This is a genomic window from Micromonospora sp. LZ34, assembly GCF_052981855.1.
Map to the genome: position 1 here is coordinate 1 of NZ_JBRIQN010000032.1, position 80,836 is coordinate 80,836.

Consider the following 80,836-nt stretch of genomic DNA (forward strand, 5'->3'; position numbering starts at 1 on the left):
AGCCGCCCGCACCCGGCTCCGCTGACGCTCCGCCGGGTGCTGCCACCTGCCCACTCCTTCACCGATTTTCGGGTCAGCCTGGAGCGAGCAGAGAGACTGGATGTCCGGAGGACGCGCGCCACCCCGGGTCACTGATCTCCTGGCGTCGGGGCGCACGGGGGAGGTGGCGATGGAGACGCAGGTTTCCGCCCGCGAGGCGGAGGTGCTCGCCCTGCTGGGTGAGCACCTCACCAACGCGGAGATCGCGGCGCGGCTCTTCATCTCCGTCCGTACCGTGGAAAGCCACGTCTCGTCGCTGTTGCGCAAACTCGGCGTGCCCGACCGGCGGGCCCTGTCCGCTCTGGCGGCATCGGCCGGCGGGGCGCCGCCGGCTTCCCCGCCCCGCGTCACCGGACTGCCGCCGACCGCGAGCAGCTTCGTCGGCCGAGGGCAGGAGCGCGAGCAGTTGGCGTCCGTGCTCACGGAAGCCCGGCTGGTGACCCTCGTCGGGCCCGGCGGGGTGGGTAAGACCAGACTCGCCACCGCGCTGGCGGCCGAGCTCGCGCCACGGTTCCGCGACGGTGGCGCCTTCGTCGACCTGGTGCCCGTCCGGAGTGGATTCGTCGTTCCCGCGATGGCCGCCGCGCTCGGGGTCACTCCGGCCCCGAGCCAGCCGCTGCTCGGCGCGGTGAAGGCGGAACTCGGTACCCGGCAACTGCTGCTCGTGATGGACAACTGTGAGCATCTGCTGGACGCGGCGGCGGCGTTCGTGGCGGAGATCCTGTCCGCGTGTCCCGGGGTCACGGTGCTGGCCACCAGCCGGGAACAGTTGGGAGCATCCGAAGAGCGGGTGGTGCGGATCGGACCGCTGTCCGACCCGGAGGGGCGGACCCTCTTCGACGACCGGGCCCGGGCCGCCGGAGCGGACGTCCCGGGCGATCCGGCGCTGGTCGGCGAGCTGTGCGGCCGGCTCGACAACGTACCGCTGGCGATCGAACTCGCCGCGGCGCGCAGTGCGTCGCTGGGCCCGGCCGGTCTGCTCGCCGCGCTCGCCGATCCGCTCCGGACGCTGGCGGGCGCGCGCCGGGCCGACGCCCGGCACCGGTCCCTGCGGGCGGTCCTGACCTGGAGCTACGACCTGCTGCAGCCCGCCGAACAGGCGCTGTTCCGGCGCCTTTCGGTCTTCGCCGGGGGCTTCGACCTGGCCGCCGCGGCCCGGGTGTGCGGAGCGGGCGACATGGCGGAGAGCGCCGACCTGCTCGGCCGGCTGGTCGACAAGAGCCTGGTGACCCGGGAGCGGGACCCCCGTCGCTGGCGGCTGCTGGGCACCGTCCGCGCCTTCGCACGGGAGCAGCTCGACGCCGACCCGGCGCGCGGGGACGTGTCCGACCGCTACCTGAAGTGGGCCGCCTCGGTGGCGACAGACCTCGCCGGGCGGCTGGACGGCCACTGGCGCGACGACTACGACCTGGTCGCCGACGACCTGCGCGCCGCGTTGCTCGGTCGCCCGCCCGGCCGCGACCCGGCATCGCACCGGTTGGCCCGGGCCCTCGGCCGCCTGACGTACGCGCGTCGTTTCCTGGCCGAGTCGCTCGACTACTACCGGCAGGCGGCCGTGCTGGCGGCGGATCCGGCGGCGGCGGCCCGCGACCTGCGCAGCGCGGCGGACTGCGCGCTGATCGGCACCGAACCCGGAACCCGGGTGCTCAACCTGCTGCTCGCGGCCGCCGAACAGGCCCGCGTGGCGGGCGACGGCAACGCCCAGGCGCTCGCCCTGGCCCGGGTGGTCGAGCTGGTGTATCGCTTCGACGGCCGGATCGCCACCGACATCTCCCGCGAGCGGCTCACCGGCCTGCTGGAGCGGGCCCGATCCGCCGGGGATCCGGCCGACCCCGTGGTGACCGCGGCCATCGCCATCGCCGCGGCCTGGCACGCCGGTGATCGTCCGTACGACCCGGACCCGGCCCTCGCCGAGGACGCCGAACGGATCGCCCGCCGCAGTGGCGATCCGGTGCTGGTGAGCGCGGGCCTGGACGCGTTGGGCACGGCCGCGACCCAGGCCGGCCGGGCGGCACAGGCACGCAGAATCGGCGAGCAACGGCTGGCGCTGCTGGACTCGCTGGACCGTACCGACCCGCGGACGGCAGCGGAGATCAGTGACATCTTCCACGTCGCGGCCACGGTCGCGCTGCGGGCCGGGGACCTGCCCGGCGCGCTGCGGGTGGCTCGCCGGATGGACCGGGACGACCTGCTCGGCGACCGTTCCTACCGGTCGATCGGCACGGTGGTACCGGCCCTGGTCCTCAACGGCGACCTGGACGAGGCGCTGGCGCGGGCGGAGACGCTGTGGGAGGGCTGGCAGCGCAACGGCCGGCCGCCGAGCGGAGACGTGGCCAGCGCCATGGCGTTCGCCCTGCTCGGCTGTGGACTGCGGGGTGACCGGACGGGCCTGCCGTGCTGGCGGCACCGGCTGATCCGGTGCACCTCCGGCACGGGCGTGGACGTCTCCTCGCTGGCGTCCGCGGTGTTCGCGGCGGGCCGGGTCGCCCTGCATCTGGCGGACTTCACCGACGCGGCCCGATTGGTCGAGCAGAGCTTCGGCGAGTTCCCCAACTTCCGCTACGACACGTACGCCCGTGCCACCGGTGCGGAGCTCGCGGTCGCAGCCGGTCTACCGGGCGCGGCCGGGTGGCTCGCGACGGCCGAGCGGTCGACGGCCGACAACGCCTGGGCCGCCGCCTGCCTGGCCCGGGCGAGGGGCCGGTTGACCGGTGACGTCGACGCGATCGCCGCCACGCTCACCCGTTGGGAGCGCCTCGGTGCCCGCGCCGAATACGCCTGCACGTTGGCGCTGCTGCCCGGCCGCGAGGCCGAGGCGCGGACGGAGTTGACGGCTCTGAGCATGGAGACGCCGCACCGCTGAGCCAGGTCACGCTCTCGCCGGTGGTGGCCGGGCCGCCATCCCCCGTGGCACGGTCCGTGGCCCGATCCGTGCCGGATCCGTGGTCGCCACGGATGTCCATCGGGCCGGTGCGGCGGAGGCTGACGAGGACGTCGGCGCCAGTCGGGCGTCGGCCAACCGATCTGCGAGGAGCAGCGACAATGAGCACCCTGCAACAGACCGAGGTACAGACCTACCGCGTCTACCTGAAGGCGACCCCGGAGCAGATCTGGACGGCGCTGACCCAGTCCGACTGGACCCAGCGCTACGGCTACGGCGGGCGCGTCGACATCGACACCCGCCTGGGCGGGGCGTTCCGCCAGTACGCCAGCGAGGCGATGGTCGGCCCGGGCGTCAGCGTGGTCGTGGTCGAGGGCGAGGTGATCGAGGCCGACCCGAACACCCGGCTGGCACTGACCTGGCGGATGATCGGCGATCCCGGCATGGCCGCCGAGACGCCCACCCGGCTGACGTACGAGATCGGCCAGGACGAGCGGGGACTGACCACCCTCACGGTCACCCACGACGTCACCGACGCCCCGCAGACGGCCGCCCTGGTCGGCGGCGCTCTGCCCGGCACCGGCGGCGGCTGGTCCTTCCTCCTCAGCGACCTGAAGTCGCTGCTGGAGACCGGCACGGGCGTGGCGGGCTGACGGTGTAGCGGCGGGAGCCGGGGCGTCCGAACCGGCTCCCGCCGACCCCTACCAGCTGCGGGGGCGCGGGTGGGTGCCGTACCGGTCCGCCGGCCGGGGCCGACCCGCCCGCACCCCCGGCGCCGGTACCGGACCGGTCGCCTCAGCCGCCACCGCCGTACCGGGACGACCGGAACGGGCCGTGCCTTCCGCAGTCGCGGCCTGGCCAAGCTCTGGCCAAGAACGATCTGAACCGGGTGCGCTGGACGGTCCGGTGGGTCCCGCTGGGGCGCCGCAACGCGCGACGCCCCAGCGGTGCAACCGTTTGGTTCAGCGACGGATCGGCAGCCGGTAGACGCCGCCCGAGCCGGTGCCGACGTACAGCCACTGGCCGTCAGGGCTCGCCACCAGTGACCGCACCGACGGATCGGGCAACCCGACACTGATGTTCACCCAGGTACGACCGCCGTCCGTGCTGTGCAGCACGCCCCGGCCGCCCTGGATGAGGCCGGCCGCGGAGTACGCGCTGGTGCCGGCGTACAGGGTGCCGCCGGACTCGACGATCTCGCTGACCCGGATGGGTAGCCCCTGCCGGCCGGCACCTATCTGGTGCGCGACCCTGAAGGTCCGCCCGCCGTCGGTGCTGACCCGGATCTGCGGGCCGCCAGCGACGATCCGCCGGCCGTCCAGGTGCAGTGCGGTGACCGGGCCGTCGAGCACCTTGACCCGGGTGGCGCCGCCGTCGTCGGAGCGCCACAGGCCGTTCTGGTCGCCCAGCCACAGCCGCTTGGCGTCCCTGGGGTCACCGGCCACCGCCGAGTACAGCGACTTGTGGTCGATCTTCTTGAACGAGGTGCCGCCGTCTCGGCTGACGAAAAGTCCGGCGCCAACGAGGTCCTTGTAGGCGATGAAGATCTGTCGGGGGTCGGCCGGGTGCACCTCCAGGCGGCCCAGCGGGGTGAGATCGTTCAGGACCACGGTCGACCAGGTGGCGCCGGCGTCGCCACTGCGCAGCAGCCGGATGCCGAACCAGGCGTTCATATCCAGCTTCCAGACCGTCCGCGGATCGGTCGGGGAGACCGCCAGGTCGCGTACCATCAGGCCGACCATGCCCTCGCCGCCGGAGGTGCCCCAGTCGAGCCGGCCCGGGTCGGCCGGCATCGGGGCGCGGTAGAGGTCGGCGTCGGTGCCGGCCAGCAGCTGTCCGCCGGCCACCGCGAGCGCGTTCACCGACTGCCCGGGTACGCCGAGCCGGGTGAAGGTCTTCGTGTCGCCGGTGGCGTACACGCCGACGCCCTCCATCCCGAACATCAGCGTCCGGTCGTCGCCGGGCCACTGCGCCACGTCGTACGTGATCGCGTGCACCGGCTTGTCGACCTTGGTCCAGGTCCGGCCCCCGTCGCGGCTCAGCTGCGTCTCCTGGTACGCGTCGGCAAGCAGGGTGTTACCGATGCCGCTGAGCGCGAAGAGGAGGCTGTCGAGTCCGATGAGCCGCTGCCAGGTCGTACCGCCGTCGGTGGTGCCCCAGACGGTGTTGTCGCCCTGGCCCACCGCCACCGTGTCGCCGGCCACGGCCAGGCTGCTGGGTGCGGTGTCGTAGCTATCCGCGGAGCGGACGAGTCGCGGCGTGCCGGACAGCCCGGCCCACCGCCAGATGCCGTCGTCGGCCGCCACGTACAGGTCCTGCCCGGCGAACACGGTGTCCTTGACGCTACCGGTCCATGGCGCGGTGGTCGCCGCCCAGGTTTCGCCGCCGTCCCGGCTGGTCCGGATCGTGTCCGTGTTGACCGCCGCCAGCACCGCGCCGGACGGATCTTGCGCGAAGGCGTCGATCGGGGTGTCCGGGAAGGACAGGGTCTGCCAGGTCCGACCGGCGTCGTCGGTGCGCAGCACCTTGCCCTGATAGGTCCCGTCCACGTTGTTGACCGCGGCCCACATCCGGTCCGCGCGCTTCGGGTCGATCAGCACGGTCGGCTGGCCCGCGACGCCGGCCACCGGGGTGATCTGTTGGTACCGCCAGGTACGGGCGCGGTCGGTGGTGAGCCAGATCCCGGCGGTGTACGACGGCGCGACGACGAGCCGGTTCGGGTCGGCGGACGTGGTGCTCAGTTTCCCGCCGGTCGAGTGCGGTCCCACCAGGTCCCAGCGGCTGTCGCCCTGCGGTTCGGCGACCTCGAAGCTGGTGCGCCCGACCAGCGTCGGCCCGGACGCCGTAGGCACCGTGACCGTCACCGCGTAGACCCCCGGCTCGGATCCGGTGACCGGGGCCCGCCACCACAGGCCGAAATCGGACCGCGCGGTCGCCACGGTCTGCTGCCCGCCCGGCGAGCGGATCGTCACCGTGGGCGCCGCGGTGGCCGCCTCCACCGTGTAGACGAAGGCCTCGGTGTGGCCGTCACTCGGGTCGGGTGAGACGAACACGTATGGGGTGCGCACCGCGAGCAGGTACGGCACCCGCAGGTCCGCGGTGCCCGTGGGCGCGTCAACCGTCAGCCAGCCGGAGACATCGCCGCTGCCCTGGTCCGGGCCGGTGGCGGTGATCCGTACGCGCACGGTGGCCTGGCCACCGGCGGGTACGGTCACCTGGCTCGGCTCGACCCGCACCTCGCCTGGGCTGCCCTTCGCGGGCGTCACACCCAGCCGGAGCCGCGCCACACGGGCGCCGTCGTTGCGCAGGGTCACGGTACGAGCGACCTCGACCCGGTCGTGGGACAGGTCGGCCAGGCCGAACGACAGCGCGGGGGGATCGGCGGTCACGCCGGCGCGGACCGCCGCCGGGATGTCCAGCCGGCCGGCGCCGGCCACGGCCGGGTCGTTCGGCAGCGGCTTGGCGGATCCGATCAGCGCGGCGGTGACCCGTGGCGCGGGCGCGTCCGGCTGGAGCTGGCGCAGGAGCGCGGCCGCGCCGGCGACGTGCGGGGCGGCCATGCTGGTGCCGCTGAACCGGTATACGCCGGGCGTCCAGAGCGAGGTCGGCACCGACGAGCGGATCTCCACGCCGGGGGCGACGATCTCGGGCTTGAGCCGCCAGCGCGGGTCGGGGCCGCGGGAGGAGAAGCTGGCGATCTGGTCGGTGGCATCCTCGCCCGAGATGGTCACCCGGACACGTCCGACGCCCAGCAGGGTGTGCAGCTGCTGGTACTGGTGGGAATCGTCGATGTCGAGGATGACGAGCCGGTCGAAGCGCAAGTCGTCCCGGGCGCCGAGGGTCTTCGACGCCCGGGTGGCCAGCTCGCCCGGCGCGGTTGACAGGCTCGACCCGACGAAGTACCCCATCGCGGCGAGCGCACCGCGCCGTTCCGCCTCGATGAACGGGTCACTGTCCAGGTCGGGCCCGCCGTAGGGACGGCCAGCGATAAGTACGACCTTGCCGCGGACGTCGCCGGCCTTGGCGTAGTCGTCCGGGGTGCCGGCGCCGAGATCGACGACGTCCCCGGTCACCGGCTTGGCCGGCGGGTTCGCCGAACTCGGGTTACGCGTGGTCTCGATGCGCTCCCTGCGGGGGCTGACGAGGTCCGCGACCGGCAGTCGCAGGCCGCTGGTCGAGGCGCCGACCGCGAGCACGCCGTCGGCGGCGGCGGGCGTGCCGACGGTCTGCTCGCCCGGTCCGGAGTTGCCGGCCGCGGCGACCACCACGACGCCGGCCTGGGCGGCGCGGGTCGCGGCCAGTCCGACCGGATCGGTGCCGTCCCCGACGGCGCCGAGGCTCATGTTGATCACGTCGGCCCGGTACGGGTTCGTCGGGTCGGCCGCGGCCTCGATGCCGGCCACGATGTCCTCCGTGCTGCCGGACCCGTTCTCGTCCAGCACCTTGTACGCGGTCAGCGTGGCGTCCGGGGCGACGCCGGTGACCGCCATCGCGCCGCCCGCACCGGTGCCCGCGATGATGCCGGCGACATGGGTGCCGTGGGCGTGGTCGTCGACCGGGTCGGCGTCGTCGTTGGCGAAGTCGTACCCGCCGACCACCTTGTGGCCGGGGCCGTAGCCGCCGCCCAGCGAGGGGTGCCGGTAGTCGATGCCGGTGTCGAGGACCGCCACGGTGACGCCGTCGCCGCGCACCGGCCGGCCGGCCGGGTCCTTGCGCTGCCACACCTGCGGGGCGCCGATCAGCGGCAGGCTGTCCGGCGGGCTGCCAGCCGCCGCGCCGCCTGTCCTGGTGGGGAGGCTCGCCGGCACGCCGTCGACGACCCGGGTCCGGAACGTCTGTACGTCGTGCACCGCCTTGACGCCGGGCAGCCGGCGCAGGGCGTCGACCTGGTTGGCCGGCACCTTCACCGCCATGCCGGGCAGCAGGACGTGGTACGACCGCCGGTGAGTGAGGGAGATCCGGGCGCGCTTGGCCGCTTCGGTCACGCCGCGCTCGGCGCGGCCAACCGCCTCGCGGGCCTGGCGTACCCGGTCGGCCGACTGCGCGTTGACGGTGCCGCGCCCGGGCGCGGCGGCGATCGTCGGGGTTGCCTCGAACTCGACGATCACGGTTTGGGGTGGCCCGCTGGCCGGCGCGGCGGTCGCCGCACCCGCGGTGAGCAGGGTCAGAGCCAGGAGCGGGACGGTCAGTGCCGCAACGGCTCGCCTGCTGGCGGTTAAGGACACGATCATGTGTATGAAGGCAACCCGTCATGTCCGCGCCGGGCAATGGTTGGCAACGTCACGTTGGTGCCGTGGCACATCCTGGCCACGATCAGCCGTGGCCTCCAAGATGGACCCGTTGGCGGGTGCGTGTTGACGCCCGAGACGAGCGGGTGTTGCGGGCGCTGCTGACCCGGCCACAGGCGACCGTGGACGGCGTGGCCACCGCGAGCGGGCAGCACATCGACCAGGTAGCCGCCGCGCTTGCCCGGCTCTCCAGGCGGGGCCTGGCCGCCCGGCTCGCGGGCCCGCCGGACCAGTACACCGCGACCGATCCGCGGACCGCGCCGGACGCCCTGATTCACCGCGCCGAGCAAGCGCTGCGCCGGGCCCGCGACGCGGTCGCCGAACTCACCGCGCTGTTCCACACCGCTCGTACGGAGCCGCCGACGGCTGGGTCGGTCGAGGTGGTGACCGGGCACGAGATCAGCCGTGCATTCGTACGGATGCAGCAGAGCGCCCGGGTCCTGGCCGATGTGCCGTTGAAGATGCATCTGTTCGATGACCGTCTCGCGATGGTCGCGCTGGATCTCGACACGCCGACTACGCGGACCGCGCTGATGTACCCCTCGGCGCTGCTGGAGGCGCTGGCCACCGTGTTCGAGTCCTGCTGGCAGCGGGCCACACCGCTGGAGGCGGCCGCCGGTGAGGCGGGACTTTCCGATGAGCACCGCCAACTGATCGCGCTGCTGGCGGCGGGCGTCAAGGACGACATGATCGGCCGCACTGGCCACCTTCACGCGGACATTGGCCATGTCATTGGCCAACTCCCCTGGATTTGGCCAACTGCACACGAACGGGACAACAGCGGCGGCCAACTTTCGCTGGGCGATGTCAGACCCGTCTATTAGAATGTATGTACTAATCGCGTTCCTGACCTGGGAGGACGACCGTGACTGCGCCCGCCTCCGCCCCCCTCACGCCCTACGCCACGCTGCTCGGCTTCACCCGCTACGTCGACCGCACCGGCCCCACCAAGGCCACCTTCGTCGGCGGTCTGCGCAAGCAGCGGGCCAGCCGTTCCGGCTTCAACCCGCACGGCCAGTTCGTCAAGGCGCTCAAGGCCGACATCGCCTTCCACACCGGCGGCATCCACCTCGACCAGGTGGTCGACGTGGTCAAGCCCCGCTGGCGCCCGCTCTACCAGGCGCTGGTGCCCGGCGCCACTGCCTGGCTGCACTCGCTGGGCGAGCCCACCGCCGTCGACCTGGCCCAGACCCGCGACGCGCTCGCCATGCTCGGCGACCTGCCCGTCAAGATCAACCCCCATTTCGGCGTACGACACGCCGACGGCCGGGCCGAGGCCGTCCGGCTGCACTTCGACGAGACCCCGCCGAGCGAGGAGGCCGCGCTCGCCACCCTGCACCTGATGGCCCGGCACATGGACCAGATCCTCCCGCACGCCGAGCCGGTCCTGGTCGACGTGCGGCGCGGCCAGGCTCACCGGATGCCCGACGGAATCAAGCCCGACCAGGTCGAACGCTGGCTGGCCGGCGAAGCCGCCGCCTTCCGCGCCATCTGGTCCACCGCCGCCTGACCCACCCACCCACCCACCCACCCACCCACCCACCCACCGGCACGGAACACGCACGTACACAGAAAGAGTGGCTATTTCTCGTCGGATAGCCACTCTTTCTGTGTACCTGCGCGTGGTCGGGGGGTGGTTGTCCACAGGGGGTGGCGTGGGGTGGAGGGGTGGGGGAGGGTGCGGGGGTGAGTCGGGAACCCCGCCGTCCGGCGGAACTCGTCGGGCAGGTCTTCTACTCCCGGGAAGCGATTCAGCGCGGCCTGTTGACGAAGAACGATCTCCGCACGAGCGCGTGGCGGCGACTCTTCCACAACGTCTACGCCGACGCGCGACTGGAGATCTCGCACCGCACCCGCTGTCGGGCCGCCGCGTCGTGGCTCTTCCCGCCCGGGTGTGCGATAGCGGGCAGGTCCGCGGTCGCGCTCCATGGCGGGGCCACCTGCGGCCCGGACGACGACGTCGAGGTGGTCGTCGAGCCATCGACGCGGTTCGGCCCGCTGGCTGGTCTCCTGATCCACGTCGCCCCGTGGCGAGAGGGCGAGGTGAGCCGGATCGACGGCGTACCCGTCACCACCGTCGAACGTACGTGTTGGGACGTGGCGTGCTGGCTCGACGTCATCGACGCCGTCGCCCTCATCGACTCGCTCGGCCATGTCGGCGCAGTCGGACGCGCCGAGCTGGAGCGGTATCTCATGATGCGGCGCGGCGAGCGCGGCTCGCGCAGGTTCGCCGAGGCGATCAGCCTGACCGACCCCGGCGCGGAGTCGCTGCCTGAGTCGCGGCTGCGGGTGCGCCTCATCAAGGCCGGACTCCCGCGCCCCGTGACCAAGCACGTCATTACGCGAGCGGGAAGGTTCGTCGCCCGGGTCGACCTCGCCTGGCCTGAACTCAAGGTCGCCATCGAGTACGACGGACTCTGGCACCACGATCCCGCACAGTTCCATCACGACCGGCAACGCCTCAACAGAATCCTCGGCGACGACTGGATCGTGCTGCACGTCACGAGCGAGCGGATGCGCGAGGACTTCGCCGGCTTCCTCATGGAAGTCCGCGCAGCCCTAACCCACCGCACCCGCACCCGCACCCGCACCCGCCCCTGACACGCCCCCACCAACCCACCGAGACCGACGCGCGCCGCCCAACCGGACGGCCAAACAGAGAAAGAGTGGCTATTCCGCGCGGAATAGCCACTCTTTCCGTGAACGTGCGCCCGTTGAGAGACCGGGGTGGGTCAGGCGGTGAGGTACTTCTGGAGGTCGTCGAGGATCTTGTTGGCGGCGCCGACGCCGATGCCGGTCATCCAGATCTCGTCCGCGACGACGTGAGCCTTGCCCGCCTTGACCGCCGGCAGGGCCTTCCAGAGAGTGCCACCGGTGACCTTGGCCTGCTCGGCGGCGGCCTTCTCGCCGTACGCGGTCACGAAGATGACGTCACCGTCGACCTCGCTGATCCGCTCCGGGCTGACCCGGTCCATCCGCCGGTCCTCCTTGCCGACCAGCTGCTGCCGCTCCGGCCGGCCGAGGCCGGTGTCACCGATCACGATGCCCGAGAAGGAGTCCGGACCGTACACCCGGATCTCGGTGGGCATGAAGCGGACGATGGAGATCTTGCGGGTGGCGGCGTCGCCGAGCTTGGCGCCGAACTCCTTGGCCCGCGCCTCGTACCCGGCCAGCAGATCCTTGGCCTGCTGCTCCTTGCCGAGCGCCTTGCCGTCGAGGAGGAAGTTCTCCTTCCAGGTGATGCCGACCTTCTCCGTGAAGACGGTCGGCGCGATGGCGGCCAGCTCGTCGTAGAACTTCTCCTGGCGGAACTTGCTGCCCAGGATCAGGTCCGGCTTCAGCGCGTTGATCGCCTCCAGGTCGGGCTCGGTGAGCACCCCGACCTCCTTGATGCTGGCGAGCTTCTCCTCGCCGAAGTAGGTCGGCCAGCTCTTCGCCTCGCCGGCGGTGGCGGCACCGACCGGCGTGACGCCGAGGGAGAGCGCCGTGTCGATCTTGTCGGTGTCGAGCACGACGACGCGCTTCGGTTCGGCCGGCACCTTGGTGGTGCCCATGGCGTGGGTGATCTCCCGGGTCTCCCCGGTGGCGGTGCCGGCGACCGGGTCGCTCTCACCGCAGGCGGTGAGCCCGACGCCGAGGAGGGCGGCCGCGGCGAGGGCGGCGACGAGACGACGCATCAGATTCCTTCCGAAGGGTACGAGCCGGCGAGAGCGTTCCCGCCGACGGTTGGGGCGGCGCCGGACGGCGCGGCACCGGAGGGGGTGGCCAGGGTCGGACTGGTCAGCGCGGGCACCACCAGCGGCGCCCCGGTGACCGGGCAGGGCACGACCACGCAGTCGAGCCCGAAGACGTCGCGGACCAGGTCTGCGGTGAGGATCTGCCGCGGCGGCCCGGCGGCCACCACGGCGCCGGCCCTCATCGCGATCAGGTGGTCGGCGTACCGGGCGGCCTGGTTGAGGTCGTGCAGCACGGCCACCACGGTGCGGCCCCGCTCGACGCGCAGCCGGTGCAGCAGGTCCAGCACCTCCACCTGGTGGGCCAGGTCGAGGAAGGTGGTCGGCTCGTCGAGCAGCAGCGCCTCGGTGTCCTGGGCGAGCGTCATCGCGATCCACACCCGCTGCCGTTGGCCGCCGGAGAGGGTGTCCACTGGCCGGTCGGCCAGCCCGGCGACGTCGGCGAGGGCCATCGCCCGGTCCACCGCGGCGCTGTCCTGCTCGGACCACTGCCGCCACCAGCGCTGGTACGGCTGCCGGCCGCGGCCGACCAGGTCGGCGACCGTGACGCCCTCGGGCACCAGCGGGCTCTGTGGCAGCACGGCGAGCCGGCGGGCGACCTCGCGGGTGGGCAGCTCCCGGATGGCGGTCCCGTCGAGCAGCACCGTGCCGCGCCGGGGGGTGAGCAGCCGGGCCAGGGTGCGCAGCAGGGTGGACTTGCCGCAGGCGTTCGGGCCGACGATGACCGTGAACGCGTCGGCGGGCAGTTCCAGGTCCAGCCCGTCCAGCACGGTCCGCTCGTCGTAGCCGGCGACCAGGTCGCGGGTGGAGAGCATCGCGCCTCCTTCGAGGGGTCGGCGAACGGCGGCGTCGGCACGGGCCGGATCGCGAGGGCCGGGGGCGGCGGGCGTCACGACGACCGCCGGCGGCCGCGGAGCAGCAGGAACATCAGGTACGGCCCGCCGATGGCGGCGGTGAGCACGCCGGCGGGCAGCTGGGTGGGGGCGAACAGCCGCCGGCCGGCCAGGTCGGCCAGCACCAGCAGCAGCGCGCCGAGCAGCGCGGCGCAGACCAGCGGCGGGCGTTCGGCGCGGACCAGCCGCCGGGCGAGTTGCGGGGCGACCAGGGCGACGAAGTCGACCGCGCCGACCTGGGCGGTGACCATCGCGGCGGCGAACACGCCGGTGACGGCGAGCCCGATCCGGCGGGCCACCGGGCGCAACCCGATCCCCCGGGCGGTGTCGTCGTCCAGGGCGGAGCTGTTCAGCGCCCAACCGGCCCAGGCCAGCACCGGCAGCAGCGCGAGCAGGGTGAGCGCGATCCAGACGGTCTCCGTCCAGCCCTTGCCGGCGAGCGTGCCGATCAGCCAGATCTGCGCCCGCAGCCCGTCGATCGGGTCGGCGGTGAGCATGACCACCTCGGTGAGCGCCCGCAGCGCGAAGGCGACCGCCACCCCGGCGAGCACGAACCGCTGCGCGGCCAGTCCGTGCCGGGCGCCGAGGACGAGCAGCAGCAGCGCGGCGGCCAGCCCGCCGGCCAGCGCGGCGGGCGCCACCACCACCGCGGCGGCGCCGGTGGTCAGCGCCACCGTGGCGGCGAGGCCGGCGCCCTGGGTGATGCCGATGACGTCGGGGCTGGCCAGCGGGTTGCGGGCGACGCTCTGGATCAGGGTGCCGGCGATGCCGAACGCCGCGCCGGCCACCGCGGCCAGCACCAGCCGGGGCAGCCGCAGGTCGAAGACCACCAGGTCGTACGGGGTGCCGGCGCCGGAGAGCGCGCGCAGCACGTCGGCCGGGGCGACGTACGGGGTGCCGAGGGAGAGGCTGAGCACCCCGGCGGCGAGCAGCAGCACGACCAGCGTGGCGGCGACCAGCACCGAGCGGCGGCGTACCTGCATGCTGACCGGGCCGACCCGCAGCAGCGAGCGCCCGGGCAGGGCGGCGACGCCGGAGCGGGCGCGCTCGGCCGGCGCCGCGGCGGCCGGGCCGGGGGTGGCGGGGCGGGCCGGGGCGGTCACGCCGTCACCACCTTGGCGCGGCGGACCAGGAAGGCCAGCAGCGGGGCGCCGATCAGCGCGGTGATGATGCCGGCCGGCACCTCCCCGGGCGGGGCGACGAGCCGGCCGACCACGTCGGCGCCGAGCAGCAGGGCCGGCCCGAGCAGCGCGGAGACCACGAGGGTCCAGCGGTGGTCGGCGCCGGCCAGGGCACGGGCCAGGTGCGGCACGGCGAGCCCGACGAACGCGATCGGCCCGGCGGCGGCGACCGCCGCCCCGGTGAGCAGCACCGCGGCGGCGCCGCCGCCGAGGCGGACCAGCCCGATCCGGTGCCCGAGCCCCCGGGCGACGTCGTCGCCGAGGGCGAGCGCGTCGAGGCCGCGGGCGACCAGGGCGGCCAGCGCGAGCCCGGCGAGGACGAACGGCAGCACCTGCCCGGCCACCGTGAGATCCCGGCCGGTCAGCCCGCCGACCACCCAGAACCGGTACTCCTCGAAGGTGCGGGCGTCGATGCTGAGCAGCGCGTACACCACGGAGGCGAGACTGGCGTCGAGGGCCGCGCCGACCAGCGCGAGGGTGACCGGGCTGGCGCCCTCGCGGGCGCGGCTGGCGACCGCGAAGACGAGCAGTCCGGCCAGCAGCGCGCCGCCGATGCCGAACCAGACGTACCCGGCGAGGGTGCCGACGCCGAAGACGGAGATGGCCAGCACCACGCCGGTCGAGGCGCCGGCGCTGATGCCGAGGATCCGCGGCTCGGCCAGCGGGTTGCGGGTGAGGGCCTGGAAGAGCACTCCGGCGACGGCCAGCGCGAGCCCGACGGTGAGGCCCAGGGCGGTACGCGGCATGCGCAGTTCCCGGACGATGGTGCTGGCCTCGCCGCCGTCCGGGGCGACCAGCGCGTGCCAGACCTGGTCGACCGCGAGCGGCCGGCTGCCCAGCGCGAAGCTGGCCAGCACGGCGAGCAGCAGCGCCAGCGCGGCGGCGACGGTGACCGCCACCCGGCGGCCGCCACGACCGCCGGTCCGGCTGCCGGCCGGTGCCGGTCGGGTGGCGAGGGTGGTCACGGATCTCCTGCACGTTCACGCTTAGGTTCGCCTTACCTTAGCCGACCGACTTAGCCGGACCTAACTCGCGGCCGTCCATCCGCCCCCGGGCCGAGCAGGGCGGACAGCGCCGGTTCGGGGCGCGGACGGCCCGCTCCGCCCTAGGGTGTGGGCATGCGATTCGACCAGCACACGGTCGTGCTCCTGGTCCGCCCGCCGGACGCCCCGGACCTGCCGCTGGAGGCGGCCGACCGGTTGCAGGACGCGCACCTGGCCCACCAGGCGGGGCTGGTGGAGCAGGGGCTCGTCCTCGCCGCCGGGCCGTTCGTGGACGCCGACGACGACCGGCTCCGCGGTTTCGTCGTCCTCTCGGTCAGCCCCGACGAGGCCCGCGAGCTGTATCACAACGACCCGGCGGTGCGGGCCGGACGGCTGGCCGTACAGGTAATGAGCTGGATGGTGCCGGAGGGCAACCTGCGGTTCGAGAGCGTGCCGATGCCCCGGTCGATGCTGGAGGCCGCCGCCGGCGACTGACCGGCACCGGCGCGGCCGCCGGCCGGGCTCCGGGCGGTCAGTCGCCGGCGCGCGGCGGCGGCACCGCGTCGACCGCCCCGTCGAGCTGGTGGTCGGCCCAGACGTACGTCTCCGGCAGCAGTTCGCCGATCGGCACCACCCGCAGCGCGTCCGCCGGCCCGACGATCACCCGGAGCTGCGGGAAGTAGTCCCGCAGCACCTGCCGGCAGCGCCCGCACGGCGGAATCACCCCGCGGCCCCGGTCGCCCACCGCGACGATGGTCTCCAGCTCGGTCACGCCCTGGGTGGCGGCCGCGCCGATCGCCACCACCTCGGCGCACGGGCCGCCGGTGAAGTGGTAGACGTTCACGCCGGTGAAGACCCGGCCGTCGGCGGTGCGGGCGGCGGCGGCCACGGTGTGGTTCTCGCTGCGGCAGCGCAGCTTGGCGACCGCCGTGGCGGCCTGCACCAGCGCCCGGTCGGTGTCGCGCATCGTCATCCGGTCCCCCCGCGTCGATCGGCGGTCAACTCTAAACCGGCGGCCCGCCGGCAGCGGGTGCCGCCGTAACCCAGGGGCGGTCCCGCGCCGGGCTGCCTATCCTTGGCCACGACATGCAGAATCCAGCCGCACCCGCCGCGACCGACGTTCGCGAGCTGCACCGCCGCCTGACTCCCCTGATGTTCCGTGACCAGCGCCGCCTCCAGCGGCGGCTGGACGGGGTGCGGAAGCTGCGGGACCCGCAGCGCCGGGAGGCGGCGCTCGCCGAGATCGCCGCCGACGTGACGGCGGCGGAGCTGCGGCTGGAGTCCCGCCGGGCCGCGGTGCCGGTGATCACCTATCCGGCCGGGCTGCCGGTCAGCGAGCGCTCCGCCGACATCGCCGCCGCGATCCGCGACCACCAGGTGGTGATCGTGGCCGGCGAGACCGGGTCGGGCAAGACCACCCAGCTGCCGAAGATCTGCCTGGAGCTGGGGCGCGGCGTGCACGGGCTGATCGGGCACACCCAGCCGCGCCGGCTGGCCGCCCGGACGGTGGCGGACCGGATCGCCGAGGAGCTCGGCACCGAGCTGGGCGACGTCGTCGGCTACAAGGTGCGCTTCACCGACCAGGTGAGCGACCGCAGCCTGGTCAAGCTGATGACCGACGGCATCCTGCTCGCCGAGCTGCAGACCGACCGGATGCTGCGCCAGTACGACACGCTGATCATCGACGAGGCGCACGAGCGCAGCCTCAACATCGACTTCATCCTCGGCTACCTGAGGCAGCTGCTGCCGCGCCGTCCCGACCTGAAGGTGATCATCACCTCGGCGACCATCGAGACCGAGCGCTTCGCCCGGCACTTCGCCGGGCCGGCGACCGCGGACGAGCCGGAGGGCGTACCGGCGCCGGTGGTGGAGGTCTCCGGGCGTACCTACCCGGTGGAGGTCCGCTACCGGCCGCTGGTCGAGGTCGCCGAGGCCGAGGACGACGGGGAGGACGAGGAGAACGTCCGGGACCAGATCCAGGCGATCGGCGACGCCGTCGAGGAACTGGCCGCCGAGGGGCCGGGGGACGTCCTGGTCTTCCTCAGCGGGGAACGCGAGATCCGGGACACCGCGGACGCGCTGGGCAAGCTGGTGGAGAAGAAGCCGGCGCTGCGCGGCACCGAGATCCTGCCGCTGTACGCCCGGCTCTCCACCGCCGAGCAGCACCGGGTCTTCGCCCCGCACGCCGGGCGCCGGGTGGTGCTCGCCACCAACGTGGCGGAGACCTCGCTGACCGTCCCCGGCATCAAGTACGTGGTGGACCCGGGCACCGCCCGGATCTCCCGCTACAGCAGCCGACTCAAGGTGCAGCGGCTGCCGATCGAGCCGATCTCCCAGGCCTCGGCCAACCAGCGCAAGGGTCGCTGCGGCCGCACCTCGGACGGCATCTGCATCCGCCTCTACGACGAGCAGGACTTCCTCTCCCGCCCGGAGTTCACCGACCCGGAGATCCTGCGCACCAACCTGGCCTCGGTCATCCTCCAGATGACCGCCATCGGGCTCGGCGACATCGCGGCCTTCCCGTTCATCGACCCGCCGGACCGGCGCAACATCGCCGACGGCGTCAACCTGCTGCACGAGCTGGGCGCTCTGGACGTCACCGAGACCGACCCGGCGAAGCGGCTCACCCCGCTGGGCCGGCGGCTGGCCCAGCTCCCGGTCGACCCGCGGCTGGCCCGGATGGTGCTCGAGGGCGAACGCAACGGCTGCGCCACCGAGGTGATGGTGATCGCCGCCGCGCTGTCGATCCAGGACCCGCGGGAGCGGCCGGCCGACCGGCAGGCCCAGGCCGACCAGGCGCACGCCCGGTTCACCGACCGGGAGTCGGACTTCGTGTCGCTGCTCAACCTGTGGCGGCACCTGCGCGAGCAGCAGCGCGACCTCTCCTCCAGCGCGTTCCGCCGGATGTGCAAGGCCGAGTTCCTCAACTACCTGCGGGTACGCGAGTGGCAGGACATCGTCAGCCAGCTGCGCCAGGTGGGACGTACGCCCGAGGCCGGCGACGGGCGACGGGGCCGGCGCGGTGGCGCGGAGGCCACGCCCGACGGCGGGCGGCGCGGCGCCGGCGCGGACCTGCCGGCGGAGATCGACACCCCGAAGGTGCACCAGTCACTGCTGGCCGGCCTGCTCTCCCACGTCGGGCTGAAGGACGCGCAGAAGAACGAGTACCTGGGCGCCCGGGGGGCGAAGTTCGCGCTCTTCCCCGGCTCGGCGCTGTTCCGCAAGCCGCCGCGCTGGGTGATGGCCGCCGAGCTGGTGGAGACCTCCCGGCTCTGGGGCCGGGTGGCCGGCCGGATCGAGCCGGAGTGGGTCGAGCCGCTCGCCCAGCACCTGGTCAAGCGCAGCTACAGCGAGCCGCACTGGGAGAAGAAGCAGGCCGCGGTGATGGCCTACGAGAAGGTGACCCTCTACGGCGTCCCGCTGGTCACCTCCCGCAAGGTCAACTTCGGCCGGATCGATCCGGCGCTGAGTCGCGAGCTGTTCATCCGGCACGCGCTGGTGGAGGGCGACTGGTCCACCCACCACCAGTTCTTTCGGGACAACCAGCGGCTGCTGACCGAGATCGAGGAGCTTGAGCACCGGGCCCGGCGGCGGGACATCCTGGTCGACGACGAGACGATCTTCCACTTCTACGACGAGCGGATCCCGGCCGACGTGGTCTCCGGGCGGCACTTCGACGCCTGGTGGAAGCAGACCCGGCGGGAGCGGCCGGACCTGCTCACCTTCACCCGCGAGCTGCTGGTCAACGCCGGCCGGGGCGGGGTGGACGAGGCCGACTATCCCGACGAGTGGTCCGCCGACGGGGTGAGCCTGCCGCTGACCTACCGGTTCGAGCCGGGCACCCCGACCGACGGGGTGACCGTGGACATCCCGCTGCCGCTGCTCAACCAGGTGCCGGCGGAGAGCTTCGACTGGCAAGTCCCCGGGCTGCGCGAGGAACTGGTCGTCGCGCTGATCCGCTCGCTGCCCAAGGCGGTGCGCCGCAACTTCGTCCCGGTGCCCGACTTCGCCCGCGCAGCGCTGGCGGCGATGCCGGCCGGCGAGGAGCCGCTGCTCGACGCGCTGACCCGGCAGCTGCGCCGGATGACCGGGGTGACCGTGCCCCGGGACGCGTGGGACCCGGACAAGCTCCCGCCGCACCTGCGGGTCCGCTTCCGGGTGCTCGACGAGGAGAACCGGCCGGTCGCCGAGGGCAAGGACCTGCCGGCCCTGCAACGCCAGCTCAAGACGGAGGTACGCCAGGTGGTGGCGGCCGCCGCGCCGGACGTGGCCCGCACCGGGCTGCGCGAGTGGAGCATCGGCACCCTGCCGCGCACCATCGAGCAGGTGCGCGCCGGCTACGCGGTGACCGCGTACCCGGCGCTGGTCGACGAGGGCACCACGGTCGGGGTGAAGGTGTTCGACTCGCCGGCCGAGCAGGAGGCGGCGCACTGGGCGGGCACCCGACGGCTGCTGCGGCTGACCGTGCCCTCTCCGGCCAAGTTCCTGCAGGGGCGGCTGAGCAACGAGGCGAAGCTGGCGCTGAGCCGCAACCCGCACGGCGGCGTGCAGCAGCTCATCGAGGACGCCGCCGGGGCGGCGATCGACAAGCTGGTCGCCGACGCCGGTGGGCCGGCCTGGGACGCCGAGGGGTTCGCCGCGCTGCGCGAGAAGGTCCGCGCCGACCTGGTGGACACCGTGGTCGACGTGATGGACCGGGTACGCCGGGTGCTCGCCGCCGGGTACGCGGTGGAGCAGCGGCTGGGCCGGACCCAGAACCTGGCCGTGGTGGCGGCGCTGGCCGACATCCGGGCCCAGCTCACCGGGCTGCTGCACGCCGGCTTCATCACCGAGACCGGGTACGCCCGGCTGCCCGACCTGCTGCGCTACCTCACCGCGATCGAGCGGCGGCTGGACCGGCTGCCGGGCAACCCGCAGCGCGACAAGCAGCAGCAGGACCGGATCGCGGTGGTGCAGAAGGAGTACCAGGAGATGCTCGCCGCCCTCCCGCCGACCCGCCGCAACTCGGCGGCGGTACGGCAGATCCGCTGGATGATCGAGGAGTTGCGGGTGAACGTCTTCGCGCAGGCGCTCGGCACCCCGTACCCGGTGTCGGAGCAGCGGATCTACCGGGCGATGGACGAGGCCGAGGGGCGCTAGCGCGGCTCCACCCCGGGCGGCAGGTCGTCCTGGTCGATCGCGGTCTGCACGTAGTCGAGCAGGATCCGGCGCAGCTCCCGGCCGGCGTGGGTGGGCACCACGTCCCGGCGGCGGGCCACCGCGATGGTCCGGGTCACCCCCGGCGGCGCGAGCCGGGTGATCCGTACCCCCGGCCGGCGGGCGACCACGATGCCGGGCACCAGCGCGACACCCAGCCCGGCCTCGACGAAGCTGAGCACGGCGTCCATCTCGCCGCCGTCGACCGCGATGGTCGGCTCGAAGCCCGCCTCCCGGCACGCCTGCAGGGTGGCGTCGCGCAGGTCGTAGCCCTCGCGGAACATCACCATCGGCTGGTCGCGCAGGTCGGTGATCCGCAGCCGGCCGGTCTGCGCCGCGGCCGGCTGCTCCTCCACCGAGGCCACCACCAGGCTCTCCCGCAGGATCGGGTCGGCCCGCAGGCCCGGGTCGGTGCCCTGCGCCGGCATGATGATCAGCGCCAGGTCGAGGTCGCCGCGGAGCAGGTCGCGGACCAGGTCCTGCGAGCCGCCCTCCTCCACCCGCAGGTCGACGGTGGGGTGCGCGTCGCGGAACCGGCGCAGCACCGGCGGGGCGAGCGAGGTGGCCAGGCTCGGGGTGGCGCCGAGGCGCACCCGACCCCGGCGCAGGCCGACCAGCTCCTGCACCTCCCGGGTGGCGGTGTCGACGTCGGCGAGGATCCGCTTGGCCAACGGCAGCAGCACCTCGCCCGCCGTGGTGAGGGCGATGTTGCCCCTTACCCGTTCGAAGAGCGGGGCCCCGAGGTCGCTCTCCAGGGCGTGAATTTGCTTACTCAGCGACGGCTGGGTTATGCCGACGATGTCGGCGGCTTGGGTGAAATGTCGTACTTCTGCGACCGCCACGAAGTACCGGAGCTGATGGAGCTGCATCTTTATAGCTTACGGCTATCAAGACTGCGAGTTCGATGCATTGGACGACTGATCAAACTGCTCCTAGCGTCGATTGCGTGGTAGTCACGAGAACACGATCGCCCATCCGCTCGAATGTCGGCCTGAAGGCCGTCATGGCGGTGACGGGCATCATGATGGTGCTGTTCCTGGTCTTGCACATGCTCGGCAACCTGAAGGTGTTCGCGGGGGAGACCTCGTTCGACCACTACGCGCACTGGCTGCGGGACATCGGCAAGCCGCTGCTGCCCGGCGTCTGGTTCCTCTGGATCCAGCGCGCCGTGCTGACCGTCACCGTCCTGGCGCACATCACCGCCGCCACGGTGCTGGCCCGGCGCTCCCGCGCCGCCCGCCCCGTCCGGTACGCGCACCGCGCGAAGGTCCAGGGCAGCTACGCGGCCCGCACGATGCGCTGGGGCGGCGTGATCATCCTGCTCTTCGTGATCTACCACCTGCTGGACCTGACCTCCGGTCACCTGAACCCCATCGGCGACCCGACCAGGCCGTACGCCAACCTCGTCGCCGACTTCGCGCCGGAGCGCTGGTACGTCACGCTCTTCTACACCCTGGCGATCGTCGCGCTCGGCTTCCACCTGTGGCACGGCGCGTTCAGCGCCTTCCGCAGCCTCGGGCAGCAGACCCCGAGGGGCGAGCGACGGGCGCGCAGCGCCGCGCTGGTCTTCGCCGTGACGCTCAGCGCCGGCTTCCTGGTGGTCCCGTTCGCCGTACTCACCGGATTGGTGTCCTGACATGGATCTCTACACCGAGGGCGACCCGATCGCCGACACCAGGGCTCCCGACGGCCCGATCGACACCCGCTGGAAGCGCCGCCGCTTCGAGGCCAAGCTGGTCAACCCGGCCAACCGCCGGAAGCTGACCGTGATCGTGGTCGGCACCGGCCTGGCCGGCGGCTCGGCCGCCGCCACGCTCGCCGAGCAGGGCTACCGGGTCAAGTCCTACTGCTACCAGGACAGCCCGCGCCGGGCTCACTCGATCGCCGCGCAGGGTGGCATCAACGCCGCGAAGGACTACCGCAACGACGGCGACTCGGTGCACCGGCTCTTCTACGACACCGTCAAGGGCGGCGACTTCCGCTCCCGGGAGTCGAACGTGCACCGGCTGGCCGAGGTCTCGCTCAACATCATCGACCAGTGCGTGGCGCAGGGCGTGCCGTTCGCCCGCGAGTACAGCGGCCTGCTGGACACCCGGTCGTTCGGCGGCGCCCAGGTGCAGCGCACCTTCTACGCCCGGGGGCAGACGGGCCAGCAGCTGCTGCTCGGCGCGTACCAGGCGCTGGAGCGCCAGATCGGCCTGGGCAACGTGGAGATGAACACCCGGCACGAGATGCTGGAGCTGATCGTCGTCGACGGCAAGGCCCGGGGCATCGTGGTCCGGGACCTGGTCACCGGCGAGATCACGACCGAGTTCGCGGACGCGGTGGTGCTCGCCTCCGGCGGCTACGGCAACGTTTTCTACCTCTCCACCAACGCCAAGGGCTGCAACGTCACCGCCACCTGGCGGGCGCACCGCAAGGGCGCGTACTTCGCCAACCCCTGCTACACCCAGATCCACCCGACCTGCATCCCGGTCTCCGGCGACCACCAGTCGAAGCTGACCCTGATGAGCGAGTCGCTGCGCAACGACGGCCGGGTCTGGGTGCCGAAGGCCAAGGGCGACAACCGCAGCCCGAAGGACATCCCCGAGGACGAGCGGGACTACTACCTGGAGCGGATCTACCCCTCCTTCGGCAACCTGGTGCCCCGGGACATCGCCTCCCGCGCCGCCAAGGCCGTCTGCGACCAGGGTCGCGGCGTCGGCCCGGGCGGGCTCGGCGTCTACCTGGACTTCGCCGACGCCATCAACCGGCTCGGCCGCAAGGCGGTCGAGGCGAAGTACGGCAACCTCTTCGAGATGTACGAGCGGATCACCGGCGAGGACCCGTACGAGGTCCCGATGCGGATCTACCCCGCCGTGCACTACACGATGGGCGGCCTCTGGGTCGACTACGACCTGCAGTCGACCATCCCCGGCCTGTTCGTGATCGGCGAGGCGAACTTCTCCGACCACGGCGCGAACCGGCTCGGCGCCTCGGCGCTGATGCAGGGCCTCGCGGACGGCTACTTCGTGCTGCCGAACACCATCGCCAACTACCTGGCCGAGGGCCCGTTCGAGAAGGTCGACGCCAGCCACCCGGCGGCGGTGGAGGCGCGCCGCGACGTGGAGGACCGGATCCAGCGGCTGCTGGCGGTCAACGGCGACCGGACGGTGGACTCGTTCCACCGCGAGCTGGGCCAGATCATGTGGGAGCACTGCGGCATGGAGCGCAGTGACGCCGGGCTGCGCAAGGCGATCGACGAGATCCGGGCCCTGCGCGACCAGTTCTGGCAGCGGGTCCGGGTGCTCGGCGACGGCGAGGGGCTCAACCAGTCGCTGGAGAAGGCCGGCCGGGTGGCCGACTTCTTCGAGCTGGCCGAGCTCATGTGCATCGACGCCCTGCACCGCGAGGAGTCCTGCGGCGGCCACTTCCGGGCCGAGCACCAGACCGAGGACGGTGAGGCCCAGCGCGACGACGAGCACTTCTCGTACGTCGCGGCCTGGGAGTTCACCGCCACCGGCGAGCCCTCCGTGCTGCACAAGGAAGACCTGAAGTTCGAATACGTCCACCCCACGCAGCGGAGCTACAAGTGAACCTGACCCTGCGCATCTGGCGCCAGAAGGGCCCTGAGGACAAGGGTCGGATGGTGACCTACCAGGTCGACGACGTGTCCCCGGACATGTCGTTCCTGGAGATGCTCGACGTGCTCAACGAACGCCTGATCCTCGCGGGCGAGGACCCGGTGGCGTTCGACCACGACTGCCGCGAGGGCATCTGTGGCATGTGCGGCATGATGATCAACGGCAACGCGCACGGGCCGCAGCGCGGCACCACCGCCTGCCAGCTGCACATGCGGCAGTTCTCCGACGGCGACACGATCGACATCGAGCCGTGGCGGGCCCGGGCCTTCCCGGTCGTCAAGGACCTGGTCGTCGACCGGAACGCGTTCGACAAGATCATCGCGGCCGGCGGCTACATCACCGCGCCGACCGGTAGCGCGCCCGAGGCGCACTCCACCCCGGTGGCCAAGGCCAACGCGGACGCCGCCTTCGAGTCGGCGGCCTGCATCGGCTGCGGCGCCTGCGTGGCGGCCTGCCCGAACGGCTCCGGCATGCTCTTCACCGCGGCCAAGGTCACCCAGCTCTCGCTGCTGCCGCAGGGCCAGCCGGAGCGGTACACCCGGGTGATCGGGATGGTCGACGCGCACGACGAGGCCGGCTTCGGCGGTTGCACCAACGCCGGCGAGTGCACCGTGGTCTGCCCGAAGGGCATCCCGCTGAACACCATCGGCCGGCTGAACCGGGACTACCTGAAGGCCACCACCAAGCGGGGCCACAACACCCCCGGCTCCTGACCGGCGGACGTCGACGGCGGGCCGCCACATCCCTGACCGGGGTGTGGCGGCCCGTCCGCTTCCTCCCCGGGGGTCCCGCACGGCAGCCCGGGCGCGCCGCCGCCCGGGCGGACGCCCGCCGGTTCAACCGCCCGTGCGCGGGTAGCAGGACCGGGACGGTGGTGGAAGGGGCGCGGCATGAAGGCACTGACCTGGCACGGCAAGCGGGACGTACGGGTCGAGGAAGTGCCCGACCCACGGATCGAGGAGCCCACGGACGCAATCGTCCGGATCACCTCCACCGCGATCTGCGGCTCCGACCTGCACCTCTACGAGGTGCTCGGACCGTACCTGAAGCCCGGCGACGTGCTCGGCCACGAACCGATGGGCGTCGTCGAGGAGGCCGGGCCCGGGGTGACCCGGCTCAAGCCCGGCGACCGGGTGGTGATGCCGTTCAACATCGCCTGCGGCTCCTGCTGCATGTGCGACCGGCAGCTCTACGCGCAGTGCGAGACCACCCAGGTCACCGCGCAGGGCAAGGGCGCCGCGCTGTTCGGCTACACCTCGCTCTACGGCTCGGTGCCCGGCGGGCAGGCCGAGTACCTGCGGGTGCCGTACGCCGAGTTCGGCCCGATCAAGGTGCCGGAGACCGGTCCCGACGAGCGCTGGCTCTACCTCTCCGACATCCTCCCCACCGCCTGGCAGGCGGTGAAGTACGCCGACACCCCGCCCGGCGGCACCCTCGCCGTCTTCGGGCTGGGCCCGGTGGGGCAGTTCTGCGCCCGGATCGGGCGGCACCTCGGCGCGGACCGGGTGATCGGGCTGGACCTGGTGCCGGAGCGGCTGGAGATGGCCCGCCGGCACGGCGTCGAGGTGCTCGACGTCAGCGCACTGGACGACGTGCCGAGCACGCTGATCGACCTGGTCGACGGGCGCGGCCCGGACGCGGTGATCGACGCGGTCGGCATGGAGGCGCACGGCGCGCCGGTCGGCAAGCTCGCCCAGACCGCCGCCGGCCTGCTGCCAGACAAGCTCGCCCAAACGATGACCGACAAGGTCGGCGTCGACCGGCTGGTCGTGCTCAAGGCCGCGCTCAAGGCGGTCCGCCGCGGCGGCACCGTCTCCGTCTCCGGGGTGTACGGCGGCGAGGTCGACCCGCTGCCGCTGATGGAGATGTTCGACCGGGGCGTGCATTTGCGGATGGGACAGTGCCACGTACGCCGCTGGGTGGACGAGATCATGCCGCTGCTCACCGGCGACAACGACCCGCTGGGCGTGGCGGACCTGCGGACCCACCGGGTGCCGCTGGCCCGGGCGCCGCAGGCGTACGAGATGTTCCAGCAGAAGGCGGACGGCTGCGTCAAGGTCGTGCTCGAACCGTGAGCCGGGTGGTGGTGGTCACCGGGGCCACCAGCGGGATCGGCCGGGCGGCCGCCCGGGTCTTCGCCGGGCGTGGGGACCGCCTGGTGCTCGCCGCCCGCTCCGCTGCCACCCTGGCCGAGGTACGCGCCGAGTGCGCGGCCGCCGGCGCGCGGGCGCTGGACGTGCCGACCGACGTCACGGCGCCCGGCGCGGTCGGCGCGCTCGCGGACGCCGCGCTGGACCGCTTCGGCCGCCTCGACGTCTGGGTTCACACCGCGGCGGTGATGGCGTACGGGCGGTTCGAGGAGACCCCGGAGCGGGTCTTCGAGCAGGTGGTACGCACCGACCTGCTCGCCGCCGCGGCGGTGGCCCGGGTGGCGCTCACGCACTTCCGGGCCGCCGGCGGCGGCACGCTGATCCTCACCGGCTCGGTGCTCGGGCGCATCACCGCCCCCTACCTGAGCGGCTACGTGGCCAGCAAGTGGGGGTTGCAGGGGCTGACCCGGGTGCTGCAGCAGGAGGCCCGGGAGGTCCCGGGCGTCGCGGTCTGCCTGGTCAATCCGGGCAGTGTGGACACCCCGGTCTACCAGCGGGCCGCCAACCACCTGGGCCGCCTCGGCCGCCCGCCGCTGCCGATCACCACGCCGGAGCGGGTCGCCCGGGCCATCCTGGACTGCGCCGAGCGGCCCCGCCGGGAGGTCTCGGTGGGCCGGGCCAACACGGTGATGCGGGTCGGCTTCACCGTGCTGCCCGGCGTCTACGACGTCCTGGTCGGACCGTTGATGCGGCTGGCCGCGCTGACCGACCGCCGGACCCCGCCGCACGACGGGGTGGTGTTCGCCCCCGACCCGTCCGGCGCCGCGGTGCGCGGCGGCTGGCTGCCCGACCTCGGGCAACTGGCCCGCGCCGTCGGCGGCCTGCCCGGCGCGGTCGGATCGGCGCTGCGGCGTCGGCTGCCATGAGCGGCCCGCCGGGATCACCGGCGTCGATCTTTTCGCCTAAGGTGGCCGGAGGAGACGATCCGGACCCGACGGGAGTGACGATTGGCTATCAGGGTGAACCGCAGGACCGCACTGGGCATCGGCACGGTGGCCACCGCCGGCACCGTGCTGGGAGGCGCCGTGCCCGCCGCCGCTGACCCCGGCCCGGGCCGGACGGTCACCGGCCTGTCCTCCCGCGCCTTCACCCGGCCCGACCTGGTGGCGCCGCTGTTGGCGGCGGCCTACCTGCGGGAGACGACGGCCGCCGGGGGCAACTGGCAGGCGTACCTCAGCCTGGCCACCGCCGACGGGCCGCTGGCCGCCGTGGCCGACTCGCCCGACCAGGTGCTCGAGGCGTACAGCGTCAACAAGATCGCGGTCGCGGTGGCGGTGCTGGACAAGGTCGACCGGGGGCTGCTCACGCTGGACCAGCGGGTCGACGTGACCGAGGCGATCGTGGTGCCCGGCGGGGACGGGATCTTCAGCCTCGACACCGCGTACCCCAGCTCGGTCACCCTCGGCCACGCCCTCGCGGCCCTGCTGACCGTCTCCGACGACACCGCGGTACGCCTCTGCGGCCTGGTCTGCCCGGCCGCCGAGCTGAACAGCATCCTGGTGGCCAAGGGCTTCCCGAACACCCAGGTGCAGCCGGTGGCCAACCCGAACCGGTTCTTCCTCGGCACCAGCACGCCCCGCGAGACGCACGACCTGCTGCGGGCGCTGGTGGCCGGCACCCTGCTGTCGCCGACCGGCACCGCGTTCCTGCTCAAGCTGCTGCGCTCCCCCATCGCGTTCAACGACGGGATCCGGCGCACCACCTCGTCGGCCGAGCGGGCCCGGATCGCCACCAAGGCCGGCTGGTTCGCCGACGCCCGGCACGAGGCCGGCGTGATCTTCGACGCCGCCGGGGCGCCCCTGGTGACGTACGTGCTCTTCGCCGACGGGCAGGCCGACCCGGACAACTTCGGCGCCACCCACCCCGCGGTGGCGGCCCGGGCCCGGCTGGGCCGGCGGATGCTGGACCTGACGGGCGCGCTCACCGGCGCCGGTGTCACCCACCGGCTGGCCGCCCAACGGCCGAGCAACGGCGGCTGAGCCGCCCGCGCCGTCGCCCGCCGTGGCCGTCGGATTCGCCCGACCACGGCGGTGCCGCGGTGGCTACCGTGTAGGGCGGGAGACGGCGGAGGGGACGACGATGCGGCGACCAGCGGGGCGATCGGAACTCGACCGGGCGTGGGGGCGCCGGCTGGGCGGCAGCGTGGGGCTCGCCGCGCTGGCCGGGCTGGCCTGGGTCGCCCGGGACGTGCCGGCGGCGCTCGGCGGCCGGCTGACCGGTACCCGGGCGCAGCGGGCGGCCCGCTCGCCGCAGTTCCGCGACGGCACCTTCCACAACCGGGCGAGCACCCGGACGATGGTCGCCGATCCCGGCCGGAACCTGCTCTGGGAGCTGGTCTTCGGCAAGCAGCAGCGCCGGCCCCGCTCGGCGGTGCCGCTGCTGCGGCCCGCCAGCACGCCGGGCACCGACAGCGAGCGGGAGCTGAACGTCGTCTGGTACGGCCACGCCTCCGCGCTGATCGAGATCGAGGGCCGGCGGGTGCTGCTCGACCCGGTGTGGAGCGAACGGTGCTCGCCGTCGGCCCTGGTCGGCCCCCGCCGGCTGCACGAGCCGCCGGTACGCCTCGACGAGTTGCCGCGCGTCGACGCGATCCTGATCTCCCACGACCACTACGACCACCTGGACATGGCGACGGTGCAGGCGCTGCTGACGAGCCAGTCCGCGCCGTTCCTGGTGCCGCTCGGGGTCGGCGCCCACCTCGACCGGTGGGGCGTCCCGGCGGACCGGATCGTCGAACTGGACTGGTCGGAGACCCACCGGGTGGGCGGGCTGGAGATCACCGCCACCGCGGCCCAGCACTTCTCCGGCCGAGGGTTGCGCCGCGACGGCACGCTCTGGAGCTCCTGGGTGATCGCCGGGGCGCGGCGCCGGGTCTTCTACACCGGCGACTCCGGCTACTTCGACGGCTACACCGAGATCGGCGCGGAGCACGGGCCGTTCGACGTGACCCTGATGCAGATCGGCGCGTACGACCGGGCCTGGCCGAGCATCCACATGTTCCCGGAGGAGGCGGTCACCGCCCACCTCGACCTGCGGGGCGGGCTGCTGATCCCGGTGCACTGGGCCACCTTCAACCTGGCCCTGCACGACTGGGCCGAGCCGGTGGACCGGCTCTGGGCCGAGGCCAAGGCGCGCGACGTGCGGCTGGCCGTACCGCGGCCGGGCGAGCGGGTGGTGGTGGACGACCCGCCGGCGGTGGACGGCTGGTGGCAGTCGGTCGCCTGAGCGGGTCGGGACGGGCGGCCGGTCTCCGGGCGCCGGTCAGAGCACGAAGGCGTCGGTCCAGAGCGCCCCGGAGCGGCCGGAGAGCGCATCCAGCATGGCGACCGCCTGGTTGTCGGTGAGCTGCGCGACGAAGTCGACGATCGCCCGGCCCCGGGCCTTGCCGATCCGGTCCGGGGTACGCGGATGCAGCTCCGCCTCGGCCAGTTCCACCAGGTCGTGCAGCCGGCGCGGCAGCCGGGACTCCTCGGCCGGGTCGAGCAGCCAGTCCAGCAGCGCCTCCACCAGCGTGCCCAGCAGCCGGGCCTGACCGCGCTGGTGCAGCGCCAGGTCGGGGCGGGCCAGCACGAACCGGTGGTGGACGAACTTGAGCACCTGCACCTCGTGCCACTGCGCCGGGGCCAGCAGCACGTGCCCGGACCGCACCGAGGGCTGCTCGACCACGGTGATCGCGTCGACCAGGCGGGTGGTCCACCGGGCGGAGAAGCGGGCCACGTACTGCTCGGCCTCGATCGAGCCGTCGAACGGCACCGCGAGCAGCCCCTCGACCAGTTCCTCGCGGACGTGCTCAACCGCGGCGGCGAACGCCTCGTCGTCGGCCACCCAGGCGTCCTTGTGGTGCAGCTGCCGGCGCAGCCGTTCGATCGCCGCGCCGGGCCGGCGGGCCGCGCTGGCCAGCGCCGCGTCGGTGATGGCCCGGAAGTGCCCGCTCTCGCGCTGCCAGGCCATCAGTTCGGCGGCCACCGCGCCCTGCTGGAGCACCCCCACCCGGTAGAAGTCCTCCACATCGTGGATGGCGTACGCGATGTCGTCGGCGGTGTCCATCACGGACGCCTCGACGGTCTGCTGCCAGTCCGCGATCCGGCCGACGAACGGCTCCCGCGCCTGGCGCAGGTCGTCCACCTCTGTGCGGTACGCCCCGAACTTCGAGGAGCCGCTGGCCGGGTCGTCCGGCGGCGGGGTGGCCCCGCGCGGCGGCGGGTCCATCAGCCGGGGGTGCGGGTCGGGGTGGTCGAGCCGGGTCCACGGGTACTTCAGCATCGCCGCCCGGACGGCCGCGGTAAGGTCCAGGCCGGTGGTCGCCGCGCCCCGGATCTCGGTGCTGGTGACGATCCGGTACGACTGGGCGTTGCCCTCGAAGCCGTCGGTCAGCCCCAGCCGGTGCCGGGCCAGCCGGTCCAGCACCCGCTCCCCCAGGTGCCCGAACGGCGGGTGGCCGAGGTCGTGCGCGAGCGCCGCCGCCTCCACCACGTCCGGGTCGCAGCCACCGAGCTTCGCCAGCAGGTCACGGTGCTCGCCGTCGGCGGTGAGCCGCTCGGCGATCGCCCGGGCCACCTGGGCGACCTTGAGGCTGTGGGTGAGCCGGTTGTGCACCAGCAGGCCGCTGCCGACCGGGCTGATCACCTGGGTGACCCCGCCGAGACGGGCGAAGAACGGGGAGCCGACGATCCGGTCCCGGTCCGCGCGGAACGGGCTCACCGCCAGGTCGCCGAGGGCCCGGGCGCTGCCGCCGAAGAGCCGCCGGGCGCGCGGCTCCGCAGGTTGCTCCATGATCGCCACGCTAGCGCAGCCGAGCGGACGCCGACGACGGGTCGCCCGGCCGGGCGCGACGACGGTCGTCGGGGCGGGCCGGCACAATGCAGAGCGGAACCCAGACCGAAGGCGGATCGAGATCGTGACCCTCTCTGTTCATCAGCGGATCGCCGAGGAGCTCGGCGTCGCCGAGCGTCAGGTGCGGGCGGCCGTGGAGCTGCTCGACGGCGGCGCCACCGTGCCGTTCATCGCCCGGTACCGCAAGGAGGCCACCGGCCTGCTCGACGACACCCAGCTGCGCACCCTGGAGGAGCGGCTGCGCTACCTGCGCGAGCTGGACGAGCGGCGGGCCGCCGTGCTGGAGTCGATCCGCGGCCAGGGCAAGCTGGACGAGGCGCTGGAAGCGCAGATCATGGCCGCCGACTCCAAGTCCCGGCTGGAGGACATCTACCTGCCGTACAAGCCGAAGCGGCGGACCCGGGCGCAGATCGCCCGCGAGGCGGGGCTGGAGCCCTTGGCGGACGCGCTGCTGACCGACCCGACGCGGGAGCCGCGGGAGGCGGCCGCCGGGTTCGTCGACGCGGAGAAGGGCGTCGCGGACGCGGCCGCCGCGCTGGACGGTGCCCGGGCCATCCTGATCGAGCGGTTCGCCGAGGACGCGGACCTGATCGGGTCGCTGCGCGAGCAGATGTGGTCCCGGGGCCGGCTGGTCTCCCGGGTGCGCGAGGGGCAGGAGCAGGCCGGCGCGAAGTTCGCGGACTACTTCGACTTCGCCGAGCCGTACCCGAAGCTGCCGTCGCACCGGATCCTGGCGATGTTCCGGGGCGAGAAGGAGGGCGTGCTCGACCTGACCATGGAGCCGGAGTCGGAGGGTGCGGCGGACGCCGTGCCGACCGGCCCGAGCCGCTACGAGGCGGCCATCGCGGCCCGGTTCGGCATCTCCGACGCCGGACGGCCGGCGGACCGGTGGCTGGCCGACACGGTGCGCTGGGCCTGGCGCACCCGGATCCTCATCCACCTCGGCGCGGACCTGCGGATGCGGCTGTGGCAGGCGGCCGAGGAGGAGGCCGTCCGGGTCTTCGCCACCAACCTCCGCGACCTGCTGCTCGCCGCGCCCGCCGGCGCCCGGCCCACCATGGGCCTGGACCCGGGCCTGCGCACCGGCGTGAAGGTCGCCGTGGTCGACGCCACCGGCAAGGTCGTCGCCACAGACACGATCTACCCGCACGAGCCGCGCCGGCAGTGGGACGCCTCGATCGAGACCCTGGCCCGGCTCGCCGCGGCGCACCGGGTGGAGCTGATCGCGATCGGCAACGGCACCGCCTCCCGGGAGACCGACAAGCTCGCCGGCGAGCTGGTCAAGCGGCACCCGCAGCTCAACCTCACGAAGGTGGTGGTCTCCGAGGCCGGCGCGTCGGTCTACTCGGCGTCCGCGTACGCCGCCCAGGAGCTGCCCGGGCTGGACGTCTCGCTGCGCGGGGCGGTCTCCATCGCCCGCCGCCTGCAGGACCCGCTCGCCGAGCTGGTCAAGATCGACCCGCGCTCGATCGGCGTCGGCCAGTACCAGCACGACCTGTCCGAGGTGAAGCTCTCCCGGTCGCTGGACGCGGTCGTGGAGGACTGCGTGAACGCCGTCGGGGTGGACGTCAACACCGCCTCGGCCCCGCTGCTGACCCGGGTCTCCGGCATCGGCGCCGGGCTGGCGGAGAACATCGTGCTGCACCGGGACGCCAACGGCCCGTTCCGCTCCCGGGCGGCGCTGAAGAAGGTGCCCCGGCTCGGCCCGAAGGCGTTCGAGCAGTGCGCCGGCTTCCTGCGCATCCCCGACGGCGACGACCCGCTGGACTCCTCCAGCGTGCACCCCGAGGCGTACCCGGTGGTGCGCCGGATCCTCGCGCACACCGGGCAGGACCTGCGGTCGCTGATCGGGAAGAGCACCATCCTGCGCGGGCTGCGGGCCACCGACTTCGTCGACGACACGTTCGGCCTGCCCACCGTCACCGACATCCTCAGCGAACTGGAGAAGCCGGGCCGCGACCCCCGGCCGGAGTTCCGCACCGCCACCTTCGTCGAGGGGGTGGAGAAGATCAGTGACCTGGTGCCCGGAATGGTGCTGGAGGGGGTGGTCACCAACGTGGCCGCGTTCGGCGCGTTCGTCGACGTCGGGGTGCACCAGGACGGCCTGGTGCACGTCTCGGCGATGTCCCGGACGTTCGTGAAGGATCCCCGCGAGGTGGTCAAGTCCGGGGACGTGGTCCGGGTCAAGGTGCTCGACGTCGACGTACCCCGCAAGCGGATCTCGCTGACCCTGCGGCTCGAGGACGACGCGGAGCCGGGCGGCCGCCGTGAGCGCGGCGGTCCCCGTGGCGAGCAGGGCGGCCCGCAGCGCGACGCCCAGGGCGGCCGGGGCGGACGCGGTGGCCAGGGCGGACGCGGCGGCACCCGGGACGGCCAGGGCGGACGCGGCGGCGCCCGCGACGGCCAGGGCGGACGCGGCGGCGCCCGCGACGGCCAGGGCGGACGCGGCGGGACGCAGCGGCAGGGCCGGGGCGGCCCGGCCCCGGCCAACGACGCGATGGCCGAGGCGCTGCGCCGGGCCGGCCTGGCCTGACGTAGCGCACGCCGGGCGCGGCGCGCGCCGGGTCCCGACGGCCGAGAGCGTCGGCTACCGCCCGTCGCGCGGTATGCACACGGCCGGCCGCAGGTGTCGGACGCTGTGGAGCTGATGTCACAGACGACTCAGCTCCACAGCGCCCCAGCCTGGTGCCCCGATCCGCCGGGCCGCCCCGGGCCGGAAGGTGCTGCCCGGCGAGCCGGTGGAGATCACGCGGCCACGCGGCGGCGGGCGGCCGGGTGGGGCGTACCGTCGCGGTCGTGAGTGCGGACGACAGCCTGGACTGGCGGGAGCGGCAGCAGCGCGCGGTACGGGCGCACGCGGCGGCCGACGAGCGACGACGGGCGACGGAGCGGGCCGAGGCCGCCGAGCTGGTGGCCGGGTTCGTGGCCGAGGCGACCCGACGCGGCCTGGCCACCACCCGGCTGGTCGCCCGCGGATACGCCGGACGGGGCCGCTACCGGACCCGGCTCACCGGCTGGTACGTCGACCGGGCCCGGAGCCGGGCGGTGGACGTCGACGGGCGGTTCTACCTGCTGACCGTGCCTGGCGGTCTGCGGGCCCGGCTGTTCGGCGCCGCGCCACCGCCCAGCCCGGCGCCGCTGATCGTCGGCGAGGGCGGCCGGGACGGCGAGTCGGTGCCGCTGCGGACGCTGCTCGCCGGCCGGCTCGACGCCGGCGACGCGTGGCCGTGACCGGGCTCAGCGCCCCCGCCGCGCGGGCCGGTCAGCGGCGCGCCGGGTCAGCCGCCACCAGCTGAGCTGCTGCACGAGGAGGGTGAGCAACCCGGCGAGCACGATCGCGCAGAGGTTGATCACCAGCTGCAGCGCCGAGCCGGCCGCTTCGTGCCAGACCCGGTACGCGGCGGCGACCGCGACGTTGGCGGCGGCCGGGACCGTGGTCACCGAGATCAGCACGCCGACCAGGCTGCCGGACTTCTTCGAGGTGAGCGAGAGCATGCCGGCCACCCCGGCGAGCAGACCGACCACCCAGGAGAGCGCGTCGGGCCGCCAGATGAAGTCGGTCAACGGTCGCTCGGCCAGCAGCATGTCGCGGGTGACCAGACCGGCGGCGTCCAGCGCCCAGGTGCTCAGCACGGTGGCCACCATGGCGGCCAGGAAGCCGACCACCAACGCCTGCACCGACCGGAGGACGACCCGCCCCCGCCGCCGCAGCAACGCCACGCAGAGCGCGGCCAGGGGGCCGAACTCGGGGCCGACCACCATCGCGCCGACGATGAGGATCGGCTGGTCCAGCAGGACACCGATGCCGGCGATCATCGTGGCCACGATGATCAGCACCAGGTAGGTGGCGGAGAGTTCCGTCTGCTCGCCGGTCTTCGCGGCGATCTCGTCCCAGACCACCGCGTCCGCTCCGCTGCCGGGCGCGGTACGGGCGGCCCGGTCGGCGGCCGTCGAGATGGTCAGCTCCACGTCGTCGGCCGCGATGCCGCCGCGCGCCTCCACGCCGAGCTGCCGCAGCCCATGCAGCACGCTGTCGGCGCTCTCCCGGACCACGTCGCAGAGGATGAGGTCACCCCGGGGCTGGCGCGCGGCGTCGGCGAGCACCGCGAGGTGGGTCACGCCGGGTTCGGCGGCCAGCAGGTCCGTCACGGCCGAGGACTGGTCCGGCGGAACGATGACCCGCAGGTGCAGCACGGCACTCCCCTCGCCCGATCGGCCGTCGAGCACTCTACTGCCCGCCCGTCCGGTCCGGCTGTCCGTGGGATCTGCCTGGTCAGAGCCGTTTCTTCGGTGGGAGTTCTGGGGTTGATCCGACGGGTTGCTGCCTGAGTGTCGCTATTCGCCGCTGCTGCGACCTATTTGCCTGATAAAACCTGTTTGTAACGCGATGACTGTTGCGGGAGGTCGAAACGGTGCCGGTGCCTGCCCTCGTGAACGCGCCCGAACGCCCGCCGCGGCAGCAGGCCCGGCCCGACCGCGGCAAGCGGATCCTCGACGTGACCGTCGCCGCCGTGCTGCTGGTGCTCGCCGCGCCGGTGCTCGCGGTGGTGGCGCTCCTGGTCGCGCTCGGACTCGGCCGTCCGGTGCTGTTCCGCCAGCGCCGCGCCGGACTGCACGGCCGGCTCTTCGAGGTGGTCAAGTTCCGCACCATGCGGTCGCCCGACCCGAGCCGCGGCCTGATCGACGACGGCGACCGGCTCACCCCGCTGGGGCGTTGGCTGCGCGCCACCAGCCTGGACGAGCTGCCCACGCTCTGGAACGTGCTGCGCGGCGACATGAGCCTGGTCGGGCCGCGCCCGCTGCTGCCGGAGTACCTCGCCCGCTACTCCCCCACCCAGGCCCGCCGGCACGAGGTCCGGCCCGGCGTCACCGGACTGGCCCAGGTACGCGGCCGCAACGGCCTCAGCTGGGAGGAGAAGTTCGACCTCGACGTGGAGTACGTCGACAGCCACTGCCTCCGGCTGGACCTGTCGATCCTCGCCGCGACCGTCCGCACCGTGCTGCGCCGGGAGGGCATCGCCGCGGCCGGCTCCCCGACCGCCCCCGAGTTCCTCGGCACGCCGTACTGGTCGGCGTCCCGCGACCGCGACCGCACCCCGGTATGACGACCCGCCCCGGAGGCGCCCGATGAGCCGGACCATCTACCTGTCGCCCCCCGACGTCGGGCCCCTGGAGGAGTCGTACGTGCTCGCCGCCCTCCGCTCGGGGTGGGTCGCGCCGGTCGGCCCCGACCTCGACGCGTTCGAGCGCGAGGTGGCCGAGCGGGTCGGCACCCGGGGCGCGGTCGCGGTGAGCTCCGGCACCGCCGCCCTGCACCTGGCCCTGGTGGGCGTCGGGGTGGGCCCCGGTGACGCGGTCGTCGTGCCGACGGTGACCTTCGTGGCCACCGCGAACGCGGTCCGTTACACCGGCGCCCGGCCGGTCTTCGTCGACTGCGACCCGCACACCGGCAACATCGACGTCGCCCTGCTGGCCGAACTGCTGCGCCGGCTGGCCGGCCGCGGCGAGCGGGTGGGCGCCGTCGTGCCCGTCGACATGTTCGGCAGCTGCGCCGACTACACGGCCCTGCTGCCGCTCTGCGCGGACGCGGGCGTACCGGTGGTGGAGGACGCGGCCGAGGCGCTCGGCGCCCGGCACGACGGCCGGGCGGCCGGCTCGTTCGGTCGGATCAGCGCCCTCTCCTTCAACGGCAACAAGATCATGACCACCTCCGGGGGCGGCATGCTGGTCTCCGACGACCTGGCGCTGCTGGCCCGGGCCCGGCACCTGGCCACCCAGGCGCGCGAGCCGCTGCCGCACTACGAGCACCGCGAGACCGGCTACAACTACCGGTTGAGCAACCTGCTGGCCGCGCTGGGCCGGGCCCAGTTGGTCCGGCTCGACGGAATGATCGCCCGCCGCCGGCAGCTGCGCGACCGCTACGCCAAGCTCTTCGCGCCGGTGCCCGGAGTCGAGCTGATCGGCGCGGAGGACACCGACGCCAACTGCTGGCTCACCTGCATCCGAGTCGACCCCGAGCGGGCCGGCTGGCGAGTGGCGGACCTCGCCACCCACCTGGCCGGCCGGGAGATCGAGACGCGACCGGTGTGGAAGCCGATGCACCGGCAACCGGCCTACGCCGGGGCCGAGAGCCTGCTCACCGGGGCGGCCGACGCGCTCTTCGCCGAAGGACTCACCCTGCCCAGCGGCAGCGCGCTGACCGAACGGCAGATCGGGTTCGTGCTCGGCGCGATCGACGAGTTCCTGGCCCTGCGGACGGGAGCGGCGACGACGTGACGACCCCACTGGTGGTCGTCGGCTGCGGCGGCCACGGCCGGGAGGTGCTGTCCATCGCCCGGGCGATGGACGCCGGCCTCACCCGCCCGCGCTGGCGGCTGCTCGGCTTCCTCGACGACCGGCCCTCCGAGGAGAACCTCAAGCGGGTGCAGCGGCTGGACGTGCCGTACCTGGGCGGGCTCGCCTGGCTGCGCGACGCGCCGCCGGACACCCACCATGTCATCGGCATCGGGGACCCCCGGATCCGGCGCGCGGTGGCGCAGCGCGTCGACCGCTACGCCACGCCGGTGGCCAGCCTGATCCACCCGGCCGCGACGATCGGACCGGACACCGAGCACGGGCCGGGGTTCGTCGCGTTCGCGGGCGCCCGGGTCACCACCAACGTGACCATCGGCCGGCACGTGCACCTGAACCAGAACGTCACCGTCGGCCACGACAGCACCTTCGCCGACTACGTCTCGGTCAACCCGCTAGCCGCCGTCTCCGGTGACTGCCACCTGGCCGAAGGGGTGCTGATCGGCACCACCGCCGCGGTGCTGCAGGGGCTGCGCGTCGGGCGGGACAGCACGGTCGGCGCGGGCGCCTGCGTCGTACGGGACGTGCCGGACGGCGTGGTGGTCAAGGGCGTCCCCGCCCGGTGAGCGGAGCTACCCACGCGGCGAACGCCGCCGGTACGTTCGGCCGGCAATCGCGAAACCGCCCAAAAGACAAGTGACGGCATGTAACTACTTAAACGAGGACAAAAGCCCTTTCGCCGCCGTGTGGTGGGAGCGGCCGGAGACGGGACAGGGAGCACACATGCCGCGGGACACAGAGAGCACCCGTACGGAACTGACATCGCGCCGGGCCAGGGCGCGCCGCCGGGCCGCCGGTTTCCTCGCCACCGACACCACCGCCTGGGTCGGCGGCTTCCTCGCGGCCGCCTGGACCCGCTACGAGTTCCAACCGCCGCCCGGCCTGCTCGCCCGCGCCGCCGGCGTCGCCGCCATCGCCGCCGTCGTGCACGTCGCGGTGGCCGCGGTGCGCCGGCTCTACTCGGGCCGGCACCCACTGGGCAGCCTCCAGGAGGTGCAGGGCGTCGCCGGCACCGCGATCACGACGGCGGGCATCGTGCTGCTGGGCCTGCTGCCGTCCGCCGACCGGCCGGTCCCGGCGAGCACCCCGCTGGTCGGTGGCGCGCTCGCCCTGCTGTTCATGCTCGGCGCCCGGTTCGCCTACCGCCACCGCCGGGACCTGGCCATGCGGCCGGACGTCCGCTCCTCCACGCCCGTGCTGCTGTTCGGCATGGGTGACGCCGGGCAGGGCCTGCTGCGGGCCATGCTCAGCGACCCGCGCGGCCGGTACCTGCCGGTCGGCGCGCTCGACGACGCCCCGGACAAGCGCGACCTGCGCATCGGCGGGGTACGGGTGCTCGGTGGGCGGCACGACGTCGGCGCGGCCGTCCGCCGCACCGGGGCCACCACGGTGATCTTCTCGGTCGCCAACGCCGACGCCGCGCTGATCCGGCAGATCCGTGAGGCCACCCTCCAGACCGGCGCCGCGTTCAAGGTGCTGCCCCCGGTCCGCGACCTGGTCGACCATCGGATCACCGTCACCGACGTACGCGACGTGCGGATCAGCGACCTGCTCGGCCGCCGCCAGGTGGTCGCCGACCTGCCGCTGAGCACCAACAGCCTCGCCGGTCGCCGCGTCCTGGTCACCGGCGCCGGCGGCTCGATCGGCTCGGAGTTGTGCCGGCAGCTGATGGAGGCCGACCCGGGCGAGCTGATGATGCTGGACCGCGACGAGTCGGCCCTGCACAGCCTGCAGATGTCGCTGGCCGGCCGGGCCCTGCTCGACGGCCCCGAGCTGATCCTCGCCGACCTGCGCGACGACGAGGGCATCCGCCGGATCATCCAGGAACGCCGGCCGGACGTGATCTTCCACGCGGCCGCGCTGAAGCACCTCACCCTGCTGCAACGCAACCCGGGCGAGGCGGTCAAGACGAACGTCTGGGGCACCCTGTCGGTGCTGGACGCCTGCCGCGACGTGGCCAAGTTCGTGAACATCTCCACCGACAAGGCGGCCGACCCGATCAGCGTCCTCGGCTACTCCAAGCGGATCACCGAGCGGCTGACCGCGCACGCCGCCTCCCGGTTCGCCGGCACCTTCCTCAGCGTCCGGTTCGGCAACGTGCTGAGCAGCCGGGGCTCGGTGGTGACCGCGTTCCAGCGGCAGATCGAGGCGGGCCGCCCGCTGACCGTCACCCACCCCGAGGTGACCCGTTATCTGATGACGGTGCAGGAAGCGGTGCACCTGGTGCTGCAGGCCGCGGAGATCGGCCGGGACGGCGAGGCGTTGGTGCTCGACATGGGCGAGCCGGTGCGCATCGCCGACCTGGCTCGGCAGATGGCCGAGCAGGCGCAGAGCTCGGTGCCGATCGTCTACACCGGACTGCGGCCCGGCGAGAAGCTGCACGAGGACCTGCTGGGCACTGGCGAGACCGACAACCGGCCGTTGCACCCGCTGATCTCGCACGTGGCGGTGCCAGCGCTGGATCCGATGGAGGTGAGCGGCCTCGATCCATACGAGGAACCGGAGAAGGTCGTCGCGCAGCTGGCCCAGCTGTGCAGCCATCCCGCGGGTTCGGTATTCGGTCCAGCTCAGCAGGTGCCGCTGTTGGGCTGACTGGCCGGGGCGGCCCGGCGGGTGGGGCGCGACTCCCCGCCGACTCGCCGCCCCGTCCGTACGACAGGTCGTGACGAGGGGAGTTCACGCGAGGTGACATCGAGCGAAGAGAGGCGTGGCTCGGGTCAGGAGGCACCGCGAGGGCCGGCGTGGCCGGCCCTCCCGTTCCGGGCGCGCGGGCGGGCGGCGGCCGGAGCGGCCGGCGGCCGCGTCCGACGAGGCCCTTCGGGACCGCTCCAGTGACCGTGTCCCCGCCGGCGGCCACGCCTGGGCGAACGGACGCGAAGGTCACCCGACGCGGCCGGAGCGCGGCTTCGTCACCGCTGCAGACGGCTGGGCACCTCGTGGGGGCACAGCTCGCGGTCGGGGCGGCGAGCCTGCTGATCAACGCCTTGGCCGCCCGCGCGATGGGTCCTACCGGACGCGGCAACCTCGCTCTGCTGCTCCAGGTCACGTACGTGTGCAACATCGTCGCCTTGGCGGGCACCGACCGCGCCTACCCGGCATCGGTCTCGCCGGGTCGCAGTCCGATCACGGCGACCACGGACGCCCTGCGGCTGATCCTTCCGTCCACCGTCGTCGTGCTGGCCGTGAGCCTGCCGTTCGTCTTCATGATCGGCGCGGGGACCTCGAGCGGAGGCGGTCTCACCCTGCTGGCCTTCCTGGTCGCCGCCCTCGCCATGATGGCCGGGGCGGCGGTACGCACAGGCGCGGCTGCCTCCGGAGTCGCTGGGCCATTCGTGATGGGGACGGTCGCTGGTCAACTCGTCCTGATCATGGCCGTCACCATGCTGACCACACTCGGCAACAGATCCCCCGCCCTCTGGCTGCTCATCTACGGTGCCGCGCTGAGCACCGCGCCCGTCGTCGCCTGGGTGCTCTTGCGCCGCCGTCGGGCCGGCGGTTCCGACCCCACGCACAACCTCCGGCAGGTGCGCCGGCTCGGGTTCCGGCTTCTCCCGGCCGGCCTGGCCAGCGTGGTCATGCTTCGCGCCGACCGGCTCCTGCTGCCGTGGTTGGGCTCCTACGAACAACTGGGCTTGTACATCGTGGTCGCCACGCTGGCCGAGTTCGTGACCTGGCCGGTCCAGTCGTACGTCGACGCCCAGGCGTCGCGCTGGCATCGCCGGTTCCTCGCCGGCGAGCTTCGACTGGTCCGGCCGCTGCTCGGTGCCGCCGCCTACGGTCTGGCCACCGCAGTCGGTCTGCTGGTCGCCGGCCATCTCGCGATGGTGCCCGTCTTCGGACCCGAGTACCGCCAGTCCTTGGAACTCCTACCACCCCTGGCCATCGGCACGCTTTTCTACAGCGTCAGTCGGATCGCAGTGGGCCTGGCCGTGGCGACCGGACGGGCACGCAGCGCACTGGTGGCCGACATTCCGGCCATGGTGATCGCGCTCGCCGGCTACCTACTGCTCATACCCGGGCACGGGGCCTTCGGCGCGGCGGTCGCTTCCGCGGTCGCGTACGGCGTCGGTGCGCTCCTCGCGGTGATGAGTTCGGCCACCCTGCCATGCCCCTCCGCCCCGCCCGCCACCGTCGGGGTAGCCCGTCGACGGCTTACTGGCGCGGCTGACGACCAACTGGCGCCTCCCGCCCTACCTGATTGATCCTTCTGAGAAACGAGCAGTCATGCCATCAGCGACCCAGGGGTACCGCACGTACCCGATGATCGTCCCAGACCGGGCCCCCCGAGCCAGCACGCCCCGGCACCAGCAGCCTGGGCTTCCCGTGACACTGTTGACCGCTCTGTTCGTCGTCGCACTCGCCGGACGTTTCACCCTCGACCGGGCCGGGCTTTCCATCTACAACGGCCAGGACCTGCGGATACCGGCCTGCCTCGGATTGTTGGGCGTAACCCTTGTCTGGCACGTGAGCCAGACGGTACGGGGCCGGGCCCAGCCGTGGCCTCGGTTCTTCCTGGTCTTCAGCGCGCTGATCGGCGTGCAGATGCTGGCCTTCCTCTGGGCACCGTTCGGCGCTCGCACCGACAAGGCCCTCTGGGATTTGCTGACACTGTGGATCCTGGTGCTGGTCACCACCGCGCTGACAGTCGGCAATCCCCGACGCGCCGCCAGGGTGCTGCTGGTACTCATGCTCGTCGCGGGCATCGCCTACGCCCTGGGCGCCCTGGCCGCGGGTCCGCAGAGCCAGGGACGCTATTCCGCGTTCGGCGGAGGACCGAACGTCTTCGTCCGGGTGGTGGCGATGGGGCTGATCGCCTCCATCGCCCTTGCGGTGCTTTCGCGACGGTGGTGGCTGCTGTCGCCGCTGCCTCTGCTGGGAACCGCAGCGGTACTCTCAGGATCCCGAGGGGGGTTGGTCGCCCTGGTCGGGGCTGCGATGATCTTCTTCGTCTTCTTCGCCCGGCGACGGGCCTCCATACTGCTCGGCACGGTCCTGGTCGGCGGCATCTCCGCCTGGTTGGTGTGGGCCGCGGTCGGTGAACGCTTCGCCTCCGTCGCGGAGACCCGGTACTCCAGCGCAGGCATCGAGAGCAGCGACTACTCGACCCGCCCCGAGTTGCTCTCGGCGGCCTGGCGCATGTTCCTCGAGCACCCTCTTGCCGGAGCCGGTCTCGACAGCTTCTACGCGGCAATCGGCTTCGGATATCCCCACAACTACCTGACTGCCGTGGCGGCGGAAACCGGCCTGATCGGCCTTGGTTTGTTGGTGTTCGCCATATGCCGGTGGTGGTGGGACGGACGGCCATGGTCCTTGATCCCGAAGGAGCAAATCGGCTGTGCCGTCGCAGCCATATACATCCTGCTCACCAGCATGTTCTCCGGCGACTACTTCGACACCCGGTTCTTCTGGATCCTCGCCGCCGTCGCGGTCCAGCAGCCCGTTTCCGGATTCGGACGCCGCGCACAGAAACAGGAGGTCGCACGGTGGTAGAACAACCAACGCAGACGCGACGGGTTCTCATTCTGAACCACTACGCCAAGCCGCTATCGCACGCGGGCGGCACCCGACACGTCGAACTCTTCGGCCGGCTGGAGGGTTGGGAGTGGAGCATCATCGCCGCCGGCCTGGACCATGTCACCCGACGCGAGTACGTGCCGGACGACCCGCATTTCGTCACAGTTCCGGTTACCGGCTACACCCGCAACGATCATCGCCGGGTGCTGAGTTGGGTCAGCTACGCACGCAACGCCTTCTTCGCCGCCCTGCGCCAGCCGCGGCCAGACGTGGTGTTCGCATCGTCCCCGCACATCCTGACGCCGGTGGCCGGGTGGGCACTCGCCCGACTCCGCCGGTCCCGGTTCATCTTGGAGGTGCGTGACCTGTGGCCGGAGGCCATGGTCAGCACCGGATACCTGCGGCGCGGTTCACTCACCCATCGGGGGCTGCGGGGACTCGAGCGTTGGCTCTACCGCCGGGCCGACCGGATCGTGATCGTGGCGCACGGCTGGCGCGACTACTTCGCGCAGGCGGGGGTGGACCCGGCCAAGCTGACGTGGGTGAGCAACAGCGCCGAGCCCGAGGACTTCGACCTGCGCCACGACCTGTACCGGCCGCTGCCGGACCGGGTCCCAGTACGAGGCCGGCTCTTCGTGTTCGCCGGTTCGCACGGACCGATCAACGGCCTGGGCAGACTGCTCGACGCCGTCGCCGAACTGCCCGAGCACACGTTCGTCCTGATCGGGGACGGCCATGACAAACAGGATCTGGTTCGACGGGCGAAGGCCGAGGGCCTCACCAACCTGCACTTCCTCGACCCGCTGCCGAAGGAGGAGCTACGCGGAATCCTCCGCGGCGCGGACATCGGGATACACGTCCTCGTGGACAGCCCCGTCTACCGCCTGGGCGCGAGCCCCAACAAGCTGTACGACTACCTCGCCGCCGGTCTGCCGGTGATCAACAATTGCCCGGGGGAGCCCGAGGAGATCTTGGCATCCAGCGACTCCGGGGTCAGCGTTCAGACCGACGAGTTGGCGGCCGGCCTTCGCAAGCTCGCCGAGGTGGACGACAGCACTCTGACCGAGATGGGCAGGCGCGGCCGGCGGTACATCGAAGAACACCGCTCCCGCACGGTGATGGCCGAGCGCCTGCAGCGACTCCTCGACGAGCTGGTCACATGATCCGTCGGCCCCTACCCCCTGGGCCACGCCGCGTACCTGCCGGTTAAGCGCGGTCCAGCCGTCCCGGATGTGGTGAGCTGTAGGTATGGACCGGATCCGGCTCGGGCTGGTGCTGCATCCCACCCGGGACGTCTCCGAGGTGGTCGGGATCGTCGTCGACTGGGCGACCCGGCACCGGATGAGCGTGACGGTACGCGCCGAGGACCGGCACCGGGTGCCCGCCACGGTCGAGCCGCTGCCGGCCGACGAGGTGGCCGCCGCGTCGAACGCCCTGATCGCCATCGGCGGGGACGGCACCATGCTCGGCGCGCTGCGCTCCGCGGTGCGCGACCCGAAGCCCGTCCTCGGTGTGCACGTCGGCAAGCTGGGCTTCCTGGTGGAGGTGGAGCCGCCGGACCTGCCGCGGGCACTGGACCGGCTGGCCGTCAAGGACTTCACCGTCGAGCGGCACAGCTGCCTGGTCTGCGACCTGTGCGGCGAGGACGTCGTCGCGTTCAACGACGTCGCGCTGGTCCGCCAGCCCGGCGCGGGGTTCGTCAACGCCACGCTCGCCGTCGACGGGCAGCAGTACGGCTACTACCGGTGCGACGCGCTGGTGCTGAGCACCCCGACCGGATCGACCGCGTACAGCTATGCCGCCGGCGGTCCGCTGATCTCCCCGGCCACCGACGCGGTGGTGGTGACCCCGTCGGCGCCGATGGCCGGGATCTCCCGCTCGGTGGTGCTCTCCCCGGACGAGACCATCCACCTGGAGCTGCGCCCCGGGTCCGGGCCGGTCGTCATGGAGATGGACGGCATCGTAATCCGGAACGCCGTGACCGAGGGGGCCGTGCGGGTGCGCTACCGCCGCGACGCCGGCCTGGTGGTCCGTCTCGACCCGCGCCGCTACCAGGAGCGCAACCAGCTCAAGCTGAGTCTGCTGGACCTGCCGCTGCTGCCCGACCAGTTGCGCGAGCTGCTCCCCGAGAGCCTGCGCCAGCAGCTCAACCGCCGGGAGCTCCCGCCACCGCGGTGAGCGGGGGTCAGGCCTGCTTGAGCACCTCGGAGACGAGGTCCTTCGCCTCCTGCTGGATCCGGGTCAGGTGCTCCGGGCCCTGGAACGACTCGGCGTAGATCTTGTAGACGTCCTCGGTGCCGGACGGCCGGGCGGCGAACCAGCCCGATTCGGTGGTCACCTTGAGCCCGCCGATCGGCGCGCCGTTGCCCGGCGCGGTGGTGAGGGTCGCGGTGATCGGCTCGCCGGCCAGTTCGGTCGCGGTCACCTGCTCCGGGGAGAGCTTGCCGAGCACCGCCTTCTCTTCCCGACTCGCCGGCGCGTCGATCCGGGCGTACGAGGGTGCGCCGAAGCGCTCGGCTAGCTCGGTCCAGTGCTGGCTGGGGGTACGCCCGGTGGTCGCGATGATCTCGGCGGCGAGCAGGCAGAGCAGGATGCCGTCCTTGTCGGTGGTCCAGGTGCCGCCGTCGCGGCGCAGGAACGACGCGCCGGCGCTCTCCTCGCCGCCGAAGCCGACCGCGCCGTCGAGCAGCCCGGGCACGAACCACTTGAAGCCGACCGGCACCTCCAGCAGCGGGCGGCCCAGGTCGGCGGCGACCCGGTCGATCATCGACGAGGAGACCAGGGTCTTGCCGACCGCGGCGGCCGGGCCCCACTGGGTACGGGTGCGGAACAGGTGCGCGATCGCGACCGCGAGGTAGTGGTTGGGGTTCATCAGGCCGGCGTCGGGGGTGACGATGCCGTGCCGGTCGGCGTCGGCGTCGTTGCCGGTCGAGACCTGGTAGTCGGCGCGGGCGGCGATCAGCGACGCCATCGCGTTCGGCGAGGAGCAGTCCATCCGGATCTTGCCGTCGCCGTCCAGGGTCATGAACCGCCAGGTCGGGTCGACCGTCGGGTTGACCACCGTCAGGTCCAGCCGGTGCCGCTCGGCGATCTCGCCCCAGTAGGCCACGCTGGCCCCGCCGAGCGGGTCGGCGCCGATGCGCACCCCGGCGGCGCGGATCGCGTCGATGTCGATGGCCGCCGGCAGGTCGTCGACGTAGCCGGCCAGGAAGTCGTACGACCCGGTGGTATCGGCGGCGCGGGCCCGGGCGTACGGGATCCGCCGGACCTCCTTCAGCCCGCCGGCGAGGATCGCGTTGGCGCGGTCCTGGATCCACCTGGTGACGTCGCTGTCGGCCGGCCCGCCGTGGGTGGGGTTGTACTTGAAGCCGCCGTCGTCGGGCGGGTTGTGCGACGGGGTGATCACGATACCGTCGGCGAGCCCGGTGGTCCGTCCCCGGTTGTGGGCGAGTACGGCGTGCGACAGCGCCGGGGTGGGGGTGTAGCCGTCCCGGCTGTCCACCAGCACGGTGACCCCGTTGGCGGCGAGCACCTCCAGCGCGGTCACCGCGGCCGGGGCGGAGAGGGCGTGGGTGTCCCGGGCGAGGAAGAGAGGGCCGTCCGGGCCGCGTTCCCGGCGGTGGTCGCAGAGCGCCTGGGTGACGGCGAGGATGTGATCTTCGTTGAAGGCGTTGCGCAGGCTCGACCCGCGGTGGCCGGAGGTGCCGAAGGAGACCTGCTGCGCCGGGTCCTGCGGATCCGGGTGCTCGGCGTAGTAGGCGGTCACCAGCCTCGGCACGTCGACCAGGTCGGCGGGCTCGGCGGGCTGGCCGGCACGGGGATGGGCCACTGCGGCTACCTCCTCAGGCGGGACGGACGCTGACTCTTTCCCTCCGGCGGGCGGGGTCACACGTGGCGCCGGCTCACAGCTCCACCCGCTGGCCCTTGCCGATCACCACGACGCCGTTGTCCGACACGGTGTAGCGCTGCCGGTCCTTCTCCAGGTCGACGCCGATCTCGGCCCCCTCGGGGACGACCACGTTCTTGTCGAGGATGGCCCGGCGGATCACGGCGTGCCGGCCGATCTCGACGCCCTCCATCAGCACCGAGCCGTCCACGTGCGCCCAGGAGTGCACCTTCACCTTGGGCGAGACGACCGAGTTCTCCACCAGCGAGCCGGAGATCACCGCGCCGGGCGAGACCATCGAGGCGACCGCCCGGCCGACCCGCTCGCCCCACTGGTGGACGAACTTCGCCGGCGGGTACGGCGGCTGCTCGGTGTAGATCGGCCACTCGAAGTTGTAGAGGTTGAAAACCGGGTGCACGTTGATCAGATCCATGTGCGCGTCGTAGAACGAGTCCAGCGTCCCCACGTCGCGCCAGTAGCCGCGGTCCCGGTCGGTGCTGCCGGGCACCTCGTTGTCGCGGAAGTCGTAGACGTTCGCCTCGCCCCGCTCGACCAGCATCGGGATGATGCTGCCGCCCATGTCGTGCTTGCTGGACTTGTCCTCCGCGTCGCGTTCGACCACGTCACAGAGCGCCTTGGTGGTGAAGACGTAGTTGCCCATCGAGGCGTAGATCTCGTCGGGGGCGTCGGGCAGGCCGACGGCGTCGGTGGGCTTCTCGCGGAACGCCCGGATCCGCCGGCCGTCCTCGCCGACCTCGATCACCCCGAACTGGTCGGCCATCGACAGCGGCTGCCGGATGCCGGCCACCGTCACCGCGGCCCCGGAGGCGATGTGGTCCTCCACCATCTGCCGCGGGTCCATCCGGTAGATGTGGTCGGCGCCGAAGACGATCACGTAGTCGGGCTGCTCGTCGTGGATCAGGTTGAAGCTCTGGTAGATCGCGTCGGCCGAGCCGGCGAACCACCAGGGGCCGCGGCGCTGCTGCGCCGGCACCGGCGTCACGTAGTTGCCCAGCAGGGTGGACATCCGCCAGGTCTTGGTGATGTGCCGGTCGAGCGAGTGCGACTTGTACTGGGTCAGTACCACGATCTTGAGGTAGCCGGCGTTGGCCAGGTTGGAGAGAACGAAATCGACCATGCGGTACATCCCGCCGAAGGGGACTGCCGGCTTGGCCCGGTCCGTGGTGAGCGGCATCAGGCGCTTGCCCTCCCCGCCGGCCAGGACGATCGCGAGCACCTTGTCAGCCATGTCCCGACGCTATCCATCCGCGTCGGACTTCACCACTCGTACGGGCACAGTTCTGCACTAGGGTGCGGGGGATGACGGACTCCCCTCAGCTGCGCGTCGACCTGCTCACCCGGGAGTACCCGCCGGAGGTGTACGGCGGCGCCGGGGTCCACGTCGAGTACCTGGCCCGCGAGCTGCGCCGGCTGGCCGAGGTCCGGGTGCACTGCTTCGGCGCGCCGCGCACCGAGCCGGGCGTCACCGCGTACGCCGAGCCGTTCGGCCTGACCGGCGCGAACGCCGCGCTGCGCACGATGGGCGTGGACCTGGAGATGGCCGCGGGCTGCGCCGGCACCGCCGTGGTGCACAGCCACACCTGGTACGCCAACCTGGCCGGGCACACCGCGAAGCTGCTGTACGGGGTGCCGCACGTGGTCACCGCGCACAGCCTGGAGCCGCTGCGGCCGTGGAAGGCCGAGCAGCTCGGCGGCGGCTACGCGCTCTCCTCCTGGTGCGAGCGGACGGCGGTGGAGGCGGCCGACGCGGTCATCGCGGTCAGCGCGGGGATGAGGCGGGACGTGCTGGCCGCGTACCCGGCGGTGGACCCGGACCGGGTCCGGGTGGTCCACAACGGCATCGACACCGAGCAGTACGCCCCGGACCGGGGCACCGACGTGGTGGACCGGCTCGGCATCGACCCGACCCGGCCGAGCGTGGTGTACGTCGGCCGGATCACCCGGCAGAAGGGACTGCCGTACCTGCTGCGGGCGGCCCGATCGCTGCCGGCGGACACCCAGCTGGTGCTGCTCGCCGGGGCGCCGGACACCCCGGAGATCGCCGCCGAGGTGGAGAACCTGGTCCACGAGCTGCGGGCCACCCGCTCCGGGGTGGTCTGGGTGGCCGAGATGCTGCCCAAGCACGAGGTGATCCAGGTGCTCACGCACGCCACCGTCTTCGTCTGCCCGTCGGTCTACGAGCCGATGGGCATCGTCAACCTGGAGGCGATGGCCTGCGAGACCGCGGTGGTGGCCACCGCCACCGGCGGCATCCCGGAGGTGGTCGCCGACGGCGAGACCGGGCTGCTGGTCCCGATCCGACAGGCCACCGACGGCTCCGGCCGGCCGCTCGACCCGGCGGCCTTCGTGGCCGACCTGGCCGCCCGGATCAACGAGGTGCTGGCCGCCCCGGAGCGGGCCGCCGAGTTCGGCCGGGCGGGCCGGCGCCGGGCGGTGGAACACTTCTCCTGGGAGACCGTGGCCCGGCAGACCGTGGAGGTGTACCGGTCGGTGGGCGCCGCCGGCTGAGTCGCGCGGGAACGGATCACGCGCAGTAGGTTGGCGGGGTGACTGGACGGTTCCCGATCGAAGACGTCTCCCCCGTCGTCTCGTGCGGTCGCTACCCGGCCAAGGCCGTGGTCGGCGAGGCGGTGCCGGTCTCGGCGCGGGCCTACCGCGAGGGCCACGACGCGCTCGGCTGCAACGTGGTCTGGCGGGGCCCCGACGGGCAGCCGCGCCCGTTCACCCGGATGCGCCCCGGCGAGCCCGGCCAGGACCGCTGGCACGGCACCATCCGGCCGGACGCGGTCGGCACCTGGACCTTCGCCGTCGAGGCGTTCCAGGACCCGTACCTCACCTGGCAGAACGCGGTCACCAAGAAGATCGCCGCCGGTCAGGGCGAGGCCGACCTGGCCAACGACCTGGCCGAGGGGGCCCGGGTGCTGGACGCCGCCGCCGGGCTGGTGCCGGCCGCCGAGCGGGACCGGGTCCGCGCCGCGGCCCGGGCGCTGCGCGACGGCGGCCTGCCGCTGCCCCGCCGGGTCGGTCCGGCGCTGGAACTGGCCACGCTGCTCTGGGACCATCCGGTCCGGGAACTGGTCACCACCGGGGAGGAGCACCGGCTCTGGGTGGACCGGGAGCGGGCGCTCTTCTCCGCCTGGTACGAGTTCTTCCCCCGCTCCGAGGGCGCGATCCCGGCCACCGTCGACGCGCCGGCCCGCTCGGGCACCTTCGCCACCGCCACGGAACGCCTGCCGGGCGTCGCCGCGATGGGCTTCGACGTGCTCTACCTGCCGCCGATCCATCCGATCGGCCGGGTCAACCGCAAGGGCCGCAACAACGCGCTCACCGCCGGCCCGGACGACGTCGGCTCGCCGTGGGCGATCGGCGCCGCCGAGGGCGGGCACGACGCCATCCACCCCGACCTGGGTACGGCGGAGGACTTCCGGGACTTCATCGCCGCCGCCGCCGAGCAGGGCCTGGAGGTGGCGATGGACCTGGCGTTGCAGTGCGCGCCGGACCACCCCTGGGTGACCGACCATCCGGAGTGGTTCACCACCCGGGCCGACGGCACCATCGCGTACGCGGAGAACCCGCCGAAGAAGTACCAGGACATCTACCCGCTCAACTTCGACAACGATCCGGAGGGCATCCGGGCGGAGATCCTGCGCGTGGTGCTGCACTGGGTCGGCGACGGGATCCGGATCTTCCGGGTGGACAACCCGCACACCAAGCCGTTCGACTTCTGGCACTGGCTGATCTGGCAGGTCAAGCAGGTCGACCCGGACGTGCTCTTCCTCGCCGAGGCGTTCACCCGGCCGGCGATCATGCACGGCCTGGGCAAGATCGGCTTCACCCAGTCGTACACGTACTTCACCTGGCGCACCTCCGCGGCGGAGATGCGCGCGTACTGCGCGGAACTGGTCGCGGCGGCGGACTACATGCGGCCGAACTTCTGGCCCAACACGCCGGACATCCTGCACGAGACGCTCCAGCACGGCGGCCCGCCGATGTTCAAGATCCGGGCGGTGCTGGCCGCCCTGCTCTCCCCGTCCTGGGGCATGTACGCCGGCTACGAGCTCTTCGAACACGTGGCCCGCCCCGGCGCCGAGGAGTACCTGGACAACGAGAAGTACGAGCTGCGGCCCCGGGACTGGGCCGGCGCGCAGGCGCAGGGGCGGTCCCTCGCGCCGTTCATCGCCACCCTCAACCGGGTGCGCCGGGAGAATCTGGCCCTGCACCGGCTGCGCAACCTGGTCTTCCACGACATCGACAATCCGGCGCTGCTCTGCTGGTCCAAGTACGACCCCGACACCGGCAACACGGTCGTCGTGGTCTGCTCGTTCGACCCGCGGGAAGTGCAGTGGGGCAACACCACCCTGGACATGCCCGCGCTCGGCTTCGACTGGCACGAGCGGTTCACCGTGCACGACGAGCTGACCGGCGCCCAGTACGAGTGGGGGCAGCGCAACGCGGTCCGCCTCGACCCGTACCTGCACCCCGCGCACGTGCTGACCGTGCGCCGCCCGGCCGCCCCCGACACCCCGCCGCCGGCGACGGCGGCCTCGGCCGAGCTGACCGTCGCGGACGTGCCCGCCGAGCTGTCGGGCGGCACCGCCCCCACCGCTCCCGCGCAGGAGGACGACGCCCGATGGACCAGCTGATCACCGGCGCGACGCACGACCCGCACGCCCTGCTCGGCGCGCACCCCGCCGACGGCCGGACGATCATCCGTACGCTGCGCCGCGGCGCGGGCGACGTGGCCGTCGTGGTGGGCGGAGAGCGGCACCCGATGAAACGGGTGCACGACGCCGGTGTCTTCGAGGCCACCCTGCCGGGCAGCGTGCTCGACTACCGGGTGGAGGTCGACGGCGCGGTCCACGACGACCCGTACCGCTACCCGCCCACGCTGGGCGAGCTGGACCTGCACCTGATCGGCGAGGGCCGGCACGAGCGGCTCTGGGAGGCGCTCGGCGCCCGGGTCTACGACGAGGGCGTCGCGTTCACGGTCTGGGCGCCGAACGCCCAGGGCATCCGGGTGGTCGGAGACTTCACCGGCTGGGCCCCGGACGACGGCTGGCCGATGCGCTCGCTCGGCGCCAGCGGGGTGTGGGAGGTGTTCGTGCCCGGCGTCCGGGTCGGCGCCCGGTACAAGTACCGCGTCCTCGGCGCCGACGGGCACTGGCGGGACAAGGCCGACCCGCTCGCCGCCTACGCCGAGGTGCCGCCGGCCACCGCCTCCGTGGTGCACCACTCCCGCTACGAGTGGGCCGACGCCGCGTGGCTGGAACGGCGGGCCCGGCACCGGCCGCACCAGGAGCCGATGAGCGTCTACGAGGTGCACCTGGGCTCCTGGCGGCCCGGCCTGGGCTACCGGGAGCTGGCCGAGCAGCTCACCGCGTACGTCACCAAGCTGGGCTTCACCCACGTGGAGTTCCTGCCGGTGATGGAGCACCCGTTCGGCGGCTCGTGGGGCTACCAGGTCACCGGCTACTACGCCCCCACCGCCCGGTTCGGCGACCCGGACGAGTTCCGTCACCTCGTCGACCGGCTGCACGGCGCCGGCATCGGGGTGATCCTGGACTGGGTGCCGGCGCACTTCCCCCGCGACGAGTGGGCGTTGGCGCGTTTCGACGGCACGCCGCTCTACGAGCACCCCGACCCGCGCCGCGGCGAGCACCCCGACTGGGGCACGTACGTCTTCGACTTCGGCCGCCGGGAGGTGCGCAACTTCCTGGTCGCCAACGCGCTCTACTGGTGCGAGGAGTTCCACGTCGACGGGCTCCGGGTGGACGCGGTCGCCTCGATGCTCTACCTGGACTACTCCCGCCAGGAGGGGCAGTGGGCGCCGAACGTGCACGGCGGCCGGGAGAACCTGGAGGCGATCGCGTTCCTGCAGGAGGTCAACGCCACCGTCTACAAGCACCACGCCGGGGTGGTGCTGGTCGCCGAGGAGTCGACCGCCTGGCCGGGGGTGACCCGGCCGACCGCGGACGGCGGGCTCGGCTTCGGGTTCAAGTGGAACATGGGCTGGATGCACGACACCCTGCTCTACACCTCGAAGGACCCGATCTACCGGCAGCACCACCATCACCAGCTCACCTTCTCCCTGGCGTACGCCTGGAGCGAGAACTACGTGCTGCCGATCAGCCACGACGAGGTGGTGCACGGCAAGGGCTCGCTCGCCGGCAAGATGCCCGGCGACACCTGGCAGCGGCTGGCCAACGTGCGGGCGCTGCTGGCGTACATGTGGGCGCATCCGGGCAAGCAGCTGCTCTTCATGGGCTGCGAGCTGGCCGACGACCGGGAGTGGAGCGAGGAGCGCGGGCTGGACTGGTACCTGCTGCACGACCCGGCCCGGGCCGGGGTGCAGCGGCTGGTCGGCGACCTCAACGCGGTCTACCGGGACACCCCGGCGCTCTGGGCGCAGGACACCGAGCCCGCCGGGTTCCGCTGGATCGCCGGCGACGACGTCGCCAACAACACCGTCTCGTTCGTCCGGATCGCCCCGGACGGCTCCACCCTGGTCTGCGTGGCGAACTTCTCCGCCCTGCCGCTGCACCACTACCGGGTCGGGCTGCCGGCCGGCGGCACCTGGGCCGAGGTGCTCAACACCGACGCCCACCACTACGGCGGGTCGGGGGTGGGCAACCTGGGCCAGGTGCACGCCGAGGACGTGCCGTGGCACGGCATGCCGGCCTCCGCCGCGCTCCAGGTGCCCCCGCTCGGGGTGCTCTGGCTGCGACAGGGGTGACCGGGGCGAGCCTCCCGCGTGGCGCCTCGCCTGCCGTTTCTCGCTGCCCCGTGACTCCCGTGATCTCCCGCAAGCTCACGGACCTGGCCCGGATCAGCGACTCCCCGAAGCTGGGCAATCCCAGCAGCCGACGAGGGGCGAACAGTAGCCGCATGTTCGTGAGGACGAGGAGTACCCCGACGGCGGAAAGAGTGGTACTCCGGAAGGGTACGTAGCCCTTCTGGGTGAAGAGCACCTGCTCATCGGCTGCCAGCGAGGGCCACGCGTATGTCGCCATGCACCTATGATCACCTACTGCGTGCGCCTGGCCTGCAGGCTGGGGAACGCTACTGATTCCCCACAAGCCTGATGCCTCAGAGGCATATCTATGACTCCGAGGCATCACCCGCTACAGGGAAGTAGTAATCCAGGTCGGTCGCCCTGCGTCACGACACCGCCGTCCCGCCAGCGCGACCGCAGGCCCGGCAGGTAACCGCCGGGCGCCGAGCACGGGCTCGGGCGTACGTCAGACCAGGCCCGCCTCGCGGAGCAGCTTCCACAGCCCCGCCCCGTCCGGCGCGGAGAGCCACTTCTGCCCCACCGGCCCCTGCGACGAGGGCCCGGCCGGCGCCGGCAGGCTACCGGCGAGCACCGCCTGGGTCGGCGACAGCCGGCGGATCGCCACTCCGGCCACGTTCTCCGGGTGGGCGACCACGAACTCGCGGTAGATCTCCTGGTCGTGCTGGCCGTCGTCGCCGACCAGCAGCCATTGCACGTCCGGGAACTCCTTGGCGAGCCGGGCCAGGGTGACCCGCTTGTGCTCGCGGCCGCTGCGGAACCACCGGTCGGCCGTCGGGCCCCAGTCGGTGAGCAGCAGCGGCCCGGCCGGGTAGAGGTGCCGAGACAGGAACCGGGTCAGCGTCGGCGCGACGTTCCACGCGCCGGTGGAGAGGTAGAAGACCGGCGCGCCGGGATGCGCGGTGACCAGCCGCTCGTAGAGCACCGCCATGCCGGGCACCGCGTTGCGGGCGTGCTCGTCCAGGACGAACGTGTTCCACGCCGCGAGCAGCGGCCGGGGCAGCGCGGTCACCATGACCGTGTCGTCGATGTCGGAGAGGATGCCGAACCGGACGTCCGGGTCGAGGATCCGCACCGGCGCATCGACCGGTTCGGCGTCCGGCATGCTCAGCCGCACCGAACCCCAGCCCGGCGGCAGGTCGGCCGCCACCACCGTGTCGATGAAGCCGCTGCGGTCGGCGTGCGCCTCGTGCCGCACCCCACCCGCCTCGATGGTCACCGTCACGTGCTTGGCCGGCAGGGTGGTGAAGCTGCGCCAGCCGCGTACCTTCTCCGGCTTGGCCCGCTGGCGGGTGTCCGGTCGGCCCAGCAGCACCCGGCACATCACCCGCACCCAGCCCGGCGCGCCGTAGCCGGTGTAGGCGATGATGTTGATCCGCCAGCCGGTGCGCCGCAACCGGCGCTCGACCAGCTGGTGGACGGCGTCCTCGACTCGCGCGGCCCGGTGCAGTTGCGGTACGGCCAGCTGGCCGGCGGGAGTGGGTGGCACGCTGTCACCCTGCCACAGACCGGCCACCTCGGCCACGCGAGACGACCGCCTCGGCCGGCGCCGACTCCGCCCGATCCGGCACGCCGGTCCCGCCGAACGTGAAACACTCCGGGCGGGACGACGACGGGGGCGTTGGTCGTGTCGCAGGCAGTGCGGAACCGTGGGCGGTGGCGCCCGCAGCTCGACCGACCGGCGCTCGTCGCGCTGCTGCTGGGGCTGGTCGGGGTCGGCTACCGGCTGGTCCTGACGCTCCACACGGTGCCGGTCTCCAACAGCGATGAGGCGACGTTCGGGCTGGCCGCGCTGCACATCGCCGAGGGCCGGGAACTCCCGGTCTTCCTGTACGGGCAGCGCTACATGGGGATGCTGGAGTCGTACCTGGCCGCGCCGCTGGTGGCGGTCGCCGGGCCGAGCTGGCCGGTGCTGCGGCTGCCGCTGCTGGTGCTGTACGCGCTCTTCCTCTGGCTCATCCACCAGCTGACCCGGCGGATCGGCTCGCCGTGGTTCGCCACCTTCGTAGTCGGCCTGCTGGCGCTCGGCTCGGAGCGGGTGGTGCGGGACCAGCTCACCGTGGTCGGCGGACGGCCCGAGGCCAAGGCGGCGGTGTTGCTGATGCTGCTGATCGTGGTGGGGCTGGCGCAGCGCACGCTCCGCCACCGGCGGCTGGCCGTCGGGCTGTCCGGACTGCTCGCCGGGGTGGCCGTCTGGTCGGACTGGCTGATCGTGCCCTACCTGGCGGTGGCCGGGCTGGCGCTGCTCTGGGCGGCCCGCCGGGAGCTGCTCGGCTGGGCCGGAATGCTGCTGCTGGCCGGCTTCGTGGTCGGGGCGGCGCCGATGATCTACGACAACCTGGTCGCCCCAACCGGGGAGGACTCGCTGTCGACGTTGCGGGAGGTCAGTGCCGGCACCGGCGGCACCCCGCCGTGGTCCGAGCGGCTGCGCGGTGGGCTGCTGGAGGGGGTGCCGCTGGCCACCGGGCTCTGCCCGGTCGACGGCTGCGCCCGCTGGCAGGAGTGGTTCGGCCTGCTCTATCCGGTGCTGCTGGTGGTCGCCGCGGTGACCGCGGTGGTCGCGTACCGCCGGAGCGCCGGCGGCCCGCGGGGCCGGCGGGTCGGGCCGGTGGTGCAGCTCGCGCTGGTCGCCGGCGCCACCGCCATCCTGCTGTCGTACGTGCGCAGCCCGCAGGCCGCCACCGACCCGCTGGGCAACGCGCGGTACCTGTCGGTGCTCCAACTGTCGCTGCCGGCGATGCTCTGGCCGCTCTGGCTGGCGGCGGTCGCCTGCTGGCGGGGCACCGTCGGCGTGGCCGGCCGGCTGACCGGGGCGCTCGCCACCGCCGTGCTGGCTGCGCTGGCCGCCACCACGCTGGTGGTCACCGTGCTCTTCGTCGCCGTCGGCACGGCGGCGTCCCGGACCGAGGAGCGGCAGGCGCGTGAGCTGGCCGCCGCGGTGCGCGGCGCCGGCCTGCGCGAGGTGTACGGGGACTACTGGACCTGCAACCGCCTGGTCTTCAACACCGCCGAGGAGGTGGTCTGCGGGGTGCTCGACGGCGACGTCACCCCGGGGCGCAACCGGGTGCCGGCGTACTGGGACCGGGTGGGACGGGCCGATCGGCCGGGTTACCTGGTGGCGGCCGGCTCGACGATGGAGCGGCGGCTGCGGCGGCTGCTCGGCGACCGGGCCGACGCCGCGCTGCTCACCGAGGTCGGCGGTTATCGCGTGTACCACCCGGAGGAACCGGTGCGGCCGTGGCGGTAGGCCCGCCCCGTACGCTGGCCCGGCCGGCCCCCGACCGCCGGGAAATCGAGGAGTCACCGATGCTCATCCTGCTGCCGCCCTCCGAGGGGAAGGCCGACGCCGGCACCGGCCGGCGGCTGGACCTGACCCGGCTCTCGCTGCCCGAGCTGAACCCGGCCCGGGAGGAGGTGCTGGCGGCGCTGGTCACCCTCGCCGCGGGCGACCAGGAGGCGGCCCGGACCGCCCTCGGGCTCAGCCCAGGGCAGGGTGCCGAGCTGCGGCGCAACGCCCGGCTGCGGGCGGCCGCCACCGCGCCCGCCGGCCGGATCTACACCGGGGTGCTCTACGAGGCGCTCGACCTCGCGTCGCTGCCGCCGGCGGCGCAGCGCGTGGCCCGCCGGTCGGTGCTGGTCGCCTCGGGTCTCTGGGGCGCGGTCCGGCTCACCGACCGGATCCCGCCGTACCGCTGCCCGATCGGCGCGAAGCTGCCCGGCGTCGGCGCGCTGTCGGCCTGGTGGCGGCGGGCGCTGGCGCCGGCGATGGACGCCGCGGCCGGCGACGGTCCGGTGCTCGACCTGCGCTCCGGCGCGTACGCGGCGACCTGGACGCCGCGCGGCGCGCTGGCCGCCCGCACGGTGACCGTGCGGGTGCTGCACGAGCGGGAGGTCGACGGGGTGCCCGTGCGGTCGGTGGTGAGCCACTTCAACAAGGCGACCAAGGGCCGGCTGGTCCGCGACCTGCTGCTCGCCGGCGCCCGGCCGCGTACCGCCGACGGGCTGGTGACCGCTTTGCGCGACCTGAAGTACCAGGTGCTGGAGCAGCCCGCGCCGGCCGGTCGGCCACGCGTGGTCGACGTGGTGGTCACCGAGCTGTAGGGCAGGCGCAAGATTTCCTCAAGGCTGGGCCGGATCGGTACCGCCGGGGCGGCCCACGGGTCACGGTAAGGAAGACCCGACGCCCCACGAGGAGCGCCCCTGTTGGAACCGATCCTGCTCGACCGGCCCCGGCTCCCGGCGACGCCGCCGCCGCTGGACTGGCTGACCCTGGCCGACGCGTTCGAGGCCGCCTGCCTGCTGCGCTGCATGCCCCCGCCGGCCGGCTCCGGGCACCGGCAGCCGCCACCGGCCCACCGCAACGGCACGGTGGAGTTCAACCGCGAGGAGGCGGCCCAGCGGATGCGGCAACTGCTCACCCGGCTGGACGTCCCGGTCGAGCACGAGCTGGCCGTCGGCGGGCTGCGCCGCCGCTACGAGCTGCACCGGCTCTCGGTGCCCCGGGAACACCGCCCGGCGTACGCCCGGCTGCTGGAGGCCGGCTGGCGGCAAGGCCGGCGGGAGCTGCTCGGCGGGCCGTTCCCCGGCGCCTCGATGGCCCGCCGGGTGTGGCGGCCCCGGCTGGCCGCGGCGGCCTGGCGCGCCGCCCTGCTGGCCGGCGGGCGGCACGTGCGCCGGCACATCCTCGGCGTCCGGCTCACCGACCGGGAACTCGCCGCCGTCCTGGTCCGCGGCGCCGCGCTGCTGGACGTCCCGGCCCTGCTCCGCCCGGGCACCGGCTGCTTCCTGGTCAGCGTCGCCGACGGCCCGCACCGCCAGCGGATCCTGCACAGCACCGCGCTCGGTCCCGCCCGGGCCACCGATCGGGCCTGAGGCGTACCCCGGCGAACCTACCCGCGCCGTCGAGGTGCCGGCAGGGGCGACGCCGCCCGACCGGTGAGCCGAGGTTGCGGTGGGCGGCCCCGGCGGCGCAGAGTGCAGCGCGTGAGTCGAACCGGGAACCGCCGCGGCCGGCCGCGCCGCATCCGGCCGGCCGCGTTGATGGCGCTGCTGCTGGTCGCCACCCTGCCCGGGCTGGCCGGCTGCCGGGAGTCGCCGGCCGCGCCGGTGCCGATCCGGATCGCCACCGGCAGCCCGACCGCGGTCTACCACGCGTTCGGGCAGTCGCTGGCCACCATCCTCAACCGGGAACTGCCCGGGGTGCGGGCCAGCGTGGTGGTCACCGCCGCCTCGGCCGAGAACGTCCGGCTGGTCGGCGCCGGCGAGGCCGAGGTCGGCTTCACCCAGGCGGACGTGCTGCCGGCCGCGCCCGCCGCGCATCCGTCGGTGCTCGCCGTGGCCCGGGTCTACGACGACCTGCTGCACCTGGTCACCACCGCCGGCGGCCCGGTCCGCACGCTGGCCGACCTGCGCGGCCGGCGGGTGTCGGTGGGCGCGGCCGGGTCCGGCACCGAGATCACCGCCACCCGGCTGCTGGAGGTGGCGCGGCTCGGCGACGACGCGGTCCGTCGCGAGCGGCTCGGCCTGGACGACTCGATGACCGCGCTGCGGGCCGGGCGGATCGACGCCTTCTTCTTCTCCGGCGGGCTGCCGGTGCGGGGCGTCGAGGAGCTGGCCGGCGCGACCGCCATCCGGATCGTCGACCTGGGCGAGTGGACCGAGCCGCTGCGTCGCGGCAACCCGGAGGTGTACGTCTCCCGGGACATCCCCCGCTCGGTGTACGGGGTCGACCCGGTCACCACGGTGGCCAACCCGAACTTCCTGATCGTCCGGGCCGACCTGCCGGAGGCGCTGGTCCGGGAGGTGACGCGGCTGCTGATGGAGCGCCGCGAGGAACTGGCCGCCGCGCATCCCGCGGCCGGGCGGATGAGTCCCCGCGCGGCGATCGCCACCGCCCCGCTGCGGCTGCACCCCGGCGCCGCCGCCTGGTACCGCGCCACCAAACCCTGACCCACCCTCGGCGCCCCCGCCGCGACGAGCCCGGACACCTTGATCGACTGATGGTCAGGAGGGTTCGGAAGGCGTTCCCGACCTGCGGAGCGTCAGACGATCACGGTGCCTCCGCGTGACTGGGAGCGGGGAGCGGCTCGGGCGGGTGGGTTGGCGGATCGACGGTCGGCGGGTCGGGGTGCTCGGCGCCGGCGGGGGCGGGGAACCAGAGGCCGGCGACCAGGCCGCGCGGCTCGCCCCGGCGCATGGTGAGCCGCCCGTCCGAGGCGTCCACCAGCACGGCGACGATGGTCAGGCCCAGCCCGGCGCCGTCGACGTTCTGCACGTCCGGCGCCCGCCAGAAGCGCTCGGTCGCCTGGCCCAGCTGGCTGCTGGTCATCCCCGGGCCGGTGTCCCGCACCTCGAGCGCGGTCCCGTCGTCCTGACAACGGACGGTCACCGTCACCTCCCCGCCGGCGCCGCTGAACTTCACCGCGTTGTCGATCAGCGCGTCCAGGGCCTGGTCGATGGCGGTCGGCACGGTCCGGGCGTACGCCGGCGCGTCGTGCGTCACCAGCCGGAGCGTGACCGACCGGTGCCGGGCCAGCGGCTCCCAGGCGGCCATCCGGGCGGCGGCGACCGCCGCCGCGTCCACGGTGACCCGCTGGTTCTCCCGCCGCTCGGCGCGGGCCAGGGTGAGCAGCGCGTCCAGCACCAGGGCCAACCGGTCGGTCTCCTCCAGGGCCAGCCGGTGCTCGGCGCGGCCCTGCGGATCGGTCAGGCTCGGCCCCAGCTCCTCCACCCGCAGCCGTAGCGCGGTGAGCGGGTTGCGCAGCTGGTGACTGGCGTGCGCGACGAACGCCCGCTGCCGGTCCATCACGTCGGAGACCACGTCGGCCATGTGGTTGAAGCTGGCCGCCAGCCGGCGCAGCTCGGGTGGGCCCAGCCGGTGCTGCACCCGCGCGCCCCGGTCCCCCTCGGCGATCTCGTGGGTGACCGCGTCCAGCTCGGTGACCGGCCGCAGCACCCAGCCGGCCAGCCCGAACGCGGTGAGCACGCAGGCCAGCACGGCGAGCAGGCCCATCCCGGCGAGCAGCAGCCACCAGGTGGTGACGGTGCGGCGCACCGGGTCGGCCGGGGTGGCGGTGACCACCGCGCCGAGCACCTCACCGCCGTCGTTGATCGGCACCGCCACCACGATCGGCCCGTCCACCCACGGCCAGACCGACTCCGGCCCACTGGCCTGCTGGCCGGAGAGGGCGGTGTCCAGCGCCGCGCCGGTGCCCGCGGCGACCCGCCAGCTCGCCGAGGCGACCACGGTACGGCGGTCCCGGTCGACCACCGCCGCGCCGATCCCGTACAGCTCGTCGTAGCTACGCAGCTCGTTGTCGAGCGGGCCGGGCGTGCCGCCGCGCAGCGCGGGGCCGGCCAGCGAGGCGAACCGGGTCGCGTCGGCGAGCCGGTCGGCACGGACCCGGTCGGTCTCCCGGGTGGCCAGGGTGGCCGCCAACGGGGTCTCCAGCGCCATCAGGACCAGCACCATCAGCAGCAGATAGCTGATCACCAGGCGGCGTCGCACCCGTCCCCCTCACTCGCCGCGCAGCCGGTAGCCGACCCCGCGCACCGTCTCCACCAGGCGCGGGTCGCCCAGCTTGCCGCGCAGCGAGCCGACGTGCACCTCGACGGTGTGCCGGTCCGCCCAGGTGGTGCCCCAGGCGTCGAGCAGGATCCGGTCGCGGGGCACCGCCACCCCGGGCTGGCGGGCCAGCGAGAGCAGGATGTCGAACTCCTTGCGGGTGAGCGCCACCGCCCGGCCGGCGACGGTCACCGTGCGGGCCGCCACGTCGATCCGGACCGGCCCGGACTCGATCAGGTTCCGCTCCGGCACGGTGTGCGCCGCGCGGCGCAGCACCGCCTCGATCCGGGCCTGCAACTCCACCATCGAGAACGGCTTGACCACGTAGTCGTCCGCGCCGAGCCGCAGGCCGAGCACCCGGTCCCGCTCCTCGCCCCGGGCGGTCACCGCGATGATGCCGAGCTGCGAGCTGCGCCGGCGCAGTTCCCGGCACAGGTCGGTGCCGTCGCCGTCGGGCAGGGTCAGGTCGAGCAGCACCAGGTCGCAGGGGGCGGCGGAGAGCGCGGCGGCGACGGTCGCCGCGTGCTCGACCTCGTACCCGCGCCGGGTGAGGGCGGACGACAGCGCGGCGGCCACCCGGCGGTCGTCCTCGACCAGCAGGATGCGCACCCGGGTCCCCCATTCGTCGGTCCGTCGACCCGAATGGTGGCAGAAGCCGGACCGGGGCGGGAGGGCCGGCCCGGTGGTGCGGCGTCGGTCGGCCGGCTGCTAGAGGCCGAAGGTGTCGTCGGCGACGGCGTCCCGGACCCCGTCCACGAAGCCCCGGAAGCCGGGATCGTCGTGGCTGGCCGGCACGCTGGTCACGTTCTCCCCGGTGGCCTGGGTGACCGCGTCGACCAGCGGCGGAAAGTCGATCTCGGCGTCGGCCAGGGTGTCGTCGTCGGCCTCGCCGAGGTTGATCACGTGCTGCACGTCCTCGCTCGGGGTGTCCGGGTCGTCGGCCCACTCCCCGCCAGCCTGGTAGCACTCGTCGTACAGCGCGCGCTGGCTGTCGGTCCAGTCGTCGTCGTAGCTCTGCATCGCCATCCCTTTCCGACCCGCTCCACCTGAGCATGCCGGGCCGGGGGCGACGGACGGGCCGGTACCGGCGAAACCGGCCGCTCCGGGACGAGCCGGCCGGCACCCTCCCCGGGCGCGTAGGCTCCCGATGTGATCTACAAGCTGCTGCCGACCACCGAGTGGGACGAGGCGCTGGCCGCCGGCCACCTAGCGGGCACGGCCGTGGACCGGCAGGACGGCTTCGTCCACCTCTCGGCCGCCGACCAGGTGGTGGAGACGGCCCGCCGGCACTTCGCCGGCGCCACCGGGCTGACCCTGCTGACCGTCGACCCGGCCCGGCTGGGCGACGCGCTGCGCTGGGAGCCGTCCCGCGGCGGGCAACTCTTTCCGCACCTGTACGGCCCGCTGCCGGTGGCCGCCGTGGTGGCCGCGCAGGCGCTGCCGGCGGACACCCCGGCCGCCGACGCGGTGGCCACCCTGCTCGGCTGAGCAGGGTTCGCCGGTCCGCGACCCGGCACGGGGCCCGGGCCGCCACCGGGCCGGGCCGGCCGAGGCGAGGCGCCGCTCGTGCCGTACGCGGGAAGACGACCGCGCCCGGGACGACGCGGTCGTCCCGGGCGCGGTGGTGTCGGCGCGGCGCGCGCTCAGCGGCGGCAGAGGCGGCCGATCTCCTCCTGGAACCGGTCCATCGGGTTGGCCTCCGCGGGGCCGAGCAGGTAGGTCTTCAGCTCCCGGCGGGCCTCGGTCAGCGGGTCGTCGCCGGCCCGGGTCAACGCGACGATCTTCTCCAGCTCGCCGCAGTCGGCGGAGAGCAGGTACGCCGCGCGGGCGGTCGGGTACTCCCGGCGGAACTCGTCCTCCGGCAGCCCGCCCGGGTTGGCCACCACGTACGGCCGCTGGCTCTGCACGAAGTCGGAGACCACACTGGACACGTCGCTGATCAGCAGGTCGGTCTGGTTGAAGCAGTCGAACAGCGCCGGCGTGCGGCCGGTGACCACCAGGTGCCGGGTGCCGTCCAGCGAGGTCGCATCGGTGTCGCCGCCGGCCGCGCGGATCCGCCCCACCACCCGGTCGTGCACCGCCTTGGCCTCCTTGGCCCGCGAGCCGGTCAACGGGTGTGGCTTGTAGATCAGCCGGATCCGGGGCGAGACGGCGAGCAGCCCCTTGACGATCCGCTCGCCCATCACCACCAGCGAGGTGTGGTAGGGGTCGTCGTCGAGCCAGCCCTCCCAGGTGGGCGCGTAGAGGACGGTGAACGGCCGGTCCACCGACTCGGCGCCGAAGGTGTGCACCCCGGCCAGCTGCGGGCGTCCGATCTCGACGATGTCGGAGTCGAGCACGCCGACCCCAGCCCGGGCGTACCGCTCGCGGCCGGCGAGCCCGGCGACCCAGACCTCGTCGTACACCTTGCTGTACGGGTTAACGCTGGCCGCCTTGTCGCTGTCGCCGTGCCCGACGAAGACGTGCTTCATGCCCGGCTCGCGCAGCAGGTGGATGTTCGCGCCGACGTTGGCCGCGTAGAGCGCCGCCCGCACGCTGCCCAGTTCTAGGTTCATGAAGTCCACCCCGGCCGGTACGCAGATCACCGGCAGCCGGGTGTCGGCCAGTTCCAGGAAGGCCTCCCGGTTGCGCATCAGCACCACCGCGCGCTGCTGCAGCGCCTCGGCCGGAGCCAGCCACATGTTCGCCTGGTAGACGTCCTTGGCCGGGCCGGCGAAGTAGAGCGCGACCTCGGGGCGGTAGCTGTCCAGCCAGCGCTGGACGGCGGGCAGCAGCGGGCTCTGCCCGGCACCCCGGCCGCGCAGCCAGGTGAGCGCGATGATCGCGCCGACCACCGCGGTCACCGCGACCGTCACCGCGCCGGCGACCAGGAACGGGGTGGCGTCGTCCCGCACCGCGGCGACCACCGCGGCCGGCACCAGCAGGACGTTCACCACCGGCATCCGGTCACCGGCGATGGCGGCCGCCCAGGCCGGCGGCTGGGGGGCCGAGCGGAGCGGGCCCAGCTCGATGTTGCGGACCAGGGCCGACTCCGGGTTGCGCCGTTCGATCATGGTGGTGAGCGCGCCGGAGAAGACGGCGACCACCCAGACCGTGGCGGGCAGCGCGAGCAGCAGGCTGAGCTGCGTTCCGCTCAGCGCCACCTCGGCGGCCACCAGCAGCACGGCCGCGAGGTCCCGGGTCAGCTGCCGGTACCCGCGGTTGAGGCCGACCTTCTCCAGCAGCACGTCGGAGGCCGCCGACCAGCGGGTGAGGGCGAATTCGCCGACCACGGCGACCAGCCCGGCGACGGCGAACAGGCCGACCCAACCGAGGGCGCCCGCGGCGAGCATGACCAGGTAGGACAGCACCAGCAGTGCGCCGCGGGCGGCGACTCCGATCCGTCCTGTCAACGTGCCGAACAACGAGTACGCTCCCTACGAGATCGATGACGGGCCGGGCCCGTGGTCGTCAAGGTCTTCACCCGAGGCGTGCGGCCGACGTACCCGGGACGGCAAGGGACCGGGGCGGGAAAGGCCGACGGTCCGGCGCTGTCGGCCTTTCGCGCAGGTCACGTCCCATGTCCGAACTCCCGGGTGCAGTCTGTCACGGCGATGGCGGCCGACCTCCGAGCCACCGGCCGCCGGTACGTGTGACTGCGACCTTAACGCGAAGGGACGCAGGGGCCTCGCTCGGGTATAGACACACCTTTCGGGCAAACCCGCCGGGCCGGACGGGCCGCTTCGCCGCAGCCCCGAGGAGTTGGTCGATGTGCGGGGCCACGGCGAGCCTCAGCCGCCGTTCGTCGTCGCGGCGGGCACCGTGCTGCGGTAGCAGACCATTCCGCCCGGGGACTTCCTCGAGGCGAACTTCTGCAGACCCAGGGCGGGTGCGGCCTCGACGGCGGCCTTGTTCACCTTCCACACGCAGACCGCACCAACGCCGACCCTGTCCATGGCGGCCTTCACCTCGCCGATGGCCACGGGCTCGTTGCCGTCGGCGAACTTACCCAGCAGGAGCCGGTCCTTGGCGAACTGGCTCTCCATCCCGTAGTCGGTGAGGTAGAGGTCCCGTGCCATCACCACCCGGACCCGGGTGGTGACCTGGGGCATGGCCCGCATGACCGACGTGGGGGCCAGCACCAGTCCGTCCGGAAGATCCTGTCGGGTGATCCAGAAGGTCACGTTCTTGCGTACCTCCGGCATTCGCCAGCTCGGCTCGGTCCGCAGCACGTCCGAGGTCCACATCGGCACGCCGAGGGTGTAGAAGGCGACCACCATGGCGGCGGGGAGCGCGCCGGCCAGGATCCGGTTCGGCCAGGTCAGTCGGGGCAGGCGCACGGTCGCGAGGATGCCGACGAGGGCCGGCAGGGGCACGATCCACGGCACCCGCCACAGGACCGCTCCCAACCCGGTCAGGTCGCTGGCGAACCCGATCACTCCAGGTACGAGCAGCACCGTCACCGCCAGCGCGGCGCCGGCGCTCAGCAGTCGCGGCGCGCCACGACGGAGCAGGAGAGGAGACGCCCACATCGCCAGGCCCGCGATGATGCCGAGGAGGCCGAGCCACAGGGAGAGGTCGTAGATGACCCGGGGCTCCCGCCACTGGGCGTACGTCGCGATCACCTCGTCGACTCCGTCCGTGGTGAGCCTGGTGACGACACCGGACAGGAGCGGGTAGGCCGACGCGGCGACGAAGCAGACGACCGCCAGCCGCAGGCGCCGGGTGGCGGCGATCGCCACGGCGGCGGCCGCCGCCAGCAACGGCAGCAGGATGACCGCGGTGGTGGTCAGTCCGACGGCCGCGACGGAGAGCAGTGCGAGCATGGCCACCGCCCGCCGGGACCGGGTCTCCAGGTAATCCGTGAGGTACACCCAGGCGAGCGGGATCAGCGCGTGGACGAAGACGCTCTTGCCCTGGGTGAGCCGGGGCAGGTGGTAGGTGTTCAGCGCGTCCGGGTATCCGGCGACGAGCACGATGTAGGCCAGGGCCACGCTGAACGCGAGCAACGGACGCCGCGGCGCCCACCGCTGGACCAGCCGCCACAGCGCGAAGATCGCGAGCACCGCCAGCACCGGAAGGACGAGATACCAGGTCGCCGACGCGGCGTGCACGCCCAGCATCCGGGCCAGTGCGCCGATGAACACCTCGAACGAGGGAATCGGGGGGTTCGCCGAGCCCGCCGGGAGGACGCCTTCGGTGAAGAGGAACTCGCGGAAGGGGATCTCGTCCCGTTCGGCCACCCAGACCGACTTGCCGACGTAGAAGACGTCGTCGAGGGAGACCCGGGCGATCAGCGTCGAGAACCCGGCGGCGGCCAGCGCGGTGACGATGACGAACCACGCCTGCCCCGGTGTGGTCTCCCCCGGGCGCGCGCCGACCGACCCAGGGCGAGGGCGGAACGACGGCCACGCGGAGGCGATAGCCACCAGCCCGAGGAGGATGGCCACCCACCAACTGAGCCTTCCCCCGCCGAGCGACGCGAACATCGCCGCACCGACCGCGGCACCGACCGGCAGGGCGTAGCGACGCAGCAGCGCCGCCCAGCCGACGCTGGTCGTGGTCGGCTGCTCGGCCGCCTCCCGGTCACCCACCGGCGTGACGGTGGCGCCCGGGCCCCGGCCCCGGCCCCAGCCGATCTTCCACGCGATGACCGCGGCGACCACCAGGCTGACGAGCCAGCCGGCGAAGACGACGGAGGGACGGAGATCAAGGACCAGGTTGAGGTGGTAGAGCAGGGTCCAGAGGGCGAAAGTGGCAATCGCCGCGTCGGTGAGGAAGACAGGTGCAGCCGCCACACCGGCGTTGATCCGGGCCAGACCCTGCCGCGGCGCGGCGCTCGTGCCCTTCTCGTCGTCGGCACGCGTCACCACAGCGTCCTTGACCTCCGTCATGAGCCGTCCTTGTCGTCGGAGCTTCCGAGGGTGGGATTGCCCTCGCTGCGGTGACCAGAGCACCGCAACGCCGGGCCAATCGGCGGTGGCCAGACTAGCGGAATCGGACACGGCTTCCGGCTCCCCGCCTCGGGCGGTCACCGGTCACCGGGTCAGGGGCGCCTCCCGTTGCCGCGGCAGCACGCCGTCGGCGCCCAGGCCGACCGCGACCGCCTCCACCAGACTGTCGAGGTAACCGGGGGTGAGCGGAGTGCGGGCGACGGCGAGCCGCCAGTAGAGCGGACCGACGATGAGGTCGACCGCCGCCTCCCGGTCGGTGTCGGCGGGCAGTTCGCCGCGCTGCACCGCGCGGCTGATCAGCCGGCCGCCGATCTCCTGCTGCCGGGCCCGCAGCACCTGCTGCAGGGTCTGGTCGATGGTCGGGTTGCGGGCCGCCTCGGCCAGCAGGTCGGGGATGATCTGCGAGGCCAGCGGGTGCCGCAGCGCGTGCGCCACCACCTGGAAGAGCAGTTCGAGGTCACCGCGCAGGGTCCCGGTGTCCAGCGCCGGCAGCTTCCCACCGGCGGCGGCGGAGACGTTGTCCAGCACCAGTTCCAGCTTCGAGCTCCACCGCCGGTAGATCGCGGTCTTGCTCACCCCGGCCCGGCGGGCCACCGCCTCGATGGAGAGCCGGCCGTAGCCGACCGCCGCGAGCTCCTGCATCAGCGCCCGGCGGATGGCCGTGGTGATGTCGTCACGGAGCACGGCCGCGCCGGCCGGCGCACGGCGCTTCTCGGTCGTCACCTGGGACTCTTCTCGGCTGTCACGTGGAACAATGTACCGCAACGACGGTACGGTTGCGTCCCGACGTGTTTTGAACTACGGTCCACGCAGCGACGGGGGCGGCGCTCCACGCACTGGCCACGCTAGATTCCATCGTCGCGCATCCCCGTTGACCCGAAAGATCGGAGCGCCCATCCATGGCCGACACGGCGCTGGCCGACCCCGACGCCGGCCTCACCCAGGCGCAGCTCGCCGCCCGGTACGGGCTGCGGGTCGCCGGCGAACGCCCCTCGCTGGCCGAGTACAGCCGGCGGCTCTGGCACTACCGGCACTTCATCTCCGCGTACGCGAACGCCAAGCTGCTCGCGTCGTTCAGCAACGCCAAGCTGGGGCAGCTGTGGCAGGTGCTCACGCCGCTGACCAACGCGGCGGTCTACTACCTGATCTTCGGCGTGGTGCTGAAGCAGGACGAGATCCCGAACTTCATCGCGTACCTCTGCACCGGGCTGTTCATCTTCAACTTCACCCAGACGGCGGTGCAGAACGGCACCCAGTCGATCACCGGCAACCTGGGCCTGATCCGGGCGCTGCACTTCCCCCGGGCCTGCCTGCCGCTCGCGGTCACCGTCACCCAGTTCCAGCAGTTGCTCGGGTCGATGGTGGTGCTGTTCGCGATCGTGCTGGTCACCGGCGAGCCGATCACCCTCGCCTGGCTGATGCTGGTGCCGGCGATCCTGCTCCAGACGGTGTTCAACGCCGGGCTCACCATGGCGGTGGCCCGGTTGGGCGCGAAGGTGGCCGACCTGAAGCAGGTCATGCCGTTCCTGCTGCGCGCCTGGATGTACGGCTCCGGGGTGCTCTACAGCGTCACGCTCTTCGAGAACGAGCTGCCGGCTTGGGCCACCCGGCTGGTGGAGCTGAACCCGATGCTGGTCTACATCGAGCTGGGCCGGGTCGCGCTGCTGGAGGACGCGCCGCTGCTCAACTCCTCCCTCCCGCAGCTCTGGCTGGTGGCGGTGGGATGGGCGATCGTGATGGGTGCCGGGGGTTTCCTCTACTTCTGGCGCGGCGAACAGGAGTACGGCCGTGGTTGAGCACTTCGAGACCGCCAACGACGTGACGGTCACCCTGCCCCAGGTGCAGGAGCGGATCCCGACCGTGGTGGTCGACGACGCGCACGTGATCTACCGGGTGCACAAGGGCGCCGGCGGTGGCGGCGGGCCGGTCGGCGCGCTCAAGCGGATCGTGACCCGCACCTCGGCGCCGAACATCCGGGAGGTGCACGCGGTCAAGGGGGTGAGCTTCACCGCGTACCGGGGTGAGGCGATCGGGCTGATCGGCAGCAACGGTTCGGGCAAGTCGACCCTGCTGCGGGCGATCGCCGGCCTGCTGCCGGTGAACCGCGGCGCGGTCTACACCCAGGGCCAGCCGTCGCTGCTGGGCGTGAACGCCGCCCTCTTCAACGACCTCGCCGGCGAGCGGAACGTCGTGCTCGGCTGCCTGGCGATGGGGATGTCCCCGGCCGAGGTGCAGCGGCAGACCCCGGAGATCATCGAGTTCTCCGGGATCAACCAGCGCGGCGACTTCGCCTCGCTGCCGATGCGCACCTACTCCTCCGGCATGGCCGCCCGGCTGCGCTTCTCCATCGCTGCGGCGAAGAAGCACGACGTGCTGCTCATCGACGAGGCGCTGGCCACCGGCGACAAGGGCTTCCGCAAGCGCAGCGAGCAGCGGGTGCGGGAGCTGCGGGAGGGCGCCGGCACGGTGTTCCTGGTCAGCCACCAGCTCTCCTCGATCCGGGACACGTGTGAACGGACGATTTGGCTGGAATCGGGCGTCCTGCGGATGGACGGCCCGACCGACGAGGTCGTGCGGGCCTACGAGGCGTTCGCGAACGGCAAGTAGGTTCCGGCCGCGTACGACATCGACATCGCTGCGCGCGGCCCGCGCCGTCCCGTTGGGGCGGCCGGGCCGGCGCGTTAAGGTTCATCCCGTCGCCGTTCGGGCGGAACCTTCTGTTCACGTAATCCCTGAGAGTGAGGATCGGCAATGACGCAGGACCACACCACTGGCCCGGACGCCGCACCGGAGACCCCGGCGCCATGGCGGCCCTCCCGGACGGTGGCGGTGGTGCTGGCGGGCGGCACCGGGACCCGGCTGGGCCTCGGCATCCCGAAGCAGCTGCTCAAGATCGCCGGTAAGCCGATCATCGAGCACACCCTGGCGGTCTTCGAGGCGGCCCCGGAGATCGACGAGATCATCGTGCTGATGGCCACCGGTCACGTCGCCGAGGCCCAGAAGATCGTCGAGAAGGCGGGCTTCCGCAAGGTCACCAAGGTGATCGAGGGTGGCGACACGCGCAACGCGACCACCCGGATCGCGCTGGACGCGGTCGGCCCCGACGACTGCAACATCCTCTTCCACGACGCGGTGCGGCCCCTGGTCAGCGGCCGGATCGTGCGGGAGTGCGTGAACGCGCTCTGGACCTACTCCGCGGTCGACGTGGCCATCCCGTCGGCCGACACGATCATCCAGGTCGACGAGAACGACTGCATCACCGACATCCCGGTGCGCTCCTCGCTGCGCCGCGGGCAGACCCCGCAGGCGTTCCGCTCCGGCACCATCCGGGAGGCGTACCGGCGCGCCGAGGGCGACCCGAACTTCGCCGCCACCGACGACTGCGGCGTGGTGCTGCGCTACCTGCCCGGCACGCCGATCAAGGTGATCGACGGCTCGGACGAGAACATCAAGGTCACCCACCCGGTCGACGTGCACCTGGCGGACAAGCTCTTCCAGCTCGCCGCCGCGCAGGCGCCCCGGCTCACCGATCACCGCAGCTACACCGAGGAGCTGACCGGCCGGACCATCGTGATCTTCGGCGGCAGCTACGGCATCGGCCACGACCTGGCCGAGCTGGCCCGCCGCTACGGCGCCCAGGTCTTCCCGTTCAGCCGCTCCAGCACCGGCACCCACGTCGAGCGGGCCGCCGACGTCGAGGCGGCGCTGAAGACGGCCTTCGAGGCCACCGGCCGGATCGACCACGTGGTGGTCACCGCCGGCATCCTCGAGAAGGGCGCTCTCGTCGAGATGGACGAGGAGACCATGGACCGGGTGCTCCAGGTGAACTTCGTCGGGCCGGTCATCGCCGCCCGGCAGGCCCTGCCCTACCTCCAGCAGACCAAGGGCCAGCTGCTGCTCTACACCTCAAGCTCCTACACCCGGGGCCGGGCCCAGTACGCGCTCTACTCGTCCACCAAGGCCGCCCTGGTCAACCTCACCCAGGCGCTGGCCGACGAGTGGGCCGAGTTCGGCGTCCGGGTCAACTGCGTCAACCCGGAGCGCACCGCCACCCCGATGCGCACCAAGGCGTTCGGCGAGGAGCCCGAGCACACCCTGCTCGCCGCGGAGACCGTCGCCCGGGCGTCGCTGGACGTGCTGATCTCCGAGCTCACCGGTCAGGTCATCGACGTACGCCGGGCGCCGGGCGAGGTTCCCGCCCAGCCGACCCCGGCGCAGGCGGACCAGGCGGCGGGCGCCGCGGTCGCCGGCTGACGCGGGCGCGGCGACGGCGGGAGGCGCAGCCAAGATGCGTGGTGACCTGGTCCGGAAGCTGCTCGCCCGGGGCCTGACCACCGGCCTGGCCGTGCTGGCGTTCCTGGTCGTGGCGCTGACCGGCGCGACCGGCTGGGGGCTCGGCCTGGCGGTGGCCGCGCTCGCCGCGGCGGCGTGGGAGCGGCGGGTCCGCCCGGGCGCCGACAGCGTGCCGGAGACCGTGCTGGTGGCGGCGGGCATCCTGGTCGGCTACGCCCGGCGGCTGGACGCCGGGTTCGATCCGGCGCTGGCCGCGACCGCGCTGGTGCTGCTGGGTCTGACGCTGCTCGTCGGGCCGCTGCGCGACGCCGGCAACCTGGAGATCCGGGCCGCCAACCTGCCGGTGCGCGGCTGGACGCCGCTGGTCGCCGCACACCTCGGCACCGCCCTGCTGGGGCTGCTCGCGGTGGCCGCAGCCGCAGCCGCAGCCGCGCTGCCCGCCGCCGTCGCGCTGACGGTGAGCCTGCTGGTCGGCGCGGGCGCCGGCGCGGTCGGCCTCGACCTGGCCCGGCGGCGGTTCCGGCCGCCGGCCGGCGGGTCGGCGGTGACCCGGGCGCTGCGCCGGCACCAGCCGGAGTTCCTGCTGCACTTCTCCGCGCCGCCCGGCTCCGAGTACCAGGTCACCATGTGGCTGCCCTACCTGGAGCGGATCGGCCGGCCGTTCCTGGTCATGGTGCGGGAGCCGGAGTTCCTGGGCACGATCGCGGCGGCCACCACGGCCCCGGTGGTCTACTGCCCGACGCTGAAGGCGATGGACGAGGCGCTGGTGCCGAGCCTGCGGGTGGCGTTCTACGTCAACCACGGCGCGAAGAACAGCCACTGCATCCGGTTCACCCAGCTCACCCACGTGCAGTTGCACCACGGCGACAGCGACAAGGCGCCCAGCACCAACCCGGTCTCCGCGATCTTCGACCGGATCTTCGTGGCCGGCGAGGCCGCCATCGACCGGTACGCCCGCGCCGGGGTGGAGATCCCGGCGGAGAAGTTCGAGGTGGTCGGCCGTCCGCAGGTGGAGGCGATCGAGGTCCGCCCGGAGCCGGCCCGCGGCCTGACGCAGCCGACCGTGCTCTACACGCCGACCTGGACCGGGCACCACGCGGACGCCAACTACTGCTCGCTGCCGGTGGCGGAGACGCTGCTGCAGCGGCTGCTGGCGCGCGGCGCGACGGTGATCCTGCGCGCCCACCCGTACACCGCGCAGAACCCCGCCTCGGCCCGGCAGCTGGGCCGGCTCACCGAGCTGCTGGCCGCCGACCAGGCCCGCAGCGGCCGGCAGCACGTCTTCGGCGCCGCCGCCCGCGAGCTGACCCTGACCGAGTGCGTGAACCGCTCGGACGCGCTGGTCTCCGACGTCTCCGGGGTGATCTCCGACTACCTCTACTCCGGCAAGCCGTACGCGGTGACCGACATGGGCGGCGACGGCGACCGGTTCACCGAGCGGTTCCCGCTGGCCGGCTCGGGCTACGTGCTGCGCCGGAACATGTCCAACGTGGACGAGGTGCTCACCGAACTGCTCGACACCGACCCGCTGGCCCCGGACCGGTGGGCCACCCGGCGCCGCTACCTGGGCGACTTCCCCGCCGAGTCGTACGCGGAGGCGTTCCTGGCCGCCGCCCGGCGGGAGCTCGACCGGGGCGCCCGGCCACCGGCGCAGCGGACCGGCCTGCCGGTCGAGCCGGAGACGGTCTCCCCCACCACCTGAGCACCGCCTCCGCCACCGGCGACGGCGGGCGGACGGACGGCGCGGTTTGGGCGATATCGGGCAGGCAGGGCGTATCCTACGCCGAGTCCCGCTACCACGTGCGCGCCCAGGGCGGCGGCCCGGAGCGGCGGCCCGGAGCGGCGGCCCGGTCCGCCGGTTCCGGGTACGCCGGCCCGGCGCCCGCGACGGCGCTCCCGAGCCCTGCGAGTTGACATGTCTGACACCAGCACCGCGCTCTCCCCCGCCTTCGTCCACCCCACCGCCGAGATCGAGGACGGCGCCCGCGTCGGGGACGGCACGAAGGTCTGGCACCTGGCGCACATCCGGTCCTCCGCCCGGGTGGGCGCCGGCTGCGTCATCGGCCGCAACGTCTACGTCGACGCCGGCGTGACGGTCGGCGACCTGGTCAAGATCCAGAACAACGTCTCCGTCTACCGGGGCGTCACCCTCGAGGACGAGGTCTTCGTCGGCCCGTGCGTGGTCTTCACCAACGACCTGCGCCCCCGCGCGCAGAACCCGGGCTGGACGATCACGCCGACGCTGGTCCGCCGGGGCGCCTCCATCGGCGCCAACGCCACCCTGGTCTGCGGGATCGAGGTGGGCGCGTACGCGATGGTCGCGGCCGGTTCGGTGGTGACCCGGGACGTGCCGCCGTACCAGCTCGTGGCCGGGAACCCGGCCCGCCCGCTGGGCTGGGTGAACGCCGAGGGCGAGGTGGTCTCCCGCGACCCGCGGACCCGCCCCGACGGCCTGGACCGGGGCTGATCGGCCCGCCCGGTCCGGCCTGGCCCGCCCGGCGGCGCGGACCGGGCCGGACCCCGGGCTGGTCAGCCGCCGATGACCAGCCGGCGGACGCCGGTCCAGCGCGCCGGGTCGGTGACCCGGCGGCCATCGACCAGCACCCGGACCGATGGCAGGTCGGCCGGGGTCAGCGACCGGTACTCCGGGTGGTCGGCCTGGATCACCGCGGCGGTGACCGCCTGGCCTGCGTAAGCCGGCAGCCCGAGCGCGGTCAGCTCGGCGGCGGTGTACATCGGGTCGGACACGTACGGCCGGGCGCCCCGGGCGCGCAGCGCGTCGACGGTCGGGAAGACGCCGGAGAAGGCGGTCTCCTTCACCCCGCCCCGGTAGGCGGCGCCGAGAACCAGCACGTCCGCCCCGGTCAGGTCGCCGTACGCGGTGGCGAGCAGGTCGACGGCGTACTGCGGCATCTGCGCGTTCGCCTCCCGGGCCGCGCGGACCACGCTCGCGGCCGGGTCGTTCCACAGGTACATCCGCGGGTAGACCGGGATGCAGTGCCCGCCCACCGCGATGCCGGGCTGGTGGATGTGGCTGTACGGCTGGGTGTTGCAGGCCTCGATCACGGTGGTGACGTCCACGCCGACGGTGGCGGCGAACCGGGCGAACTGGTTGGCGAGGCCGATGTTCACGTCCCGGTAGGTCGTCTCGGCCAGCTTCGCCAGCTCCGCCGCCTCGGCCGAACCGAGGTCCCACACCCCGTTGGCCCGGGGCAGCTCCGGCCGCTGGTCGAACTGGAGCACCGCCTCGTAGAACGCCACGCCCCGGGCGGCCGACGCCCGGTCGACGCCGCCGACCAGCTTCGGGTAGCGGCGCAGGTCGGCGAAGACCCGGCCGGTCAGCACCCGCTCGGGGCTGAACACCAGGAAGAAGTCCTCACCCGCGGTGAGCCCGCTGCCCTGCTCGAGCATCGGAGCGAACCGGTGCCGGGTGGTGCCCACCGGCAGCGTCGTCTCGTAGCTGACCAGCGTCCCCGGCCGGAGCCCGGCGGCGACGGCCCGGGTGGCGTCGTCCATCCAGCCGAAGTCCGGCATTCCCCGGCCGTCGACGAAGAGCGGCACCACCACGACCACGGCCTCGGACGCGGCGACGGCCGCTGCGGTGTCGGTGGTCGCGGAGAGCGCGCCCGCCGCCACCACCTCCTTCAGCCGGACGTCAAGGTCGGCCTCGCCCGGGAACGGGACCGCTCCGTCGTTGACCAGCCCGACGACCCGCTCGGAGACGTCGGCGCCGACCACCCGGTGCCCACTCGTCGCGAACTGCACGGCGAGCGGCAGCCCGATCTTCCCGAGGGCGACGACACAGATGTTCATGGCTCTTCTTTCCTCGTCCTTCGAAGCGGGGTCGCCGGCGGAGCGCCGACCGGCCCGGCGGCACAGGTGCTACCGCGATAACGAGTCGACGCGGTGGTAGGTGCCGCCCGGCCCGATCGCGATCAGGACCGCGGGAGGGCGACAGCGCCGACCGGCGCGGTGTCGCTGCCGATCTCGACCGTGCCGCCCTCGGCGGCCGAGCGGAGCAGCGCGGCGGCGACCTGCACGGTACGCAGCCCCTGCCGCAGCGTGACGATGTCGCTCTCCTTGCCGTCGACCGCGTCGCGGAACCGCTCGTGCTCCACCAGCAGCGGCTCCCGCTTCGGGATCGCGTAGCGCACCATGTCGCCCTCGGCGACCCCGCGGAACGCGCGCAGCGCCTCCCACTCGGTGTCGATCGCCCCGTTGGCGTGGAAGGTCAGGTCGGCGGTGAGGGTGTCGGCGACGAAGCAGCCCCGCTCCCCCGTGATCACCGTGGACCGCTCCTTCAGCGGGCTCAGCCAGTTGACCAGGTGGTTGACCATCGCACCGCCGGCGAGCTGGCCGACCGCGGCGACCATGTCCTCGTGCAGCCGGCCGCTGCGCGAGACGGTACGGGCCGACACCGTGCGGTACTCCCGGCCGACGACCCAGCTGGTCAGGTCGATGTCGTGGGTCGCCAGGTCCATCACGACACCGACGTCGGCGATCCGGTGCGGGAACGGCCCCTGCCGCCGGGTGACCACCTGGAACACCTCGCCCAGCTCGCCGGCCTCCAGCCGGAGGCGCAGGCTCTGCAGAGCCGGGTTGTACCGCTCGATGTGCCCCACGCCGGCCACCAGTCCGGCCGTCTCGAACGCCTCGGCGAGCCGAACCGCGGCGGCCACGGACTGGGCGAGCGGCTTCTCGATGAGCGCGGCCACCCCGCTGTGCGCCAGCGCCAGACCGACCTGCTCGTGCAGAGCGGTCGGACAGGCGACCACGGCGTAGTCGACGCCGAGCCTCAGCAGACCATCCAGATCGGGCACCACCGGCGCCCGGAGCGCGCCGGTCGGATCGCCCGCCGGGTCGACGATGCCGACCAGGTCCACGCCGTCCAGGCCGGCGAGGACGCGGGCGTGGTTGCGCCCCATCGCGCCGAGGCCGATCAGGCCCGCGCGCAGCCTTGCCCGCGTCATCGGGCAGCACCGGCCAGGTTGGCGCCCTCGGCGATCCGCTCCAGGTCCCGCTGGGACAGGGACGGGTGCACCGGCAGCGAGAGCACCTCGGCCGCGGCCCGGTCCGTCTCGGGCAGCTCCCACGGGCCGGGCCTGCCGTCCTCGCCCAGGTAGGGCCGGAGGCGGTGGATCGGCGTGGGGTAGTAGACGGCGTTGCCGATGCCCAGCTCGGTGAGGCGCCGCCCGGCCGCGTCGCGGCGACCGCCCGGTACCCGCACCGTGTACTGGTGGTAGACGTGCCGGGCGGCGTCGGCGACCGGCGGGGTGACCATGCCGGTGATCCGGGAGTCGAGCAGCTTGGCGTTGGCCCGCCGCTGCTCCGTCCACTCCGGCAGCTGGCGCAGCTGCACCCGGCCGATCGCCGCGGCCACGTCGGTCATCCGCATGTTGGCGCCCACGATCTCGTTCGCGTACCGCTGCTCCATGCCCTGGTTGCGCAGCAGCCGCAGGGTACGGGCCAGCTCGCCGTCGGCGGTGCTGACCATGCCGCCCTCCAGGGAGTGCATGTTCTTGGTGGGGTAGAAGCTGAAGCAGCCCGCCGTGCCGAACGCGCCGACCGGCCGTCCGGACAGGGTCGCGCCGTGCGCCTGGGCGGCGTCCTCGACCACGGCCAGCCCGTGCCGTTCGGCGACCGCCATGATCTGGTCCATGGCGGCGGGGTGCCCGTACAGGTGCACCGGCATGATCGCGACGGTGCGGTGGGTGACCGCCGCGGCGGTCGCCGCCGGGTCCAGGCAGAAGCTGCCCGGTTCGATGTCGACGAAGACCGGCCGGGCGCCCACCAGCCGGACCGCGTTGGCGCTGGCGGCGAAGGAGAACGACGGGACGATGACCTCGTCGCCCGGGCCGAACCCGAGGGCCATCAGGGTCAGCTGGAGGGCGGAGGTGCCGGAGTTCACCGCGACGCAGTTCCGGCCCCCGACCAGCTCGCCGAACTCCTCCTCGAAGGCGGCGACCTCCGGCCCCTGCACGACGCGGCCACTGCGCAGCACCCGCACGGCCGCGTCGATCTCGGCCTCTCCGATGACCGGCCTGGCCGGTGGAATCATCTCTGTGGTCAGCCCGGACATGGGGCTTCCTCCTGTCGAACAGCGGCCGCGCCCGGACCGGGCGCGGCGCTACGTCGTTCAGATGTGGACAGGAGGGGTGGTGGGTGGGTGATCCGGTGGGGTCGGCGCGAGAAGATCACCCGGACTAACAGGACACCCGGCGCATTCCGGGACGTACGGGCATGTTATCCCGGAGACGCCGGGCGTGGCGGCACAACACCCTGATCTCCGCCGCGACCGCGGTGGCCCGCGGCTCAGCGGTACGGGTCGACCAGGGCGAGCACCGCCTCCGGGTCCTCGACGTGGGCGCTGTGACCGAGGCCGGGCAGCGTCACCACCGGCACCCCGAACTCCTTGAGCTGGGCGTCGGAGACCATCGGGTCGCGCTCGCCCCGGGCCAGCACCACGGGCACGTCGGTCGCCGCCAGCAGGGTGGGCAGGTTCGGCTCCCCCACCGCGAACGCGGCCGGGTCCATCGCCAGCCGCCAGCGGCCGTCGACCTGCCGCAGCCCCGCCTCGACCACCGGATGGTCCGGGGCGAACAGACCGGCCAGCCCACTCACCCGCAGGTAGCGCCGGGCCGCCTCGTCCCGGGTGGCGAACCAGGTGACCGGGCGGTCGGCCAGCTCGGCGGCGCGGGCCAGCTCGTCCGGCGACCAGACCGCCTTGATGCCGAGCCCGACCACCGCGTCCACGTCCAGCCCGGCGGTACGCGCGGCCAGCGTCAGCCCCACCACCCCGCCGAGGGAGTGGCCCAGGACGACGAGCCGGTCACCCGGCTTGAGGCCGCCGGCGACCTGCCCGGCGAGCCCGGCGAAGGAGTACCGGGGCAGCGGCGGCGACCACCCGTGCCCGGCGAGGTCCGGCGCCAGCCAGCGCCCGGCCCACCGGCGCTCCAGCAACGGCGCCCAGGGCAGCCACACCTCGCCGGTCGCGCCCATGCCGTGCAGCAGCAGCAGGACCGGCCGCCGGCCGTCCCGGGTATCCGATTCGTGGTCCATAGGGCGCAGTGTGCCACCGGTCGGACGGCCGGGGCGAGGGGCGCGGGCCGGAACGCGCCGGGCGCCGGCTCCCCGGTGGGGAACCGGCGCCCGGACGGTGCGACGCGGAGGTGGCGGTCAGGCGGAGTAGCCGCGGGTCGCGGCCCAGTTCGCCAGGTCGATGGTGGTCATCCAGTACGACGCCGTCGCCGGGTTCGCCGAGTCGGCGATCTTCACCAGCCGGCCGTCGTCGTCGTAGCCCACCACGGCGATGTAGTGCCCGCCGGGGAAGGAGTGCCAGCCACCGGCGGTGTCGGTGGCGCTGCCGGCGATGTTCACCACGACGCCGCGCTTGGCGGTGATGGCCCGGACCACGTCGGCCTGGAGCTGGTCCATCTGGGCCGGGGTGGCGGCACGGCCGGAGATCATCCGGGTCCGGTACGGGTCGCCCTTCACCACCGCGTTCAGCACCCGGGTGGTGTCGTTGGCGGAGTTGGTGCCCATCTCGGTGGTGCCCAGCTGGGCGCCGAGGGCGTCCTGGGTGCGCTCGATGCCGGTGGCGCTGAGCGCGTTCCGCACGGCCGCCGGGCCGCAGTTGTAGAACGTCGTCTGGGCCTGGTAGTCGTAGTCGAGGACCTTGCGCGACGGCGGCTTCGGCGCGCTCTGCTTGCGGGTCAGGTCCGGGTTCGGCGCGGCCGACGAGGCGGCGGCCGACGGGGCGGCGCTGGACGGGGCGGCACTCGACGGGGCCGTACCGATCCGGGCCTCTCCGCGCGAGGCGGCGGCGGGCGCGTTCCGCAGTTCGGCCACCGTGGCCGCGGCCGGCGCCGAGGCCGGGGCCTCGTCGGCTCCAGCGGCCAGCGCGCCGGCGCCGGTGGCGAGCACGAGGGCCGCGGCCGAGGCGGCGGCGACCTGGTAGGGGCGGTCGGTGGTGATGCGGCGCAACTGGCGCTTGAGGTGGTGCTTCACGGATTCCTCCACGGGACTCGGGGGGTGAGCGGCACACCGGCACCAGAGCGCGGGGGCAGGCCGGCGCGACCGCGCGGACGGCTCGTCCGCGGGTTGGTGACCACTCAGGGAGCGCCCGGCTCTCGGGCGGGGGCGGTTGCCGGCGGGTCAGCTCGCGATCGGGGCGAGCGGCGCGGGCACCGCGGGGCCGTGGAGGTGGGGGAACAAGCGAGGGGTGGGATCGTGCTGCACGAGGATGGAACTCCTTCCGACACCGCCGACCGGGTTAGCTGACGGATTCGGGCGGGAAGAACGCCCTACCACAGGCCTTGGCCCGCGGATTCACCCCAAGGTGCACTGGGTCCCCGGTTCGTTTGATCACGATTGAGCGGGTCGGCGCGGCGTCGCCTCTTGCGATCGGTAACCGCACCAGACGGGCCGACATTACTGGTCAGTCCGTAGCCTGCCAACCCCGTCCACCTGCGTAAACCCGTTTCGGCCCGACAATTTTGCGGGCAGTTAAGCACTGACGCGACTCAATGGGACGGACCTCTCCGACGACGCCAGCGGTCGACAACCGGACAAGCCACCGCCGTCGACCCGGAATTGTCGACAAGCATCGACCGGGACGATCCCGATGACCGATTCCGCGGGCGCTGTGACCGGCGTCACTGGAATAGTTCGGCGATCAGCCCACCCGGGCCGGCCGCCAGCGGGCCGCGGCGACGGCAGGCGCCGGCACCGCCTCGGCGCGCGGTGCGGGCGGCCGACCCGGCCGGAGCCGGGCTGCGGCGGCGTACGCCTCGGCGGCGAGGGCACGGGCCGCCTCGGCGGCCAGCTCGGCGTCCCGCCACGCCGCCCGCTCCCGCTCGGCGGCCGCCCAGTAGCCGGCCAGGCGCTGCTCGCGTACCGCCCGGGCGAGCACGATCTTCTGCTCCACCGGGTGCCGCCGGGAGTCCCAACCGGCCCGGTGGCCGAACACGTCGGACAACTGCCGGGCGGACAACTCGCCCCGCCAGTGGGCGGCCATCGCCGCGTGGTGCAGCCAGCGCTCGCGGGCGGCGTACTCGGCCGGCGTGCGCGGGGTGCGCGGGGCGGGCAGGGCGGCGGCCCCGAGGAACCGGTGGGCGGCCGTGTCCGCCTCGTCGTACGCCTGCCAGGTGCGCTCGACCTCCGCCTGCGCGGCGAGCCAGTCGGCCCGCCGGCGGCGCGCGGTCTGCGCCGCGCGGGTCGCCGCGACAGCCACCTCCTCGGCATAGCGACGCAGGTCGGCGAGGTCGGCCTCGGCCGGCCCGACCGGGGCGGGCTCCTCGTCGGTGGGGCGCTCGGGGCGGGCGACCAGCACGGTGAGCACGGTCAGCGCCAGCACAAGCAGGCCGGACCAGATGGCGGCGGCCCGCGGCACCTCGATCAGGAACTGGTAGTAGAGGACGGTCTCCAAGGTCGGCACCTCACGGGGGAACGGATGCGGAAGCGGGGAGCCGCGTCCGGGCGCCGACGGCGGGGCATGGCGGGGCCGGACGGGTGCGGGACACGGAGCGCGGGCGGGGTCTCGGCCCCGCGGACGGATCAGGAGCGCGGCGGGGCGCGCGGGGCCCGGACGGCCGGGACCGACCCGGCCGGCAGCGGCGCCGGCCCGGCGACGACCGCCGGCGGGGCTGCGGCCGGCTCCGGCCCGGCGGCCGGAACGGCGAGCG

General features: G+C 73.4%; 61 protein-coding genes and 1 riboswitch. Of the genes, 37 read left to right on the forward strand and 24 right to left on the reverse strand.

The features are described from left to right. The first annotated feature begins 169 nt into the window (after nucleotides 1-169). Together ACVCAH_RS26980 and ACVCAH_RS26985 are read left to right on the forward strand one after the other, a co-directional pair. Complete coding sequence (locus ACVCAH_RS26980; RefSeq protein WP_447139020.1) at nucleotides 170-2,902, forward strand: ATP-binding protein; 2,733 nt, start codon at nucleotides 170-172, stop codon at nucleotides 2,900-2,902. A gap of 179 nt (nucleotides 2,903-3,081) precedes the next feature. Beyond that, a complete protein-coding gene (locus ACVCAH_RS26985; protein WP_447139021.1) occupies nucleotides 3,082-3,573 on the forward strand; it encodes an SRPBCC domain-containing protein in 492 nt (163 codons plus the stop codon). A gap of 309 nt (nucleotides 3,574-3,882) precedes the next feature. On the opposite strand, the gene ACVCAH_RS26990 is transcribed toward ACVCAH_RS26985, so the two are convergent. Then, entirely contained in the window at nucleotides 3,883-8,151 is a 4,269-nt protein-coding gene (locus ACVCAH_RS26990; RefSeq protein WP_447139022.1) for a S8 family serine peptidase, read from the reverse strand. 116 nt (nucleotides 8,152-8,267) lie between these two features. Between ACVCAH_RS26990 and ACVCAH_RS26995 the strand changes: the two genes are divergently transcribed. From ACVCAH_RS26995 to ACVCAH_RS27005, 3 genes are all read left to right on the forward strand, one after another. Continuing rightward, complete coding sequence (locus ACVCAH_RS26995; protein ID WP_447139023.1) at nucleotides 8,268-9,032, forward strand: helix-turn-helix domain-containing protein; 765 nt, start codon at nucleotides 8,268-8,270, stop codon at nucleotides 9,030-9,032. A 41-nt stretch (nucleotides 9,033-9,073) separates the two neighbouring features. Then, entirely contained in the window at nucleotides 9,074-9,718 is a 645-nt protein-coding gene (locus ACVCAH_RS27000; RefSeq protein WP_447139024.1) for a hypothetical protein, read from the forward strand. Nucleotides 9,719-9,894: 176 nt separating this feature from the next. Beyond that, nucleotides 9,895-10,809 carry an endonuclease domain-containing protein gene (locus ACVCAH_RS27005; RefSeq protein WP_447139025.1) on the forward strand — a complete coding sequence of 305 codons (915 nt, stop codon included), beginning with the start codon at nucleotides 9,895-9,897 and terminating at the stop codon, nucleotides 10,807-10,809. Nucleotides 10,810-10,940: 131 nt separating this feature from the next. Here ACVCAH_RS27005 and ACVCAH_RS27010 read toward each other — a convergent pair whose 3' ends face one another. The 4 genes from ACVCAH_RS27010 to ACVCAH_RS27025 form a co-directional block, all read right to left on the reverse strand. Next, complete coding sequence (locus ACVCAH_RS27010) at nucleotides 10,941-11,885, reverse strand: ABC transporter substrate-binding protein (protein WP_447139026.1); 945 nt, start codon at nucleotides 11,883-11,885, stop codon at nucleotides 10,941-10,943. Further along, nucleotides 11,885-12,757 carry an ABC transporter ATP-binding protein gene (locus ACVCAH_RS27015; protein ID WP_447139027.1) on the reverse strand — a complete coding sequence of 291 codons (873 nt, stop codon included), beginning with the start codon at nucleotides 12,755-12,757 and terminating at the stop codon, nucleotides 11,885-11,887. The genes ACVCAH_RS27010 and ACVCAH_RS27015 overlap by 1 nt, the downstream gene beginning before the upstream one ends. A 74-nt stretch (nucleotides 12,758-12,831) precedes the next feature. Continuing rightward, nucleotides 12,832-13,938, reverse strand: coding sequence for a FecCD family ABC transporter permease (locus ACVCAH_RS27020; protein WP_447139028.1), 1,107 nt, complete (start codon nucleotides 13,936-13,938; stop codon nucleotides 12,832-12,834). Next, nucleotides 13,935-14,981, reverse strand: coding sequence for a FecCD family ABC transporter permease (locus ACVCAH_RS27025; protein WP_447139029.1), 1,047 nt, complete (start codon nucleotides 14,979-14,981; stop codon nucleotides 13,935-13,937). The genes ACVCAH_RS27020 and ACVCAH_RS27025 overlap by 4 nt, the downstream gene beginning before the upstream one ends. Before the next feature lie 153 nt (nucleotides 14,982-15,134). Between ACVCAH_RS27025 and ACVCAH_RS27030 the strand changes: the two genes are divergently transcribed. Beyond that, a complete protein-coding gene (locus ACVCAH_RS27030; RefSeq protein WP_447139030.1) occupies nucleotides 15,135-15,494 on the forward strand; it encodes a YciI family protein in 360 nt (119 codons plus the stop codon). Nucleotides 15,495-15,531: 37 nt separating this feature from the next. On the opposite strand, the gene ACVCAH_RS27035 is transcribed toward ACVCAH_RS27030, so the two are convergent. Next, nucleotides 15,532-15,972 (reverse strand): cytidine deaminase family protein, encoded by a 441-nt coding sequence (locus tag ACVCAH_RS27035; RefSeq protein WP_447139031.1) that lies wholly within the window; start codon nucleotides 15,970-15,972, stop codon nucleotides 15,532-15,534. A 113-nt stretch (nucleotides 15,973-16,085) separates the two neighbouring features. On the opposite strand from ACVCAH_RS27035, the gene hrpA reads away from it, so the two are divergent. Continuing rightward, nucleotides 16,086-20,138: an ATP-dependent RNA helicase HrpA gene (gene hrpA, locus ACVCAH_RS27040; protein ID WP_447139032.1), complete on the forward strand. Its 4,053-nt coding sequence runs from the start codon at nucleotides 16,086-16,088 to the stop codon at nucleotides 20,136-20,138. Here the strand turns inward: hrpA and ACVCAH_RS27045 are convergent. Beyond that, complete coding sequence (locus tag ACVCAH_RS27045) at nucleotides 20,135-21,070, reverse strand: LysR family transcriptional regulator (RefSeq protein ID WP_447139076.1); 936 nt, start codon at nucleotides 21,068-21,070, stop codon at nucleotides 20,135-20,137. The genes hrpA and ACVCAH_RS27045 overlap by 4 nt on opposite strands. Before the next feature lie 29 nt (nucleotides 21,071-21,099). On the opposite strand from ACVCAH_RS27045, the gene ACVCAH_RS27050 reads away from it, so the two are divergent. From ACVCAH_RS27050 to ACVCAH_RS27080, 7 genes are all read left to right on the forward strand, one after another. Further along, nucleotides 21,100-21,831 (forward strand): succinate dehydrogenase cytochrome b subunit, encoded by a 732-nt coding sequence (locus ACVCAH_RS27050; RefSeq protein ID WP_447139033.1) that lies wholly within the window; start codon nucleotides 21,100-21,102, stop codon nucleotides 21,829-21,831. Between the two features lies 1 nt (nucleotide 21,832). Next, the gene (locus ACVCAH_RS27055; protein ID WP_447139034.1) at nucleotides 21,833-23,770 is read left to right on the forward strand and encodes a fumarate reductase/succinate dehydrogenase flavoprotein subunit; all 1,938 of its coding nucleotides are present in this window, start codon (nucleotides 21,833-21,835) and stop codon (nucleotides 23,768-23,770) included. Then, nucleotides 23,767-24,531 carry a succinate dehydrogenase/fumarate reductase iron-sulfur subunit gene (locus ACVCAH_RS27060; RefSeq protein WP_447139035.1) on the forward strand — a complete coding sequence of 255 codons (765 nt, stop codon included), beginning with the start codon at nucleotides 23,767-23,769 and terminating at the stop codon, nucleotides 24,529-24,531. The genes ACVCAH_RS27055 and ACVCAH_RS27060 overlap by 4 nt, the downstream gene beginning before the upstream one ends. Nucleotides 24,532-24,708: 177 nt before the next feature. After that, nucleotides 24,709-25,893: a zinc-dependent alcohol dehydrogenase gene (locus ACVCAH_RS27065; protein ID WP_447139036.1), complete on the forward strand. Its 1,185-nt coding sequence runs from the start codon at nucleotides 24,709-24,711 to the stop codon at nucleotides 25,891-25,893. Continuing rightward, complete coding sequence (locus tag ACVCAH_RS27070) at nucleotides 25,890-26,834, forward strand: SDR family NAD(P)-dependent oxidoreductase (protein ID WP_447139037.1); 945 nt, start codon at nucleotides 25,890-25,892, stop codon at nucleotides 26,832-26,834. The genes ACVCAH_RS27065 and ACVCAH_RS27070 overlap by 4 nt, the downstream gene beginning before the upstream one ends. 93 nt (nucleotides 26,835-26,927) lie before the next feature. Further along, nucleotides 26,928-27,947 carry a serine hydrolase gene (locus ACVCAH_RS27075; RefSeq protein ID WP_447139038.1) on the forward strand — a complete coding sequence of 340 codons (1,020 nt, stop codon included), beginning with the start codon at nucleotides 26,928-26,930 and terminating at the stop codon, nucleotides 27,945-27,947. Nucleotides 27,948-28,047: 100 nt separating this feature from the next. After that, nucleotides 28,048-29,193 (forward strand): MBL fold metallo-hydrolase, encoded by a 1,146-nt coding sequence (locus tag ACVCAH_RS27080; RefSeq protein WP_447139039.1) that lies wholly within the window; start codon nucleotides 28,048-28,050, stop codon nucleotides 29,191-29,193. A 36-nt stretch (nucleotides 29,194-29,229) separates the two neighbouring features. On the opposite strand, the gene ACVCAH_RS27085 is transcribed toward ACVCAH_RS27080, so the two are convergent. Continuing rightward, nucleotides 29,230-30,741, reverse strand: coding sequence for a deoxyguanosinetriphosphate triphosphohydrolase family protein (locus tag ACVCAH_RS27085; RefSeq protein WP_447139040.1), 1,512 nt, complete (start codon nucleotides 30,739-30,741; stop codon nucleotides 29,230-29,232). 124 nt (nucleotides 30,742-30,865) lie between these two features. Here ACVCAH_RS27085 and ACVCAH_RS27090 point away from each other — a divergent pair, with 124 nt between their 5' ends. Further along, complete coding sequence (locus tag ACVCAH_RS27090) at nucleotides 30,866-33,334, forward strand: Tex family protein (RefSeq protein ID WP_447139041.1); 2,469 nt, start codon at nucleotides 30,866-30,868, stop codon at nucleotides 33,332-33,334. Between the two features lie 263 nt (nucleotides 33,335-33,597). Then, the gene (locus tag ACVCAH_RS27095) at nucleotides 33,598-34,032 is read left to right on the forward strand and encodes a hypothetical protein (RefSeq protein ID WP_447139042.1); all 435 of its coding nucleotides are present in this window, start codon (nucleotides 33,598-33,600) and stop codon (nucleotides 34,030-34,032) included. A gap of 6 nt (nucleotides 34,033-34,038) precedes the next feature. Here ACVCAH_RS27095 and ACVCAH_RS27100 read toward each other — a convergent pair whose 3' ends face one another. Next, nucleotides 34,039-34,995, reverse strand: a complete 957-nt coding sequence (locus tag ACVCAH_RS27100) for a DUF389 domain-containing protein (RefSeq protein WP_447139043.1) — start codon at nucleotides 34,993-34,995, stop codon at nucleotides 34,039-34,041. 224 nt (nucleotides 34,996-35,219) lie between these two features. Here ACVCAH_RS27100 and ACVCAH_RS27105 point away from each other — a divergent pair, with 224 nt between their 5' ends. The 8 genes from ACVCAH_RS27105 to ACVCAH_RS27140 all read left to right on the forward strand — a co-directional run bounded on the left by ACVCAH_RS27105 (nucleotide 35,220) and on the right by ACVCAH_RS27140 (nucleotide 44,844). Next, on the forward strand, nucleotides 35,220-35,906 hold the full coding sequence (locus ACVCAH_RS27105; protein WP_447139044.1) for a sugar transferase: 687 nt from the start codon (nucleotides 35,220-35,222) through the stop codon (nucleotides 35,904-35,906). A 22-nt stretch (nucleotides 35,907-35,928) separates the two neighbouring features. Then, nucleotides 35,929-37,077, forward strand: a complete 1,149-nt coding sequence (locus tag ACVCAH_RS27110; RefSeq protein WP_447139045.1) for a DegT/DnrJ/EryC1/StrS family aminotransferase — start codon at nucleotides 35,929-35,931, stop codon at nucleotides 37,075-37,077. Further along, nucleotides 37,074-37,718, forward strand: a complete 645-nt coding sequence (locus tag ACVCAH_RS27115) for an acetyltransferase (RefSeq protein WP_447139046.1) — start codon at nucleotides 37,074-37,076, stop codon at nucleotides 37,716-37,718. The genes ACVCAH_RS27110 and ACVCAH_RS27115 overlap by 4 nt, the downstream gene beginning before the upstream one ends. Before the next feature lie 157 nt (nucleotides 37,719-37,875). Beyond that, nucleotides 37,876-39,744, forward strand: coding sequence for a polysaccharide biosynthesis protein (locus ACVCAH_RS27120; protein WP_447139047.1), 1,869 nt, complete (start codon nucleotides 37,876-37,878; stop codon nucleotides 39,742-39,744). Between the two features lie 344 nt (nucleotides 39,745-40,088). Next, nucleotides 40,089-41,354: a lipopolysaccharide biosynthesis protein gene (locus ACVCAH_RS27125; protein WP_447139048.1), complete on the forward strand. Its 1,266-nt coding sequence runs from the start codon at nucleotides 40,089-40,091 to the stop codon at nucleotides 41,352-41,354. A gap of 130 nt (nucleotides 41,355-41,484) precedes the next feature. After that, a complete protein-coding gene (locus ACVCAH_RS27130; protein WP_447139049.1) occupies nucleotides 41,485-42,642 on the forward strand; it encodes an O-antigen ligase family protein in 1,158 nt (385 codons plus the stop codon). Continuing rightward, nucleotides 42,636-43,829: a glycosyltransferase family 4 protein gene (locus ACVCAH_RS27135; RefSeq protein ID WP_447139050.1), complete on the forward strand. Its 1,194-nt coding sequence runs from the start codon at nucleotides 42,636-42,638 to the stop codon at nucleotides 43,827-43,829. The genes ACVCAH_RS27130 and ACVCAH_RS27135 overlap by 7 nt, the downstream gene beginning before the upstream one ends. A gap of 85 nt (nucleotides 43,830-43,914) precedes the next feature. Next, nucleotides 43,915-44,844 (forward strand): NAD(+)/NADH kinase, encoded by a 930-nt coding sequence (locus ACVCAH_RS27140; RefSeq protein ID WP_447139051.1) that lies wholly within the window; start codon nucleotides 43,915-43,917, stop codon nucleotides 44,842-44,844. A 7-nt stretch (nucleotides 44,845-44,851) separates the two neighbouring features. Here ACVCAH_RS27140 and pgm read toward each other — a convergent pair whose 3' ends face one another. Then, entirely contained in the window at nucleotides 44,852-46,495 is a 1,644-nt protein-coding gene (pgm, locus tag ACVCAH_RS27145; protein ID WP_447139052.1) for a phosphoglucomutase (alpha-D-glucose-1,6-bisphosphate-dependent), read from the reverse strand. 73 nt (nucleotides 46,496-46,568) lie between these two features. Next, a complete protein-coding gene (gene glgC, locus ACVCAH_RS27150) occupies nucleotides 46,569-47,801 on the reverse strand; it encodes a glucose-1-phosphate adenylyltransferase (RefSeq protein WP_447139053.1) in 1,233 nt (410 codons plus the stop codon). 71 nt (nucleotides 47,802-47,872) lie between these two features. On the opposite strand from glgC, the gene glgA reads away from it, so the two are divergent. From glgA to glgB, 3 genes are read left to right on the forward strand one after another with little or no spacing between them, the layout of a single operon-like run. Then, a complete protein-coding gene (gene glgA / locus ACVCAH_RS27155) occupies nucleotides 47,873-49,081 on the forward strand; it encodes a glycogen synthase (RefSeq protein WP_447139054.1) in 1,209 nt (402 codons plus the stop codon). Between the two features lie 38 nt (nucleotides 49,082-49,119). Continuing rightward, nucleotides 49,120-51,216, forward strand: a complete 2,097-nt coding sequence (locus ACVCAH_RS27160; protein ID WP_447139055.1) for a maltotransferase domain-containing protein — start codon at nucleotides 49,120-49,122, stop codon at nucleotides 51,214-51,216. Further along, nucleotides 51,204-53,306: a 1,4-alpha-glucan branching protein GlgB gene (gene glgB, locus ACVCAH_RS27165; RefSeq protein WP_447139056.1), complete on the forward strand. Its 2,103-nt coding sequence runs from the start codon at nucleotides 51,204-51,206 to the stop codon at nucleotides 53,304-53,306. Before ACVCAH_RS27160 ends, glgB begins: the two co-directional genes overlap by 13 nt. Nucleotides 53,307-53,811: 505 nt before the next feature. On the opposite strand, the gene ACVCAH_RS27170 is transcribed toward glgB, so the two are convergent. After that, entirely contained in the window at nucleotides 53,812-54,852 is a 1,041-nt protein-coding gene (locus ACVCAH_RS27170; RefSeq protein ID WP_447139057.1) for an App1 family protein, read from the reverse strand. 138 nt (nucleotides 54,853-54,990) lie between these two features. Between ACVCAH_RS27170 and ACVCAH_RS27175 the strand changes: the two genes are divergently transcribed. The 4 genes from ACVCAH_RS27175 (at nucleotide 54,991) to ACVCAH_RS27190 (ending at nucleotide 59,312) form a co-directional block, all read left to right on the forward strand. Beyond that, the gene (locus ACVCAH_RS27175) at nucleotides 54,991-56,610 is read left to right on the forward strand and encodes a hypothetical protein (protein ID WP_447139058.1); all 1,620 of its coding nucleotides are present in this window, start codon (nucleotides 54,991-54,993) and stop codon (nucleotides 56,608-56,610) included. A 59-nt stretch (nucleotides 56,611-56,669) separates the two neighbouring features. Then, a complete protein-coding gene (gene yaaA / locus ACVCAH_RS27180; protein WP_447139059.1) occupies nucleotides 56,670-57,464 on the forward strand; it encodes a peroxide stress protein YaaA in 795 nt (264 codons plus the stop codon). A 99-nt stretch (nucleotides 57,465-57,563) separates the two neighbouring features. Next, entirely contained in the window at nucleotides 57,564-58,235 is a 672-nt protein-coding gene (locus tag ACVCAH_RS27185) for a hypothetical protein (protein ID WP_447139077.1), read from the forward strand. Nucleotides 58,236-58,403: 168 nt separating this feature from the next. Further along, entirely contained in the window at nucleotides 58,404-59,312 is a 909-nt protein-coding gene (locus ACVCAH_RS27190) for a TAXI family TRAP transporter solute-binding subunit (protein ID WP_447139078.1), read from the forward strand. A 100-nt stretch (nucleotides 59,313-59,412) separates the two neighbouring features. Here ACVCAH_RS27190 and ACVCAH_RS27195 read toward each other — a convergent pair whose 3' ends face one another. The 3 genes from ACVCAH_RS27195 to ACVCAH_RS27205 form a co-directional block, all read right to left on the reverse strand. Continuing rightward, nucleotides 59,413-60,870, reverse strand: coding sequence for an ATP-binding protein (locus tag ACVCAH_RS27195; protein ID WP_447139060.1), 1,458 nt, complete (start codon nucleotides 60,868-60,870; stop codon nucleotides 59,413-59,415). 9 nt (nucleotides 60,871-60,879) lie between these two features. Further along, the gene (locus ACVCAH_RS27200) at nucleotides 60,880-61,536 is read right to left on the reverse strand and encodes a response regulator transcription factor (RefSeq protein ID WP_088995023.1); all 657 of its coding nucleotides are present in this window, start codon (nucleotides 61,534-61,536) and stop codon (nucleotides 60,880-60,882) included. Nucleotides 61,537-61,635: 99 nt separating this feature from the next. Beyond that, nucleotides 61,636-61,947: a hypothetical protein gene (locus tag ACVCAH_RS27205; RefSeq protein WP_302922846.1), complete on the reverse strand. Its 312-nt coding sequence runs from the start codon at nucleotides 61,945-61,947 to the stop codon at nucleotides 61,636-61,638. A gap of 129 nt (nucleotides 61,948-62,076) precedes the next feature. On the opposite strand from ACVCAH_RS27205, the gene ACVCAH_RS27210 reads away from it, so the two are divergent. Further along, nucleotides 62,077-62,415 (forward strand): DUF952 domain-containing protein, encoded by a 339-nt coding sequence (locus ACVCAH_RS27210; protein ID WP_447139061.1) that lies wholly within the window; start codon nucleotides 62,077-62,079, stop codon nucleotides 62,413-62,415. Nucleotides 62,416-62,570: 155 nt separating this feature from the next. On the opposite strand, the gene ACVCAH_RS27215 is transcribed toward ACVCAH_RS27210, so the two are convergent. From ACVCAH_RS27215 to ACVCAH_RS27225, 3 genes are all read right to left on the reverse strand, one after another. After that, nucleotides 62,571-64,331: a CDP-glycerol glycerophosphotransferase family protein gene (locus ACVCAH_RS27215; protein WP_447139062.1), complete on the reverse strand. Its 1,761-nt coding sequence runs from the start codon at nucleotides 64,329-64,331 to the stop codon at nucleotides 62,571-62,573. A gap of 366 nt (nucleotides 64,332-64,697) precedes the next feature. Continuing rightward, nucleotides 64,698-66,800, reverse strand: a complete 2,103-nt coding sequence (locus tag ACVCAH_RS27220) for a DUF6077 domain-containing protein (protein ID WP_447139063.1) — start codon at nucleotides 66,798-66,800, stop codon at nucleotides 64,698-64,700. Nucleotides 66,801-66,944: 144 nt separating this feature from the next. Then, nucleotides 66,945-67,583 carry a TetR/AcrR family transcriptional regulator gene (locus tag ACVCAH_RS27225; protein ID WP_447139064.1) on the reverse strand — a complete coding sequence of 213 codons (639 nt, stop codon included), beginning with the start codon at nucleotides 67,581-67,583 and terminating at the stop codon, nucleotides 66,945-66,947. 176 nt (nucleotides 67,584-67,759) lie between these two features. Between ACVCAH_RS27225 and ACVCAH_RS27230 the strand changes: the two genes are divergently transcribed. The 5 genes from ACVCAH_RS27230 to ACVCAH_RS27250 all read left to right on the forward strand — a co-directional run bounded on the left by ACVCAH_RS27230 (nucleotide 67,760) and on the right by ACVCAH_RS27250 (nucleotide 73,620). Then, nucleotides 67,760-68,656: an ABC transporter permease gene (locus tag ACVCAH_RS27230; protein WP_447139065.1), complete on the forward strand. Its 897-nt coding sequence runs from the start codon at nucleotides 67,760-67,762 to the stop codon at nucleotides 68,654-68,656. Further along, a complete protein-coding gene (locus ACVCAH_RS27235; protein WP_447139066.1) occupies nucleotides 68,649-69,467 on the forward strand; it encodes an ABC transporter ATP-binding protein in 819 nt (272 codons plus the stop codon). The genes ACVCAH_RS27230 and ACVCAH_RS27235 overlap by 8 nt, the downstream gene beginning before the upstream one ends. Nucleotides 69,468-69,611: 144 nt before the next feature. Next, nucleotides 69,612-71,114, forward strand: coding sequence for a D-ribitol-5-phosphate cytidylyltransferase (locus ACVCAH_RS27240; protein ID WP_447139067.1), 1,503 nt, complete (start codon nucleotides 69,612-69,614; stop codon nucleotides 71,112-71,114). 34 nt (nucleotides 71,115-71,148) lie between these two features. After that, nucleotides 71,149-72,855 carry a CDP-glycerol glycerophosphotransferase family protein gene (locus ACVCAH_RS27245; protein WP_447139068.1) on the forward strand — a complete coding sequence of 569 codons (1,707 nt, stop codon included), beginning with the start codon at nucleotides 71,149-71,151 and terminating at the stop codon, nucleotides 72,853-72,855. Nucleotides 72,856-73,068: 213 nt separating this feature from the next. Continuing rightward, nucleotides 73,069-73,620, forward strand: coding sequence for an acyltransferase (locus tag ACVCAH_RS27250; protein WP_447139069.1), 552 nt, complete (start codon nucleotides 73,069-73,071; stop codon nucleotides 73,618-73,620). 62 nt (nucleotides 73,621-73,682) lie between these two features. On the opposite strand, the gene ACVCAH_RS27255 is transcribed toward ACVCAH_RS27250, so the two are convergent. The 6 genes from ACVCAH_RS27255 to ACVCAH_RS27280 all read right to left on the reverse strand — a co-directional run bounded on the left by ACVCAH_RS27255 (nucleotide 73,683) and on the right by ACVCAH_RS27280 (nucleotide 80,589). Continuing rightward, entirely contained in the window at nucleotides 73,683-74,966 is a 1,284-nt protein-coding gene (locus tag ACVCAH_RS27255; RefSeq protein ID WP_447139070.1) for a nucleotide sugar dehydrogenase, read from the reverse strand. 122 nt (nucleotides 74,967-75,088) lie between these two features. Continuing rightward, nucleotides 75,089-76,123, reverse strand: a complete 1,035-nt coding sequence (locus ACVCAH_RS27260; RefSeq protein WP_447139071.1) for a Gfo/Idh/MocA family protein — start codon at nucleotides 76,121-76,123, stop codon at nucleotides 75,089-75,091. Next, a complete protein-coding gene (locus ACVCAH_RS27265; protein WP_447139072.1) occupies nucleotides 76,120-77,232 on the reverse strand; it encodes a DegT/DnrJ/EryC1/StrS family aminotransferase in 1,113 nt (370 codons plus the stop codon). Before ACVCAH_RS27265 ends, ACVCAH_RS27260 begins: the two co-directional genes overlap by 4 nt. 233 nt (nucleotides 77,233-77,465) lie before the next feature. Beyond that, a complete protein-coding gene (locus ACVCAH_RS27270; RefSeq protein WP_447139073.1) occupies nucleotides 77,466-78,212 on the reverse strand; it encodes an alpha/beta fold hydrolase in 747 nt (248 codons plus the stop codon). A gap of 117 nt (nucleotides 78,213-78,329) precedes the next feature. Next, a complete protein-coding gene (locus ACVCAH_RS27275; RefSeq protein WP_447139074.1) occupies nucleotides 78,330-79,172 on the reverse strand; it encodes a C39 family peptidase in 843 nt (280 codons plus the stop codon). A 227-nt stretch (nucleotides 79,173-79,399) separates the two neighbouring features. After that, nucleotides 79,400-79,540, reverse strand: a riboswitch (cyclic di-AMP (ydaO/yuaA leader). Between the two features lie 287 nt (nucleotides 79,541-79,827). After that, complete coding sequence (locus ACVCAH_RS27280) at nucleotides 79,828-80,589, reverse strand: hypothetical protein (protein ID WP_447139075.1); 762 nt, start codon at nucleotides 80,587-80,589, stop codon at nucleotides 79,828-79,830. Between the last annotated feature and the right edge of the window lie 247 nt (nucleotides 80,590-80,836).

Bases quoted from the DNA above. Each gene is read 5' to 3' on its own strand.
- ACVCAH_RS26980 (WP_447139020.1), top strand. From the start codon at position 170: ATGGAGACGCAGGTTTCCGCCCGCGAGGCGGAGGTGCTCGCCCTGCTG.
- ACVCAH_RS26985 (WP_447139021.1), top strand. From the start codon at position 3,082: ATGAGCACCCTGCAACAGACCGAGGTACAGACCTACCGCGTCTACCTG.
- ACVCAH_RS26990 (WP_447139022.1), bottom strand. From the start codon at position 8,151: ATGATCGTGTCCTTAACCGCCAGCAGGCGAGCCGTTGCGGCACTGACC.
- ACVCAH_RS27010 (WP_447139026.1), bottom strand. From the start codon at position 11,885: ATGCGTCGTCTCGTCGCCGCCCTCGCCGCGGCCGCCCTCCTCGGCGTC.
- ACVCAH_RS27015 (WP_447139027.1), bottom strand. From the start codon at position 12,757: ATGCTCTCCACCCGCGACCTGGTCGCCGGCTACGACGAGCGGACCGTG.
- ACVCAH_RS27030 (WP_447139030.1), top strand. From the start codon at position 15,135: ATGCGATTCGACCAGCACACGGTCGTGCTCCTGGTCCGCCCGCCGGAC.
- ACVCAH_RS27035 (WP_447139031.1), bottom strand. From the start codon at position 15,972: ATGACGATGCGCGACACCGACCGGGCGCTGGTGCAGGCCGCCACGGCG.
- hrpA (WP_447139032.1), top strand. From the start codon at position 16,086: ATGCAGAATCCAGCCGCACCCGCCGCGACCGACGTTCGCGAGCTGCAC.
- ACVCAH_RS27050 (WP_447139033.1), top strand. From the start codon at position 21,100: ATGCATTGGACGACTGATCAAACTGCTCCTAGCGTCGATTGCGTGGTA.
- ACVCAH_RS27055 (WP_447139034.1), top strand. From the start codon at position 21,833: ATGGATCTCTACACCGAGGGCGACCCGATCGCCGACACCAGGGCTCCC.
- ACVCAH_RS27065 (WP_447139036.1), top strand. From the start codon at position 24,709: ATGAAGGCACTGACCTGGCACGGCAAGCGGGACGTACGGGTCGAGGAA.
- ACVCAH_RS27080 (WP_447139039.1), top strand. From the start codon at position 28,048: ATGCGGCGACCAGCGGGGCGATCGGAACTCGACCGGGCGTGGGGGCGC.
- ACVCAH_RS27085 (WP_447139040.1), bottom strand. From the start codon at position 30,741: ATGGAGCAACCTGCGGAGCCGCGCGCCCGGCGGCTCTTCGGCGGCAGC.
- ACVCAH_RS27110 (WP_447139045.1), top strand. From the start codon at position 35,929: ATGAGCCGGACCATCTACCTGTCGCCCCCCGACGTCGGGCCCCTGGAG.
- ACVCAH_RS27120 (WP_447139047.1), top strand. From the start codon at position 37,876: ATGCCGCGGGACACAGAGAGCACCCGTACGGAACTGACATCGCGCCGG.
- ACVCAH_RS27140 (WP_447139051.1), top strand. From the start codon at position 43,915: ATGGACCGGATCCGGCTCGGGCTGGTGCTGCATCCCACCCGGGACGTC.
- glgC (WP_447139053.1), bottom strand. From the start codon at position 47,801: ATGGCTGACAAGGTGCTCGCGATCGTCCTGGCCGGCGGGGAGGGCAAG.
- glgA (WP_447139054.1), top strand. From the start codon at position 47,873: ATGACGGACTCCCCTCAGCTGCGCGTCGACCTGCTCACCCGGGAGTAC.
- glgB (WP_447139056.1), top strand. From the start codon at position 51,204: ATGGACCAGCTGATCACCGGCGCGACGCACGACCCGCACGCCCTGCTC.
- yaaA (WP_447139059.1), top strand. From the start codon at position 56,670: ATGCTCATCCTGCTGCCGCCCTCCGAGGGGAAGGCCGACGCCGGCACC.
- ACVCAH_RS27190 (WP_447139078.1), top strand. From the start codon at position 58,404: ATGGCGCTGCTGCTGGTCGCCACCCTGCCCGGGCTGGCCGGCTGCCGG.
- ACVCAH_RS27205 (WP_302922846.1), bottom strand. From the start codon at position 61,947: ATGCAGAGCTACGACGACGACTGGACCGACAGCCAGCGCGCGCTGTAC.
- ACVCAH_RS27220 (WP_447139063.1), bottom strand. From the start codon at position 66,800: ATGACGGAGGTCAAGGACGCTGTGGTGACGCGTGCCGACGACGAGAAG.
- ACVCAH_RS27230 (WP_447139065.1), top strand. From the start codon at position 67,760: ATGGCCGACACGGCGCTGGCCGACCCCGACGCCGGCCTCACCCAGGCG.
- ACVCAH_RS27240 (WP_447139067.1), top strand. From the start codon at position 69,612: ATGACGCAGGACCACACCACTGGCCCGGACGCCGCACCGGAGACCCCG.
- ACVCAH_RS27245 (WP_447139068.1), top strand. From the start codon at position 71,149: ATGCGTGGTGACCTGGTCCGGAAGCTGCTCGCCCGGGGCCTGACCACC.
- ACVCAH_RS27250 (WP_447139069.1), top strand. From the start codon at position 73,069: ATGTCTGACACCAGCACCGCGCTCTCCCCCGCCTTCGTCCACCCCACC.
- ACVCAH_RS27255 (WP_447139070.1), bottom strand. From the start codon at position 74,966: ATGAACATCTGTGTCGTCGCCCTCGGGAAGATCGGGCTGCCGCTCGCC.
- ACVCAH_RS27260 (WP_447139071.1), bottom strand. From the start codon at position 76,123: ATGACGCGGGCAAGGCTGCGCGCGGGCCTGATCGGCCTCGGCGCGATG.
- ACVCAH_RS27265 (WP_447139072.1), bottom strand. From the start codon at position 77,232: ATGTCCGGGCTGACCACAGAGATGATTCCACCGGCCAGGCCGGTCATC.
- ACVCAH_RS27270 (WP_447139073.1), bottom strand. From the start codon at position 78,212: ATGGACCACGAATCGGATACCCGGGACGGCCGGCGGCCGGTCCTGCTG.